104 protein-coding genes, 2 pseudogenes and 1 riboswitch (1 of these 107 running past the window's edge) are annotated in these 112814 nt (G+C 61.1%); of the genes and pseudogenes, 44 read left to right on the forward strand and 62 right to left on the reverse strand.

All coding sequences use genetic code 11. The annotated features are described in order from the left end of the window. Positions 1–118: 118 nt before the first annotated feature. From AC097W_RS18210 to glmS, 3 genes and pseudogenes are all read right to left on the reverse strand, one after another. A pseudogene (locus AC097W_RS18210) lies at positions 119–805 on the reverse strand (IS91 family transposase); the annotation flags it as partial. A 9-nt stretch (positions 806–814) separates the two neighbouring features. Beyond that, positions 815–1690 carry a tyrosine-type recombinase/integrase gene (locus tag AC097W_RS18215; RefSeq protein ID WP_479604049.1) on the reverse strand — a complete coding sequence of 292 codons (876 nt, stop codon included), beginning with the start codon at positions 1688–1690 and terminating at the stop codon, positions 815–817. A 446-nt stretch (positions 1691–2136) separates the two neighbouring features. Next, on the reverse strand, positions 2137–4053 hold the full coding sequence (glmS, locus tag AC097W_RS18220) for a glutamine--fructose-6-phosphate transaminase (isomerizing) (protein ID WP_479604050.1): 1917 nt from the start codon (positions 4051–4053) through the stop codon (positions 2137–2139). A gap of 139 nt (positions 4054–4192) precedes the next feature. Between glmS and AC097W_RS18225 the strand changes: the two genes are divergently transcribed. Further along, positions 4193–4678: an Lrp/AsnC family transcriptional regulator gene (locus AC097W_RS18225; protein WP_479604051.1), complete on the forward strand. Its 486-nt coding sequence runs from the start codon at positions 4193–4195 to the stop codon at positions 4676–4678. Between the two features lie 32 nt (positions 4679–4710). Here the strand turns inward: AC097W_RS18225 and AC097W_RS18230 are convergent, their stop codons facing one another. Next, entirely contained in the window at positions 4711–5445 is a 735-nt protein-coding gene (locus AC097W_RS18230; RefSeq protein ID WP_479604052.1) for a sensor histidine kinase, read from the reverse strand. 17 nt (positions 5446–5462) lie between these two features. After that, positions 5463–6851 carry a bifunctional UDP-N-acetylglucosamine diphosphorylase/glucosamine-1-phosphate N-acetyltransferase GlmU gene (gene glmU / locus AC097W_RS18235; RefSeq protein ID WP_479604168.1) on the reverse strand — a complete coding sequence of 463 codons (1389 nt, stop codon included), beginning with the start codon at positions 6849–6851 and terminating at the stop codon, positions 5463–5465. A gap of 67 nt (positions 6852–6918) precedes the next feature. Here glmU and AC097W_RS18240 point away from each other — a divergent pair, with 67 nt between their 5' ends. Further along, positions 6919–7815 carry a DUF6279 family lipoprotein gene (locus tag AC097W_RS18240; RefSeq protein WP_479604053.1) on the forward strand — a complete coding sequence of 299 codons (897 nt, stop codon included), beginning with the start codon at positions 6919–6921 and terminating at the stop codon, positions 7813–7815. Positions 7816–7821: 6 nt separating this feature from the next. Beyond that, positions 7822–8202 carry a TfoX/Sxy family protein gene (locus tag AC097W_RS18245; protein ID WP_479604054.1) on the forward strand — a complete coding sequence of 127 codons (381 nt, stop codon included), beginning with the start codon at positions 7822–7824 and terminating at the stop codon, positions 8200–8202. On the opposite strand, the gene AC097W_RS18250 is transcribed toward AC097W_RS18245, so the two are convergent. Beyond that, complete coding sequence (locus AC097W_RS18250; RefSeq protein WP_479604055.1) at positions 8116–8589, reverse strand: DUF2917 domain-containing protein; 474 nt, start codon at positions 8587–8589, stop codon at positions 8116–8118. The two genes, AC097W_RS18245 and AC097W_RS18250, sit on opposite strands and share 87 nt — an antisense overlap. Before the next feature lie 127 nt (positions 8590–8716). Here AC097W_RS18250 and AC097W_RS18255 point away from each other — a divergent pair, with 127 nt between their 5' ends. After that, positions 8717–9703, forward strand: coding sequence for a LysR substrate-binding domain-containing protein (locus AC097W_RS18255; RefSeq protein ID WP_479604056.1), 987 nt, complete (start codon positions 8717–8719; stop codon positions 9701–9703). Between the two features lie 22 nt (positions 9704–9725). Here the strand turns inward: AC097W_RS18255 and ppk2 are convergent, their stop codons facing one another. Both ppk2 and AC097W_RS18265 read right to left on the reverse strand, forming a co-directional pair. After that, on the reverse strand, positions 9726–10892 hold the full coding sequence (ppk2, locus tag AC097W_RS18260) for a polyphosphate kinase 2 (RefSeq protein ID WP_479604057.1): 1167 nt from the start codon (positions 10890–10892) through the stop codon (positions 9726–9728). A gap of 84 nt (positions 10893–10976) precedes the next feature. Next, positions 10977–11576, reverse strand: coding sequence for a 5-formyltetrahydrofolate cyclo-ligase (locus AC097W_RS18265; protein ID WP_479604058.1), 600 nt, complete (start codon positions 11574–11576; stop codon positions 10977–10979). A 9-nt stretch (positions 11577–11585) separates the two neighbouring features. Here AC097W_RS18265 and AC097W_RS18270 point away from each other — a divergent pair, with 9 nt between their 5' ends. The 6 genes from AC097W_RS18270 to AC097W_RS18295 are packed head-to-tail and all read left to right on the forward strand — an operon-like array spanning position 11586 to position 18957. Next, the gene (locus AC097W_RS18270; protein WP_479604059.1) at positions 11586–13589 is read left to right on the forward strand and encodes a lytic transglycosylase domain-containing protein; all 2004 of its coding nucleotides are present in this window, start codon (positions 11586–11588) and stop codon (positions 13587–13589) included. A gap of 41 nt (positions 13590–13630) precedes the next feature. Further along, on the forward strand, positions 13631–14326 hold the full coding sequence (locus AC097W_RS18275; RefSeq protein WP_479604060.1) for a glutathione S-transferase family protein: 696 nt from the start codon (positions 13631–13633) through the stop codon (positions 14324–14326). Positions 14327–14330: 4 nt separating this feature from the next. Next, positions 14331–15608: a multifunctional CCA addition/repair protein gene (locus tag AC097W_RS18280; RefSeq protein WP_479604061.1), complete on the forward strand. Its 1278-nt coding sequence runs from the start codon at positions 14331–14333 to the stop codon at positions 15606–15608. A 45-nt stretch (positions 15609–15653) separates the two neighbouring features. After that, positions 15654–16823 carry a GGDEF domain-containing protein gene (locus AC097W_RS18285; RefSeq protein ID WP_479604062.1) on the forward strand — a complete coding sequence of 390 codons (1170 nt, stop codon included), beginning with the start codon at positions 15654–15656 and terminating at the stop codon, positions 16821–16823. Positions 16824–16882: 59 nt separating this feature from the next. Further along, complete coding sequence (locus AC097W_RS18290; protein ID WP_479604063.1) at positions 16883–17584, forward strand: response regulator transcription factor; 702 nt, start codon at positions 16883–16885, stop codon at positions 17582–17584. Further along, entirely contained in the window at positions 17581–18957 is a 1377-nt protein-coding gene (locus AC097W_RS18295; RefSeq protein ID WP_479604064.1) for a sensor histidine kinase, read from the forward strand. Before AC097W_RS18290 ends, AC097W_RS18295 begins: the two co-directional genes overlap by 4 nt. Here the strand turns inward: AC097W_RS18295 and AC097W_RS18300 are convergent. The 8 genes from AC097W_RS18300 to AC097W_RS18335 form a co-directional block, all read right to left on the reverse strand. Further along, complete coding sequence (locus AC097W_RS18300) at positions 18954–20036, reverse strand: ABC transporter ATP-binding protein (RefSeq protein ID WP_479604065.1); 1083 nt, start codon at positions 20034–20036, stop codon at positions 18954–18956. The genes AC097W_RS18295 and AC097W_RS18300 overlap by 4 nt on opposite strands. A 6-nt stretch (positions 20037–20042) precedes the next feature. Continuing rightward, positions 20043–20897, reverse strand: a complete 855-nt coding sequence (locus tag AC097W_RS18305) for a carbohydrate ABC transporter permease (RefSeq protein WP_479604066.1) — start codon at positions 20895–20897, stop codon at positions 20043–20045. 3 nt (positions 20898–20900) lie between these two features. Further along, the gene (locus AC097W_RS18310; protein ID WP_479604067.1) at positions 20901–21779 is read right to left on the reverse strand and encodes a carbohydrate ABC transporter permease; all 879 of its coding nucleotides are present in this window, start codon (positions 21777–21779) and stop codon (positions 20901–20903) included. A 104-nt stretch (positions 21780–21883) separates the two neighbouring features. Beyond that, positions 21884–23134 carry an ABC transporter substrate-binding protein gene (locus AC097W_RS18315; protein WP_479604068.1) on the reverse strand — a complete coding sequence of 417 codons (1251 nt, stop codon included), beginning with the start codon at positions 23132–23134 and terminating at the stop codon, positions 21884–21886. A 154-nt stretch (positions 23135–23288) separates the two neighbouring features. After that, the gene (locus AC097W_RS18320) at positions 23289–24272 is read right to left on the reverse strand and encodes an ROK family protein (RefSeq protein ID WP_479604069.1); all 984 of its coding nucleotides are present in this window, start codon (positions 24270–24272) and stop codon (positions 23289–23291) included. Between the two features lie 16 nt (positions 24273–24288). After that, positions 24289–24657, reverse strand: a complete 369-nt coding sequence (locus tag AC097W_RS18325; RefSeq protein WP_479604070.1) for a phosphomannose isomerase type II C-terminal cupin domain — start codon at positions 24655–24657, stop codon at positions 24289–24291. Between the two features lie 94 nt (positions 24658–24751). Further along, positions 24752–25189 carry a thioredoxin TrxC gene (gene trxC, locus AC097W_RS18330; RefSeq protein ID WP_479604071.1) on the reverse strand — a complete coding sequence of 146 codons (438 nt, stop codon included), beginning with the start codon at positions 25187–25189 and terminating at the stop codon, positions 24752–24754. 55 nt (positions 25190–25244) lie between these two features. Further along, on the reverse strand, positions 25245–26324 hold the full coding sequence (locus AC097W_RS18335) for a class I SAM-dependent methyltransferase (protein WP_479604072.1): 1080 nt from the start codon (positions 26322–26324) through the stop codon (positions 25245–25247). A gap of 102 nt (positions 26325–26426) precedes the next feature. On the opposite strand from AC097W_RS18335, the gene AC097W_RS18340 reads away from it, so the two are divergent. The 8 genes from AC097W_RS18340 (at position 26427) to AC097W_RS18375 (ending at position 35469) form a co-directional block, all read left to right on the forward strand. Further along, positions 26427–27248: an SDR family oxidoreductase gene (locus tag AC097W_RS18340; protein WP_479604073.1), complete on the forward strand. Its 822-nt coding sequence runs from the start codon at positions 26427–26429 to the stop codon at positions 27246–27248. A gap of 13 nt (positions 27249–27261) precedes the next feature. After that, positions 27262–27633: a dihydroneopterin aldolase gene (locus tag AC097W_RS18345; protein ID WP_479604074.1), complete on the forward strand. Its 372-nt coding sequence runs from the start codon at positions 27262–27264 to the stop codon at positions 27631–27633. A gap of 28 nt (positions 27634–27661) precedes the next feature. Continuing rightward, positions 27662–28630, forward strand: coding sequence for a tRNA 2-thiocytidine(32) synthetase TtcA (ttcA, locus tag AC097W_RS18350; protein ID WP_479604075.1), 969 nt, complete (start codon positions 27662–27664; stop codon positions 28628–28630). Further along, positions 28627–29250, forward strand: a complete 624-nt coding sequence (locus AC097W_RS18355) for a DUF4136 domain-containing protein (RefSeq protein WP_479604076.1) — start codon at positions 28627–28629, stop codon at positions 29248–29250. The genes ttcA and AC097W_RS18355 overlap by 4 nt, the downstream gene beginning before the upstream one ends. Continuing rightward, a complete protein-coding gene (locus AC097W_RS18360; protein ID WP_479604077.1) occupies positions 29250–29930 on the forward strand; it encodes a histidine phosphatase family protein in 681 nt (226 codons plus the stop codon). Before AC097W_RS18355 ends, AC097W_RS18360 begins: the two co-directional genes overlap by 1 nt. 73 nt (positions 29931–30003) lie before the next feature. Next, positions 30004–31758: a lysoplasmalogenase family protein gene (locus tag AC097W_RS18365; RefSeq protein WP_479604078.1), complete on the forward strand. Its 1755-nt coding sequence runs from the start codon at positions 30004–30006 to the stop codon at positions 31756–31758. A gap of 280 nt (positions 31759–32038) precedes the next feature. Next, positions 32039–33076 (forward strand): ABC transporter substrate-binding protein, encoded by a 1038-nt coding sequence (locus AC097W_RS18370; protein ID WP_479604079.1) that lies wholly within the window; start codon positions 32039–32041, stop codon positions 33074–33076. A gap of 8 nt (positions 33077–33084) precedes the next feature. Continuing rightward, positions 33085–35469: an ATP-binding protein gene (locus AC097W_RS18375; RefSeq protein WP_479604080.1), complete on the forward strand. Its 2385-nt coding sequence runs from the start codon at positions 33085–33087 to the stop codon at positions 35467–35469. A gap of 140 nt (positions 35470–35609) precedes the next feature. Here AC097W_RS18375 and AC097W_RS18380 read toward each other — a convergent pair whose 3' ends face one another. The 3 genes from AC097W_RS18380 to AC097W_RS18390 all read right to left on the reverse strand — a co-directional run bounded on the left by AC097W_RS18380 (position 35610) and on the right by AC097W_RS18390 (position 38130). Further along, positions 35610–36428 (reverse strand): PEP-CTERM sorting domain-containing protein, encoded by an 819-nt coding sequence (locus AC097W_RS18380; RefSeq protein WP_479604081.1) that lies wholly within the window; start codon positions 36426–36428, stop codon positions 35610–35612. A gap of 398 nt (positions 36429–36826) precedes the next feature. After that, positions 36827–37150: a chaperone modulator CbpM gene (locus AC097W_RS18385; protein WP_479604082.1), complete on the reverse strand. Its 324-nt coding sequence runs from the start codon at positions 37148–37150 to the stop codon at positions 36827–36829. Then, positions 37147–38130 carry a DnaJ C-terminal domain-containing protein gene (locus AC097W_RS18390; protein ID WP_479604083.1) on the reverse strand — a complete coding sequence of 328 codons (984 nt, stop codon included), beginning with the start codon at positions 38128–38130 and terminating at the stop codon, positions 37147–37149. Before AC097W_RS18390 ends, AC097W_RS18385 begins: the two co-directional genes overlap by 4 nt. Before the next feature lie 69 nt (positions 38131–38199). Here AC097W_RS18390 and arfB point away from each other — a divergent pair, with 69 nt between their 5' ends. From arfB to AC097W_RS18410, 4 genes are all read left to right on the forward strand, one after another. After that, on the forward strand, positions 38200–38613 hold the full coding sequence (gene arfB / locus AC097W_RS18395) for an alternative ribosome rescue aminoacyl-tRNA hydrolase ArfB (RefSeq protein ID WP_479604084.1): 414 nt from the start codon (positions 38200–38202) through the stop codon (positions 38611–38613). A gap of 158 nt (positions 38614–38771) precedes the next feature. Continuing rightward, positions 38772–39326 (forward strand): lipocalin family protein, encoded by a 555-nt coding sequence (locus AC097W_RS18400; protein WP_479604085.1) that lies wholly within the window; start codon positions 38772–38774, stop codon positions 39324–39326. Between the two features lie 47 nt (positions 39327–39373). Then, positions 39374–40075 (forward strand): hypothetical protein, encoded by a 702-nt coding sequence (locus AC097W_RS18405; protein WP_479604086.1) that lies wholly within the window; start codon positions 39374–39376, stop codon positions 40073–40075. 18 nt (positions 40076–40093) lie between these two features. After that, on the forward strand, positions 40094–41131 hold the full coding sequence (locus AC097W_RS18410; RefSeq protein ID WP_479604087.1) for a DnaJ C-terminal domain-containing protein: 1038 nt from the start codon (positions 40094–40096) through the stop codon (positions 41129–41131). Positions 41132–41262: 131 nt separating this feature from the next. Here the strand turns inward: AC097W_RS18410 and AC097W_RS18415 are convergent, their stop codons facing one another. Together AC097W_RS18415 and ruvB are read right to left on the reverse strand one after the other, a co-directional pair. Further along, positions 41263–41643: a hypothetical protein gene (locus AC097W_RS18415; protein ID WP_479604088.1), complete on the reverse strand. Its 381-nt coding sequence runs from the start codon at positions 41641–41643 to the stop codon at positions 41263–41265. A gap of 76 nt (positions 41644–41719) precedes the next feature. Continuing rightward, complete coding sequence (gene ruvB, locus AC097W_RS18420) at positions 41720–42778, reverse strand: Holliday junction branch migration DNA helicase RuvB (RefSeq protein ID WP_479604089.1); 1059 nt, start codon at positions 42776–42778, stop codon at positions 41720–41722. Between the two features lie 163 nt (positions 42779–42941). Between ruvB and AC097W_RS18425 the strand changes: the two genes are divergently transcribed. Both AC097W_RS18425 and AC097W_RS18430 read left to right on the forward strand, forming a co-directional pair. Further along, on the forward strand, positions 42942–43979 hold the full coding sequence (locus AC097W_RS18425; protein ID WP_479604090.1) for a carbonic anhydrase: 1038 nt from the start codon (positions 42942–42944) through the stop codon (positions 43977–43979). Positions 43980–44119: 140 nt separating this feature from the next. Further along, the gene (locus AC097W_RS18430; RefSeq protein WP_479604091.1) at positions 44120–44632 is read left to right on the forward strand and encodes a hypothetical protein; all 513 of its coding nucleotides are present in this window, start codon (positions 44120–44122) and stop codon (positions 44630–44632) included. A gap of 39 nt (positions 44633–44671) precedes the next feature. On the opposite strand, the gene ruvA is transcribed toward AC097W_RS18430, so the two are convergent. Continuing rightward, a complete protein-coding gene (gene ruvA / locus AC097W_RS18435) occupies positions 44672–45247 on the reverse strand; it encodes a Holliday junction branch migration protein RuvA (protein WP_479604092.1) in 576 nt (191 codons plus the stop codon). Positions 45248–45312: 65 nt separating this feature from the next. On the opposite strand from ruvA, the gene AC097W_RS18440 reads away from it, so the two are divergent. Together AC097W_RS18440 and ybeY are read left to right on the forward strand one after the other, a co-directional pair. Then, positions 45313–46350, forward strand: a complete 1038-nt coding sequence (locus tag AC097W_RS18440; RefSeq protein WP_479604093.1) for a PhoH family protein — start codon at positions 45313–45315, stop codon at positions 46348–46350. A gap of 17 nt (positions 46351–46367) precedes the next feature. Beyond that, positions 46368–46814, forward strand: coding sequence for an rRNA maturation RNase YbeY (ybeY, locus tag AC097W_RS18445; protein WP_479604094.1), 447 nt, complete (start codon positions 46368–46370; stop codon positions 46812–46814). 61 nt (positions 46815–46875) lie between these two features. On the opposite strand, the gene dtd is transcribed toward ybeY, so the two are convergent. Beyond that, on the reverse strand, positions 46876–47340 hold the full coding sequence (dtd, locus tag AC097W_RS18450; RefSeq protein ID WP_479604095.1) for a D-aminoacyl-tRNA deacylase: 465 nt from the start codon (positions 47338–47340) through the stop codon (positions 46876–46878). Between the two features lie 175 nt (positions 47341–47515). Here dtd and AC097W_RS18455 point away from each other — a divergent pair, with 175 nt between their 5' ends. Both AC097W_RS18455 and AC097W_RS18460 read left to right on the forward strand, forming a co-directional pair. Next, positions 47516–48019, forward strand: a complete 504-nt coding sequence (locus AC097W_RS18455; RefSeq protein ID WP_479604096.1) for a FecR family protein — start codon at positions 47516–47518, stop codon at positions 48017–48019. Further along, complete coding sequence (locus AC097W_RS18460) at positions 48016–48642, forward strand: OmpA family protein (RefSeq protein WP_479604097.1); 627 nt, start codon at positions 48016–48018, stop codon at positions 48640–48642. Before AC097W_RS18455 ends, AC097W_RS18460 begins: the two co-directional genes overlap by 4 nt. A gap of 5 nt (positions 48643–48647) precedes the next feature. Here the strand turns inward: AC097W_RS18460 and tyrS are convergent, their stop codons facing one another. Continuing rightward, on the reverse strand, positions 48648–49892 hold the full coding sequence (tyrS, locus tag AC097W_RS18465; RefSeq protein WP_479604098.1) for a tyrosine--tRNA ligase: 1245 nt from the start codon (positions 49890–49892) through the stop codon (positions 48648–48650). 156 nt (positions 49893–50048) lie between these two features. Between tyrS and AC097W_RS18470 the strand changes: the two genes are divergently transcribed. Next, positions 50049–51434, forward strand: coding sequence for a peptidoglycan DD-metalloendopeptidase family protein (locus AC097W_RS18470; protein ID WP_479604169.1), 1386 nt, complete (start codon positions 50049–50051; stop codon positions 51432–51434). Positions 51435–51455: 21 nt separating this feature from the next. Next, the gene (locus tag AC097W_RS18475; RefSeq protein WP_479604099.1) at positions 51456–52568 is read left to right on the forward strand and encodes an anhydro-N-acetylmuramic acid kinase; all 1113 of its coding nucleotides are present in this window, start codon (positions 51456–51458) and stop codon (positions 52566–52568) included. A 21-nt stretch (positions 52569–52589) separates the two neighbouring features. On the opposite strand, the gene erpA is transcribed toward AC097W_RS18475, so the two are convergent. From erpA to AC097W_RS18505, 6 genes are all read right to left on the reverse strand, one after another. After that, positions 52590–52955, reverse strand: a complete 366-nt coding sequence (gene erpA / locus AC097W_RS18480; RefSeq protein WP_108499543.1) for an iron-sulfur cluster insertion protein ErpA — start codon at positions 52953–52955, stop codon at positions 52590–52592. A gap of 61 nt (positions 52956–53016) precedes the next feature. Then, positions 53017–53412 (reverse strand): bactofilin family protein, encoded by a 396-nt coding sequence (locus tag AC097W_RS18485; protein ID WP_479604100.1) that lies wholly within the window; start codon positions 53410–53412, stop codon positions 53017–53019. 18 nt (positions 53413–53430) lie between these two features. Beyond that, positions 53431–54159 (reverse strand): DUF6776 family protein, encoded by a 729-nt coding sequence (locus AC097W_RS18490; protein WP_479604101.1) that lies wholly within the window; start codon positions 54157–54159, stop codon positions 53431–53433. Positions 54160–54253: 94 nt separating this feature from the next. Beyond that, complete coding sequence (gene rpsI / locus AC097W_RS18495) at positions 54254–54646, reverse strand: 30S ribosomal protein S9 (protein ID WP_479604102.1); 393 nt, start codon at positions 54644–54646, stop codon at positions 54254–54256. Then, positions 54643–55122, reverse strand: coding sequence for a 50S ribosomal protein L13 (rplM, locus tag AC097W_RS18500; RefSeq protein WP_479604103.1), 480 nt, complete (start codon positions 55120–55122; stop codon positions 54643–54645). Before rplM ends, rpsI begins: the two co-directional genes overlap by 4 nt. Before the next feature lie 227 nt (positions 55123–55349). Next, positions 55350–56903 carry a serine/threonine protein kinase gene (locus AC097W_RS18505; protein ID WP_479604104.1) on the reverse strand — a complete coding sequence of 518 codons (1554 nt, stop codon included), beginning with the start codon at positions 56901–56903 and terminating at the stop codon, positions 55350–55352. A 109-nt stretch (positions 56904–57012) separates the two neighbouring features. Here AC097W_RS18505 and AC097W_RS18510 point away from each other — a divergent pair, with 109 nt between their 5' ends. Both AC097W_RS18510 and AC097W_RS18515 read left to right on the forward strand, forming a co-directional pair. After that, a complete protein-coding gene (locus AC097W_RS18510; RefSeq protein WP_479604105.1) occupies positions 57013–57909 on the forward strand; it encodes a 23S rRNA (adenine(2030)-N(6))-methyltransferase RlmJ in 897 nt (298 codons plus the stop codon). Between the two features lie 15 nt (positions 57910–57924). Beyond that, complete coding sequence (locus AC097W_RS18515; protein ID WP_479604106.1) at positions 57925–59856, forward strand: YhgE/Pip domain-containing protein; 1932 nt, start codon at positions 57925–57927, stop codon at positions 59854–59856. An 8-nt stretch (positions 59857–59864) separates the two neighbouring features. On the opposite strand, the gene metF is transcribed toward AC097W_RS18515, so the two are convergent. Genes metF through ahcY form a run of 3 tightly spaced genes read right to left on the reverse strand, consistent with a single transcriptional unit; the run spans position 59865 to position 62996 of the window. Next, positions 59865–60713, reverse strand: a complete 849-nt coding sequence (gene metF / locus AC097W_RS18520; protein WP_479604170.1) for a methylenetetrahydrofolate reductase [NAD(P)H] — start codon at positions 60711–60713, stop codon at positions 59865–59867. 7 nt (positions 60714–60720) lie between these two features. After that, positions 60721–61551 (reverse strand): TlyA family RNA methyltransferase, encoded by an 831-nt coding sequence (locus tag AC097W_RS18525; protein ID WP_479604107.1) that lies wholly within the window; start codon positions 61549–61551, stop codon positions 60721–60723. Then, positions 61551–62996, reverse strand: coding sequence for an adenosylhomocysteinase (ahcY, locus tag AC097W_RS18530; RefSeq protein WP_479604108.1), 1446 nt, complete (start codon positions 62994–62996; stop codon positions 61551–61553). The genes AC097W_RS18525 and ahcY overlap by 1 nt, the downstream gene beginning before the upstream one ends. Before the next feature lie 74 nt (positions 62997–63070). Continuing rightward, a riboswitch (S-adenosyl-L-homocysteine riboswitch) is annotated at positions 63071–63187 on the reverse strand. Between the two features lie 84 nt (positions 63188–63271). On the opposite strand from ahcY, the gene AC097W_RS18535 reads away from it, so the two are divergent. The 3 genes from AC097W_RS18535 to AC097W_RS18545 are packed head-to-tail and all read left to right on the forward strand — an operon-like array spanning position 63272 to position 66980. Further along, positions 63272–64903 (forward strand): peptide chain release factor 3, encoded by a 1632-nt coding sequence (locus AC097W_RS18535; RefSeq protein WP_479604109.1) that lies wholly within the window; start codon positions 63272–63274, stop codon positions 64901–64903. 20 nt (positions 64904–64923) lie between these two features. Continuing rightward, positions 64924–65757 (forward strand): HAD-IIB family hydrolase, encoded by an 834-nt coding sequence (locus AC097W_RS18540; RefSeq protein WP_479604171.1) that lies wholly within the window; start codon positions 64924–64926, stop codon positions 65755–65757. Next, positions 65754–66980, forward strand: a complete 1227-nt coding sequence (locus AC097W_RS18545) for an MFS transporter (RefSeq protein ID WP_479604110.1) — start codon at positions 65754–65756, stop codon at positions 66978–66980. The genes AC097W_RS18540 and AC097W_RS18545 overlap by 4 nt, the downstream gene beginning before the upstream one ends. Here AC097W_RS18545 and AC097W_RS18550 read toward each other — a convergent pair. Continuing rightward, a pseudogene (locus AC097W_RS18550) lies at positions 66954–67250 on the reverse strand (glycoside hydrolase family 15 protein); the annotation flags it as partial. The gene AC097W_RS18545 and the pseudogene AC097W_RS18550 sit on opposite strands and share 27 nt — an antisense overlap. A 25-nt stretch (positions 67251–67275) precedes the next feature. Between AC097W_RS18550 and AC097W_RS18555 the strand changes: the two are divergent. Next, entirely contained in the window at positions 67276–67635 is a 360-nt protein-coding gene (locus tag AC097W_RS18555; RefSeq protein WP_479604111.1) for a trehalose-phosphatase, read from the forward strand. 13 nt (positions 67636–67648) lie between these two features. Here the strand turns inward: AC097W_RS18555 and AC097W_RS18560 are convergent, their stop codons facing one another. The 5 genes from AC097W_RS18560 to AC097W_RS18580 are packed head-to-tail and all read right to left on the reverse strand — an operon-like array spanning position 67649 to position 72073. Next, a complete protein-coding gene (locus AC097W_RS18560) occupies positions 67649–69160 on the reverse strand; it encodes a sensor histidine kinase (protein WP_479604112.1) in 1512 nt (503 codons plus the stop codon). Positions 69161–69181: 21 nt separating this feature from the next. Continuing rightward, positions 69182–69895, reverse strand: a complete 714-nt coding sequence (locus AC097W_RS18565; RefSeq protein ID WP_479604113.1) for a hypothetical protein — start codon at positions 69893–69895, stop codon at positions 69182–69184. Between the two features lie 56 nt (positions 69896–69951). Then, the gene (locus tag AC097W_RS18570; RefSeq protein ID WP_479604114.1) at positions 69952–70986 is read right to left on the reverse strand and encodes a histone deacetylase family protein; all 1035 of its coding nucleotides are present in this window, start codon (positions 70984–70986) and stop codon (positions 69952–69954) included. An 8-nt stretch (positions 70987–70994) separates the two neighbouring features. Then, complete coding sequence (locus tag AC097W_RS18575) at positions 70995–71345, reverse strand: nucleotide pyrophosphohydrolase (protein ID WP_479604115.1); 351 nt, start codon at positions 71343–71345, stop codon at positions 70995–70997. Between the two features lie 11 nt (positions 71346–71356). Further along, on the reverse strand, positions 71357–72073 hold the full coding sequence (locus AC097W_RS18580) for an alpha/beta fold hydrolase (protein WP_479604116.1): 717 nt from the start codon (positions 72071–72073) through the stop codon (positions 71357–71359). Positions 72074–72263: 190 nt separating this feature from the next. On the opposite strand from AC097W_RS18580, the gene AC097W_RS18585 reads away from it, so the two are divergent. Then, positions 72264–73886, forward strand: coding sequence for a Vgb family protein (locus AC097W_RS18585; protein WP_479604117.1), 1623 nt, complete (start codon positions 72264–72266; stop codon positions 73884–73886). Positions 73887–73915: 29 nt separating this feature from the next. Here the strand turns inward: AC097W_RS18585 and AC097W_RS18590 are convergent, their stop codons facing one another. The 5 genes from AC097W_RS18590 to AC097W_RS18610 all read right to left on the reverse strand — a co-directional run bounded on the left by AC097W_RS18590 (position 73916) and on the right by AC097W_RS18610 (position 83675). After that, positions 73916–75067, reverse strand: coding sequence for a zinc-binding dehydrogenase (locus tag AC097W_RS18590; RefSeq protein WP_479604118.1), 1152 nt, complete (start codon positions 75065–75067; stop codon positions 73916–73918). A 43-nt stretch (positions 75068–75110) separates the two neighbouring features. Next, entirely contained in the window at positions 75111–81176 is a 6066-nt protein-coding gene (gene uvrA, locus AC097W_RS18595; RefSeq protein WP_479604119.1) for an excinuclease ABC subunit UvrA, read from the reverse strand. A 47-nt stretch (positions 81177–81223) separates the two neighbouring features. After that, positions 81224–81700: a hypothetical protein gene (locus AC097W_RS18600; RefSeq protein ID WP_479604120.1), complete on the reverse strand. Its 477-nt coding sequence runs from the start codon at positions 81698–81700 to the stop codon at positions 81224–81226. A gap of 84 nt (positions 81701–81784) precedes the next feature. After that, positions 81785–81955: a hypothetical protein gene (locus AC097W_RS18605; RefSeq protein ID WP_479604121.1), complete on the reverse strand. Its 171-nt coding sequence runs from the start codon at positions 81953–81955 to the stop codon at positions 81785–81787. Positions 81956–82019: 64 nt separating this feature from the next. Beyond that, positions 82020–83675 (reverse strand): MFS transporter, encoded by a 1656-nt coding sequence (locus AC097W_RS18610; RefSeq protein ID WP_479604122.1) that lies wholly within the window; start codon positions 83673–83675, stop codon positions 82020–82022. Positions 83676–84021: 346 nt separating this feature from the next. Here AC097W_RS18610 and AC097W_RS18615 point away from each other — a divergent pair, with 346 nt between their 5' ends. After that, positions 84022–84330 carry a DUF485 domain-containing protein gene (locus tag AC097W_RS18615; RefSeq protein ID WP_479604123.1) on the forward strand — a complete coding sequence of 103 codons (309 nt, stop codon included), beginning with the start codon at positions 84022–84024 and terminating at the stop codon, positions 84328–84330. Beyond that, positions 84327–86141 (forward strand): cation acetate symporter, encoded by a 1815-nt coding sequence (locus tag AC097W_RS18620; RefSeq protein WP_479604124.1) that lies wholly within the window; start codon positions 84327–84329, stop codon positions 86139–86141. Before AC097W_RS18615 ends, AC097W_RS18620 begins: the two co-directional genes overlap by 4 nt. Before the next feature lie 66 nt (positions 86142–86207). Here AC097W_RS18620 and AC097W_RS18625 read toward each other — a convergent pair whose 3' ends face one another. The 4 genes from AC097W_RS18625 to AC097W_RS18640 form a co-directional block, all read right to left on the reverse strand. Further along, positions 86208–89648, reverse strand: coding sequence for a response regulator (locus tag AC097W_RS18625; protein ID WP_479604125.1), 3441 nt, complete (start codon positions 89646–89648; stop codon positions 86208–86210). Between the two features lie 23 nt (positions 89649–89671). Continuing rightward, a complete protein-coding gene (locus AC097W_RS18630; protein ID WP_479604126.1) occupies positions 89672–90481 on the reverse strand; it encodes an alpha/beta fold hydrolase in 810 nt (269 codons plus the stop codon). A gap of 94 nt (positions 90482–90575) precedes the next feature. After that, positions 90576–91229, reverse strand: coding sequence for a 3'-5' exonuclease (locus AC097W_RS18635; protein ID WP_479604127.1), 654 nt, complete (start codon positions 91227–91229; stop codon positions 90576–90578). After that, entirely contained in the window at positions 91229–93055 is a 1827-nt protein-coding gene (locus AC097W_RS18640; RefSeq protein ID WP_479604128.1) for a DUF294 nucleotidyltransferase-like domain-containing protein, read from the reverse strand. The genes AC097W_RS18635 and AC097W_RS18640 overlap by 1 nt, the downstream gene beginning before the upstream one ends. Before the next feature lie 228 nt (positions 93056–93283). Between AC097W_RS18640 and AC097W_RS18645 the strand changes: the two genes are divergently transcribed. Further along, the gene (locus AC097W_RS18645) at positions 93284–94324 is read left to right on the forward strand and encodes a CAP domain-containing protein (protein ID WP_479604129.1); all 1041 of its coding nucleotides are present in this window, start codon (positions 93284–93286) and stop codon (positions 94322–94324) included. A gap of 6 nt (positions 94325–94330) precedes the next feature. On the opposite strand, the gene AC097W_RS18650 is transcribed toward AC097W_RS18645, so the two are convergent. Genes AC097W_RS18650 through AC097W_RS18675 form a run of 6 tightly spaced genes read right to left on the reverse strand, consistent with a single transcriptional unit; the run spans position 94331 to position 100797 of the window. Next, positions 94331–94969: a 2-hydroxychromene-2-carboxylate isomerase gene (locus tag AC097W_RS18650; RefSeq protein ID WP_479604130.1), complete on the reverse strand. Its 639-nt coding sequence runs from the start codon at positions 94967–94969 to the stop codon at positions 94331–94333. Between the two features lie 17 nt (positions 94970–94986). Beyond that, positions 94987–95238 carry a DUF1289 domain-containing protein gene (locus tag AC097W_RS18655; RefSeq protein ID WP_479604131.1) on the reverse strand — a complete coding sequence of 84 codons (252 nt, stop codon included), beginning with the start codon at positions 95236–95238 and terminating at the stop codon, positions 94987–94989. Between the two features lies 1 nt (position 95239). Next, a complete protein-coding gene (locus AC097W_RS18660; protein WP_479604132.1) occupies positions 95240–96148 on the reverse strand; it encodes a hydroxymethylglutaryl-CoA lyase in 909 nt (302 codons plus the stop codon). 28 nt (positions 96149–96176) lie between these two features. Next, a complete protein-coding gene (locus AC097W_RS18665; protein WP_479604133.1) occupies positions 96177–97097 on the reverse strand; it encodes a 2-hydroxyacid dehydrogenase in 921 nt (306 codons plus the stop codon). Between the two features lie 20 nt (positions 97098–97117). Next, positions 97118–99160 (reverse strand): acetyl/propionyl/methylcrotonyl-CoA carboxylase subunit alpha, encoded by a 2043-nt coding sequence (locus AC097W_RS18670; RefSeq protein ID WP_479604134.1) that lies wholly within the window; start codon positions 99158–99160, stop codon positions 97118–97120. Between the two features lie 14 nt (positions 99161–99174). Continuing rightward, positions 99175–100797, reverse strand: coding sequence for a carboxyl transferase domain-containing protein (locus tag AC097W_RS18675; RefSeq protein WP_479604135.1), 1623 nt, complete (start codon positions 100795–100797; stop codon positions 99175–99177). Positions 100798–100917: 120 nt separating this feature from the next. On the opposite strand from AC097W_RS18675, the gene AC097W_RS18680 reads away from it, so the two are divergent. Continuing rightward, complete coding sequence (locus AC097W_RS18680) at positions 100918–102039, forward strand: AraC family transcriptional regulator (RefSeq protein ID WP_479604136.1); 1122 nt, start codon at positions 100918–100920, stop codon at positions 102037–102039. A 29-nt stretch (positions 102040–102068) separates the two neighbouring features. After that, positions 102069–102767 (forward strand): glutathione S-transferase family protein, encoded by a 699-nt coding sequence (locus AC097W_RS18685; RefSeq protein ID WP_479604172.1) that lies wholly within the window; start codon positions 102069–102071, stop codon positions 102765–102767. A gap of 71 nt (positions 102768–102838) precedes the next feature. On the opposite strand, the gene AC097W_RS18690 is transcribed toward AC097W_RS18685, so the two are convergent. From AC097W_RS18690 to AC097W_RS18710, 5 genes are all read right to left on the reverse strand, one after another. After that, entirely contained in the window at positions 102839–103246 is a 408-nt protein-coding gene (locus AC097W_RS18690) for a dienelactone hydrolase family protein (RefSeq protein ID WP_479604137.1), read from the reverse strand. Further along, positions 103243–103443 carry a hypothetical protein gene (locus AC097W_RS18695; protein WP_479604138.1) on the reverse strand — a complete coding sequence of 67 codons (201 nt, stop codon included), beginning with the start codon at positions 103441–103443 and terminating at the stop codon, positions 103243–103245. Before AC097W_RS18695 ends, AC097W_RS18690 begins: the two co-directional genes overlap by 4 nt. A gap of 150 nt (positions 103444–103593) precedes the next feature. Continuing rightward, a complete protein-coding gene (locus AC097W_RS18700) occupies positions 103594–104004 on the reverse strand; it encodes a YchJ family protein (RefSeq protein ID WP_479604139.1) in 411 nt (136 codons plus the stop codon). Beyond that, positions 104001–105680, reverse strand: coding sequence for an acyl-CoA dehydrogenase family protein (locus tag AC097W_RS18705; protein WP_479604140.1), 1680 nt, complete (start codon positions 105678–105680; stop codon positions 104001–104003). The genes AC097W_RS18700 and AC097W_RS18705 overlap by 4 nt, the downstream gene beginning before the upstream one ends. A gap of 9 nt (positions 105681–105689) precedes the next feature. Beyond that, complete coding sequence (locus AC097W_RS18710) at positions 105690–106112, reverse strand: rhodanese-like domain-containing protein (RefSeq protein WP_479604141.1); 423 nt, start codon at positions 106110–106112, stop codon at positions 105690–105692. Positions 106113–106208: 96 nt separating this feature from the next. Between AC097W_RS18710 and AC097W_RS18715 the strand changes: the two genes are divergently transcribed. Beyond that, positions 106209–108884 carry a bifunctional acetate--CoA ligase family protein/GNAT family N-acetyltransferase gene (locus AC097W_RS18715; protein ID WP_479604142.1) on the forward strand — a complete coding sequence of 892 codons (2676 nt, stop codon included), beginning with the start codon at positions 106209–106211 and terminating at the stop codon, positions 108882–108884. A 6-nt stretch (positions 108885–108890) separates the two neighbouring features. On the opposite strand, the gene AC097W_RS18720 is transcribed toward AC097W_RS18715, so the two are convergent. From AC097W_RS18720 to AC097W_RS18730, 3 genes are all read right to left on the reverse strand, one after another. Next, positions 108891–109820: an MBL fold metallo-hydrolase gene (locus tag AC097W_RS18720; protein ID WP_479604143.1), complete on the reverse strand. Its 930-nt coding sequence runs from the start codon at positions 109818–109820 to the stop codon at positions 108891–108893. Positions 109821–109824: 4 nt separating this feature from the next. Then, positions 109825–110955: an acyl-CoA dehydrogenase family protein gene (locus AC097W_RS18725; protein ID WP_479604144.1), complete on the reverse strand. Its 1131-nt coding sequence runs from the start codon at positions 110953–110955 to the stop codon at positions 109825–109827. A 168-nt stretch (positions 110956–111123) separates the two neighbouring features. Continuing rightward, positions 111124–112305 carry an acetyl-CoA C-acyltransferase gene (locus AC097W_RS18730; protein ID WP_479604145.1) on the reverse strand — a complete coding sequence of 394 codons (1182 nt, stop codon included), beginning with the start codon at positions 112303–112305 and terminating at the stop codon, positions 111124–111126. Between the two features lie 223 nt (positions 112306–112528). On the opposite strand from AC097W_RS18730, the gene AC097W_RS18735 reads away from it, so the two are divergent. Further along, positions 112529–112814 carry the 5' portion of an aminopeptidase gene (locus AC097W_RS18735; RefSeq protein WP_479604173.1) on the forward strand. 809 nt of this gene lie beyond the right edge of the window, so the window shows 286 of its 1095 coding nt (coding positions 1–286); it begins with the start codon at positions 112529–112531; its stop codon lies off the right edge, out of view.

Consider the following 112814-nt stretch of genomic DNA (forward strand, 5'->3'; position numbering starts at 1 on the left):
ACATCTTCCAGTAAACCAATAAAAGTCTCGGCATTCATGGCAACCTCCCAAGCTGGATATCGCTTCACTCTACAAATTGTTGGGCTTAATTTCAACAATTAATGAGGACATAGCCTCTGGCAAAGGCCTTGGGATCGGCCAAGCCTGCACTGTCACCAAAGAACTGCAGCTTGCCTGCGCGGTGTGCCTGCTCCAGCGCTTCCAGGAAGCGGCGCCGGAACAGGCGCGAGAGCACCCGCACCGACAGGAAGAAGCCAGGCTTGCACGATACCCAGCGCGTGCCGTCCGACGAGAGGCCACCGCCGGGCACGATGCCGTGCACATGGGGATGGTGCGTGAGCGCCGAACCCCAGGTGTGCAGAACCAGCGTTGCACCAACCTCTGCGCCCAGGTGCTTTGGGTCTGCAGCAATGGTGGTCAGTGTCTCAGCGGCGATCTCAAACAGCAGCCCATAGACCACGGCCTTGTTGTAGTACGCGATGTCGCTGATGGGTGCCGGCAGCGTGAAGACCACGTGGTAGTAGTCCACCGGCAAGAGATCGGCCTCTCTAGCTTCCAGCCAGCGCTTGGCAGCATTGGCTTGGCACTTGGGGCAATGCCGGTTGCGACACGAGTTGTAGGACACCTGATCGTGCTGGCAGTCCGGACAGCGCAAAACATGTCCCCCCAGTGCCGCTGTGCGGCACTGTTCGATGGCTGTCATGACCTTGAGCTGACCCAGGCTCAGATGGGAGCGCTGGGCCGCTCTAAAGGCTGGCCCATGGGCGCGGAAGATGTCCGCCACCTCCAGGGCACCGGGCCCCATGGTGGTGGGCTACTTCGGCTGCAGTGTTTCCAGCGGATTGATCACCTCCTTGAGCACCTCGGTGGCTACCTGGGTATAGAGCGCTGTGGTCTCCAGCTTCTTGTGGCCCAGCATCACCTGAATCACGCGGATGTCGACCTTCTGCTCCAGCAGATGGGTTGCAAAGCTGTGGCGCAGGGTGTGCATGGACACGCGTTTGTCAATCTTGGCCAAGGTGGCTGCTTCATGAATGGCGCGGTTGAGTTGCCTCGCAGTGAGCGGATTTATCGGGTCAAGTCCGGGAAACAGCCAACCGCCATTGAGCATCTTGCCTTGGGCGCGCGCCACACGCCACCACACGCGCAGCCGCTCCAGCAGGACCGGCGAGATCATGGCGTACCGGTCCTTGCCACCTTTGCCCTGTTCCACGCGCAGCGTCATGCGTTGGCTGTCGATGTCGGTTACCTTCAGTGAGATCACTTCATTGGCACGCAGTCCGGTGCCATACGCAAGAGACAAGGCCGTCTGATGTTTGAGATTGCCGGCACAGGCAATTAGACGGGCTACCTCTTGCTTATTCAGGACAACGGGGATCTTGTGCGGCACCCGCACCGATTGCATCTTTGCCAGGACATTGCCATGGCCCAGCGTCACATCAAACAGAAACTTCAAGCCAGTGATGGTGGCGTTGAGGGTAATGGGAGATGTACCTGCGTCCACCAGGTGCAACTGATAGCGCCGAAGATCTTCCGCGGTGGCGGTGTCTGGGGATCGACCCAGATACTTTGCAAATCTGCTGACTACGCGGATATATGATTGCTGGGTCTTGGGCGCGAGCTTGCGCATGCGCATGTCCTCCAGCATACGTTGGCGCAATGGAGATACCGGTTGGCTTGACGTTTCCATGGTTGTGCTCCTGCGTGAACGAGGCTAATTGCCTCAATTCACAACATAGGCACATACCAAATCACCGGTGAGCCAAATATGCTGGCTCGGAGACTACCGCGACAGCGGTTTCGTCCAACGCTGCATTGCCGACAACTTACACCATGTGCCAGTTGTAACAGGGCCCGCGTCCGCTTTCGAGCAATACGATTTCACAAATCAATTTCCGCATTGGGCACTGTTCAGCCGGTGGCGGCTGGCGGCTTCCTGGCAATGACTTCAGGGAAAATTCAAACGCCAGATAGCGGCCGCTCGTGAAGGTCGGCAGATTGCCCAGACCCATCAAACAGTGGGGCTGAACCTTAAGTGCCAATTTCCTAGGTGAAGGGCCGAGATTCGGAGCCAGCCCGAACCTGTGTTTACGACTTTATTTGTCCAGAATACAAACACCAGACAAAAAAGAAGTGTTACTCCACGGTCACACTTTTGGCCAGGTTACGCGGCTTGTCCACGTCCGTGCCGCGTGCGCAGGCGGTGTGGTACGCCAGCAACTGCAGCGGCACCACATGCAGCAGTGGCGACAGTGCTCCGTAGTGTTCCGGCATGCGAATCACATGCATGCCGTCGCCATTTTCAATGCGCGTATCGGCGTCGGCCAGCACATACAGCACGCCGCCGCGGGCGCGCACTTCATGCAGGTTGCTCTTGAGCTTTTCCAACAGCGCGTCGTTGGGTGCCACTGTCACCACGGGCATCTCGCTGGTGACCAGCGCCAGCGGGCCGTGCTTGAGCTCGCCAGCGGGGTAGGCCTCGGCATGGATATAGGTTATTTCCTTGAGCTTCAAGGCGCCTTCCATGGCTATGGGGTAATGCATGCCCCGGCCCAGAAACAGCGCGTTTTCCTTTTTTGCAAAGTCTTCCGACCAGCTGATGATTTGCGGCTCCAGCGCCAACACGGCCTGCAATGCCGAGGGCAGGTGGCGCATGGCCTTGATGTGTTCCTGTTCGGCCGCTTCGGTCAAATGTCCCTTGGCCTGCGCCAGTGCCAGCGTGAGTAAAAACAGCCCTGCCAGCTGGGTGGTAAAGGCCTTGGTAGATGCCACACCAATCTCGACACCTGCACGAGTCACATAGGCAAGGCTGCACTCGCGCACCATGGCGCTGGTGGCCACATTGCAGATGGTCAGCGTGTGCTTCATGCCCAAGCTTTGGGCGTGGCGCAAGGCGGCCAGGGTGTCGGCCGTTTCACCCGACTGGGTGATGGTAACCACCAGTGTTTTGGGATTGGGCACGGAGTCGCGGTAGCGGTATTCGCTGGCCACTTCCACCTGTGTGGGAACCTTGGCGATGCTCTCCAGCCAGTACTTGGCGGTGCAACCACTGTAGTAGCTGGTGCCACAGGCCAGTATGAGCACGTTGTCGATTTCGGCAAACACCTTGTGGGCGTTGGCGCCAGGCGCATGGTTCATTTGCTGGTCGAACAGCTCGGGCACGATGCCATCCACGCCTTCGAGCGTGTCGGCAATGGCGCGTGGCTGCTCAAAGATCTCTTTTTGCATGTAATGGCGATACGGGCCCAACTCGGCGGCACCGCTGTGCGCCAGCACGGTTTTGACCGGGCGTTGCGCGGGTGCAACCGGCTTGCGGGCCTTGTCCAGCAGCCAGTATTTACCGAGCTGAATGTCCACCACATCGCCTTCGTCCAGGTACACGATCTGGTCGGTCACACCGGCCAACGCCATGGCATCGCTGGCCAGGAAGTGTTCTTGGCCGTCTTTACCCACACCCAGAATCAGGGGTGAACCGGCGCGTGCGCCAATCAGGCGGTGCGGCTCGTCCTTGCAAAACACTGCGATGGCGTAGGCGCCATGCAGCTGCACCGTGGCCAGCTGAACGGCTTCGAACAGGTCGCCGTCGTACAGGCTGTCCACCAGGTGCGCGATGACTTCGGTATCGGTCTGGCTGACAAACACGTAGCCCTTGGCCTTGAGGCTGGCCCGCAGCTCGTCGTGGTTTTCAATGATGCCGTTGTGCACCAGCGCGACACGGCCAGGGCGCTGGTGTGCGTCAACACCCGGTCCGTGGCTGAAATGCGGGTGGGCGTTGCTGACCGAGGGCACGCCGTGCGTGGCCCAGCGGGTGTGGGCGATGCCAATCAGGCCTTCCAGCTTGGCTTGCCCATCCACGCCGGCCACCTGCGCGGCCAGCTCCGCCACCCGCGCGGTGCTGCGCGCGCGGCGCAAACCGGAATGCTCTGCATCGGCACCCTGCGCGTACACCGCCACGCCGCATGAGTCATAACCGCGGTACTCCAGACGCTCCAGGCCCTGAACCAGCACAGGGACAATATTGCGGGTTGATACCGCGCCGACGATTCCACACATAGCCACACTCCGTAAATATTCGATAGTGGCGCGATATTAGGCACACTGGAGGGAAATTAATTGTCTAATTTCTTTACAAATTGAATAATAATTTCATGTTGAATAATTTATTGATATTTATTTCATAAAAGCTATTTAAATGGAACAAATAATTCTAGATGAGGTGGATGTTCAGTTGTTGGCCCAACTGCAGCACGATGCCAGTCTGAGCAACCAGGCTCTGGCCGAGCGGGTTCACACGTCGCCACCCACCTGCCTGCGCCGGGTCAAACGGCTGCGCGAAGCCGGGCTGATTGAGCGCCAAATCGCCATCCTCAACCCGGAAAAACTGGCCGCCACGATCGGTTTTGGGCTGACGGGCATCGTTGAAATCACGCTGGACCGGCAAGATGCCCAGGCGCTGGAGCAATTTGAAGCGCGGGTGGCGGGCGACGCGGCCGTGCAGCAGTGCTACCGCGTGTCCCCTGGGCCCGACTTTGTGCTGGTGGTGCATGCCGCCCACATGCCGGACTACCTGGCGCTGGCGCAGCGGCTGTTCACCAGCGACGCCAATGTGCGCAATGTGAAGGCCTTTTTCAGCGTGAAGCGCAGCAAGTTCGGCGCGGAGCTTCCACTGAAAAAATAGGCCCGTAGCCCGCGTGGAATATGCGCTTCCAGCTATGTTTTCAACAGCAATTTCACGCAGCACCCACCATCCACCACGCCTTCAGAATCCACTGAGCCGCCCAGGCGCTGCATGATCTTGTGCGTCAGCGCCAGCCCCATGCCGATGCCGCCAAACTCGCGCGGGCTGTGTAAGCGCCCAAACGCCTGGAATAGCTTGTCCTGCATGGCGGGGTTGTAGCCAACGCCGTTGTCGCGCACCTGCAGCGCAACAAATCCGTCTGATTCACCTGGCTGCGCGGTCACCTCTATCACTGCGTGCTCGCGCGGCGCAGTGAACTTGACCGCATTGCCCAGAACATGCATCAGCGCCTGGCGCAACAAGGTGGCGTCGGCCTGCACCACCGGCAAATCACTGGCAATGTGCCAATCCACCGCCCGCCCGGGATGTTGCTCTGCCAGCTCCGCACACACGCCCTGCACCAGCGCTTGCAAGGGCACGGGCCCCAGCGCCACGGGCAGCGTGCCTATGCGTGCAAGCTCCGCCAACCCGTCCAGCAGCACACCCATTTGGCGGGCCGAGTCGGTGATGGTGGACAAAAAGCCCTGCACCTCCGCGCCCAACTGGGGGCCCGCGTCCTCCTGCACCAGCTGGGCAAAAGACACGATGTGGCGCAGTGGCGCACGCAGGTCGTGCGACACCGTGGCCGTGAATGCCTGCATGGCTTCGCGCTGCGCCGCCAGTTCAGCTTCCAGTGCGGCAATGCGGGCGTCGGCTGCATCGGACATAAGCGACTGCTCTGGCATCAAACTTTGCGCGCCTTTTGGGGACGCGACCAGTTGGCAATGCTCACCTGCTTGCCGCGCGCCACGCTCAGGGCGCCAGCGGGCGTGTCTTTGGTGATGGTGGAGCCACCGCCCACGGTGCCACCGGCACCAATCGTCACCGGCGCCACCAGTACGCAGTTGCTGCCGATATGCACGTCTGCCTCAATCACCGTGCGGTGCTTGTTGGCACCATCGTAGTTGGCGGTGATGCTGCCCGCACCATAGTTCACCCGCTCCCCCACGGTGGCGTCACCCAGATAGGCCAGGTGATTGGCTTTGGCACCCGCGGCCAGGGTGGAGTTTTTGACTTCCACAAAGTTACCAATGTGCACCTCGGCCCCCAGCCGGGCACCGGGGCGCAAACGTGCGAACGGGCCAATCAGTGAACCCGGGCCTACGGTCACACCCAGCTTTTCGCCATCGATATGGGTGAAGGGATGAATCACCGCGCCGGCTTCAATGATGGCGTTGGCAATGACGCAGTTGGCGCCCACCTTGACGCCTGCGCCCAGGCTCACATGGCCTTCAAAAACACAGTTCACGTCGATGGCAACATCCTGCGCGCAGCGCAGCTCGCCCCGCACATCGAGCCGGGCCGGGTCCGCCAGGCGCACGCCCTGCTCCATCAGTTGCAAAGCCACGCGCCGCTGGTAGGCCCGCTCCAGTTCGGCCAGCTGCACGGGGCTGTTGACACCGGCCACCTGCACGGCATCGTCGATCTTGTGCGCAACGACGGTCACGCCATCGGCCACGGCAAACTTCACCACGTCGGTCAGGTAGTACTCCCCCTGGGCATTCTGGTTGTCCAGACGCGCCAGCCAGGGCTTCAGCAGCCGCGCCGGCACTGCCATGATGCCGCTGTACACCTCATGGATCGCCAGCTGTTCCGGTGTGGCGTCTTTTTGTTCCGCAATCGCGCGCACTGCGCCCTGCCGGCCGCCCGCGCGCACGATGCGGCCATAGCCGGTGGGGTCAGAAAAATCGATGGTCAGCAGCGCCAGCTTGTCTCCGCCACACGCCGCCACCAGCGCACGCAGGGTGTCGATGCGGGTCAAAGGCACATCGCCCGAGAGCACGACCACGATGCCGTCATCGGCCAGCTCGGGCACCGCTTGCTGCACGGCGTGGCCGGTGCCCAGTTGTGGCTCCTGTCGTACGAAATTAATGCCCAATCGGCCTGCAGCCCCCGTATCCATTGCGCAGGCTGCTTCCACTTCCATAGCACCATGACCGGTAATGACGACGGCCTTGCGGACCTGCAAAGCCCCTGCAGTGTCCAGCACATGGCGCAGCAGCGAGCGACCGGCCAGCGGATGCAGCACCTTGGGCAATAGGCTTTTCATGCGTGTGCCTTTACCGGCCGCCATAATGACCACGTCCACCGCAGCGTCCTTGCCTGCGGCCTGTTTTGTATCTGTTGCTGATGTCACTTGCATGTCCCTTTTGATGCGTCCTGGTCTGAGTAGCTTGGTCCGATGGGGGTCCATTATCGGGGTGCTGATCGTCGCCCTGTCGGTGGTCGGCTGCAGCGCGGTGCGCTTGGGCTACAACAACGCGCCCAATCTCACGTACTGGTGGCTGGACCGCTATTTTGATTTCGACACGGCGCAGGATGATCGCCTGCAAGCCGATTTGCAGACCGCCCTGGACTGGCACCGAAAAGAAGAGCTCCCCTTGCTGGCACTGCAACTCAACCGGCTGCAAGGTGATGCCGCGAAACCAGCCACGCCAGAGCAGCTATGTGGCCTGTATACGACCTTGCGTGAACGCGCAGAAGCGCCATTGAAACGCCTCCTGCCGACCATGGCAGCCATTGCGCCCACCCTCCAAGGCGCGCAGCTGGAACACGCAGCCCGCCAGTTTGACAAACGCAACCGCGAATGGCGCGAAGAGTGGATGGATGGCACGCCAGGCGAGCGCGCCGAGCGCCGCACCAAACAACTGGTGGACCGCGCGGAGTCGTTTTACGGGTCACTCGATTCCAGCCAGCGCAGCCTGATCAGCGCGTTCGTCACCGCTTCCAGTTTTGATGCAGCCACCCAGTACCGCGAAACCCAGCGCCGTCAGCAAGACACGCTGCAAACACTGCGCGGCCTCACCGTCAGCGCACCCACACCCGTACAGGCCCAAGCCGAAGTGCGTGCCCTGCTCGATCGCACCCTGAACCCGCCAGACCCTGCTTACCGCCAATACCGGGACCGGCTGGTCGCCGAAGACTGCGCGGGCTTTGCAGCCCTGCACAACAGCATCAACAACCGCCAGCGCAGCAAGCTCATCGACACGCTGCGCGCTTATGAAAACGATGCACGGGCCCTCGCCGCCTCGCGCTGAGCCACGATGGCCACGGTCACCAGCCCCTTTGCGAAATACTGCTGCGAACTGCTCGCCAGCGCAGGGCCTTGCGTTGCCAAGCGCATGTTTGGCGGCTGGGGTATCAGCACCGATGGGCTGTCGCTGGCCATCATTGCCGATCTGGGCGGTGGAGAAAAGCTCTGGCTCAAGGCCAGCAATGACAGCCGAGCGCAGTGGGAGGCCGCAGGGTGCGAACGCTTCACCTACACCGCCACCAAAAATGGCGCGCCAGTCTCACGCGGCATGAACTACTACAGCGCGCCGGAAGACGCCATGGACTCACCGCACGCCATGGCACCCTGGGCCCGACTGGCGATGGACGCGGCCCTCAAGGCCAAAGCGGGCAAGAAGGCCACGAAGGGCTAAGCGCAGATCCCGCCAGGGCTGCACCACCGCCACCTGCCAGCGGGAACCGCTGTGGGCGCTCACCGGCAATCGGGCAAGCTGGGTATTCCACACAAAGCAGGCAGCCCCTTGGGCAACCGGGTCCCACGACTCAATCACCACGCGTTGACCGGGCCGCAACACCAGCCGTTCACCCACCTGGAGCACCAGGTCACCGGCATGGTTGGCAGGCCCCGCGTGCGGGCCATCCAGCGTGGCCCAGATGCGCCCCTGAGACACCCGCAGTTCACCAGCATCCCGTGGCTGCAGGGTCAACGCGCGACCGCTCTCCAGGCGCCAGCTGATGGACCCGTCCGCGCAGGCCATGGCCGATGATTGTTGCGATTTATGAACGAGTTGAGCAGCCATGGTGTTCTCCTGGTGAAGACAAACGATTGATAAAACCATCAATCTGGCATTGAATGATCGCGCTACGGCCCTTGGCAGTCCAATGAAAACGCGCTACGCTATTGATGCGTTTATCGAATGAATAGTCATGCAACAACCTCCTACTCCCATTCGCTCCCGCAGCATTGCCGCCGGGCACTTGCGTGCCTTTCAAGCGGTGGCGCGGCACCTGAACTTTCGCGCTGCCGCCGAGGACCTGTCGCTGACCCAGTCGGCCGTGAGCCGGCAGATTCAGTCGTTGGAGAGCGAAATTGGCGTCAGTCTCTTTTTGCGCCACACGCGGGCGGTGGAGCTGACCGGCGCGGGCATCCAGTTGCTGCGTGCCGTCACACCCTCGCTGGAGCGTATTGACAGTGCGGTGCGGCTCATTCGCCAGAGCGCGGGGCGCAAGAGCGTGTCCATCAGCACTTGGGCGTCTTTTGCCTCCATGTGGCTCATCCCCCGGCTGGAGTCGTTTCAGCACGCGCACCCCGACATTGACATTCGCATTGACGCCACCGACACGTCGGTGGACCTGGAAACCTCGGATGTGGATCTGGCCCTGCGCTATGCCGTGCCCACCCACATGCCCGCACAGGCGCAGCGCCTGTTTGGTGAACAACTGACGCCTGTGGCCAGCCCCTGGCTACTCAAAAGCGGCCCACGCCTCAACAGAGCGCAGGATCTGACGCAATTTGCACTGGTGGAAGCGGGCGACGCGTACCGCAGCCAGCACATGGAATGGCTCACCTGGCAACGCTGGCTGGACGCCCAGGGCCTCAAACGCTTTGAGCCCAAGCGCTGGCTGTATTTCAACTACGCCCACCAGATTGCCCAGGCCGCGCTGACCGGTCAGGGCGTGGCGCTGGCCCGCATGCCCCTGATTGCGGACAGCCTGGCGAGTGGTGACTTGGTGGAAGTGTTGCCGGGCACGCGGCTGGAGTCGCCCCTGGCCTACTGGCTGATCGTGGGGCCGCGCAGTAGCCAGCGGCCCGAAATCAAGGCATTTTGTGAATGGCTCCAGGCGCAGGCGCAGGCCACGCGCCAGACCATTGGCGAGGTGCCGGACCCCGACACCCACGACGGCCTAGACTGACTGCGCTCAGACCTTCCTGTTCTTAAAGAATCGCGCTGGGTTTTTCGCCGCGCTCGTACACCACATGGGCGCGACCCACGATCAGCGGGTCCAGCTTGCCGATGTGCTGCAGGTCTTTGGTTGCATAGGGCAGTTTGTGCAACACGTAGCGCATGGCATTCAGGCGTGCGCGCTTCTTGCAGTCGCTCTTGATGACGGTCCACGGGGAGTCGGCCGTATCGGTCTCGAAGAACATGGCTTCTTTGGCCAATGTGTAATCGTCCCATTTGTCCAGAGAAGCCAGGTCCACGGGACTGAGCTTCCATTGCTTGAGCGGATGGCTCTCGCGCTCCTTGAAACGGCGGCGCTGTTCCTTGCGGCTCACGCTGAACCAGAACTTGATGACGTGCACGCCGCTGCGCACCAGATGGCGCTCAAACTCGGGCGTCTGGCGCATGAACTCGCCGTACTCCTCGGGCGTGCAAAATCCCATGACCCGCTCCACACCGGCGCGGTTGTACCAGCTGCGGTCCAGCAGCACGATCTCACCGCGCGTGGGCAAGTGCTGCACATAGCGCTGAAAATACCATTGGCCGCGTTCGATCTCGCTGGGCTTTTCCAGCGCCACTACGCGCGCACCACGTGGATTCAAATGCTCCATGAACCGCTTGATAGCGCCACCCTTGCCTGCCGCATCGCGGCCCTCAAAAAGAATAACCACGCGCTGCCCGGTCTCCTTGACCCAGGCCTGCAACTTGAGCAACTCCACCTGCAGGCGAAATTTCTCTTTTTCATAGCTACTGCGCCGCATGAGGTTGCGGTAAGGGTAGCCGCCATCGCGCCAATCAGGGGTGAGCTCATTGTCCGGGTTGGCGCCCTGGCCATTTTCCGGCTCGGCAGGGCCATGCAAGGCTGCACGCAACACACGCGCATCATCAGCAGAAGCCCCTTCCAGCATGGCGCGCAAGGCCTTGGCACGCGTGCCAGGCGTTCCGGGGGCGTCGGGCCGCACGAGTTCGAGCACAGCTGCAACGGCCTTGCCCTGCGCGGCTGCGGTGGCCTCTTTGGCTACAAAATTTTCCAGTGCCTGTGCACGGGTGGTGGGCGCAATGTCGCCACGGGAGGTCGCGCGCCTGGCTGGAGCAGCCGCAGAGGCTGTTTTTTTTGGGATGCTACGGGCTTTGCGCGTCTTGACTGGTGCGTCTGGCATGGTGAGGGCTCTCCTAAAGAAACCATCCTACGATCCCCAACACCCGGCGGGCTTGATCAAAGTCAAATGTCTGTCACGCAACCGTCACACCGGCCACACCACGCCAAAATCATTGAGGATGGCGTTCAGCGGCATATCATGCGGCTCGGGCTCGAAATCCGGTACAAAACCCACACCAAAACCCAATCCGACGGTGAAGGGCCGGGGCTCCAGGGTGGCCAGCATGCGGTCATAAAACCCCCCGCCATAGCCCAGCCGGTAGCCGCCAGGACCATAGCCCACGCAGGGTGCGAACAGCAGCGTGGGCACGATGACTTCCGTGTCTTTGGGCTTGGGGATGCCATAGGCGTCTTCTTCCATCGGGCAGCCGGGGTACCACGCATGGAACGTCATGGTCTTGTGTTCCTTGTTGACTACCGGCAAGCCGATGCGGCGCGGTTGCGGCTCGTCGAGCAATTCGCCGTCTTCCTTCCACCGGTGCAGGGCCGGCAGGGGGTCAAACTCGCCTTTGATCGGCCAATAGGCTCCAATCACCGTATCGGGACGACCCACCAGCCAGATACGCATGACCCGCTGCAATAAGTCGGCCTGCTGTAGCCGGTCAGGCATGTTCAGGCGTTGTTCAAGCAGTTCCTTGCGAAGGGCCTTTTTGGCCGCCGCTTTCATATCTTGCGAGTTGTCCATAATCTCCACATGCAGTTTTCAGCCATTCTGACATCGATCACCCTTGTGAGCGCCCTGATGTCGCTCACCGTTCCTCCAGCATACGCGCAGGTCCGGGACAACACCCGTGCCGACGATACGGTGCTGGAGATGGCGCAAGCCTACAAGCAACGCGACCGCAAACGCCTGACGGCCTTGCTGCCACAGGTTCGTGGCCACGTGCTGGAACCCTGGGCCGCTTACTGGGACCTGTCCGCCCGGCTGGATGAGGCCAGTGCCCAGGAGATTCAGGATTTCGTTGCCCGCTACAGCGGCAGCTACCAGGAAGACAAACTGCGCTCCGAATGGCTGTTGCAGTTGGGCAGAAACCGCGACTGGGTCAGCTTCAACCGCGAATACCCGCTCTACCGCATGAACGATGACCGCTCGGTGCGCTGCTATGCGCTCCTGGCAGAGCACCTGAGCAGCGGCGTGGACAACACCGCCCAGGTCAGGGAAGCCTGGTTGCCCCTGAAGGAAGCGGACGACGGCTGTGCCAGCGCCGCCGAACAATTGGTGAAGGACCACACCACGTCCAAGCAGATGGTGTGGCAACGTGCCCGCCTGGGCATGGAAAACGACCGCCTGCGCGTGGTGACCCAGGCGGTGGGCATCGTGAGCCCCCTGTCCGTCAGAACCGTCAGCGAGATCTACCTGAATCCGGGCAAATACCTCAACGACAAACTCACCGCACTGCAACCCAAAACCCGCGAACTGGTTTCCCTGGCCCTGATTCGTCAGGCCTATCTGGAACCCTCTGAGGCCGCTGTCGAAGTGGACAAGCTGCGCTGGAAGGCGCAGCTAACCCAGGAAGAGCGCAGCTGGATCTGGGGCGTTATTGGCAAACGTGCCGCACAAAAGCTGTCGGGCGATGCACCTGGTTACTTTGCCAATGGGCAGTCCCAGTACATGCACGACGACCATCTGGCCTGGATGGCCCGCGCCGCACTGCGTGCCGGACGCTGGACGCAGGTGCAGGAAGCCATTGCGGCCATGAGCGACGCGCAACGTGCTGATGCCGCCTGGACCTACTGGCGCGCCCGTGCCCTGCTGGCACAAACATCCCCCGAAGGCGCACGGGCGCTGGCGTTGCAGTTGCTGGGGAGCATTGCTGGCGTGCGCGGTTTTTATGAACAACTGGCGCTGGAAGAATTGGGGCAACGCATCAATGCACCCCAAAGGCCTGAGGCGCTGACGCCTGCCGAGAAAGAGGGCGCCCGCCAGAACCCCGGCCTGACCCGCGCCCTGTATGCCATTCGCATCGGACTGCGCGCAGAAGGGGTGCGCGAATGGAACTACAGCACCAACCTGCATGTGCGCGGCGGCATGGACGACCGCAACCTGCTGGCCGCCGCCGAGCTGGCGTGCCAGATGGAAGTGTGGGACCGCTGCATCAACACCAGCGACCGCACCAAGGGCGTGATGGATTTCGAACAACGCTTTCCCATGCCGCACAAAGCTGCGGTGATTGCACGCGCCAAACAAATCGGGTTGGACCCCGCCTATGTGTATGGCCTGATCCGCCAGGAAAGCCGCTTCATCACCGATGCGCGCTCGGGCGTGGGCGCCTCCGGATTGATGCAGGTGATGCCCGCTACCGCGAAATGGACGGCAAAGAAGATTGGAATGACGGATTTTCAGCCCCACCAGATCACGGACCGGGACACCAATATTTCCATCGGAACCGGCTACCTGAAACTGGTGCTTGACAGCTTTGAAGGCTCCATGCCGATGGCGGCAGCCGCCTACAACGCAGGCCCCGGTCGCCCGCGTGCATGGCGTGGCCAAACCGGCGCGCCAGTCCTGGAGGCCGCCATCTGGGCGGAAAACGTGCCGTTCAATGAGACCCGTGACTACGTCAAGAAGGTGCTGTCCAACACTACCAACTATGCGGCCCTGATTACCGGACAGCCGCAGTCGCTGAAAGCCCGCCTGGGCATGATCGGGCCACGCGATGCCGCGGCACCGGCCGCAACAGGCGAAGACTTGCCTTGACGCACGCCCCCCCCAGCCGTCCAACGTCTTAGAAAAAATTCATGCTCCAACTTTTCATCGGTAATAAAAACTATTCGTCGTGGTCCATGCGCCCCTGGGTGCTGCTCACACAAGCAGGCATTCCCTTTAAAGAGGTCATGGTGCGGTTTGACTCGTTCGATACCGACTCACAATTCAAGAAAACGCTGCAGGGTCTGACGCCCACCGCAAAGGTGCCCCTGCTGATGGACGGGGACCTGGCCGTTTGGGACACCCTGGCGATAGCGGAATATGTGGCCGAATATGCAGCCGAGCAGTTTCCCGAGAAACACCTGTGGCCTGCAGACCGCGCCGCAAGGGCCCGAGCCCGCAGTATCTGCGCCGAAATGCACGCAGGTTTCACCGCCTTGCGTGGCAACTGCCCCATGAACATCGAAGCACAACTGGCCGACATCGGCGCGTTGATCTGGCGCGACAAACCCGCTGTGCGCGCGGACGTGCAGCGCCTGGTAGACATGTGGACCGCCTTGCTGCAGGAGCACGGTGGCCCCATGCTGTTTGGTGCGTTCAGCGTGGCGGACGCCTACTACGCCCCGGTGTGCATGCGCATCAAGACCTACGCCCTGCCGGTGCCCGATGCCATTTCCGCCTACATCGACCGCGTATGCGCCCTGCCCGGCGTGCAAGCCTGGATCACGGATGCCTTGGCGGAAAAGGACTTTCTGGACTTTGAAGAGCCCTACCGGCTCAAGCCCTAGCCTCATGCAAACCTACCTGGTGGGCGGTGCCGTGCGGGATGCCCTGATGGGGCTGCCGGTGCAGGACCGTGACTGGGTGGTGGTGGGCGCCACGCCCCAAGCCCTGCTGGACCAGGGTTTTGTGGCGGTGGGCCGGGACTTTCCCGTCTTTCTGCACCCCCAAACCAAGGAAGAATACGCACTGGCCCGCACCGAGCGCAAAACCGCGCCCGGCTACCACGGCTTTGCCGTGCATGCCAGCCCTGATGTGACGCTGGAAGACGACCTGGCCCGGCGCGACCTCACTATCAATTCCATAGCTGTTCACGCAGACTACACGGGGGCGACAGGCCAATATTCCACTTTTGATGCCCAACGGTGGCAAACTCCCGGCGCGTTGACCGACCCTTACGACGGAAGGCAGGACATCGCCAACAAAGTGCTGCGCCACGTCACCGGCGCCTTCCGCGAAGACCCGGTGCGCATCTTGCGGCTGGCCCGCTTTGCGGCCCGGTTCACCGACTTTCACGTCGCCCCCGACACCCTGGAACTGATGCGCGATATGGTCGCCTGCGGCGAGGTGGATCACCTGGTGGCGGAGCGGGTGTGGCAGGAGCTGGCCCGCGGCCTGATGGAGGCACAGCCCTCACGCATGTTTGACGTGCTGCGCGACTGCGGCGCACTGGCGCGGCTGCTACCCGAACTCGACCGCCTGTGGGGAGTACCCCAAAGCCCGGAGCACCACCCCGAGGTCGACACGGGCGTGCATGTGATGCTGGTACTGGACATGGCGGCCAGGCTCCATGCCTCGCTTCCGGTGCGATTCGCCTGCCTGACCCACGACCTCGGCAAGGGCACCACACCGCCCGATGTGCTGCCGCGCCACATTGGCCACGAAGAGCGCGGCGTGCGCCTGCTCAAAACCCTGTGCCAGCGCCTGCGGGTGCCGGTGGAATGCAATGAACTGGCACAGGTCGTGGCGCGCGAGCACGGCAACATCCACCGGTCCGCCACACTGGATGCTGCGGCCATCGTTCGCCTGCTGGAGCGCTGCGATGCGTTTCGCAAACCCGCGCGGTTTGCCGATATTCTGCTGGCCTGCGAATGCGACGCCCGGGGCCGCAAAGGCTTGCAGGATGTGCCCTATCCCCCAGCGCAGCGGCTGGCTGGTGCCCTGTTGCACGCGCAATCGGTTGCTACTGATTTAATAGCTGCTCACGCAATATCCATGGGGGCTAGCGGCCCAAAAATCGGTGAAATGATCCAGAAGGCGCGCACGGCAGCTATCGCAAGCGGTCTGTAAACAAAGCACCGTACTATTGCTTCAGCCGCCCTCCCTGTTCTGACCATGTACATCCACATCCCCACCGTCATTACCGCGTTAGTCATGGGATACGGTTTGCTGGCGCTTCAGATGTCAATCGCCGGCAGGGTACAGGAGGCACCCGAGTTGAGCATCTGGAATGGCGGCAACTGGGCCTTTCTGGCGGCTTTCCTGGTGCTGGCGTCCCGGGCCTACATTCCCCTGTGGATCTCGGTTATTGGTGGCAACGCACTCATCTGCCTGGCCCTGGCGCTGTACAGCCATGCCATCTACCAATTCCTGCATGGGCACGGTGCACCCCGGGCCTTGTGGATTCTGCTGATACTCGAATGCGTGGGGATTGCCCTGCTGTTTCCCCTGCCGCTAAACCAGCGCACCAGTATCTACTCGTTCATGAACATCTCGATGCTGCTGCCGGGCCTATGGCAAATTGCGCGTTACGGGTGGTTTCGGGAGCGCTCCCTGAGAATTGTGGCCCTCGCACTGGCCGGTGGCGGGCTGGCACTGGGGTATCGGGGAGTCAATGCCTGGCTGGTGCCGTCCGATTACACCGACCTGATGCAGTCCAGCCTGGGGCAGGCGCTCACTTTCATGGGAGCCTTCATCGCTATGCTGGGGTCAGGCTTCGGGTTCATTCTGGCCGCACTGGAACGCAGCGTGAAGCACCACCATACCTTGGCCACGATTGACGGATTGACGGGGTGCATCAACCGCTCCGCTGCAGACGCGCTCCTGTCGAACGCCTTGCTGCGTGCGCAGCGCGGGGGTGAGTCGGTGAGTCTGGTCATGATGGATCTGGACCATTTCAAAAACGTAAACGACCGCTTTGGGCACCGCACCGGTGACGAGGTGCTGCGGCGATTCGCGCAGGTTGCACGAACGCGGCTGCGTGCCTCGGACGTGCTGGCGCGCATGGGCGGCGAAGAGTTTGCCCTGATCCTGCCGGCAACAGACGTGATGGGCGCGGTGCACGTCGCCGAATCGGTGCGGGCAGCCATTGAAGCCCTTGCCATCAGCGACTTGAGTGCCGGCGTTGTCTATGTCACCCTGTCTGCTGGCGCGGCGTGTGCGCCCAGCGGCAGCACGCTCACGGGTGACCAGCTCTACCAGCTTGCCGACGCGGCGCTCTACCGGGCCAAGGCCGGCGGGCGCAACCGCGTTGAAGTAGCCACTGCACTGGACCCGGACGACTAGAGTCCGCGCGCACGGCCAGGCGACACCCTGCGCCTGGGCACACTTGGTATGCTCTCGCCATGGCCCACTTGCTGATTGTTGAAGACGATGAATTGCTGCGCGACGGTCTGTGCGCGCAACTGGTCCATGCGGGCCATAGTGTCTGCAGCGCCAGCGACGGTGCGCAGGCCCAGACCCTGCTGGAAACCACCCGGGTTGATGGCGTCATCCTGGACCTGGGCTTGCCCCTGGTCGATGGCATCAGCGTGCTGCGCTGGATTCGCCAGCGCCTCACGGCCCTGCCGGTGCTGGTACTGACCGCCCGAGACGGCGTGGAAGACCGGGTACAGGGCCTCAACGCGGGCGCCGACGACTACCTCACCAAACCCTTCAGCATGGCCGAGTTGCTGGCGCGCCTGCAAGCCATGCTGCGCCGCTCGCGCCTGCCGGCATTCGGTGGCTCGCTGGAGGTGGAAAGCAGTGGCGCCAGGCGCCTGCGCTTAGACCCGGTTTTACCCTTGGCATGGCTGGACGATGAGCCCATGGACTTGACCCAGCGCGAATGGTCCCTGCTGTCCCTGCTGGTCACCAACATGGGGCAGGTCGTGGGTCGCGAAGATGTGCTGGCGGTATGGCAAACCCAGCCGCTGGACGGCACCACCAGCGGCTCGAACGCACTGGAAGTCTATGTGCACCGCCTGCGCCGCAAGTTGCAGGACTCCGGCCTGAATATTCGCAATGTGCGCGGCCTGGGCTACATGCTGGAAATGGACGCGGCATGACTGTGGCCGCCTCTTTTTCTCTGAGGCGGCAGCTTCTGGTCTGGTTGTTGGTACCCCAGCTGGTGCTGTGGCTGGTCGGGGGGGCGCTGGCCTTTCGCGTGGCGCTGACCTATGCCGAAAAGACCATTGACCAGTCGCTCACACAATCGGTGCGCTCATTGGCGCGCCAGGTCAAACCGTTTGGCTCAGGCCTGCTGGTGGACTTTCCACGTGCGGCCCAGGACATCATTGAGGAAGACCCCAACGACCGCGTGTCTTACATGGTGTCTTCGCCACCGGGCAGCTTTCTGCTGGGCAATGGCCGCCTCCCCAATCCGCCGGCCGATCTGGTGATTCCCCAAAACGAACCGGTGCTGTACAACGTACAGCTGGATGGCAAGGCCATGCGCACGGCCTCGATTGATCTGAGTTTTGGTGATGGCATGACGCAGCAGCGCATGCGCGTGCAAGTGGCCAAGAGCCTGGCGGTACAACAACGCATTGCCCGGGAACTGGTGCAGGACATGCTGTTCCCGCTGCTGCTGCTGGGCGCCGTGCTCAGCTTTTTAGTCTACGCCGGCATACGCCGCGGACTGGCTCCGCTGCAGCGGCTCGAAGCCCAGCTCGCCCACCGCACCGCGGCGTCGCTCTCGCCCATTGAAATGACCCAGGCGCCACAGGAAGTGCACTCACTGGCAAACGCCGTCAACCATTTGCTGACCACCCTGCGGCGCAGTCTCAGCCAGGAAAAACGGTTTTTGAACGATGCGGCGCACCAGTTGCGCACCCCTCTGGCCGGCCTGATCAGCCAGACCGAGCTGGCCATGCAGGAAACCGACCCGCAGGCGCTGCAGCAGCGTCTGGTCAAAGTTCACACAGGCGCGCAGCGCAGCGCGCACCTGGTGCACCAGCTGCTGTCGCTGGCCCGCACCGAAACAGAGGTCGCACTACTGCCCGTCGACGCCGCGGCGCTGGCACGCGAGGTGGCGCGCGAGTGGACGCCACGTGCGCTGGCGGCGGGCGTGGATCTGGGCTATGAAGGTGAAGAAACATTGACCGTGCCCGCCGACAAACTGCTGTTGCGCGAGGCGCTGAACAACCTCATCGACAATGCCCTGCGCTATGCCGGGCGTGGCAGCACTGTGACCTTGCGCATGCGGGGACAAGACGGCCTGTGCACCATCGAAGTGGAAGACAACGGACCGGGGCTGAACGAAGCCGAACTAAAGCGGGTGTTTGAACGCTTCTGGCGCGCCAGCGAGCTGCCGGGCGGCTGCGGCCTGGGCCTGGCCATCGTGGCCGAAATTGCGCACCGCCATGGCGGCACGGCTACCGCCCGCCACGCCCGCCCGAACGGGCTGATCATCCACCTGGAACTACCGCTACCGACTTAAGCCACCGGCAGGGCAATGCGTTGCCCTGTGGCTTTGTCAAACCAGTTGTTGTGGCGGCTACTCACGGTCATGCCTACGTTGGCACCAATGTCCAGCCTGGTGTTGGCCGGGGCGCGCACCGTGATGAGGCCCACACCGGTTTTGACCACCACATAGGTGTCCGCACCCGTAGGCTCCACCAGCACCACATCGCCGCGCCAGGTGGCCTCGTCGGCCAGGTGGATGTGCTCTGGCCGCTGGCCCAGGATCACCTCGCGGCCTGCGGGCGTCGGCAGGTCCAGGCTACCGCCTGCAAAGACAAACTGGCCCTGCTCGTCCGCACCTCCTACGTGTCCTTCGATGAAGTTCATCATGGGGGATCCGATGAAGCCGGCCACGTAGGTGTTGACCGGGGTGCGGTAAATCTCGTCGGGTGTGCCGATCTGCTGCAGGATGCCGTCCTTCATCACGGCAATGCGGCTGCCCAGGGTCATGGCCTCGATCTGGTCGTGCGTCACATAGACACTGGTAATGCCCGACACATGGTGCAGTCGCTTGATTTCGGCGCGCATTTCCACGCGCAACTTTGCATCCAGATTGGACAGCGGTTCGTCAAACAAGAACAGCTGGGGGTCGCGCGCCAGGGCACGACCCATGGCCACACGCTGACGCTGGCCACCAGAAAGCTGGGCGGGGCGGCGGTCCAGCAGGTTTTCAATCTGCAGCATGGCAGCCACTTCGTGGATGCGTTTGGTGCGCACGTCCTTGGGCACCTTGCGCATTTCCAGTGCGAAGCCAATGTTGTCGGCCACCGTCATGGTGGGGTACAGCGCATAGCTCTGGAACACCATGGCAATGTCGCGCTGCGCCGGGGCCATGCCAATGACGTTTTTGCCGTTGATCAGCAACTCGCCCTCGGAGGGGTCTTCCAGGCCGGCAATGATGTTGAGCAGGGTGGACTTGCCGCAGCCCGAAGGGCCGACCAGGATCAGGAATTCGCCGGGTGCGACGTCGATGTCGATGCGTTTGAGAACCTCGACGGCCTTGTCACCCTTGCCAAAGACCTTGCGAATGCCCGCGATATGAAGAGAAGCTGCCATTTTTTTTTATCCTTTCACAGCACCGGCTGTAAGACCTTTGACGAAATATTGACCGGCCAGCACATAGACCAGCATGGTGGGCAAACCGGCAATCACTGCGGCAGCCATGTCCACGTTGTAGCTCTTGACGCTGCTCGACGTGTTGGCCATGTTGTTGAGGCCGACCGTAATGGGCTTGCTGTCAGCGCCACTGAACGCCACGCCAAACAGGAAGTCGTTCCAGATATTGGTGAACTGCCAGATCAGCGTCACCATCATGATGGGCGTGGACATGGGAATGACGATGCGGAAAAAGATGCGCCAGAAACCGGCCCCATCGATACGTGCGGCATTCACCAGTTCGCGCGGAATGGCCGTGTAGTAGTTTCTGAAAAACAGCGTGGTGCCCGCCATGCCCGCCAGGCAGTGCACCAGTACCAAACCTGCCACCGAACTGGACAAGCCCAGAAAGCCAAGCACCTGGCTCATGGGTAGCAGCACCACCTGGAAAGGCATGAACACGCCAAACAGGATGAAACCGAAAAGCACATCGCTGCCCTTGAATTTCCACATGCTCAGCACATAGCCATTGACGGCGCCCCAGGCGGTGGAAATGAGAACCGCGGGTACGGCCATGCTCACCGAATTCCAGAAGTAGGGGCGCAGGCCGCGGCAATCCACACCGGTACAGGCCGTAGACCATGCCAGCTTCCAGGACTCGAAATTGATGGAGGTCGGTAGGCTCAGCAGGTTCCCCGCACGAATCTGGTCCGCATCCTTGAGGGATGTGGCCAGCATGACATACAGGGGCGCCAGAAAGAACAGGGCAGCGAACAGCAAAACGGCGTAGACCGCGATGCGAGGGAGGTGTTTAGCGATCATGGCTTATCTGTCGTGCGGTTTGGCACGCAGCTCGCTGTAAAGGTAGGGGACGACGATGGCTGCTACCGTGGCCAGCATCATGGTGGCGCTGGCAGCACCCAGGCCAATCTGGCCGCGGGTGAAGCTCATCACAAACATGAACGTGGCGGGAACGTCGGTTGCGTAGCCGGGCCCACCGGCGGTGAGCGCCATGACCAGGTCAAAGCTCTTGATGGACAGGTGCGACAGGACCAGAATGGTGGAGAACACTACCGGGCGCAGGATGGGCAAAATGATGCGCCAGTAGATGAGGGGCAGCGAAGCGCCGTCAATTTGCGCCGCCTTGATGATGCTGTCATCAATGCCGCGCAACCCAGCCAGAAACAAGGCCATGGCAAACCCTGCGGACTGCCAGATGCCAGCGATCACCACGCAGTAGATAGCCGTTTCCGACTGCACCAGCCAGTCAAAGTGAAAGCTCGCCCAACCCAGGTCGTGCATCAGCTTTTCCAGCCCGAGGCTGGGGTTCAATATCCACTTCCATGCGGTTCCGGTGACGATAAACGACAGCGCCATGGGGTACAGGTAAACGGTTCGCAGCACGCCTTCGAAGCGGATCTTCTGGTCCAGAAATATCGCCAAGCCCATACCCAGCAGCATCGAGCCCCCCACATACAGCACGCTGAAGATGCCGAGGTTTTTGAGGGCGATATACCAGCGATCCATTTCCCAGAGGCGCACATATTGATCCAGCCCCACGAACTCGTCGTAATTGGGGAGCATGCGCGACCCGGTCAGGGACAGCACGCCATTCCAGATCATGAAGCCATAGATGAATGCGAATCCGAGGACGAAGCCCGGCGCAATCACCAGTTTTGGCAAAAGTTTTTCAAATGATTTCATGGTGTATCCCCAGAGACGCGGCGCCTGGCCGCAAAGGGAACCTGTCTGCAGACCCCACCCCCGAAGGGATGGAGTCATTTCAATGGCGGAATTGCCAGTAACAGTTACTTGGTCGCAGCAGCCTTGGCGATGCTTTTCACGCCATCTGCAACCGAGATCTTGTCATCGTTCCAGAACTGGCTGACCGCATCCTTGATGGCACCTTCAGCCGCAGGGCTGACAGCCATGCCGTGGGCAATGGACGGCAGCAGGCCGCCGGTCTTGGCGGTGGACACGAAGTCCTTGGCGGACAGCTTGGCGCAATCATCAAACTTGGCCATGTCCATATTCAGGCGAACCGGGATGGAGCCTTTGTTCAGGTTGAAGATTTCCTGGAACTCGGTACCCATGATGGCAGCTGCCAAATCAGCCTGCGCCTTTTGAGCGGTAGCGTCTTTGAGCTTGAACATGGCAAATGAGTCCACATTGAAGGTATAGGCGTTGGCAGTGCCGGGCGTAGCAGCGCAGATGTAGTCTTTGCCGGGCACCTTGCCTGCGGCAGTGAACTCGCCCTTGGCCCAGTCACCCATGAACTGGAAAGCGGCCTTTTCCTGAATCACCATGGCAGTCGCCAGGTTCCAGTCACGCCCAGGAGATGCAGGGTCGGTATAGCCCTTGATCTTGCGGAAGGTTTCAAGCGACTTCTTCATGGTGTCGCTGGTCAGGGCCTTCTGGTCGAGCTTCATCAGTGCGTCGTTGTAAAACTTGGCACCACCCACGCCCAACACCACATCTTCGAACGTGGTGAAGTCCTGCCAGTTCTGGCCACCATGTGCCACGGGAATCAGACCGGCCTTCTTGACTTTTTCAGCCGCAGCAAAAAATTCGTCCCACGTCTTGGGCGTAGTGGTCACACCAGCCTTCTTCAGGACCGCCGCGTTAGCCCACATCCAGTTCACGCGGTGTACGTTCACGGGTGCCGCGACGTAATTGCCTTTGTATTTCATGACATCCGCCACCACCTTGGGCAGCAGGCTGTCCCACTTCTCGGCTTGGGCGGTGGCGTCAAGGTTGGCCAAAACGCCTTCCGAAGCCCACTCCTGAATGGCAGGGCCCTTGATTTGGGCCGCAGCGGGGGGGTTGCCCGCCACCACACGGCTCTTGAGCACCGTCATGGCGTTGTCGCCACCACCGCCGGCCACGGCAAAGTCTTTCCAGGTGTGCCCTTTGCTTTGCATGATTTTCTTCAGTTCACCGACGGACTTGGCTTCGCCACCGGATGTCCACCAATGCAGCACTTCCACTTCGCCGGCAAACGCCGCAGTACCCGCCACCACCAATGCCACTGCCGTGGCGAGTTTCGAAAGTTTCAACATGATGTCTCCAAAAGAGTTTTTTCGCCGACCAATCCAGCCGACCGCGTTATTGAATCCGGGCCAGCACCGTGTTGGCTCGAATTCATTAATTATTCATTAATCTTTCATGGAGACCACTGGGGGTTTCCCTAGGTCACGGGGGTTTTCCGTTGATTTAGCTCAATACCAGCGCTAAAGCTGCGTAATCCCCCACTCGCTCGCCAAGGCCGGCAGGCACCAACTCCAGCCCATCTGTCAAGGCGGGCAACTTGCCTGTGATGTGGGATCGCAGCCGCGGCAAAAGGTAGTCGCGGTGGTGCCAAAAAACGCTGCCACCCAAACTGATACGCTGCAAATCGAGTGTGGCCACCATGTTGTAAATGGTGCGCCCCATGACCCGACACAAGTCATCAATTATGGCGATAGCCCTCGTGTCACCTGCGTGAGCAGCTATAAAAAGCGTAGCAGAATCACTGTAACCGTCGGCACTGAATCTTCGGGCAATGGCGTTTCCGGCCACCAGGCTTTCCACGTCTCCCACATTGCCACAGCCGCACAGCGCGTCCGAGTTGTCACTCACGAAGGTGTGACCGGCGTGTCCGGCGTTGCCGTTCTTGCCGCGCAGAATGCGGCCATCGACACACAGCCCCATGCCGATACCGGTGCTCCAGGTCAGGTAGGCACAGTTGTCCACGCCTTGCAGGGCACCCCAGCGCCGCTCGGCTTCCAGCGCGCCAACGCCATCGTTTTCCACCCGAACATTGGGGAAGGCCGCGCGCAGCGGCGCCTCCAGCAGGGCGGTGGTCCAGTCATTGGGCAGCCCGCGGGCCTTGCCAGCCAGCCCGCCACAGATATTGGGCGCAGCCAATTCAACCAGGCCATCCCGCATGACAAACGGGCCGCAAGAGGCCACGCCCACCGCAGAGAGGTCTGCCACCGCGACGCCCGCGGCAGCACAACTTTGGCCAACAAGGCGAATGATTTGCAGGGCCAGGGCATCGTTCTCACCCCGGGTAGCGGTGGGTTCAGCCACCTTGCCGCGCACACCGTGTTCATCCGCCACGCTGACGGCCACTTTGGTTCCGCCAATGTCGACACAGGCAACAGGCGCTGCGCCCACAGGCAACTGAACAGGAATTTCTGAGGGAATAAGGTTCATGAAGGGCTCAATGGGTTTATTGACGACCATAGTCGTCTTGCAGGCGAACGATATCGTCTTCGCCCAGGTAACTGCCAAACTGGACTTCCACGATCTCCACCGGGTCCGTCGTCACATTGGCGAGCCGGTGCACCTGCCCAACGGCAATATCGCAGTGTCCGCCCGTAGGCAAATCAAAGGTGCGTTCGTCGAGCGTGACGCGTGCCACACCCTGCACCACCACCCAGTGCTCCGCGCGCTGGTGGTGTTTTTGCAGGCTGATCTGCTGACCGGGCAGCACGCCAATGCGCTTGATTTTGTTGCCAGCCACTTCGGATACCGTCTCGTACCAGCCCCAGGGGCGCTGCGTGCGTTCAACGGTCTCCGTCCGGATGGTGGTCTGCATGGCTCGCTCGCTGTGGTGTCGGTTAATCAGCGAGATACTACCGCGCAAGTCACGGCTTGCGTTACCACGGCGTTACCAAAACGCCACTAGCGCGTCAGCGCAAGTGCGACTGCGTCCAGCGCACGATGTCGGCTGCGCCCATGGCGCCAGGCTGACGGGCCACCTCGCGCCCGTTGACGAACAGGGCCAAGGTGGGAATGCTGCGAATGTTGAAACGCGCACCCAGTGCCTGCGCCTCTTCGGTGTTGACCTTGGCCACACGCACTTGCGGCTCCAGCTGGGCCGTGGCCTGCTCCAGCGCGGGCGCCATCTGGCGGCACGGGCCGCACCAGGGGGCCCAAAAGTCCACCAGCACCGGAATCTGGTTGCGACCAATGTGCTTTTCAAACGCCGCTTCGTCCAGTGCCACGGTGTGGGCGGTGAACAGTGGCTTGTGGCAACTGCCGCAGTCAGGCGCGCGGGTTTGGTCCACCACCTTGACGCGGTTGGTCTGGTGGCAATGGGGGCAAACGATGTGTAGCGAATCGGTCATGGGAGGTCCTCTCTGCATACCCATATAGGTATAAATTTCCTGTCTTCAAGACCACTCACAAGCGGTGGGTTTTGTCACCACGGGCAAAACCCATGGCATTCCAGTGCGCGCCTTTGGTCAGACCAATGACCTTGAAAAACTCACCCATTTCGTGCTCCAGAATGAGCTTCTGCGCAGCTACCCGCTCGGGCAGGGACGCATCCTGCATGGCCTCGACCATGCCGCAGTTCATCAAAAAATGCGCCTGGTTGGTGTAGCCCAGCACCTCCAGCCCCGCGTCCTGGGCGGCCAGCGCAATGCCGGTGAAATTGACGTGCGCGGTGATGTCCTTGTTCCCAACATCTGCCAGTGGGTCACTGTCGGCCTGGTGGGCGCGGTGGCACATGACAGTACCCATGTGGCGCTGCTCATGGTAGTACTCCCCTTCGGGAAAACCATAGTCCAGCAAAAACACCGCACCGGCCTGCAGGTGGTCCGCCAGGGTGCGCACAAAGGCCTCGCCCTGGGGGTGAATCTCGGTGAGGTAGTCGTGCTCGCCGGGGATTTCCATCGGCGGGCGCAGGTCGGCGGGGTGGTCCTGCCAGGCAAAACCATCCGACTGTACGACCACACCGCGTTCAAACCACCCCCCCCCGACGCGGGCCAGCAGCTTCACCGGCATGGCGTCCAGCACTTCGTTGCCCACCACCACGCCCTGCATGGCGGCCGGGAGTTCGTCCACCCATCGAACAATGTCCGCATAAGCCTGCAGCGTGGCCTGCTGGCGCGCGCGCAGGGGCAAGGACAAATCCACAATCGTGTAGCGGCGCAGCGTCACGCCCTTGGCAGCCAGAGCGTCCAGCAGTTGCAGTGCCAGTGCGCCTGTTCCGGCACCAAACTCCCACACCTCGTCCGTGCCCGTTGCCTGCAAAGCCTGTGCCACCTGCCGTGCGAGCGCCTGGCCAAACAGCGGCGTCATCTCAGGAGCTGTCACAAAGTCACTGCCCGCGCCGACCACTGCGCCATCACTGCCCCGCATGCCCTGCGGAAGGCTGCCGAAAACCGTAGCACCGCGGGTGTAGTAACCCAAACCGGGGGCATAGAGAGCCAAGGCCATGAAGGTATCAAAACCGATCCAGCCGCCGCTGTCTGCCATATGCCGCTCAATATGGGCCGCAAGAGAGCCTGGAGCCGGGCTACCGGGCGAGGGGGTCGTTAAACTCGGAGGTGTTGTCATCACAAGGTGAATTGTCTCCCAATGTCTGCTATCTCCCCTGCTGCAACGGCTGGCGCTGCTACGACCGTCCCCACTGTTCTAATTACCGGCGCGGCCAAACGGCTGGGCCGCGAGATTGCCCTGGCACTGGCTGCCAGTGGCTGGCGCGTGGCCGTGCACTACCGCGACTCACTGGAAGATGCTACAAAAACAATAGCTGACTGCGCAAGACTGACGGGGGGTGCAGCTGCTTTTCGCTGTAATTTAGGAAATGAAACTGCTGTGCGCCAGCTGCTCCCCACGGTGATTGCCGAGATGGGGCATGTCGATGCGGTGGTGAACAGCGCTTCGACCTTTGAGCACGACAACGCGGCAAGCTTCAGCTTTGCCGCGATGGAGAAACACATGCGCAGCAACGCGGGTGCGGCAATCTTGCTTTCCCAAGCCCTGCACACCCACATCGCCGAGCGCAACCAGGCAACCGGCGATGCCGCACAGGCGGTGGGCGGCGTCGTCGTCAACCTGCTGGACCAGAAACTCTGGAACCAGAACCCCGATTTTTTCAGCTATACCTTGTCCAAGGCTGCGCTGGAAGCCGCCAACACCATGCTGGCGCTGGCGCTGAGTCCGCAAATCCGCGTGGTGGGCGTGGCCCCGGGGCTGACCCTGACCAGCCACCTGCTCAACGACGACAAGTTTGCCGCCCTGCACAAGCTGTCGCCACTGGGGCGTTCCTCCACCCCGCAGGACGTGGCTTCCACCGTGTTGTTTGCGCTGCAAAACCAGTCCATCACCGGCACCACCCTGCTGGTGGATGGCGGCCAGCACCTGATGCGCTTTGAGCGCGATTTTTCCCTGATGTGAGACTATTTTGACCATGCAAAACACGATGGGAACCCAGATTCTGACCCTGACCGGCCTGCGCTTTGACGCCAACCTGGGGATTCTGGAGTCTGAAAAGCTTGCGCCACAGCCGATCCAGGTGGATGCCGAACTGCGCTTGGGCACGCAACCCCTGCTGCCCCATGACGACGACATTCACCATGTGCTGGATTACCGCAAGGTGCGCCAGATCATCATCAACGAATGCACGGCCGAGCACGTTAACCTGCTGGAAAGCCTGATTGGCAAACTGGCCCACCGGCTGATGCAACTGCCCGGCGTGCTGGGCGTGCGGGTCAAAATTGCCAAGCTGGAAATATTTGAAGACTGCGAAGTGGCCATTCGTGTTGAAACCGGCCAGTGGTGACCCCACATTGGACTCCAAGGAACTTACTATGAATGCCGTCTGGATTGACAACGAAATCGCGCCGGTCGCGTCCCTGGAGTCGCTGGCTTCCCAAGGGCCTGCAGCCAAATCCGCTGCGCAGCGTGCCGACTACGAGACCCACAAGCTCGAAAAACGCCTGTGTCGCCAGGTGGGACAGGCCATCATCGACTTCAACATGATCGAAGCCGGCGACCGGGTCATGGTCTGCATGTCGGGCGGCAAAGACAGCTACGGCATGCTCGACATCCTGATCAAGATGAAGCAGCGGGCGCCCGTCCCCTTCGAACTGGTAGCGGTGAATCTGGACCAGAAGCAGCCCGGTTTTCCCGACCACATCCTGCCTGAATATTTGCAGAAAATGGGGGTGGAGTTTCACATCGAAACGCAGGACACGTACTCCATCGTCAAGCGCAACATTCCCGAAGGGAAGACCATGTGCAGCCTATGCAGCCGCCTGCGACGGGGTATTTTGTACAGCGTGGCGCGCCAGCTCAAGTGCAACAAACTGGCGCTGGGCCACCACCGCGACGACATGCTGCAAACCTTCTTTTTGAACATGTTTTTCGCCGGTAAGCTCAAAGGTATGCCGCCCAAGCTGACCAGTGACAACGGCGAGTTCATCGTGATCCGGCCGTTGGCCTACGTCGCCGAGAAAGACCTGATCCGCTGGGCCGAACACCGCCAGTTCCCCATCATTCCCTGCAGCCTGTGCGGCAGCCAGGAAAACCTGCAGCGCGTGCAAGCGAGCAAGATGCTCAAAGAGTGGGAGAAGCACTACCCCGGCCGTGCGGAGACCATGTTCACTGCGCTGCAAAACGTGGTGCCATCGCATCTGATGGATGGCAAGCTGCACAACTTTAAAGGCCTGAAAACCACCGGAATACCGGATGAGAACGGCGACAAAGCCTTTGACGCAGAAGCGTTCACGCCGCCCAAACTATCGGGCCTCCCGGGCCTGCAGGTGGTGACCGCATGAACCCGCTACGCCGCCCGCATTGGCTGGGGGTTGCCATGGTCCTTGCGGCCGCCCTGCTTCTGGGTGGCTGCGCCATGACCCGCATGATCGACAGCGAGGTGCAAAGCTACCTCGGTGCGGCGGGCGCGCAAACCGGCGCCACCTATCGGTTCGAGCGCCTGCCCTCGCAGCAGGGCGGTCAGGCCTCGCAGGAGGCACTGGAGGCTATTACCGAGCGCGTACTGGGCCAGCACAGCCTGACCCGCAACGACAGCGAGGCGCGCTACAGCGTCCAGATCAGCGTGGACGTCGTTCAATACCAGCGGGAACCACGGTACCCGCAGGTGTTTGGAGGCGTTTTTGTCGCCCATGATGGCAGCCTGCGGCACCGGCCACCCATGATGGTCATGGTGATGGAGCCACCCTGGTACCGGCACACGGTGCACCTGCTGATGCGCGATGTCGCCACTGGTCAAATGGCCTATGAAACCCACGCAGCGCATGAAGGACCCTGGTCGGACACGGGCAATCTGCTGCCGGCCATTCTGGAGGCCGCCCTGCGCAGTTACCCCCAGGCTTCGCCGCAACTGCATACCGTTGTTGTGGAACTGCCACCGCCCGCCGACACCGAGGGCCGCTGATGGGAGCCACCCGCATCATTGCCATTCGCCATGGCGAGACGGCCTGGAATGTGGAGGCCCGCTTGCAGGGGCATCTGGATATTGACCTGAATGCGCGCGGACGCTGGCAGGCGCAACGGCTTGCACAGGCCCTGGCGGACGAAGACATCGCCGCCATTTACTCCAGCGACCTGTCGCGGGCCCGGGCCACGGCGCAGGCCATTGCCAATGCGGCCAGTGCAGCCAGCCCGGCCAGCAACCCATTGGACAATGCACCAACCCGTGAAGTGCGCTTGCATACCGGCTTGCGGGAGCGCTGTTTTGGCCAGTTTGAGGGCCAGACCTACGCCCAGCTGGCTGCCGACTGGCCCGAAGAATCGCGCCGCTGGCGCCAGCGCGACCCGAGCTTTGCGCCAGAGGGCGGCGAAACCCTGATCCAGTTGCGTGACCGGGTCGCCCACACCCTGAACACCCTGGCCAGCCAGCATCTGGGCGAGCAAATCGTCCTGGTGGCACACGGCGGCGTGCTCGACGCGCTCTACCGCCTGGCCACCCACGTCGACACGGCAGCCCCCCGCAGCTGGGAGCTGGGCAATGCCGCCATCAACCGGCTGCTGTGGGCGCCGGATGCGCTCACGCTGGTGGGGTGGTCCGACACCCGGCACCTGGACGATGCCGTGCTGGACGAAACCAGCACCTGAAATACCGCGAACCCGCTGCGTCTAAGGGTTCACCCGCAATTCACAAAGCGCCTGCTCGCTGAAAATAGGCGGTATGAGCAAAGTCATCGTTTTCGCCACGCCCGTCTTCCTGTTGTTGATCGCCCTGGAGTTCGTGTGGGGCCGCAGGCGCGCCCGGAACGGCACCGGGCACGACAGCTACCGCCTGAACGATGCCATCAACAGCATCAGCCTCGGAATATTGAGCCAGCTCGGCGGGGTGCTGACCAAGCTGCTGACCGTGGGCATCTACACCGCTGTGTTTGGCGCCGTGGCTATTTACCCGCACCTGGAGTTCTGGAGCACCTGGTATGGCGTGCTGCTGGCGCTGGTGTTTTACGACTTGTGTTACTACTGGCTGCACCGCGCAGGGCATGTGGTGGCGCTGTTCTGGGCGGCGCATGTGGTGCACCACCAGAGCCAGCACTACAACCTGTCCACCGCGCTGCGCCAGACCTCCAGCGGCGCGTTCTTCGGCTGGATCTTCTACCTGCCCATGGCCATTGCGGGCGTGCCGCCGCTGGTGTTTGGCATCGTGGCACTGATTGACCTGCTCTACCAGTTCTGGGTGCACACCGAACAGATCGGCAAGCTGGGCTGGTTTGATCGCGTATTTTGCTCCCCCAGCAACCACCGCGTGCACCACGCCGTCAACGACCCGTACCTCGACAAGAACTACGGGGGCATTCTGGTGTTGTGGGATCGCCTGTTTGGGACTTTTCAGGTGGAGACCGAACCCTGCGTTTACGGCACGCGCGGGCAGCTCAACAGCTGGGACCCGCTGTGGGCCAACTTCGAGGTGTACTCGGCACTGGCCCGGGATGCCTGGCACACCCGCAACTGGAGCGACAAAGTGCGCATCTGGTTCAAGCCCCCGGGCTGGCAACCGGCAGACCTGGCACAGGCCAGCCCCAAACCCGCATTCACGCTGGCGTCAGTCACCACCTTCAACCCACCCATGACCCCTGCACAGCAATGGTTCGCGGGCCTGCAGTTCCTGCTGATGCTGGGGGCCGTCGCCTCCTTCCTGTGGGTGGCGGACTCGCTGTCCGTGCGTGATGCAGCCATCTGGTGTGCGGCCATTTCCAGCGGCGTGTGGGCTACGGGGCGCTTCATGCAGGGGCAGCTGTCCCTGCTGGAGGTGCTGATCGTGGAGAGCGCCGCGCTGGCCACGCTGGGTGCCATGGGCATGTTCGACGTGCCAACAGCCCACTACGTGTACTACCTGTTCAAACCGCTGACCCTGGTTATTGCTATTACTTTTGTAGCTGCCCGCGCAATATTCACGGGGGCTACAGGCAAATTTAATGCGCTATTGATCGTTGCGCTGGTGTTTTCGCTGGGCGGCGATGTGTTTCTTATGTTGCCGGGTGACGTTCCCCTTTGGGGGTTGCCAACCTTCATCCTGGGGCTGGGCTCGTTTCTGGTGGCGCACCTGTTCTACATCGCCCTTTTCCGCCAGGGGCAGACCGGGTTTCCCAGTCGCCGTGCGCTGGCTATCGTGCTGCTTTTTGGCGCAACCATGTACGGCGTTGTGTGGAGCGGTCTGGGCGACCCGGTGCTCAAGATCGCCGTGGGCGCCTATGTCACCGTGATCTCGCTCATGGCAGCGCAGGCCATTGGCCGTGCCGTCACGCTGGGCGACAACGCGTCGCGCTGGGTGGCGGTGGGGGCCTGCGTCTTCATGGTCAGCGACTCGCTGATTGCGATCAACAAGTTCGTTGCACCCGTCCCGCTGTCGTCGCTGTGGATTCTGGCGACCTACTACTGCGCGCAGATGCTGATCGTGCACAACACCCGCAAGGGCTGAGCTGCTTCGGTAACGTCACCCCTTGCACCCACGTTGGAGGTCGGACGTCGAGCAGAAGCGGGGATTCGTTGAGGTCCTGCGACCGGCGTTTATGGCAGCTTGCAGTCCTTCTATGGCGATCAACGGTTTGATCAATGCATTCATCGCCTGCCAAGTGGCTTAGGGCGCTTCCAACCAATCGGCGTGCTGTGTGACAATCTGACCAACTACTGGCATCAGCCCGCGCTGTGTCAGCCCGGTTTTTGCAGGCCGTTTTTTTGATGAATCAGGAAGCCAAAATATGAAAATTGCTTCTAAGAACGGCGACGGGTGGCATTCCAAAAATCGTATTGTGCTGCTGGTGCTCACGGCACTGCTTGCCGGTGTCGTAGCTTATCTGGCCTTGCGGTCGCCAGTTACCCCCACAAACGCGGGGACCAAGGTTTCGATCGCGGTGCCCATGCAGATCAACAGCGCCCTGATGCTGGTTGCTTCCGGGCAGGATCTGTTCCTGAAGGCGGGCGTGAACGTCGTAAGCCAACCATTCGATCTGGGAATAGATGCTTTGAAGTCCGTTCTCGACGGCAAGGCGGATTTGGCGGTAGTAGCGGATACCCCGACCATGTTCGCGCTTCTTGGTGGCGCTGACATTGCCATGCTGGCCGGTATTTCGCAGAGCCGCCGTGCCCTGGCAATCATTGCCCATAGTGACCGTGGCATCCAGCAAATTCAGGATCTCAGGGGCAAGTCCATTGGCGCGATCAAGGGGACCAACCAGACCTACTTTCTGGACGCCATGCTGCAAATCCATGGCGTTCCGAGCGATGCGGTCACTCAGAACGACCTGCGAACAGACGCAGGAATCAGCGCCTTCAAGGATGGTCTGATTGACGCGGTGGTGGCGTTCCAGCCTTTTCTGGCCAAGCTGGAAGCGGAAATGGGCAATCGAATCAAGGTCTTTTATGGTGAAGATGTCTATGCGTTTCGTTTCATACTGGTGGGCAAGCCGTCGTACATTGACAGCCATCCACAAGAGGTCCGAGGCGTCTTGCGCGCCCTGATTTCGGCCAATCAGGCAATTCGCGCCAATCCGGCTGAAGCGCGCCGTTTGGTGGGCGATGCGCTCAAGATTGATGACGCCACCATGGCTCGCCTGTTCGAACCCGAAGACTACGCTGTCACGCTCGACGAGGCGATGCTGCTGGCGCTGGATGATCAAACACGCTGGGCGATGCAAAAAGGGCTCGTCGAGTCCAGGCCGATGCCGAACTACCTGAATTTCATGAAATACCAAGACCTCGAAGCGGTGCTGCCGACTGCGGTAACGGTCGTGCACTAGGAGCTGCCTTGAAGATTCGCTCACAGATCAACGGGTTGCTGGTGCTGGCGGCCCTGATTATTCCCGCCGCCGTTGGCATGACGCTGCTATCGGCGCGGGCTGTGGAGGAGGCAAGCAGTGATATCAACGCCGCCGAGGATTTGATCCATAGCGCCACGCAGCTCAGTCATGTGGCGGTGCAAACCGCCTTGTTTCACGAGGCACGAAGCCAGGAGCAGTGGTCACGCAAGATTGCCAGTGTCAGCGGTGAAATTGACCGCATGCGCATCACCACCCCACATGAGAAGGTGAATCTCGATCAGCTTCGAAAGAAGATTGCGCTGATGCAAATCATCTATCCGCGCTTGACCGGTCAGCCTGGCGCAACCACGGGCGGGGACACGCCCCTGCCGCCAGATGTTAAGGCGGCCGCGCAGACGCGCTCCGTCGCGTCGCTCTTGGTGGTGATTCAGGAAGTCATCGATATTGAGAATGAACTGATCCGTGGCAACCGGCAGGAGGCAAGAGCGGCCTTGCGCGCGATGCAAGTGTCGATAGGCGTCGTCATTTTGGCAATGGGTGCGCTCGCCGTCTTTGCCTGGCTACTGGTCAGTCGGCGTATTCTGCGTCCTTTACGTATTTTTGAGCAAGGTACAACGCAGCTGGCACAAGGCAATTACGCGCACCGTCTGAAGCTGCATCAGCTTGATGAAATCGGTGATTTGGCGATAGCGTTCAACTCCATGATTGTGCGCATCGAGACATCCACGGCTGAACTTGAAAAGCGCAGTGACAGCCTTGCCGACGCAGTGCTCGCCAGGACCACTGAACTATCCCAAGCCAAGGAGGTTGCCGAAGCGCTCTCGCATTACGCCCGAAGTTTGATTGAAGCCAATCTGGACCCGTTGGTCACCATCAGCGCGCAAGGCACGATCACTGACGTGAACGAAGCCTCTGTGCAGGCAACGGGCGTGCCGCGTGAGCAGCTCATTGGCACGGACTTCTCAGACTATTTCACCGAACCCGACAGGGCGCGCACCGGTTACAAAAAAGCCTTCCTTGAAGGAATGGTACGCGACTACCCCCTTGCCATCCGTCACTCGGCGGGCGGCATCATGGACGTGCTCTATCACGCAGCCGTTTACCGGGACGACAAGGGTAACGTTCTGGGCGTGTTCGCCTCCGCCCGCGATATCACCGAACGCAAACACCTCGATCAGCTGCTGCATGAGAAAAATGCTGAACTGGAGCGTGCCACGGCTGTGGCAGAAAAGGCGAACCTCGGGAAGTCAGAGTTCCTCGCCAGCATGAGTCATGAGTTGCGCACGCCACTCAACGCGATCCTCGGCTTTGCCCAACTCATCGAATCTGGCTCACCACCGCCAACGCTGACTCAGAAACGAAGCCTCGAGCAGATCCTGCGCGCGGGATGGTACTTGCTGGAACTGATCGACGAGATTCTCGATCTGGCGCAGATCGATTCGGGCAAGATCATGTTGTCGCTGGAGCCTGTCTCGCTTCTCGAAGTAATGAGCGACTGTCTCGCCATGGTTGGTCCGCAAGCGGACAAAGGCGGTATCGCCCTGACGTGTGCACCGCTTGAGTCGGCCTATTTCATCGAGGCCGATCGAACCCGGACGAAACAGGTTCTGATAAACCTTCTTTCCAACGCAATCAAATACAACAGGCCCGGTGGCGCGGTCGTCGTCGCCTGCACTGTGGTGGCCCCAGATTCGATTCGCATCAGCATTCAGGACACCGGCTTTGGCATGACTTCAGAACAGCAGGCGCAGCTTTTCCAGCCTTTCAATCGTCTGGGCAGGGAGTCTGGCCCTGTGCAAGGCACGGGCATCGGCCTGGTTGTAACCAAGCGTCTGATCGAACTGATGGGAGGCGCGATTGGCGTAAACAGTACCTTCGGGGAGGGGAGCGTGTTCTGGATCGAATTCAAGCTGACGACTGCGCCTCAGTTCGAGATTCAGGAAACCGGGCATAGGGTGCCGGAGCCGCGCCAGGTGTCGGATGGAACGTCGAAGCGCACGCTGCTCTATGTGGAAGACAACCCAGCTAACCTGGAACTGATCGAGCAACTCATTGCACGGCGCACCGACCTGCGCATGTTGAGCGCGGCGGACGGAAATCTCGGCATTGAGTTTGCGCGCGCCCATCAGCCCGACGTCATTTTGATGGACATTAACCTGCCAGGCATCAGCGGGATCGACGCCATGAAAATTCTGCGCGCCGACCCTTTGACTGCGCATATTCCAATCATCGCAGTCAGTGCCAACGCGCTGCCGCGTGACATCAAGATGTGTCTTGCGCTTGGCTTTTTCGACTATCTGACCAAACCCATCATGCTCAACGAGTTTGTGCGCACCCTCGACTTGGCACTGAAAACATCCGAATCGAATTAAACCCCTGCGGCCGTCGTCCCAGCGGGCGCAGGCAAAACAGTGGGCAAAGATGCCGCACCCCGGTACATCCCCTCTTCCACCCGCCCCGCTTGCGCGGCAAGTGTGCCCATGCGGGGCGCACGATCAAGGCCAAACTGGGATTACGCTTTTCCGAAACGCCGTCGCGCCAGGATAAGGCCAAGCCCCGATAGTGCGAGCAAGGCAAGAGGTGACGGTTCAGGCACGTGACGGGTGCCACCCTCAAGAGTCAGGGCGAAGGTGAAATCACCAAATCCGTAGGTGGCTCCGCTGTCATTCGAAAATCCACCGTTGATGAGATAGGGCGACGACTGAAAGGTGGGGCCATCCGCGAACCAGTTCCAGTCGGCATTTGCAGTACCGATGGTGTCGTTGACGATGGAAATCCAGAAGCGACCGCTACCGAGAGTGATATCGCTGCCCAGGTCGGCCCAGTAATCATTGACGGACGTCCACCCCGGAAAGACGGTGCGATTGGCTCCACCGACGTTGATCGATGCCATGAGTGTGCCTGGGGGGCTGAAGGGGTTATTTGGGTCTGCGCTGACGTCGCCGTAAAAGTTGATGGTGAAACTGTCCGCTGCAGTGGGATTGGGCAACATTCGGTTGGACAGGCCGTTCGAATACCAACCCTGCCAGGAAACGCGGTTGATGTACTCGCCAGTGCTCAACGTGAAATTTTCGATGGCGCGCCCGGTCGTTCCCGTGTCCGAAATCCCGAAATACGTCAGCCTGTTTGGCGTCTGCGACAGCAGCACGTCAGCATGTGCCATTGGGTAAAGAAAGGCGACGAGAGCTGTCAGGATGGCAAATTTGTGCGGCATGGCGTGCTCCAGCGCAAGGGGTCGTTCAAATCTACAAGCAATGTTCGTTAAGGAAATATCTGCTGCTTCAGCCGCGACAGCGGCGCAAACGGCGAAATCGGCTTTCAGCGCAATCATGCAAAGCAGGTTCTGCGCCAAAAATTACGAGCATTGATTTATCTGTATTTTTTCTTCTAAAAGCTGATGGATGCCGGTGACTGTAAGAATATCCGGCAGTAATCTTGATCCACTGAGTAGCCGAAGACCGTCCTGAAAAAACGGGCATTTCCTCAGGTAACGGTCTGCGTTCCAAGAATTTTCCACCTTGCCATTGACCTCGGCGGCGACAGTTGCCAGCATTCGCACGTTCAGCAAATTTAGCAAGTAGTGGGCTGATCGCCGGGGTAGTCGGATGCTGATTGGCCGGTCATATCCTGTCCGGCATGGCATCCAATGCATTCACTTCGTAGACGGAATAGCGCTTGTGCGTCTTTTGGCGGCCATCCGAAACCTGCTGTATGTCGAGTGCAGACCCGCTACAGCCCGCGCACCCGCAGAGCCGCCTTAAGCCTGCGCACCTCGTGCTGCAGGTCCAGGATCAGCGCCGCGGCCTCCAGCCCCACGCCAAAGTCGCGCTGCAATCGACTTGCCTCCAGCGCATGCTGCAGGTCCGCGCTGTAGAAGCGCCAATCCGCCGGTGAAGCGGCCGGAGACTCAAGGTCCACGATGCCAACCTCCACCAGCTGGGCCACCCAGTCCAGATCGGCCCCACAGGCATGCGCCAGCTCGTGCGCAGCAATCGGGTTCTCGCGGCTGATTGCCGTGGCGGTGATGACAGTCGTCGTTGTGTAAAGAGTCATGATTGCGCGCCTTCCACGCCCAGATGGCGCCTTGGATTGAACGGTGCAGCCTGTGCCAACTGTTCATAGGCCTTGCGGGCGGCCTCGGTGTCGGCGGGCGGCAATGCAATGTCCAGCAACAGGTACAAGTGGCCAGCGGGCTTGCCGGGCAGACCGCGCTCTTTGAGGCGCAGTTTCAGGCCGCTGCGCGCATTCGGCGGCACGGTTACCTCCACCACACTGCCGGCGGGCGTGGGCACCTGCACCTGCGCCCCCAAAGCCGCCTCGGTGGGCGTGACGGGCAGCGTCATATAAATGTCGCTCCCCTCCACGCGGTAGAGTTTGTGCGGGGCAATGCGCACCTCCAGATACAAATCGCCCGCCGCCTCGCCGCCCTGCCCCGGCATGCCATGACCGGTGAGCCGGATGAACTGGCCCGGGTGCACGCCGGGCGGGATCTTCACGCTGAGGGTGCGATTGACGAATGCAGGCTGGCCCTGCGGGTCGGTCTCCAGCGCACGGAGCACGATTTCGCGCTCGGCACCTTTGAGGGCGTCTTCAATCGATATCTCGATTGCAGCGTGGTGGTCTTCGCCGCGCGCGCGGTAACTGCGACGCGCGGAAGCCCGTTGTTCACCCTTGCCAAACACCGAAGAAAAGAATTCACTGAAGTCGGCATGGTCTGCCGGCCCCTGGCCCGGACCGCGGTGGAATTCAAAGCCCTCGTCCCAGCCGGGTGGCGGTTGAAAGCCATCACCTGCGCCACCCGCGTGGCCGCCACGGGCCACGCGGTCCGCCAGCGCATCGTAGGCCGCACGCTTTTCCTTGTCGCCCAGGACATCCTTGGCTTCGTTGATATCGCGCATGCGCACCTGGGCGTCCGCCTCCTTGCTGACGTCGGGATGGTATTTGCGCGCCAGCTTGCGGTAGGCTTTGCGGACTTCGTCCTCGGACGCAGTGCGTTCAATGCCGAGCGCCTTGTAATAGTCTTTGAATTCCATCGCGTCAGTATGCGCGCCATTTCGCTGAAAATGTCTGATGGAAATCAAGCCCACGAACGACCGCCCTGTATGCCCGAACCACTGATACCACTGCAGGAGGATGAAATCGAGTTCACCGCCATCCGTGCCCAAGGCGCGGGCGGCCAGAACGTGAACAAGGTGTCCAGCGCGATCCACCTGCGTTACTCCATTCCCGACTCGTCGCTGCCCGAGGAGATCAAAGAGCGCCTGCTGGCGCTGAGTGATCAGCGCATCACGTCGGACGGCGTCGTCGTCATCAAGGCGCAAACCACCCGCAGCCAGGAGCAGAACAAGGCAGACGCCATTGAGCGCTTGCAGGCGTTGGTAGACAGCGTGGCGGTGCTGCCCAAACGCCGCAAACCCACCAAGCCGACCCGTAGCTCGCAGCGCAAGCGGCTGGATACCAAGGCGACACGGGGCGATGTCAAAAAGCTGCGGGGGCGGGTGTCGGGCGGGGAGTGAAAGCGCAACGGTCGTTACAGGGCTGCGCAAAGGGCACTGTTGCGGGGCCTGACCATCGGTCGACGATGCTGGTTTTCTTGTCGAATTTGTAGCGCTGGGAGCCTGGCTCCGTGGGCCGAAACCTTGGTGGAGTCGGTCGCGGCCTGATAATTGGACCCATGAAAACAATTCTCGCAACCCTCCTTGCCCTCAGCGCTGCGTTTACCTACGCAGCTGAGGGTGCGACGCCCCCTGTACCCAACTTGACGACGATCGCCAGTCTGGACGTGCCCCGCTACATGGGCACGTGGTACGAGATTGCCAAGTATCCGAACAGTTTTCAGAAAAAATGCGTGGCCGACACGCGGGCTGACTACAGCGTGCAGCCGGATGGCAACGTTCAGGTTATCAACCGTTGCCGTCAGGAAGACGGCGAAATGAAGGTAGCGGCTGGCGCTGCACGGCAGGTGGGTGACACGCATTCGCCCAAGCTGGAGGTGCGGTTTGCTCCGGCCTGGCTGTCGTTCATTCCGGCGGTTTGGGGCGACTACTGGGTGATCGACCTGGACCCGGCATACCAGTTGGTGGCCGTGAGCGAACCCACGCGCGAGTACCTGTGGGTCTTGTCGCGGACTGCCAAAGTAGAGCCAGCCGCCTATGACGCCTTGCTGGCTCGGCTTGTCAGCAAGGGGTTCGACCTCAAACGGCTTGTGCTGACCAGGCAGTCGGATTGACTGAGGTAGCGTCGCGCATGTTGGATAGCCCCGGCACAGCCCCCACGATGAACCGACTGCAATCGGAGTTGCACCGCCTCTACCTTGTCCACGATGATCGTGACGATGCGCAGGTGCGCGCCATGGTCCTGGAACTGGCCCGGCCCGCCGACTGGCAGGCGCTTTCGGTGATGTGGAAGGGGGTTCAGACTGATCTGGCGCTGCCGGCCCCTGCCATTGCGGTCTCGGGCATTGATGGCTATCAGCTTTGGTTCTCGCTCACTGCGTCGGTGCCCGTGGCGCAAGTGCAGGCGTTTCTTGAAGCATTGCGTGCGCGCTACCTGGGCGACGTGGCGCCACAGCGCGTGCGCTTGTTGCCTTCGCTGCCCCTGATGCCCGCGAAAATGGTGCCTGCGCTGCAAGAGGAAACGGGTCACTGGTCGGCGTTCGTGACCCCGGATTTGGTATCCATCTTTGCGCAAGAGCCCTGGCTGGGCCGGCAGCCGGGTGTGGATGGACAGGCCGATATTTTGTGTCGCCTTCAAAGCATCCAGCCCGCTGCATGGGAATCGGCTTTGAGCGTGCTGTGCCCAGCCGGGGTGCCGGTCCATCGCAGCCTGGCAGCGAGCCCCGCAGTGACCGCAAGCGTTGCCGCTGGCGGTGATGAGCAGGACCCCAGGCGATTCTTGCTGAAGGTGATGAACGATGCTGCTGTCGATCTGCATTTGCGCATTGACGCCGCGAAGGCGCTGTTGCCTTACTCCACATGAGCACTGCCCGCCCCACCCATGGATACTTCTGATGCCTACAAAGAGCTGGGACTGGACCCCAGCGTCAATGATGCGCAACTGAAAGCCGGGTGGCGACGGCTTGTTTCGCGCTGGCACCCCGACCGCAACCGCGCGTCTGAGGCGCCCCTTCGGATTCAGCGTATCAACAAGGCCTACCACCACCTGTGTCAGCATCGAAACGGATCGGCTGACCCACAGGAGGATGTGCCAAGCCGTGAGAACAGTGCAAGTGATGCCCCACCCCAGGCTGACAAACAGGTGTTTGTGCGCGAGGTGCGGCTATCGATCGACGATGCAACCCTGGGATGCATCCGGTCTTTGCGGGGCCGTTACACCTATGCGTGCCGGTCGTGCGCTGGCAAGGGGCAACGCGTTTTGGCACAGGCCTGCACCGGGTGCCAAGGCAGTGGCGCCATCCGGCGGGCGGCGCTGTTCGGCTGGCTGTGGACCGAAGAGGCCTGCAAGGACTGCGGCGGCGATGGACGCCAGCGTGAGCACTGCGCGCCTTGCGACGGCAAAGGCGAGTGTTCGGTGAAGTACCACCACAGCGTGCGACTGCCGGCGGGTGTGCGCGCTGGCGATGTGCTGACGGTGCCAAACACCCACCATGGTGGCTTGGATCTGTGTCTGGAAATTCATGTGGCGTTTGAGGAGCACCCCTTTTTCGTTCTGCAGGATGGACAACTGCGCTGTGAGATGCCGGTGGATGGCTACGCCTGGGCGGCTAACCGATGGGTGGATGTGCCAGTGCCGGGGGGGCTGCAGCAAATGCGCCTCAATCGACATGCCCTGGTGTACCGGCTTCGCGGCCAGGGATTCCCGGTGGAGCCTCGGGGGCTGCGTGGCGATTACCTGGTGACCGTGGTGCCGACGTTTCCCGACGCCGAAGGTGCCGCGCAGGAAAAGCTTATCGATCGCCTGATTGAAGCATCAACCAAGGCGGCTGACGCTGACCCACACAGTCCACTCGGACAGTGGCGCTCAAGGCTCAAAGGCTGGAGAAAGAGCGCAAAAGACGAGTCGTCCAGCGACTAGATCGCGTGAAGAAAAGGCGTCTGCCCCGCTGCTCCAGTGCGCGGCGCAAGCCGCATGTCTGCCGCACTCCGATGGGGCGGCATGCTCTGGCAGATAACCAAATCAACCGGGTCGATGGGAGTGGTACGCCATCAATGCGCAAACCAGAAACGCACCAAGCCAAACGCCAGGGCAAAAAGGTAGCCGTAAGAGAACCGGTCGATACGCAATACTGCCTGACCCCGGCGCGCGCGCCACGCGCCGATAGCCGCCATGCAAAGGCCGGCAGCGATGGGCGACAAGGCCGCATTGGCGACGCGCAGAGATTTCGTAGCCACCAGGTAGTCCGGAAACACCAGCAGGCTCATGCCACCAAGTGCCGCACCCAACAGCGCGTAGCCTACGGCAGCCAGCCACGGGTTCGGAGTTCTGCGAAAGGGCTCGGCCAGCGAATGCAGTCCGACCTCCATCAGGGCTTCCCCCAGAACCTGCAACAGGAATTCGCCCAGAATCTCGAACAGAAATTCAAGCATTTGCTATATTTTTAGTAGCTGTCTGCGCATATTGCACGCGGGCTACAGCCCGATTTCATTAAAAATCACCGCGCCCTCACCCTTCCGGCAGGTTCTCATCCCGATTCTTCGGCGTGACCCCCAGGTGCCGGTACGCCGCCAGCGTGGCAATGCGGCCGCGCGGGGTGCGCTGCAAATAGCCTTGCTGAATCAGATAGGGCTCAATCACATCCTCAATGGTTTCACGCTCTTCGCCGATGCTGGCAGCAATGTTATCCAGACCCACCGGGCCGCCGTCAAAGCGGTGAATCACGGCTTCCAGCAGTTTGCGGTCCATCAGATCGAACCCTTGCGGGTCCACATCCAGCATCACCAGTGCGCGGTTGGCGATGTCCAGCGTGATGTGGCCTATGCCCTTGACGTCTGCGTAATCGCGCACGCGGCGCAGCAGGCGGTTGGCAATGCGGGGCGTGCCGCGACTCCGCCTTGCAATCTCGAAGCCGCCATCGGCATCCATGGGCGCTTTGAGCAGGCCGGCACTGCGCTTGACGATGCGCGCCAGTTCTTCAGGGGTGTAAAACTCCAGCCGCGCCACGATGCCGAAGCGGTCGCGTAGCGGGTTGGTCAGCATGCCGGCACGGGTGGTAGCACCGACCAAGGTGAAGGGCTGCAGGTCGAGCTTGATGGAACGGGCCGCAGGGCCTTCGCCAATCATGATGTCGATCTTGTAGTCTTCCAGCGCGGGGTACAAAATTTCTTCGACCACGGGCGAGAGTCGGTGGATTTCGTCGATAAAAAGGACGTCGTTTTTTTCGAGATTGGTCAGCAGCGCGGCCAGGTCCTTGGGCTTCTCCAGCACCGGGCCGCTGGTCTGGCGCAAGTTGACACCCAGCTCGGCCGCCACGATGTGACTCAGCGTGGTCTTGCCCAGACCGGGCGGGCCAAACAGCAATACGTGGTCAAGCGCTTCGCCACGCATCTTGGCGGCGCTGATAAAAATCTCCAGCTGCTCCCGGATCTTGGTCTGACCCACATATTCGTCGAGCAGCTTGGGGCGCAGGGCGCGCTCAATGGCCTCCTCTTGGGGCGAGGTGGGTGCGGCCGACACCATGCGCTTGGCAGGGGGGGCGGCGAAGTCGTCGGTCTGGATGCTCACGGGTGGGGTCTATCAATACAAAACATGATGGGGTCACTATAGCGTGCGCAACCGTGGTCGCTCTCCCGGCTCAAGTTGGAACGCAAACCAGCCGATAGGATGCCTAGACGCTCCCATTTTTTTGGGGCCACCCATCGTGTACGCCTGAAAGGCACCGCCAGCCATGCCATTCCTTTCTTCCTCGTTGACCACCCGTGCCCGTTGGGCACTGAGCCCCCTGCTATGTGCCCTGGGCGCTGCGCTGTGCGTGGGTGCGTTGGCAGCGGACATTGAGGCCACCTCCGCCAGCGACCCCAAGGCTGTGGGCGCAAAAGTGCGTGACGCCCTGGGCACCAGCATTCTCCCGAACAAGAAGCTCACCCTGGTCGTCAGCAGCAAGGACAAGGCGCAAATGGCGGCGGCCGCTGAATCGGCACCGGCAGTCGCCGCAATCCCCGTGCCCATCCCCGTTGCCAAACCAGCCACCAGCCGACCGTCCATCCAGTCTCACGCTGCCGCAACCAACGCGCATGGGGCCTACGTGCACTGGGACTACGAAGGCGAAAACGGCCCTCAGACCTGGGGGCGACTCAAGCCCGAGTTCAACCTCTGCGCCATTGGCAAGCGCCAGTCGCCCATCCACATCGAGGACGACTCCACCTTGCAAGGTCCGGCCGAGGTCCTGCGGTTTGACTACACGCCCAGCAACGCAACAGTGGTCAATAACGGACACACGATTCAAGTCGACGTGCAGGGTGAAAACTCCATCACCGTGCGGGGCTCCAGCTACCGGCTGCTGCAGTTTCACTTCCATACCCCATCAGAAGAACAGGTGAACTTCAAGCGCTCGGCCATGGTGGCGCACCTGGTCCATCGAAATGCCGAAGGACAACTGGCCGTCGTGGCGGTGTTGCTGGAACCCGGAGTTGCCAACGCCACGATTGACAAGGTCTGGACCTACATGCCACTGGACAGCGGCGACCGGGTGCGCATGCCGCCTGGTTTGCTCAACCTCAATGAGTTGCTGCCCACGGACCAGCGCTACTACCAGTTCATGGGCTCCCTGACCACGCCACCGTGCTCCGAAGGCGTCTTGTGGATGGTGCTGAAACAACCCATGACCATTGGCGCCAGTCAGTACAAACTCTTCACCCAGCTATACCCGAACAACGCCCGTCCGGTGCAGCCTGTCAACGGGCGTGTCGTGCGCAACGCGCAATAGGCCTGCAGCGTTGCAGTGCAGAATTTCCGCACGGACATTGGCGAACCGGCCAATTGACATGGATCAATGACTTTTTTGAGGGTCGGCCTAGAGTGGTAGCAGTCACATCCGACTTGCAGCACTATTCAAGGAGCGTCCCCATGAAATTCAACCGCAGAAATCTCTTTGCACTCGCATTCAGCGTCGCCGCGGCGATGTCGGCAGGGCACGCCTTCGCCGCCGCAACGGTCGTGAAAGTCTCGCTGTGGGACAAGGGCGCCACGTCCATGAACATGCTGGGCAAGGGCCCGATGATGGGCATGGCCATGGGAAAAGGCCCCGCCAACATGGCGCGTGGCCCCATGGGAATCACGCTATCCGAAGCGACCGTACCAGCCGGCGAGGTCACTTTCGCGGTGACCAACGACTCCAAAACCATGGTGCACGAGATGGTGCTCGCCCCCGTCAAAAACGAGAAGAAGGCATTGCCCTACAACAAGAAAGAAATGAAGGTCGATGAAGACGCTGCCGGACATCTGGGCGAAGTGGCTGAACTGGAGCCCGGCCAAAATGGCGCGCTGACCCTTACGCTGAAGCCCGGTCGCTATATGCTTTACTGCAACATTCCCGGTCACTATGTGCTGGGCATGTGGACTCTGTTGACCGTCCAATAATCGGAGGCGACGCCTGCACGGTGGCGCTCGCCACCACCGTCAGGCCCTTGACAAGGCCTTCAGCGCCATCTTGATGCCATCGCTGACGCCCACATCCTTTGGCAAGGCTTTGAGCGACACCGCAGCCTCCTTGTCGCTATAGCCCAAAGCCAGCAAGGCCTGCAGAATGTCAGCTTGGGCATCGTTGGCGACGCTTGCAGGGACCCCGATGTCTGGCCCGAGCTTGCCCTTGAGCTCCAGCAGCAAGCGCTCGGCAGTTTTCTTGCCAATACCGGGCACTTTGATCAAACGCCCCGCCTCTTGCAGGGTGACGGCCTGCGACAACTCGTCCACGCTCATGCCCGATAGCACCGACAAAGCCGTGCGCGGCCCGACGCCCGAGATCTTGATGAGTTCACGAAAGGCTGCGCGCTCCGTTGTCGACGCAAATCCGTACAGAATCTGCGCATCTTCACGCACCACGAAGTGGGTCAACAAAGATACCTTTTCTCCGGTGGCCGGGAGGTTGTAAAACGTGCTCATGGGCACATGTACTTCATAGCCCACGCCACCACAGTCCACCAACACCTGGGGGGGATTTTTGTCACTCAAAGTGCCCGTCAATTTGCCGATCATCGTGTGCCCATGGGTTTGTTGCCTATCATTGCGGTTCGTATAGAACCCTTACCGGAATTATCAGCTTGATTCTCAGACACATTTTTTCGCCGCTCAACAACACCCGTCTGTCGCACCTGTGCGGTCCCATGGACGAGCATCTGCGCACCATCGAGGCGGCGCTGGACGTGCGCATTGCCCACCGGCACGAGCAGTTCAAGGTAGAGGGCGCCAAGGCCAAGGTGCAGCGCGGCATGGACATGATTCAGGCACTGTATGAAATGGCGGCGCGGCCTATTCAACCGGCCACGGTGCAGCTCATGCTGTCGGGCGATGGCTCTGCGGAGATGGGAAGTGACGGCCCCAGCCTGGCGACGCGCCGGGCGGACCTCAAGCCCCGCAGCAAGAACCAGGCGCTGTACCTGGACAATATTGCCGAACACGACATCACCTTTGGCATTGGCCCGGCGGGCACGGGCAAGACCTATCTGGCCGTGGCGGCCGCGGTGGACGCCTTGCAGCGCAGCGCGGTGCAGCGCATTGTGCTGACCCGCCCGGCCGTGGAAGCGGGTGAGCGCCTGGGCTTTTTGCCGGGCGACCTGAACCAGAAGGTGGACCCTTATCTGCGCCCTCTGTACGACGCGCTGTATGACCTGATGGGCTACGACCAGGTGCACAAGGCCTTTGAGCGCCAAGCGCTGGAGATCGCGCCACTGGGCTTCATGCGCGGGCGCACATTGAACAACGCCTTTGTGATTCTGGACGAGGCCCAAAACACCACGCCCGAGCAGATGAAGATGTTTTTGACGCGCATCGGCTTTGGTACCAAGGCGGTGATTACCGGCGACGTCAGCCAGATTGACCTGCCCAAGACCCAGCTCAGTGGCCTGGTGGACGCCGAGCGGGTGCTCAAGCGCACGCCCGGCATTGCCATCACCCGGCTGACCAGTATCGACATCGTGCGCCACCCGCTGGTGGCCCGCATTGTGGATGCCTATGACGCAGCCCGCCTGAGTGACCTGCCGCCGATTGCCATCCCGGAGCCGGATGAAGCATTGCCCCGCATTGGCTTGCCAAAAACCCGCACGCCCGGGGCCCGTGCCACCAAATCCACCCCTAGCTGAATCGGTAACACCTTCGCATGCTGCACCAACTCACCCTGTCCCTTCAATTCGGCAAACTGACCGATGCGGCCCTCCACCGCGCCGCCCTGCCCCGCCACAAAGTCACACGCTGGATTCGCAACGCGCTGGAAGCGGATGCCGAAATCACGGTGCGCGTCGTCGACGCCGTTGAAGGCCAAGCCCTGAACCGCGATTACCGCAAAAAAGACTACGCCACCAACGTGCTGACCTTTGATTACACCCAGGAGCCGGTGGTGACCGCTGATCTGGTGCTGTGCGCGCCCGTGGTGGCCCAGGAGGCCCAGGAGCAAGGCAAAACGCTGGAAGCCCACTACGCACATCTGCTGGTGCATGGCACGCTGCACGCACAGGGATGGGACCATGACCTGACCGAGGATGCCGAGGTAATGGAAATGCGCGAGGGTGACATTCTGGCTCGGCTCGGCTTTGCGAACCCCTATTAAGAATAAAAAAGCCCGCTAGCCCCCGTCAATCATGCGTAAGTAGCTACTATTTTTATAGCAACTACAACGCCGGAGGAATGCGCATGGGTATGGTTACCGGCCCGTCGTTCACCAGATGCACCTGCATGTCGGCGGCGAACACGCCCGTTTGCACGTCGGGGTGTGCCAACCGGGCTTGCGCCACAAAATAGTCATACAACCTGCGTCCCTCGTCGGGCGCTGCGGCCTCTTTAAAGCTGGGGCGGTTGCCGCCCGAGATGTCGGCCGCCAGCGTGAACTGACTCACGATCAGCAAGCCGCCCTGCAGGCCTTTGCCATCCATATCCTGAACGCAGTGGTTCATCTTGCCCTCGGCATCACTGAAGATGCGGAGCTTCAGTATCTTGCTCAGCAACTTGTCACTCTGCACCCCGGAGTCGCCCTGCTCAGCGCACAGAAGCACCAGCAGTCCTGCGCCAATTTCACCGACGGTTTGCCCCGCAATCAGGACCCGGGCGCTCGCCACACGCTGCAATACGGCTTTCATTTGGCAGTCGCCATGGCGGTGAGTGAACGCGCCGCGGTCCGGGTCACAGCAAGCATTTGAACAAGGGGAAGACAGGAGTGCATGGGGATTTCGAAAAGAAGGAACGCTCAGATTATCTGCGTCACCATCGTGCCATCGCTTAGTATTCCAGCCTGATTAAAAAAATGGGGCGCTCATGAAAAGTCTTGCAGGTTTGCAGTATGTGATTCCTCTTTTTGGGCTTGGGCTGGCGAGCGCCCAAGCGCAAGAAACGGCGCCGACTTTGGCTGCTGCCCCTGCCGTGGTTGCTTCAGCCGAGCAGGCTGGCTTCGTCAAATCTGTGCGCGGCGACGTGCAATTGCAGGGCAGCGGCGGCACGCTGCGGCCAGCCAGTGCGGGTGAGGCGGTGGCCGCAAGCGAGCGCATCGTGACAGGCCCCAATTCTGCTGCCGGTTTGGTTCTGCGGGATGGTACGACCCTGGTGGTCGGTCCTGCCTCGCGCCTGGACCTCAACTCCTTCAGCTTCGACGCAACCACGCATGCGGGCGGAATGTTTGTTTCCCTGCTGAGGGGTTCACTACGCGTGGTCACAGGGTTGCTGGGCAAGACCCGTCCTGACTCGGTACGCATCACCACAGCCACGGCTACGATCGGAATTCGCGGAACCGACTTCATTGTGGAGGCGGACGAACAGCCATGACAATGCAAAAAATTTCTGCCGTATTGGCTGTCGTTCTGGCCACGCTTTTGTCGGCCTGTTCTTCACCGGGAACGCGGGTTGTGTTGCTGCCCCAGGAGGACGGCAAATCTTCCGCGGTCGTGGTACGCACCATCGGCGCCGGCGATGTTCTGAGTAGCGAGCAAACGCTATCGGCCCCCTACCAACGCGCAACGACCCGGGTTGGAGCGTCCGAAGCTCCCACTATTGACCAGGCGGACCCGGCAAAAATCAAGGCTGACAATGCATCCCTGTTTTCGATGGTGCCTCCCAAGCCCGTTCGCTACACCCTGTACTTCGAAGGTGGCGGCACGGCGCTGACGGCCGAGTCGCAACAGACCATGGTGGAGGCGTTGGCATCCGCTGTGGCGCGAAGCGGTGGTGACATGGTGATCACCGGTCACACCGACACAACGGGGTCCCTTGAGCAGAATGATGATTTGTCGCGTCGCCGCGCGCAGCTCGTACGCCAGATGTTCATTGACCGCCAATTTCCGGCGCAAAGAATAGAGGCAGTCGGCCGTGGCAAACGCGAGCTTGCGGTACCGACAGCTGACGAGGTGAACGAGCCGCTGAACCGGCGCGTCACCATCGAAGTCCGCTGACCCTGTCAGCCCAGAGTTACGCGAGCAAACTTGCGCTTGCCGACCTGAAGCACGTAGGTGCCAGCGGCCAGTTTGAGACCTTTGTCACTCACCACGGCCGAGTCCACACGGACTCCACCGCCATCAATGAGGCGGTTGCCTTCGCCACTGGATGCTGCAAGCCCTGCGGACTTGAGCAAAGCGCCAATGCCCACGGCGGCACCGTCGTCACCCAGGGGCAATGACATTTCCGTGATTTCGTCGGGAACGCCGCCTTTGCTGCGATTGATGAAATCCTGCTCGGCTGCGTCCGCCGCGGCAGGCGAATGAAAGCGTGCAGTGATTTCCTTGGCAAGGGCCACTTTGGCGTCTTTCGGATTGCGCCCGGCGCCCACCTCGGCTTTGAGCGCGGCAATGTCCGCCTCACTCGCGAAGCTGAGAAGCGTGTACCACTTCCACATCAGCACGTCAGAGATGCTTAGCACCTTGGCAAACATGGAGTTGGGCTCCTCGCTGATGCCGATGTAGTTGTTCTTGCTCTTGGACATCTTCTCCACGCCGTCCAGACCTTCCAGCAGCGGCATGGTCAAAATGCATTGCGGCTCCTGGCCGTATTCTGTTTGCAGCTGACGGCCGACCAGCAGGTTGAATTTCTGGTCGGTTCCGCCCAGTTCCAGGTCACTATGCAGCGCCACGCTGTCATAACCCTGCATCAGCGGATACAAAAACTCGTGTACGCTGATGGATTGACCGGCCTTGAAGCGATCATGAAAATCATTGCGCTCCATCATCCGGGCCACCGTGTAGCGCGAGGCGAGTTGAATCATGCCGCGGGCCCCCAGCGGGTCGCTCCACTCACTGTTGTAGCGAATTTCCGTTTTGGATGGATCCAGCACCAGGCTGGCTTGCTTGTAATAGGTTTGGGCGTTGGCCTCGATCTGCTCCCGCGCCAGTGGCGGGCGCGTGCTGTTGCGCCCGCTGGGGTCTCCAATCATGGTGGTGAAATCTCCAATCAGGAAAATCACGGTATGACCCAAGTCCTGTAACTGGCGCATCTTGTTGAGTACCACGGTGTGGCCGATGTGAATGTCGGGCGCTGTGGGGTCCAAACCCAGTTTGATCCTCAGGGGTTTGCCCGTAGCTTCTGAACGCACCAACTTTTTGACCCACTCGTCTTGCGGAATGAGTTCGTCGCAACCACGCAGGGATACAGCCAGCGCTTCCCGAACACGATCTGTTACAACATACTGGGGGCTTGAGGCTTGATTCATAAGGGTTTTTCTTGATGCCGGGGCGCAGGGGTCAGTTATACTGGACCCCCTCTTCTGCGACGTTTGGAAGCCAGCGGCTGGATTTTAGTCGTGACATGGTCGCAGTTCGGGGTTCCGCGCCAAATGGCGCCGCCCCAACCCAACGGAGCCTCTATTTTGAAATACGGACTGACCCAAGCCGCTGAGGAGTTCTTTGCCTCCGCCGCGCAGCTCGTCAAAACCCACCCCAGGCATCTGACAGCGGCCATCGCGGCCCTCATGCTCGGTGGTGCCGGTGCGACTTTTGCCGTAGCGTCTTTGGCACCCGATGCATCTGACCTGCCCGCGCGCACCGTGACGGAGAACGTTCAGGCTTTGCCAATTGCAGACCAGATCGACGCGCTGCAGACCCATGCCCAGCAGTTGTATCGCTCGGATGTGACCCGTTCCACCGACACCGCAGAAGCTCTTCTCAAGCGTCTGGGTGTGTATGACGCCCAAGCCGCTGCATTCTTGCGCGCTGAAAGCACCGTGCAGCAGACGCTTTTGGGTCGGGCAGGACGCAATGTGACCGTCGAAGCGAGCGATGGCAACCTGCTTCTCAAGCTCACTGCGCGCTGGAGTCCAGACGATGACGGCATGTTCAAGCGACTGACGATTGAAAAGACGCCGACCGGGTTCCAGTCTCGTCTGGAAACATTGCCACTGGCTGCCACCTCACGCCTTGCCAGTGCAACCATCAGCTCATCCCTTTTTGCCGCCACCGATGAATCCGGTATTCCCGATACCGTTGCAATTCAATTGGCCGAGATATTCTCCGGCGACATCGATTTTCGGCGTGCTCTGCGTAAAGGCGACCGCTTTTCGGTGGTTTATGAAACACTGGTGGGCGACGGAGAGCCCCTGCGGGCAGGACGCGTTTTGAGTGCCGAATTTGTAAACGGCGGCAAGACACACCAGGCTATGTGGTTCCAGGAACCCACTGCACACGCCACGTCCACCGTGACCCACTCGGTGACCAAGGGAAGTTACTACACCCTTGATGGGCAAAGCCTGCGCCGCGCTTACCTGAGCTCACCCGTCGAGTTCTCCCGGATCAGCAGCGGTTTTTCCATGCGATTCCACCCGATTCTGAACCAATGGAAAGCCCACCTGGGTACCGATTTTGCAGCCAGCACGGGCACTCCCGCGCGGACCGTGGGTGACGGTGTGGTCGAGTTTGCAGGCGTGCAGAATGGCTACGGCAATGTGGTTTTCATCAAACATCGCAATAACCACGAAACCGTGTACGCGCATCTGAGCAAGATTCTGGTTCAGCGCGGCCAGAATGTGGGTCAGGGTCAGACAATCGGTTTGGTCGGATCGACCGGCTGGGCCACCGGACCTCACTTGCACTTCGAATTCCGGGTGGGTGGCGTGCAGCAGGATCCAATGACCATCGCTCGCCAGAGCGAGTCGGTGCCGGTGACCGCAGCCGCCAAACAGGCGTTCGCCCAGGTTGCATCCCAAGTACGCGCACAGCTGGCGGCTGCCGCGCAGATTTTGCCTGGTAGCGCCCAATAGATATCGGCTGAAAGGTAAACAGTGTCCGATTTGTACATCGGCCTCATGTCCGGTACGTCACTGGACGGCGTAGATGCGGTCCTGGCGGACTTTTCTGGGGAGAGGGCCGTTGTGCTTGGACACTGCAGCGCGCCATTGCCTGCCAGCCTCAAAACCGAATTGCTCGCGCTGAACGCGCCGACTGACAACGAACTGCATAGGGCCGCTCTGGCTGCCAATTCGCTAGTGCGGGTGTATGCAGAACGGGTCCACGCATTGTTGGAACAGTGCGCCGTGGTCGGCTCGGCAGTGCGTGCCATTGGCGCGCACGGGCAGACCGTACGCCACCGCCCTCAGGAATTCGACGGCACCGGCTACACCTTGCAGCTGAACCAGCCCGCTTTGCTGGCGGAGCTCTGCGGAATTAATGTAGTGGCCGATTTCCGAAGCCGCGATGTCGCGGCTGGTGGCCAGGGCGCCCCGCTGGTGCCCCCGTTTCACAAGGCCTTCTTCAGTCGACCCAACCAGGTGACGGCGGTACTCAACATTGGCGGCATTTCGAATATCACGCTACTGGATCCCAATGCCGCGTCGTTATTCGGCTTCGACTGCGGCCCTGGCAATGCACTGATGGATGCATGGTCCCTCGAGCATACTGGCAAGGCCTTTGATGACGCAGGTCACTGGGCTGCGCAGGGTCGGGTTCACGAGGCTTTGCTGTCCAAGCTGCTCGAAGAACCCTATTTCAGAAAACCCCCACCGAAAAGCACTGGACGTGATCTTTTCAATAGGCCTTGGTTGTCCACTTGTCTGTCTGGCATGGGGCAATTGGCTCCCCAAGATGTGCAGGCGACGTTAACCGAACTCACCGCACGGGCCTGCGCCAGGAGTCTGGACGACCTTTCCCCAGATTGCGAAACGCTCATTGTCTGCGGTGGTGGTGCACTGAACCAGCATTTGATGCACCGTTTGCAAGCGGGCTTGCCGCATTGCGAGGTGGTCTCATCCTCCGACAGAGGATTGCCACCACTGCAGGTGGAAGCGACTGCGTTCGCTTGGCTGGCCCAGCAAGCCATGCTGCGAAAAACGGCCAGTCTGGAAAGCGTTACGGGCGCCAGAGGCGCCCGTATTCTCGGTGCAATTTACCCGGCCTAAGGCCGCAGAATCAAACGACAATCAGGCAGAAAAAGAAGATCCGCAACCACAAGTGGTCGTTGCGTTGGGGTTCTTGATCACAAATTGTGCCCCCTGCAAGTCTTCCTTGTAATCGATTTCTGCGCCAACCAGATATTGGTAGCTCATGGCGTCGATGAGCAAGGAGACCCCATTCTTGGTCATCGTGGTGTCATCTTCGTTGGTAATCTCATCGAAGGTGAATCCGTACTGGAAGCCGGAACAGCCGCCGCCCTGCACGAACACGCGCAACTTCAACTCCGGATTGCCTTCTTCCGCAATCAAATCCGCCACTTTGGCCGCCGCGCTGTCGGTAAACAGGATGGGGGCGGGCATTTCAGTCTGGATGTTCTCTGCTACAGCGCTCATGGGTTACTCCCGTAAATTCAAAAAGTGGCGAAATAGTACAGCAATTCTCTCGGGAATTCTGCTACTGGTTAATTGCCGCTAGTTTCAGTGTGGGTTTTTCCTCGCCACTCAATATCGGGCGCAACTGGCCCGTAATGAGGGCGCCTTGGTGCATTTCGATCGCAGCGTAATGCACATCGCCTTCAATTCGGGCCTTGGGTTGCAACTCCAGCATCATCCGGGCGTGGACCGGGCCTTTGACCATGCCATTGATAATGATGTGATCTGCAATAACTTCTCCGGCGATGCTGGCGGTTTCCGAAATCACCAGAATACTTGCGGTCTGTTCTGCAGCATGGATGTTTCCATTCACCTGCCCATCCACCCGCAGACCATCCGTGAAGGTCATGCTCCCAACGATCTGACTCCCCTCGGCAATCAGGCTCTTGATCGGGGGTTGCTTTTTTTTGTTGAACATCAGGAACCTTGTTGAGTACTACAACTTGATGGATTGCGTTGCCTTGACAACATTGCCATCCATTACTTTGGCAGAAACGCCCTTCACGACAACCTGTGCAGGCAAGTCAAGCTCCCCTTCCACACGGCCGTATTGCTTGATCGTGATGGCCTGCGGCCCACCCGGAATGGAGGTAGACCAAGGCTTGCCATTGACCGTTCCCGAAAATGAAATGTCCAGGCGCCCACTAAACACAGGCGCATTTTTTGTGGCCTGAATCACCAACACCTGCCATTTTATCTTGGCACCGTTTTGGACATCCGCCTGCAATCCGCGGATAGATACACCGTCTACGCCCGATGCCGGTAGCAATTTCTCAAAGAAGCCCAGGTCGTCCTTCAAGCTACGGTTGTCCAATTCGAGTTGCTTCACCTGCGTCAGCAAGCGCTCGTGCGACGCTTTCTCGGCCGTTACAAGGGTTCCCGCCGTATTCGAAATGGATTGCGCCTTATCCCGCTCATCCTTCGCAGCAGCCAACTCAACGCGCAGGTCCGTCAACTCAGTCCGCAAACGCACCAACTCCTCTTTGGAACCCTTCTCCAGACCGGCAATATCCTTGCCAAATTCAAACGCCCAAAGCCCGATCGCAGCACAAAAGCCCAATACGACGGCCAAAGCGGCCCATCGGAACGGCCACGGCAGCGCACTGCGCACCGCCATACGGGGGGCACTAATGGTTAGACGGCGGCGGAGCAGGCGAAATCTCATGAAGGGGCGCAGTCTATCAGCCAAACGAAAGAAAGCCGCCAGAACTTGCGCTCTGGCGGCTTCAGAATTTGCAACAGACTGTTGCAGTAGCGAATTAGCGCTTGGAGAACTGCTTACGGCGACGTGCACCGTGGAAGCCGACCTTCTTACGCTCAACTTCGCGCGCGTCACGGGTCACGAAGCCAGCTTTGCTCAGCTCAGGCTTGAGCGTTGCATCGTAGTCGATGAGGGCGCGGGTAATACCGTGGCGCACTGCACCTGCCTGGCCAGACTCGCCACCACCGGCCACATTGACCATGATGTCAAAGGTTTCGGCATGGTTGGTCAGCATCAAGGGCTGCTTGCAGATCATGATGGAAGTGCCACGTCCAAAGAACTTGGAGATGTCTTTACCATTCACGACGATTTGGCCGGAGCCTTTTTTCAGGAATACGCGGGCAACGCTGGATTTGCGACGGCCGGTACCATTGTTCCAATCACCGATCATTTGGCGGCTCCTTGTGCTGCAAGTTTCACTGCGGCATTGGAGATGCCAGCGATTTCCAGGACTTTAGGTTGCTGCGCGGTGTGGGGATGCTCTGCACCGCCGTACACCTTGAGCTTCTTGATCATGGCGTAACCCAGGGGTCCCTTGGGCAACATTCCCTTGACGGCTTTTTCCAAAGCGCGGCCTGGGAACTTGTTCTGCATGTCGCGGAAGTTCGTGGACGAAATGCCGCCGGGGTAACCCGAGTGACGGTAGTACACCTTGTCAATCGACTTGGCGCCGGTGACGCGCAGCTGGGCTGCATTAATGATGACGATGAAGTCACCAGTATCTACGTGAGGCGTGTAAATGGCCTTGTGTTTGCCGCGCAAACGGAGAGCAACTTCGCTGGCTACTCGTCCGAGGACCTTATCGGTCGCGTCAATCACAAACCACTCGTGCACGACCTCAGCGGGTTTTGCGCTGAAAGTTGACATAAGTTTTCTCTTTTAAAAGCAGGTTTGTCGGGTTCTTTTCCACGGTCGGCGTTCCTCTTAAGGGAACCTCTTAGGTGGGGTTTGCCATCGCGGCTCTCACCGTTGGCATCTTCGCCGCGGAACCACAAGAGCGCTGCGAAGCCTTCTATTATACGAAATTCAGGGTTTTCTGACCAGTCCCCTGCTTTTTCGCACAGAATCTGCGGCACACCGAGGAGTTCACCCGGTCAAGGCTGACCAAATCTATTGCGGCCTTCCCACCGCTGGCGATCTTCCACACACACAGCCAACTTCACAAACTCAGGCTTCTGACACTCGTTGTAGATGCACATGGACCGGGTGAGTATGTTGCTATCCGCACACAGCTCACGGTGTTCCGCTCGGGGTTTGGAACGCGCGGCCTCCACCGCCGCGCGGGAAGCATCAGACCTCACTGCAGATTTGGGTCTATCGGGGTTCCGGGCCTTTGCATCGACCGGGGGAACTGGAGACGGGGATATAGGTACTGGTGCTGATTCCTGTGCCAGAGTTTTAACCGGAGCCGCGGAAGGCGGCGGAGCAGAAGCCGCATCACCCTCTACCCGCGTCGTCGCATTTTTGTAGCCTAACCCCAACGCAATGAGGAGCACAAGCACTGACCCGGCCCACCACCACCGGGAAATCCTCTTCGGCAGAGCCACTTCGGTTTCGACATGCTCCGCGCTGTCGGGACGTGTCTTCTCTGACGCTACGAGGTGCGGCACCGTGGGCAAATTGTCTTGCGCGGATTCGTCAAAATCACCCAGTGTCGTTCTATCGCCAAGCGCCAAGCGCCAATCAAACTGGGCTATGTTTTCTGGGGCGCGCAAGTGCATTTGCTTCGCAAACGCCTCCACGCTTTGGGGCCGTGCGGTTGGCTGGAGGGCCAGCGCGTGATCGATTGTCTGAATAAACCGGGGCGAATAGGGCAGGTTGAAATGCGTTTCCACCGTTTTTGCGACCCGCGCAAACGACGGCATCCGGTCGCGGACCACGCGAATCGTCGCAGGCAGTGGGGGTTCGTTGCAAAGGCAGCCATGCACTACCGCGGCAACCGCATACAAATCGGTCCAGGCCCCCTCTCGCAAGTCCTGCGCATCGGCGTACTGCTCGATGGGCGCGTAGTTGACTTTCAAAATTGCCGTGTGCTTGTGGCTGTCATCAATGATGGCCCGCCTTGCCGACCCCAGATCCAGCAACACCGGGGGGCCCATGTCCTGCAGAAAAATGTTGTCCGGCGACACATCGCGGTGCAGGGTGCCGTTACCGTGCAGCACCTTCAACGCCTCCAGCACCGACCACAGAACCGCACGCAGCCATTCTTCAGGCGGCGGCCCGCCCATGGCACTGCGCGCCTGCTTGAGGGTCATACCCTGGTACAGGGGCATCGCCATATAAGCGGTATTGTTCGCCTCCCAGAAACGATACACCTTCACCAGAGAGGGGTGGTCAAACCGGGCCAGTAGCCGGGCCTCGGCAATAAACGAGTTAAGCCCGGCCTGAAAAGGCTGGGCATCCGCAGTCGATCGGGCCGTGACTTGCATGCCCTGCACACGCCCCACCAGCGCCGATGGCATGTACTCCTTGATGGCGACGGCCCGGTGCAGGGAATGGTCATACCCCCGGTAGACCATGCCAAAGCCTCCCACCCCCAACAAGCCCTGCAGCTCAAACTCACCCAGCATGGTGCCGGGCGGAAGTGCGTCCATGTGGCCCAAGGGCAATTCTGCGGGCACGACGGTCAGGGTTTCGGGATCACTCATGCGATTATTATTCTCCTGGCTGCCGGGAACGACGCCTCTTTGGCCAGGATCTTCCAACATTTGCATTGGGCAGCCAATGTGGCCAAACCCTGTGCCGGTATCATAGGGGATGTTCAGTTATCGTCACGCCTTCCACGCCGGCAACCATGCCGACGTGCTCAAACACACCGTTTTGCTGGCCGTCCTGCGGCATTTGACGCAAAAAGATGCCGCATTAACCGTTTTTGATACGCATGCGGGAGCCGGCCTGTATCGCCTGGACGGCGACTATGCGCAGACCAGTGCGGAAGCGGCAGAAGGCTTTCTTAAATTGGTCGCCAGCGCGCTGCCCAAGCCGGTTGCCCCGGCCTTGCAGGACTACCTCGACATGGTGGCCAGCTTCAACAACAAAGGGAGCCACAAGGTCTACCCGGGTTCACCTTTCATCATTCATCGCGTGGTGCAGGCGCGTGATCGCGACAAGCTCAAGCTGTTTGAGATTCACCCCACCGATATCAAAACATTGACGGCCAACATTGCCCAGCTCGAAGCCGGGCGTCAAGTGGCGATCCTGCGCGAAGACGGCTTTGAAGGCATCAAGAAGTTTCTGCCGCCCCCGTCAAGGCGAGCACTCGTGTTCTGCGACCCCAGTTATGAAATCAAACAAGACTATGGCCGCGTAGCGGAAATGGTGGCAGATTCCCTCTTGCGCTTTGCCACAGGCACCTACGCAGTCTGGTACCCCATCATTCCCCGCCCGGAAGCCCATGATTTACCCAAAAAGCTGAAAACGCTGGCCAACAAGGCGGGCAAGAGTTGGCTGAATGCCACGCTCACCGTCAAGAACAGCAAGTTGCTGCAAGACAGTGAGGGTGAAGTCGTTCGTCCGGGTCTGCCTGCCAGTGGCATGTTCATCATCAATCCACCCCACACGCTGAAGGCGGCTTTGCTGTTGGCACTGCCGCAAATGGCGGCCGTACTCAAACAGGATCAACACGCGACGTTTACCCTCGATTCAGGCGGCTGAGACAAGGAGTTGGCGATGGGTTTTTTCCGTAGTGTGTGGGCCATCGTTCAACAGGAATTCACGCTATTCAGGCGCTTCCCCAAGCTGAGAATCTCCACCGTGGGGGTCATTGTGATCCCCGCACTGTATGCCCTGATCTATCTTTCCAGTGTGCGGGACCCGGGCGCACACACCGGCGAGCTGAGGGCCGCCATCGTCAACCTGGATCAAGGTCTGGATTACCGCGGACAGGCGGTCAACATGGGGCAGGACATTGTCGCCACCCTCAAGCAGAAACGAACCTTTGGTTTTATAGACTACCGCGTTGAGGAAGACGCGAAGCGAGCCGTTCGCCAGGGCGATCTGGGATTTGCGCTGATCATTCCCAGGGACTTCAGCGCCAACGCCGTGCCGGGCAATGAGGCGGCCGGTGGACGCCTGGTCATGTATGTATCCGAGGGTAACAACTACAACGGTGCCAATCTGGCCAAGCGGTTTGCTTCCGAATTGGGGCATCAGGTCAATATCAACCTGAACGAAAAACGCTGGTCTCTGGTTCTAAGCACGGCCACGGGTTCTATTGACAAGGTGGGCCAACTACGAAAAGGGGTGGCGTCACTGAAAGACGGCGCCCATCGGCTAGAGGATGGTTTGGCAAAGGCGGAGTCCGGCTCCAAAAGCCTGGCCAGCGGTGCCGACGGCGTGGGTAATGGTGTGGGCCAACTCACCGATGGCGTCAAACAGCTGGGTGCAGGTCTGCGCACCATGGACCAGCAGCGTCCGGCGGCACAAGACCTGGCGGCATTGAAAGCAGGCGCGAACGAACTGGTCACGGGGCATGCGGCATTGGGCCAAGGTCTGCAAGAGTTACAGACGGGCGCACAAAAACTGGCAGAAGGCGGCGGCAAGCTGCGCGATGAAACCAAGGGCATACCCATCGTAGGCGGGCGCATAGCCGAAGGTGCTGGCCAGTTGGCAGCGGGTGCAACCCAATTGACCGGAGGCCTTCAAGGCGCAAGAACCGGCCAATCGCAACTCGCAGAGGGAACGCAAAGGCTCAACGCGGGATTAGGCAAACTGACCGATGGCATGACCGCACTGGGTGGCGGCATCCATACCGCGGCGGTTAGCCTTCCGCCCGACGCCAAACTCGACGAACTGACAACGGGCGGCCGCTCCGTGGCCGGTGGAGCCCGGGAGTTACACAACGGGCTGGTCCAACTCAAGGCGGGCTCTCGGGAATTGGCTGCAGGCATTGACCTGCTCAGCCAGTCGCTGCCCGGCGACATCAACGCGCCCGACGGCAGCGCGCGCGGCCTGGCCGATTCGGTTGAGCCCGCCCTGGAAATTGTGGCTCCGGTGCCCAACAATGGCGCAGGATTCGCGCCCAACTTTCTGGCGACCTCCCTCTGGATGGGGGCCGTCATGTCCGCCTTTCTCTTCCACCTGCGGCGCCTGCCTGCGACTGCCGCAGAGGCGTCCCGACCCGCACGGCTCATGGGCAAGCTGGGCATCCTGTCTGGCATTGTGGTTGCGCAATCCGCCGTTGTGTTGCTGATGACACTGTTCATGCTGGACCTGCACATCGACCGGCTTGCACCTTTCATGCTGACCCTGGTGCTCGCGTCACTCACCTTTCTGCTCATTATTGTGGCGCTCACGCGTGCCTTTGGGGATGCGGGCAAAGCCGCCGCCCTGATATTGCTGATTCTGCAACTGTCTTCTGCCGGCGGCGTTTTGCCAGTGGAACTGAGTGGGGGGATCTACCAAACCCTGAGCCCCTGGTTGCCATTCACTTGGGTGATCAAGGCATTCAGGGCAAGCATGTTCGGTGCGTTTGATGGAATCTGGTTCAGTTCCTGGCTGGCCATCGGCCTCGCAGGCATGCTGGCCTGGTTATCAGCCTGCTATGTGGGAGCCTGGAAATTTGTGGGCCCGGACGAGCATCGTCCGGCGATGGACATTTAAGCCCGCGCTTACGAAACGATCAGCCCCAGCCTGTCGCACAGGGCCAGCGTCGCAGTGCTCTGGTTCATGGTGTAGAAGTGAATGGCCGGTGCACCACCGGCGCGCAGCTGGTCGCACAGCTCGGTCACCACATCGAGGCCAAACGCCTTGATCGACGCCGTGTCGTCGCCAAAGCTTTGCAGGCGCAAGCGGATCCAGCGGGGAATTTCGGCCCCACTGGCATCCGAAAAACGCATTAACTGGGTCGAGCTGGTAATAGGCATGATGCCGGGCACCACGGGCACGTTCAGACCCATGGCATCGACATCCTCCACAAAACGGAAATACGCATCCGCGTTGTAGAAGTATTGGGTGATGGCGGAGTTGGCGCCGGCACGCACCTTGGTTGCAAAGGCCTGCAGATCGCTGTCGGGTGATTTGGCCTGGGGGTGGATTTCCGGGTAGGCCGCCACTTCAATATGAAAATCGTCGCCCGTTTCCGCCCGAATAAAAGCAACCAGATCGCTTGCGTAATGAAACTCGCCACCCGCACCGTAGCCACTGGGCAAGTCGCCACGCAGGGCAACAATCCGCTTTACGCCCATCGCTTTGAGCGTCGCCAGTTGCCCGCGCACCGTAGCCTGGGTTGCCCCAATACAGGAGAAGTGCGATGCTGCACTGACGCCCTCTGCCAGAATATCGCGCACCGTGTTGAAAGTGCCCTCCTGCGTGGAGCCTCCCGCACCAAAGGTGACCGAACAGAATTCGGGCTTCAGTGCATACAACTGCTGACGCACTCCCCGCAACTTCTCGGCCCCTTCCGGGGTTTTGGGCGGGAAAAATTCCAGGCTAACGGGAATGCGGGTCGTCTGGATCATGGCGGAATCAGTCTTGAGGAACAAGGGCACCTGGCTTGCGGGCGCAAATGAAAAATTCGCGGTTGCCATCGCCCCCTTCAATGGGTGAGTCGAACCACGCGGTCACGGTCAGATCAAGGGCGGTGCAGGCGTCGCGCAGGCGCGTCTCAATGAACGGGTAGTGGGAAGCGTCTCGCACAATGCCGCCCTTGCCCACCTGCCCCGGCTGCAACTCAAACTGCGGCTTGACCAACATCAGCAAGGTGCCGCCTGGCTTCAGGAACGGCACGATGGCGGGCAACACCAGCGTCTGCGAGATGAAGGACAGGTCGCCCACCACCACATCAAACGCGGGAACGAACGGTTCAGCTTCTTCATTTTCAGGGTCAAACAGGCCGCCAGCCCCCGTGTAATTTGCGCAAGCAGCTATCAAATCGCTAGCATCCAGCGCACGGGCGTTGACCTTTTCAACGCACAGCACCCGCCCGTCTTCGCGCAGTTGGGGGTGCAGCTGGGCACTGCCCACATCCACACCCACCACCATGCGTGCACCGTGCTGCAACAGGCAGTCGGTGAAACCCCCGGTGGATTGACCAACATCCAGGCAGGCCAAGCCTTCTACCGACAGGCCCACCTGCTTCAAGGCGGCCTCCAGCTTCAGTCCGCCACGGGACACGTAGCGGGCTTCGGAATCGTCGAGCAGCTGGACCGGGGCGTCTTCAGGAATGTCGTCGCCATTCTTGACCACGGTTTTCCATTCATCGCCCTTCTTCCACTGCACGCCGTCGGCAATCAGGCGCTGGGCCTGCGAGCGGGTGCTCGCCAGGTTGCGCACTACCAGGAGTTGATCGGCCCGCATCAATAGCGGTACGTGTTGGCTTTGTAAGGGCCAGACTTGGAAACGCCGATGTAGGCGGCCTGCTCTTCGGTGAGTTCCGACAGCATGGCACCCACCTTGGCCAGGTGCAAACGGGCCACTTTTTCGTCCAGGTGCTTGGGCAACACGTAGACCTTGCCAGACTTGTATTCCTTGGGCTTGGTAAACAGTTCAATCTGGGCGATGGTCTGGTTGGCAAAGCTCGAAGACATCACAAAACTGGGGTGGCCAGTGCCGCAACCCAGGTTCACCAGACGGCCCTTGGCCAGCAGAATGATGCGCTTCGAAGGCTTCTTGCCCTTGGCCGGGAAGATCACATGGTCCACTTGGGGCTTGATCTCTTCCCACTTCAGCTTTTCCAGCGAAACGACGTCGATTTCGTTGTCAAAGTGACCAATGTTGCAAACGATGGCCTGGTCCTTCATGGCCTCCATGTGCTTGTAGGTGATGACGTTCTTGTTGCCGGTGGCGGACACAAAAATATCGGCCTTGTCAGCGGCATATTCCATGGTTACAACCTTGTAACCTTCCATGGCGGCTTGCAGGGCGTTGATAGGGTCGATTTCGGTCACCCACACCTGGGCGCTCAAAGCACGCAGGGCCTGGGCAGAGCCCTTGCCCACGTCGCCGTAACCGGCTACGCAAGCCACCTTGCCGGCGATCATCACGTCGGTGGCGCGCTTGATGGCGTCCACCAGCGATTCGCGGCAACCGTACAGGTTGTCGAACTTGCTCTTGGTCACCGAGTCGTTCACGTTAATGGCACGGAAAGCCAGCGTGCCCTTGGCGGACATTTCGTTCAGGCGCAGCACGCCAGTCGTGGTTTCTTCCGTCACGCCGATGATGTGTTTCAGGCGGCGGCTATACCAGGTCGCGTCGACCTTGAGCTTGGCCTTGATGGCGTTGAACAGGCAGATTTCCTCTTCGCTACCGGGCTTGGCCAGAACCTTGATGTCCTTCTCAGCCTGGGCGCCCAGGTGCATCAGCAGCGTGGCATCGCCGCCGTCGTCCAGAATCATGTTGGGGCCCTCAGCTTTGCTGCCCTTGGGTCCGAATTCGAAGATGCGGTGGGTGTAATCCCAGTAGTCCGCCAGGGTCTCGCCCTTGTAGGCAAACACCGGCGTGCCCTTGGCAACGAGCGCTGCCGCAGCATGGTCTTGCGTGGAAAAGATGTTGCACGATGCCCAGCGCACTTCGGCGCCCAGGGCTTGCAGCGTTTCGACCAGCACGCCGGTCTGAATGGTCATGTGCAGCGAGCCGGTGATGCGCGCGCCCTTGAGGGGTTGCGCCTTGGCGAACTCCTGGCGGATGGCCATCAGGCCGGGCATTTCGGTCTCGGCAATGGTCAACTCTTTGCGGCCCCAGGGGGCCAGGCTCAGGTCGGCTACTTTGTAATCTTCAGTTTTGACAGGTTTCAACACGCTCATGGCTCACTCCAAAAATCAATTTGAAAGACCACGGGGCTGCGCGATAAACCGGGAAATGACTCACCGCACAGACCAGTGGGTGAGCGCAGTTGACTTGCGTTACCCCAGGGGAGCAACGGTTTCCGAGCCTCACTCGCGACCCTGGCGATTGCCAAAAAAGGGCCTGACGAGCTGCATCGCTCCTCGGAAAGCGATAATTCTAGCCTTTTCCTGATTACAGCTTCCGTCACGCGGGTTTTTTTAGACCCTCCGGACGGTGGCTTTGCTTGCCTCCAATGTCCTTCCTTGCCGAAACCCGCCGCCGCCGCACCTTTGCGATCATTTCCCACCCCGATGCTGGCAAGACCACGCTGACCGAGAAGCTCCTGTTGTTCTCCGGCGCAATCCAGATTGCCGGTTCGGTCAAAGCGCGCAAAGCCACACGTCACGCCACATCGGACTGGATGGAGATTGAAAAGCAACGGGGTATCTCGGTTGCGTCCTCGGTGATGCAGATGGTGTACCGGGACCACGTCATCAACCTGCTGGACACCCCCGGCCACAAGGACTTCTCGGAAGACACCTACCGCGTGCTCACCGCCGTGGACTCGGCCCTGATGGTGATTGACGCGGCCAATGGTGTCGAAGCCCAAACCCGCCGCCTGATTGAGGTGTGCCGCCAGCGCGATACGCCCATCATCACCTTCGTGAACAAGATGGACCGCGAAGTGCGCGAACCACTGGACATCATGGACGAGATTGAGCGTGAACTGGGCATGCCGTGCGTGCCCATGACCTGGCCCGTGGGCCAGGGAAAATCGTTTGGCGGCATCATCAATTTGCGCACGCAAATGATGACGGTGTTTGACGGTGGTAAGGACCGCCGCCCTCAGGACTTTGACACCATCCCCCTGAGCGACCAGGCAACCTTGTTTGCCCGCTTTGGCCACGAGTGGACGACTGCCATGGAAAGCATGGAGCTGGCCACCGGCGCGTCACCCACCTGGGACCACGCGGCCTTTCTGGCAGGCAAGCAGACACCGGTTTTCTTTGGCTCAGGTGTCAACAACTTTGGTGTGATGGAAGTACTGGACGCCCTTGTGGATCTGGCCCCATCGCCCCAGCTCCGCATCAGCACCACTCTGGTCAACCGCCAACCCGTGGTGCGCGAAGTACAGCCCGAAGACGATGCCTTCAGCGGCGTGGTGTTCAAGGTGCAGGCCAATATGGATGCCAACCACCGCGACCGCATTGCGTTTGTGCGCATGGCCTCGGGCAAGTACACACCGGGCATGAAGCTCAAGGTCATGCGCACCGGCAAAGAGCTACGTCCCACCAGCGTGGTGACCTTCATGAGCCAGCGCCGTGAAGCGGTGGAAGAGGCTTACGCGGGCGACATCGTGGGCTTTACCACCCACGGCGGCGTGCAGCTGGGCGACACCATCACCGACGGCTCGGTCAACCTGCTCTATACCGGCCTGCCCTTCTTTGCCCCCGAAATGTTCATGACCGTGGTGCTGCGCAACCCCTTGCGCACCAAGCAGTTGCAGCAAGGCTTGGCACAGTTGGGCGAAGAGGGTGCCATTCAGGTGTTCAAACCCGAGGTCGGCGGCAACATGCTGCTGGGCGCCGTGGGTCAACTGCAATTCGAAGTGGTGCAGCACCGCCTCAAGGGCGAGTACGACGCCGACATCCGCCTGGAAGGCTGCCAGTACACCGGCGCGCGCTGGATCACCGCCGATACGCCCCAAGAACTCAAAGCCTTTTGCGACGCCTACCCCATGCGCATGGCGCGCGATGCGGCGAATACGCTTGCGTATTTGTGCACCAGCCCGTATGACGTGCGGCTGGCGCAGGAGCGTTTTCCCAAAATTCACTTTCACCCGCTGCGCGAACACGCGGGCCTGGCGCTGCAGACCGCTGGTTGATCCGACTCCCGCAGGTTCTGATGCACCCCTTGTCGTCGTGGCCCTGCGCTGATCGTCGCCAGCTCGTCGGCGTGTTCACCGACATCGACGACACACTGACGACCGATGGCGCCATCACGCCGGACGCGCTGCAGGCATTGGCGCAACTCCAGGCCGCCGGCCTGACTGTGATCGCGATTACCGGGCGCCCGGTGGGCTGGAGCGCGCCATTTGCAACCTGCTGGCCGGTAGATGCCATCGTGGCCGAGAACGGTTCGGTGGCACTGATTCCCGGTAAGATTATTGATAAGAACGGGCTGCAGCCCCCGTCCCTATTACGTGAGCCGCTATCAAAACTGTATCGACAGGATGCCGCCACCCGGGCCACCCACTACGCGCGCATGCAGCTGGTGGCACAGCGCGTGCTGCGCGAAGTGCCTGGCACCACACTGGCGCAGGACTCGCCCGGGCGGGAGACCGACATCGCGATTGACCACAGTGAATTCACGCACTTGCCGCCGGATCGCATCGCCCAGGTTGTGCGCATCCTGCGCAGCGAAGGGATGAATGCGTCCGTGAGCAGCATCCACGTCAATGGCTGGTTTGGCGGACACAACAAGCGGGAAGGCGCGCGCTGGATCGTGCAGCGACTGCTGCAACGCAATCTGGACGCCGAGCGGTGCCGATGGGCTTTTGTCGGCGATTCCACCAACGACCAGCTGATGTTCGAAGCCTTTGACAACAGCGTGGGCGTGGCCAATATCCGCCGCTTTGAAGCAGAGTTGGCGCATCTGCCACGCTACGTCACTCCCAGCGCGCGTGGCGCCGGCTTTTCCGAGGTGGCCCACGCCATTCTGGAGGCACGCCGCACATGAACCCAACCCCCGCCAACCTTCAAGCACCGGTAGCCGGTGCGCGGCTGGGCCTGGTCAGCATTTTTGGCTCCACCTTCTTTGAGCTGGTTAGCCATTTCATGTTGATGCCGCTGCTCCTGCTGCGCATGAAGGGCGCAGATGTGTCCAGCACGGTGGCCGGGCTTTTTGCATCGACAGGATGGCTGGGCATTTTTTTGATGACTCCGTTTGCATCGGCTGTGGCCCACAAACTGGGGCGCAGACCGGCGATGTGGATGGCAGCGGGCATTCTCACGCTGTCAGCCGTGCTGTTTGCCCGCTTTGACCAGCTTTGGGTCTGGTTTGCTCTCAACATGGCTTCTGGCCTGGCCATGGCCTTGCGCTGGGTTCTGGCCGAGGCGCTGATCGCCGAGTTTTCTCCACCAGGGCAACGCGGACGCTATGTGGGCTTCTTTCAGACCCTGGTCAGTGCCACCTTCATCGTCGGCCCTGCCGCGCTGGTGTGGATAGGCGCGGACAACCCGCGCGCACTGTGGGTTGTGGTGGGGTTTTCCGCGCTGGGCTTGTTGTGGACCGCCTTCATTCCCAAGGTGCCCGCTGCCACGGATACCGACACGGCGAGGCTGGGTGTGCAGGGCCTGTGGATGGCGCTGCGCGCGCACCCCATCATCATGCTGGCGGGATTTGTGGGTGGATTCTTTGAGACCGGGGTGACGTCCATTCTGCCGCTCTACGGCCTGGCACTGGGTCTGGGCGCGGCCAGCGCGGCGCTGCTGGTGTCGGTGAGTGGTCTCGGCGGCGTGGCGTTGATGATCCCCGCCGGGCTGCTAGCCGACCGCTTCAAGGACCAGGCGCAAGGTCGTCGCACTCTCATGGTAGTGTTTGCCGCCATCACACTGGCTTCCAGCTGCATGTTGCCCTTTGTCGCCCGTATGGGCTGGCTGGCATGGCCGATTGTATTTTTGTGGGGAGGTGCGGGCGGAAGCCTCTACACCCTGTGCATGATCGACATTGGTGCCCGCGAAAAAGGCATCACCCTGGTCAACAGCACCTCCGTGCTGGTGCTCACCTACACACTGGGCGGCCTGGTGGCCTCTGCGGCATCGGGCGCCCTGATCGACTGGTCGCCCACCGTGGCGTTTCCAGCAGTCCTGATCGGGGTCGCCACGGTGGGGCTGGTGGCATTGCTGGGCGCGCGGCGGCGGCAGGTGCAGACTTCAGACAAAGCTCTCCCACGGTTTTGAAAGGCGAACAGCTCCGTTGATCAGACCCACCCTGGAGTAGGTCTGCGGGAAATTCCCCCAGAGCTCCCCCGTCGCTGGCAAGGTGTCTTCGGACAAGAGTCCCACATGGTTACGACAAGCCAGCAATTGCCCAAAAATTTCCCGGGCCTCCTGCTCGCGCCCCATGCGTGACAGGGCGTCAATGCGCCAGAACGAACACACATTGAACGCGGTTTCCGGTCGACCAAAGTCGTCTGCAGCCTCATAGCGGCGCATGAACGGGCACTGGCATCGGCCCGCACCTACCTCGCGGAGCATGCATTACCGCTTGGCACGCGTCCGGGAGAAAGCCCAGCGATGCATTACATCCACGATCGCCCACATCGGTCCGGGCCTGCACACCTTTGGCGGCAAGTTCGTCGTCAATCTGGTGGCTGAAAATGCACCCAACAAGGGAGACGCCGTGCAACGCTTGGTTGCCCGCTCAGAATCGGGCGCTGCGCTGTTCGTGGGGGATGATGTCAACGATGAAGCGGTTTTTGAGATCGCCCCGAGCCACTGGCTGACCATGCGCATCGGACGGGATGCCCCCGGCTCTCGCGCGCAGTTTTTTCTGGACTCCCATGCAGAAATGGCCCGCCTGTTGCAGCTCCTGATGGACTTGCTCCCCGCCTAGCCCCTTCGCATCGCTACTGCGCACCCACCGGGGCGCGGCAGGGAATGTCCAGCGTAAACGTGGCACCAACCCCCAGCGTGCTCTGCACCGACATGCGCCCACCGAGCGGGCCATACACCATGTTGTGCGAAATATGCAGGCCCAGGCCGGTCCCGCCCTGGCCCAGCTTGGTGGTGAAGAAAGGATCGAAAATCTTGTTCAGGTTGTTCGGGGGAATGCCCTTGCCGGTGTCGGCCACGGTGATGTGCGCGTAGTCACCCTGGCGCTCGCAGGCCACGGAAATGGTCCCCGACTGCTTGCCGTCAAATCCGTGCGCAATGGCGTTCATCACCAGGTTGGTAATGACCTGCCCCAACGGACCGGGGTAGCTGTGCATCTCGATGCCGGGTTCGAGGTGTTCCTCCAGCCTGATCGATGTTTTTGCCAGCACATGGGTAATGATGGACAGCACTTCGCCCATTTGTTCCGCCAGATCGAAGTCCCGCATCTGGTCGGTCGTTTGGTCGACCGCAACCTGCTTGAAACTCTGGATCAACTCTGCCGCCCGGTTGGCGCTGCGCAACATCAGCCCGGCACCCTCAGAGGTGCGCTCCGCGAACGTGGACAGGCTGCTGCGCGTCAGCGTGCCTGCGGCCACTGACTGCACCAGACCCTGCGCCACCTCCTGCTGGGTGCTGGCAACCATCACGATGTTGCCAATGGGCGTGTTGAGCTCATGCGCAACGCCTGCCACCAACCGGCCCAGTGACGCCATTTTTTCGGCCTGCACCAGACCATCCTGCGCGTTCTGCAAATTGGTCAGCGCCGCGCGGGCTTCCTCCTCCGACTCGCGACCCGCCTCCAGTTCAGTACCCAGACGCTGGGTGATGACGTTGATGCTGTGCGTGAGGGCCCCAAACTCATCCTGATAGGAAACCGGCATGGGCACAATATCTGCGGCATGTTCGCGCGTGGCGGCGTAGTCCAGCGCATGCTGCAGCAGCCCCACCCGCCGAAATACCAGCCGGTCGACACTGAACCAGAACAGGCCCAGCAACAGCAGATTGACCAGCACAATCTCAAGAATCGCACGCGCCAAAGTGAGCTTGAGGGCCGCCTTTTGCGCAGCGTCAGACCAACTGACCTGAATGCGGCCCATGTCCCGCTCGCTGATGGGTGGCAGGTCAATCGTGAACCCCTCGGAAGCGTCCACGCCCGGTTGCGCCCCGGCATGGCCGGAAAGCCATCGGCTGGCGACCTCCTTGTCCGTATCGTCGTAAACAATCAGTCCCAGAACCGAACCACCCAGCGCCGAGTCCAGAGCGGCATTGAGCCGGTCCTCGTCATAGACCCAGAGCGCCCTGCTCACAGGCAGCGACAGATGCTGGCGCAACAGGCCCTTGGCCGTGTCCTTGTCCTGCTCGAACCGTTGTTCGGTGAGGTAATAAGAGACAGCACTGAAAACGCACATCAGGCACGTCATGGCCACCATCAACAGGGCCGTCAGACGGTTCTTGACGGATTGGGGCATCAGGTGGCTGGGCATGGTGTTGGTGTGCGCCAGGGGTCAGTCCGCCCGGCGAAATGGCCCCATGATTCTCTGGAGTTCCCCGGTCTTTTCCAAGTCCCGCATCGCTCTGGTCAGCCGATCGGCCACGTCCTTTCGTTTGGACCCCATCCACACATACACCTTGAGGCTGTCAATCGGGTGGGCCGTCATCCGGTCGCCATACTGGGCCTGCAATGGCCACTCGGATCGGCGCTCTGCGGCCAGCACACACCAGTCCACCCGCCGTGCCAGTGCCATCCTCAGGCACGCGTCTTCCGAGTCGGTCACCTCGCGCACCGCCACATCAATGGTTCGAATCTCAATACCCTTGTAACCGCGTACGTACGCGATGCTGGAGCGGGACAGGTCAACCCAACTGGCCGGTTTGCTGGCCGTGCTGGGGCCTATCGCCGAAAAGGTCGTATTCTGGATATGCGGCTCCACACGGATGGCATCGGGAACCAGCAGGGGAAACGTATCCAGGCGACTGGCATCCCCGTCGAATGCCCCGTCCCGAAAAGCCACCACCGCCCGCTCGGGCGGATTGTGTTCCAGGGTGTAGCGCATACCCGCGTGCGCGAATGCCGCATCCAGCGCCAGCTTGACTGCCTGGATGTTGGGCCGCTCCAGAGGCTGGAGCACCACCAGTTTGACCGGGGCGGGCTGCCCCAGGCACGCTTGTGCGCCCACGATGGCCAACACCAACCCGACAAGAATCTTTCGCAACGACATGGGCACCCACGGAATTTGAATTTGCTCCAGTCTAGCCGAAACACAGCGACCCAAAGCTACCCAAAAGCCTCCAGTACGTTCGCGGCATTCACCCCCACCTCGGCCACTGCATAGCCGCCTTCAAACACCAGTGCGGTAGGCAAGCCGGCGGCAAACAGGCGTTCTCCCACGCGCAGGTAGTCAGCGCTTTGCAGGGTGAAGCCCGAGATCGGGTCGCCCGCAAAGGTATCCATGCCCAGCGACACCACCAGCGCCTCGGCACCAAAGTGCTGGATGGCGGCCAGCGCGTGCTCCAGGGCGGCGCTCCAACGGTCAAACCCGGACCCGTGCGGCAGGGGAATATTCAGGTTGGCACCCAAGCCCGCGCCCACACCGGCCTCATCCGCATGGCCGAGGTAAAACGGGTACTCGGTACGCGGGTCGCCATGGATGCTGGCAAAGAACACATCCGGACGGTCATAAAAAATAGACTGCGTGCCGTTGCCGTGGTGGTAGTCAATATCCAGCACGGCCACGCGCGCCACGCCACGGTCACGCAAGTGCTGGGCGGCCAGGGCGGCGTTGTTCAGGAAGCAGTAACCGCCAAAAAAATCCATCCCCGCATGGTGGCCCGGCGGGCGGCTCAGAGCAAATGACGCACGGCCGCCCTGCACGAGTTCTTGCGCGGCGCTGAGCGCGCAGTGCGCACCCGTACGTGCCGCCACCCAGGTTCCTGACGTGAGCGGTGAGCCCGCATCATAAGAAAATAGCCCCATGCGCGCGGCAAAGTTGTCGGGCACGATGTCGGAGCGAAAGGTGCGCACTGGCCACACCGAAGGCAGCGCATCGCGCCCGGCGTTGGCGGGGTCCAGCGCGACCCAGTCGTCCCAGGCCGTGGCCAGAAAGGCAAGGTAACGCTGGCTGTGGATACGCGCCAGGGCACTGTCGTCAAACGCGTGGGGCGGCTGCACCGTGCCCAGTTTGCGGCCTTGCAACTCGGCCAGCACGTGGTCCGCACGCGCGGGCACTTCAAAGCAGGGAACCAGTTCGCCGCGAAACATTTCCAGCTTGCCCTGGTGCTGGGCGTGGAGGTGGTTGTAGAAGGTGATCATGGTGGGGCTCAGATTTCGGTGTACTTTTTGGCGTTGCCGCGCGCTGTGGCTACCGGGTATTTTTCGCGGTTGACCTCCACCTTGTCGCGTGCGGCAGCCATCAGGTCGATGTCCAGCGTGTCGCACAACTGCAAAAGATAGAGAAATACATCGGCGGCCTCTGCCGCGACTGCGCGCTTCTTGTCGCCCGCGATGGCTTGGCTCTGCGCGTCGGTGAGCCACTGAAAATGCTCCAGCAACTCGGACGCCTCCACCGACAGGGCGCAGGCCAGGTTCTTGGGTGTGTGGAATTGCTGCCAGTCGCGCTCCTGGGCAAAGGCGCGGAGGGACGCGATCAGGGGGAGAAGCTCACTACTCATTGGCAAAGACGTCATGGAAGTTGACCCAGCCACGCCACCAAAGCCGCATTCACCTCGTCCGGTCGCTCCACGGTCGCCATGTGGCCGCAGCGCTCGATCACGCACAGGGTTGCGCCCGCAATGGCAGCGGCGATGACCTGGTGCTGTTCGGGTGGGCTCCAGATATCCTCCCTGCCGCACAGCACCAGCGTGGGGCAGGCGATTTGCGGGAGCACGTCGGCCGCGTCAGGCCGGGTCAGCAAGGCGTTGATCTGCGCGGCAAACTGGTCGGGGCTGCTGCGCTCCAGCATGTCCAGCACCGCGTCAAACAAGGGGGTTCCCGGCACGCTGGGGTGCACCATGCCACGCGCCCACTGCGCACCCATGACCCGCATGCCCTGCGCGCGGGCCAGCGCCAGCAGGGCCATGCGCCCGGCACGCTCTTTGGCGCCCGCCTCACCAGGCGCCAGCGGATGGATACCGGTATCCAGCAGGGCCAGGCGCTCCACGCGCTCGGGCGCCAGCCGCAGCATCTCCAGCGCAATGCGCCCGCCCATCGAGTGGCCCGCCACGGCGAAGGTGGGTGTGGGTGCGGCGGCCAGCACCTGCTCGGCCATGGCGGTGAGCGAGTCGCACAGGCCGTAGTCGGGCACCACGCAGGTGGCGAGCGTTGATAAGGCCTGAACCTGGGGCGCCCACGCTGCGGCGTCGCACATGAGTCCCGGCAAAAGCAGCAGTGTTTTATGCATAAAAATGACCTCTAGCCCTCGTGGCAGTTGCGTGAGCAGCTTCTATTTTGATAGCAGATTCTCGCCCATTCAGGCAACCTCTGCGGGTACCGACAGGCAGCATAACCGCACCGTCACCCGTGGGACAGCGCAGTCGGGCTACCCACTCCTATAGTGCGTTTCACCTATTCACAACAAAAGGGAGCAACACATGATTCGCAAATGGATTTCCGTTCTGGGCCTGGCGGCCCTGACCGCCTGCACCGCCATGCCACCCACGCGACCGGCGGGCTGGGCCGCACCGGAAGTGCTGGTGGCACCCTCCTCTTTCAGCGGTGTCCATGGATTGGCCATTGACACCCAGGGCCGACTGCTGGCCGGCAGCGTCATTGGATCGAATATCTGGGAAGTGAACCGCCAGACCGGCGCGGCCAAAGTGCGGGTCCCCGCCCCCGAAGGCCAGGCGGACGATATTGCGATTGGCCCCAAGGGTGAGATGGCCTGGACCAACTACCTCATGGGCATGATCCGCTACCGCGAGAACGATACAGCGCCGATGCGGGTGCTGGCCAAGGATCTGCCGGGCATCAACTCGCTGGACTTTGACCGGCGCAACGGCAAGCTGTATGCCTCGCAGGTGTTCATGGGCGATGCACTCTGGGAAATTGATGTGACCGGTGCCAACCCGCCCAGGCTGATCCGCAAAGACATGGGTGGATTCAACGGCTTTGAAGTGGGACCGGACGGCATGCTTTACGGGCCGCTGTGGTTCAAAGGCCAGGTCGCCAAGATCAACCCCGCCAATGGCGACCTGACGGTCATCAACAGCGAGTTCAAAACGCCGGCTGCCGCCAATCTGGACGGCAAAGGCAACCTGTGGGTGGTGGACACCCGCACTGGCGAGTTGAGCCGGGTGGAACTGGCCAGCGGCCGCAAAACCGTGGTAAAGCAACTCAAACCGGCGCTGGACAATCTGGCGATTGCACCCGACGGAACCATCTATGTTTCCAACATGGCAGACAACTCGGTTGAAGCTTACAACCCGGCCACGGGTGAACTGCGTACGCTGACCAGCGGCAAGGTGGCGGTGCCCGCGGGCATCAAGGTGGCGGGTGACTCGCTGTGGGTGGCTGACATCTTTGGTTTCCGCCAGGTCAATCTGGCCACGGGCACCACCACGGATGTGTTCCGGATGCAAGCCTCCGACCTGGAATACCCGTTTGCTGTCGGCGTGTCCTCCCGCCAGTTTGCGCTGGCGTCCTGGTTCACGGGAACGGTGCAGCTGATTGACCGCGCCACCCTCAAAACCGACACCATGCTGCATGGCTTCAAGGCACCCTACGACGCCATCCCCATGGAAGACGGCAGTGTGCTGGTGGCCGAGTTGGCCACAGGCTCCATTACCCGCGCCAGCGGAGCCGAGTTCAAGGACCGCAAGACAGTTGCCATTGGCCTGGCCGGTCCGGTGCAGATGATTCTGGGTACGGATGGCCATTTGTATGTGACCGAGGCTGCCGGCAAACTCACCCGCATTGACCTGGCAACCGGTGCCAAATCAGAGGTGGCCAGTGGCCTGCAGCTGCCCGAAGGCGTGGCGCAAACCCCCTGGGGCAGCCTGATCGTGGCCGAAACCGCAGCGCGCCGTCTGGTGGAAATTGACCCCAGCAATGGCAGCCGCCGCACCGTGGCCGACAACCTGCCCATCGGCCTGGAAGCCGGCCCCGGCATGCCACCGCCCTATGTGGTTACCGGCCTGAGCGTGGGCCCGGACGGCAGCATCTACATGAGTGCAGACCGCAATAACGCCATCTACCGCATCCGGCCCCAGCGCTGAGGTCGGAACGCCCCGAGCCCGCACGCACCCTAAGCCGTCAACCCCTTGCTGGGGTTGAGCAGGTACTTGGTGCCGGTGGCGCGCTGGCCATAGACCGTGATGGCATCCAGCGTCAATGCCTCCGCCAGGGAAATTTCCTTCGAGTAGCTGCTGGCAAAGGTGGTCTTCAATTCTGCGGCCACGCGTTGGCGCAGAGCCTGCGCGGCGGCGGGGCCGATCTTTTGCAGGAACGGGAACAGCAGCCAGCCGCCCATGCCCCAGGTCATGCCGAAGTTGCGGTTGAACTCAGTCGGACGGGTGTCCAGACCCCCATAGATATAGACCTGCTTGTGGGTGGTGGAGCCGTAGCGGCTGTACTCTTTGGCGGCGCGGTTCAGCGCAGCCTCCATGCAACCCAGAATCTGCCCGGCCAGCGGGCCTCCGCCCGTGGCATCAAAGGCAACGGTGGCGCCGGTATCAACCAAGGCCTGGGTCAGATCTTCCAGGAAGGTGGGCGCGCTCAAATTGCACACATACTTGGCACCGATCGCTCTCAGAACGGCTTCCTGCTCGGGTTTGCGAACGATGTTCACGAGGCCGATGTGGTCCTTGAGGCAAATCTTGTTCAGCATTTGCCCCAGATTGGACGCCGCTGCGGTGTGCACCAGCGCCGTGTGCCCCTCACGGCGCATGGTCTCCACCATGCCCAAGGCTGTGAGCGGGTTGACGAAGCAGGAGGCGCCCTCCGCAGCAGTGGTGCCTTCGGGCAGAACCAGGCATTGCTCCACCGGGACGCAGCGGTACTGCGCATACATGGAGCCACCCAGCACCGCCACGGTCTTGCCCAGCAGGGCCTGCGCGGCGGCGGATGCGCCGGCCTCAACGACCATGCCGGCGCCCTCATTGCCCACCGGCATGGGCTGATCCAGCCGCCCGGCCATGCTCTTCATGAAGCGGGCGGGGACCGTGGCAGTGACCACCGGGCTCTCCGCCGTGCCGGATGCCTGGGCCGTTGCCAGGTCGGCGGCACCAAACAACAGCCCGATATCGGACGGATTGATGGGCGTCGCTTCGATGCGAACCACCACCTCGTCGGCCGCAGGCGCGGGCGTGGCGACCTGAACCAGCGAAAGCAGCAGCTCGCCACTGGATTTAACGAGTGATTGCAGTTGAAGGCCCGTACGGGCTGAGGCAGTGTTCATGGGAGGTCTCCTGTTATAAAAAGTTGTCTGTCGGTTAAAGGTATTACCGTGCCAGCACGGCGGCCAAAGCCACGCCGGTGTGCGTGGCCAGCGTGACCACGGCTTCAGGGGTGGCTGCGGCCACCACTTGCCCACCGGCATTTCCGCCGTCCGGCCCCAGGTCAATCACCCAGTCGGCTTCGGCAATCACGTCCAGGTCATGCTCAATCACCACTACACTGTGGCCGCCACCCACCAGGCGGTGCAGCACGTGGATGAGCTTTTCCACATCGGCCATGTGCAGGCCCACGGTGGGCTCGTCGAGCACATACAGCGTGTGCGGCGCTTTGTTGCCGCGCTTGGTGATGTCATCGCGCACTTTGGACAGTTCGGTCACCAGCTTGATGCGCTGCGCCTCGCCACCACTGAGCGTGGGCGAGGGTTGCCCCAGCGTGAGGTAGCCCAGGCCCACATCTTTGAGCAGTTGCAGCGGGTGGCCGATATTGGGCATGGCGGCGAAGAAGCCCACCGCTTCGTCCACCTCCATTTGCAGCACGTCGCCAATGCTTTTGCCGCGCCAGGTCACAGCCAGTGTTTCGGGGTTGAAGCGCGCGCCTTTGCAGGTTTCGCACAGCACTTTCACGTCGGGCAAAAAGCTCATGCCAATGGTGCGGATGCCCTGCCCTTCGCAACCGGGGCAGCGGCCTTCGCCGGTGTTGAAGCTGAAACGATTGGCCGCGTATCCACGAGCCTTGGCCTCCAGCGTGTCGGCAAAGAGTTTGCGGATGGTGTCCCAAAAGCCAATGTAGGTGGCGGGGCATGAACGCGGGGTTTTGCCGATGGGAGTTTGGTCGACTTCGAGCACGCGGTCGATGGTCTCGAAACCGGTGACGCCGTCGCAGCCAGTCCACAGGATTTTCTCGCCCGCGTCGAATGCATCGCGGCCAGCTTTGGTGCTGCGTTTTTGTACGGCGACTTGCACGTTGGTCAGCAGAACGTCCCGCGCAAGGGTTGACTTGCCGGAGCCCGAGACGCCGGTAACCGCGACCAGGCGCTTCAAAGGGATATGGGCGGTGACGTTTTGCAGGTTGTGGAGGTTGGCACCTTTGACTGTGAGCCAGGTGATGGGCTCGGGGGGGGCTGGGTTTGCTGTCATGGCTGGGCCCGCAGCGAGAGCCGTGCCTGCGGCGTTGGTGCGCGCACGGTCTACAAATTCAGCGTTCGCCATCACGCTGGCGGCCGCATTTGCTGCAGCTACTGCGGCAGCCTTCGCAGCTTTTCCCTTGGGTGCTTTGACCCCCGCCACGCTCGCAGCAGCCGCGGCTGAAGCCGGTACGCCGGGTGCCGATTTCGAGCTAGCGAAGCTTGCGTATGAGGCTCCCGGCGTAGCGGCTTCTGCCGCATCCAGCGCCAATGAATCCTCAAACGACACAACAAACCGCCGCAAAGCCATAGGGTGCTGCATCGCATGCAACAAATACCGGCCAGTCTGCGACTCACCAGCCGCCTGAATATCCGCAACAGAGCCCTCGGCAACCAAACGCCCGCCCCGCTTACCCGCGCTGGGCCCGATGTCGATGATGTGATCGGCATGGCGAATGGTTTCCTCGTCGTGCTCCACCACCACCAGCGTGTTGCCCTTGTCGCTCAGCGAGCGCAAGGCACCCAGCAAAATCTTGTTGTCGCGCGCATGCAGGCCAATGGTGGGCTCGTCCAGCACGTAGCACACACCCTGCAAATTGCTGCCCAACTGCGCGGCCAGCCGAATGCGCTGCGCCTCGCCACCACTGAGCGTGGGCGCACCGCGGTCCAGCGTCAGATAGCCCAGACCCACTTCTTCCAGAAACTCCAGACGGCTGCGGATTTCGGGCACCAGGTCGCGCGCAATGTCGGCCTCGCGCGGGGTCATGCCGCCGGCCACTTGCAGCGTTTGCACCCACTTGCGGATGTCGGACACGCTCAGGCGCGCAATGTCGGTAATAGCCACTGCGTTGAACTGCACCGCGCGGGCGGTGGCGTTCAGGCGCGTGCCTTTGCAGGTGGGGCACGCGGCATCCACCAGGTCTTCAATATCGGCCTCGGCAAAGGTTTGCTCGCGGCCTTTGTTGTCGTCGTCCTTTACCGAATCGTCAAAAACTTTGCGCTGGTCTTTGGTGAGAGCCACACCAGTGCCCACGCAATCAGGGCACCAGCCGTGCTTGCTGTTGTAGCTGAACAGGCGTGGGTCCAGCTCCACGTACGACGTAGAACACACCGGGCACGCGCGCTTGGTGGAGAACACCTGCACCGTGCCAATGCCAGCGGCCGACGTGCCGGCCAGCATGGCCTCCTTCAAGCCGTTCATGCCGCCCAGCACATGTACCACGCCCTTGCCATGCACCAGCGCGGTGGCCAGGGCCGCGCGCAGCTGCGCCTCTTGTGCCGGGTTCACATCGAGGCTGGCAACGGGCAACTCGATGTTGTGTTCCTTGAAGCGATCAATGCGCGGAAAAGCCGTGGTCGGCAAGAAGTTGCCATCCACCCGCAAATGCGTGAAGCCGCGCGGACGCGCCCAGTCGGCCAGCTCGGTGTAGACGCCCTTGCGCCCGGACACCAGCGGTGCCAGCAGCCCAATGTGCTGACCGCGAAAGGTTTTGAGCAACTGCGCCGCAATGCTGTCCGCCGACTGCGGCTCCACCGCCGCACCGTCATAAATGCAGTGCTGCGTGCCCAGCTTGACGTAGAGCAGCCGCAAGAAGTGCCACACCTCGGTCGTCGTGCCCACCGTGGACTTGCGCCCACCGCGCGACAACCGCTGCTCAATAGCCACAGTGGGCGGTATGCCATACACCGCATCCACCTCGGGCCGCCCTGCGGGCTGCACGATGGAACGTGCATAGGCGTTGAGAGACTCCAGATAGCGACGCTGCCCTTCGTTGAACAAAATATCAAATGCCAGCGTCGATTTACCCGAACCCGACACGCCCGTCACCACATTGAACTTGCCCCGCGGAATATCCACCGACAAGGACTTGAGGTTGTGCTCTTTCGCGTTGACGATGCGAATGCAGTTATCCGCAGCGAGCGCCAAATACGCAGCCCGCGGCTCAGCCACCAGATGCACCACCCCCATGGCTGCGGCATACTCCCGCAGCGCCTTGCCGGTATGCGACGTCGGGTGCAACAACACATCTTCCGGCGTTCCGAAAGCCACCACTTCGCCCCCCGCATCGCCCCCCTCCGGCCCCAGATCAATCAGCCAATCGGCCGCCCGAATCACGTCCAGATTGTGCTCAATCACCACCAGTGAATTGCCAGCATCGAGCAACTTGCGCAGGGCCCGCATCAGCTTGGCAATGTCATCAAAATGCAGCCCGGTGGTGGGCTCATCCAGCATGAACAAGGTGCCGCGCCGCGCAACGGCCTGGCGGCTGGCAGAGCTGCTCTTGGCCGCATCGGCCAGAAAGCCCGCCACCTTGAGGCGCTGTGCCTCGCCACCCGACAAGGTGGGCACTGGTTGGCCCAGCTTCACATACTCCAGCCCCACATCCACGATGGGCTGCAGTGCACGAATCACATCGCGGTCGCCGGCAAAAATAGCCGCGGCTTCGCTGACCGTGAGGGCCAGCACATCGGCCACATTCAGGCGCACTGCCGGGGCGCCAACGGCACCCGGGCGCTCAATCGTTACTTCCAGAATTTCGGGGCGGTAGCGCTTGCCATCGCAATCAGGGCAACGCAAATACACGTCGCTCAAAAACTGCATTTCAATATGCTCAAAACCCGAGCCACCACAAGTGGGGCAACGCCCGTCACCGCCGTTGAAGCTGAACTTGCTGGCGGTGTAGCCACGCTCACGCGACAAGTCCGCCCCCGCAAACAGCTCGCGCACGGCATCCCATGCACCTACATAGCTCACCGGGTTGGAGCGCGCGGTTTTGCCAATGGGCGACTGGTCCACAAACACCACTTCGCTGATCAGCTCGGCGCCCAGCAGGCGGGCGTGGGCTCCCGGTGTTTCGGTGGCTTTGCCGAAGTGGCGCAAGAGCGCTGGCGCCAGCACATCCTGAATCAGCGTGGACTTGCCGGAACCACTCACGCCGGTGATGCACACCAGACGCTGCAGCGGAATCTCGACCGACACATTCTTCAGGTTGTGCTCGGTGACGCCTTCGAGAATCAGGCGCGGCGTGTTGGCGGCCACCAGCCGCTTGAAGCCCATGCCCACTTGCTTGCGGCCGCCCAGATACGCACCAGTCAGCGTGTCCGCACTGCGCAGGTCTTCGGTCGAACCATCAAACACGATTTGCCCACCGCGCTCGCCTGGGCCGGGGCCCATGTCGATCATGCGGTCGGCGGCCAGCATCACGGCCGGGTCGTGCTCCACCACCACCAGCGTATTTCCGGCATCGCGCAGGCGCTGCATGGCCACGATGATGCGGTGCATGTCGCGCGGGTGCAGGCCGATGCTGGGTTCGTCCAGTACGAACAGCGTGTTGACCAGCGAGGTGCCCAGCGCAGTCGTCAGGTTGATGCGCTGCACTTCACCGCCGCTGAGGGTACGGCTTTGGCGGTCCAGCGAGAGGTAGCCAATGCCCACATCGCACAGGTATTTCAACCGGGTGCAGACTTCTTCCAGCAACAGTTTCAGGGTTTTGACGTCGGCCTCCGAGGTGGCCGAAGTGACGGGTGCCGATTGCAATGCGTCGAAAAACGTCCGTAGCCGGTCAATCGGCATCAGCATCAGGTCGTGCAGACACAAGCCCGGCAGCGCTTCCAGTTGGGCGCGGCTCCAGGTGACGCCCTGCGGCATGAAGCGCTTTTCCGGGGCCAATACCGCATCGGCCTGGGCCTTGGTGCCCATGCGCCACTGCAAGCTTTCGGTCTTCAAGCGCGCGCCACCGCAGGTGCCGCAGGGCGTGTAACTGCGGTACTTGGACAGCAGCACCCGAATGTGCATCTTGTAGGCCTTGGTCTCCAGGTAGGCAAAGAAGCGCTTGATGCCAAACCAGTGCTGGTTCCACTTGCCGTTCCAGTTAGGCGAACCGTTGATCACCCAGCCCTGCTGCTCGGGCGTGAGCTTGTACCAGGCCGTGTCGCGCGGAATGCCTGCGGCCTCGGCATGGCGCATCAGGTCGTCCTGCGCCTCTTGCCATGCGGGAGTCTGCATGGGCTTGACAGCGCCCGCGCGCAGGGTGAGCTTGTCGTTGGGAATGACCAGGCCATAGTCCACTCCCACCACGCGGCCAAAACCGCGGCAGGCCTCGCAGGCGCCCACCGCCGAGTTGAAGGAGAACATCGAAGAAATGGGGTCGGCATAGCGCAAATCGCTCTGCGGGCAATGCAGGCCGGTGGAAAAGCGCCAATCGGGCAATGGCGCACTTGCTATTGAATCAGGAGCGCCTTGCGCAATATCGACGGGGGCTACAGCATCGTTTAATACATAAACATTCAACCGGCCGCTGCCGCGCTTGAGCGCCGTCTCAATCGCTTCCAGGGCGCGGGCTTTTTCCACACCGGCCATGCGAAACCGGTCTGCCACCACATCCAGCACTTTGCGCGGGCCGCTGACGGTCGCCACCTCCCGCTCCGCCTGAATGCGGGTGAATCCGCTGGCGGATAACCACTGCGTCAATTCCTCTGCCGTGGTGCTGGCGGGCAGCTCGACCGGAAAAGTCAGGACCAGTCGCGGATCGGGTGTGGGCGCAAAGCCTGCGGCACGGCGCAGCAACTCAGCGTAGATGGTCTCTGCGGTGTCATGCTGCACCGGCAAGGCGGTGGCCTTGTCAAACAACTGCGCCGCACGCGAATACAGCAGCTTGACGTGGTCGTTGAGCTCCGTCATGGTGCCCACGGTGGAGCGGCTGGAGCGCACCGGGTTGGTCTGGTCAATGGCGATGGCCGGGGGCACGCCCTCCACCTTGTCGACCGCTGGCTTGTCCATGCGGTCCAGAAACTGGCGGGCGTAGGCAGAAAAGGTCTCGACGTAGCGGCGCTGGCCTTCGGCGTACAGGGTGTCGAACACCAGACTGGACTTGCCCGAGCCGCTGGGGCCAGTTACGACCGTCAATTCACCGGTACGGATGTCCAGGTCAAGATTTTTGAGATTGTGCTGCCGCGCTCCGCGAATGCGGATGGTGCCCTGGGACATAGTGAATGGTCTTTCCGGTTGGGGAAAGACATTCTAGGCAGTTGCCCTCAGCCGTTGAGGGCGCGTTCCAATTCCTGACAAGCCTGAGGGCCTGCCGCCTCCTTGATTTTGGGCAGCAAGACCAACAAGTCATCAAAGCCGCTAGCCGATTCAACCGACAGGTTCAGCCGAAATCCGCGCAAGCCCAGCTTGGCGGTGAGTTGGGTCGCCAGCGGTTTGGCCTCTTTGTAACGGTCTTGCGCAGAGCGCGCGCTGAAGGCTTCAACGGCGGACAGTTGTGCGGCCGCCTGCGCAGCCTGCGCCTCCGCCAGCAATGCCTGACCCGGCGCCGGGCTCAGAAACCCGAGCTCCACCATATGGTCCACATCGGTCGGATTGACGCCCATGCCGGATGTGGCTATCAGCACCTGCTCCACGGTCTTGTTGCCATCGAACATGATGAAAGCCGTTCGCTGACGCGACGACAACGCGGCAGAGCGTTCCTTGAACGCCTGCTGACCTGCCTCAGTTTTGATGTATTTCATGGGTCCGTTCTAATCATTTAGAAAACCCCTCCCCAGTTAGCCGTTGTCTTATTCCGGTATTTCCGGATATTTTGTGCACGCAGTTTACTTGTTTGCGCTGGCGGCGGCCATGGGCGCAGATGCCGCAGCTGCAGCAGGCGCATGACTGTCATCCATTCCGTGCTTTTCACCACCCATGTCAATGTCGCCGCCCTTGCTCAGAATGTACAGAGCCAAACCCGCAAAGACGATAAAACCCACCACAATTTTCCACATACAGACTCCGAATAAAAAAGGCCCCGGGCCATGAAGGTCCGGGGCCGTTAACTCAACTCAATGATCAATCGTTTGCGTAGATATCCACGTCTTTGGTTTCCTTGACGAACAACATACCGATGACAAACGTCATACCGGCAATAATGATCGGGTACCACAAGCCGTTGTACATGTTGCCGGTTTGCGCCACGATGGCAAATGCCGTCGTTGGGAGCAAGCCGCCGAACCAGCCGTTACCAATGTGATAAGGCAGGCTCATCGATGTGTAACGAATACGGGTTGGGAACATTTCCACCAGCATCGCTGCAATCGGGCCGTACACCATGGTGACCAGAATCACCAGGTAGGTGAGGATGGCAACAACGGTAACCTTGTCAAATTTGGCCATGTCAGCCTTGGCTGGGTAGCCTGCTGCCTTCAAAGCATCCGCCAGGGATTTCTTGAATGCATCGCCCTGTGTCTTGGCATCTTCCTTGGACAAGCCTTTGGAGGTGTAGCCTTGAATCACAGTGGTGCCCACAGTGATCGTAGCTGCCGTACCCGCAGGTGCCGCGGCGTTGTCATAGCTCACCGAAGCGCCGGCCAATGCCTGTTTGGCGATGTCGCAAGAGCTGGTGAATTTGACGGTACCGGTGGGGTTGAACTGGAACGAGCATTCGGCAGGGTTCGCAGTCACCGTCACTTTGTTCGCCGCTTGAGCAGCGGCCAGATCAGGGTTGGCCGCTTTGGTCAACGCGGTGAACACCGGGAAGTAAGTCACCACAGCCAGCAGGCAACCGGCCATGATGATCGGCTTGCGGCCAATCTTGTCAGACCATGAACCAAAGATCACGAAGAACGGGGTTCCGATGATCAGGGAGATCGCCACCATGATGTTGGCCGTTGCGCCGTCCACTTTCAATGCCTGGGTCAGGAAGAACAAGGCATAGAACTGGCCGGAGTACCAGACCACAGCCTGACCCGCGGTCAAGCCGATCAGGGCCAAAATCACGATCTTCAGATTTTTCCACTGACCGAAGGACTCCGACAAAGGCGCCTTGGAGGTCTTGCCCTCCGCCTTCATTTTGGTGAAAGCAGGAGACTCGTTCATGCTCAAACGGATGTAGACCGACACGGCCAGCAGCAGAATCGACACGAGGAACGGAACACGCCAACCCCAGTCCGCAAACGCTGATTCGCCGATCACGGTGCGGGTACCCAGAATCACCATCAAGCTCAGGAACAGGCCCAAGGTTGCAGTGGTCTGAATCCACGAGGTGTACGCACCGCGTTTGCCCTGTGGGGAGTGCTCCGCCACGTAGGTAGCAGCACCACCGTACTCACCGCCGAGCGCCAGGCCTTGCAACATGCGCAAGGCAATCAGGATCACGGGGGCGGCCACACCAATGGTGGCGTAGTTAGGCAGGATACCCACGATGAAAGTGGACAAGCCCATGATCAGAATCGTCACCAGGAAGGTGTACTTGCGACCAATCATGTCGCCCAGACGGCCAAACACCAGCGCGCCAAAAGGACGCACGATGAAACCGGCAGCAAAAGCCAGCAACGCAAAAATGAAAGCCGAGCCTTCGTCCAGGCCGCTGAAAAACTGCTTGGCGATGATGGCTGCCAACGAGCCATACAGGTAGAAGTCATACCATTCAAAAACCGTACCGAGCGAAGAAGCGAAGATGACTTTCTTCTCTTCTGCGGACATCGGACGTGGGGCTACTGTTGCCATAAATTCGTCTCCTTATAAAAATAAATCCAACCACCCGATAAGAGCGGGTGCCCGGACTATGTTGTCTGGTTCTGACCCATTTCTGACACGACTCCAACAGCAACTGACTTCAAGCTGTTGCCAAACTTACAGAGCAAGGGCAAACCCTTATGACTCATTTCTCATCATGGAAGAAATGCCATCCAAAGAAGAAAAACGTGATTTTTTACACGGCGGAGAGTTAGGGAAAGTCCTAGTATTTCCTTTTGTCTCGTAAGGACTTAGTCAGACCACCCGCACAAGATCCACCCCCTGCAACGCCTGTATTGGGCTGTTGTCAAAGCTGAATCACTGCAGGAGGAGAAATATGATTGATCCCGTTGTGGCCAAAATCGAGGCCAACCCGAAGTACCACGAACTTCGCAGAAAACGCAATACCTTTGGATGGCTGCTGACCGCCGTCATGATGGTTGTGTACTACGGCTACATCGCACTAATTGCTTTTAACAAGCCCTTCCTTGCGCAGCCCATTGGCGATGGAGTCACATCCCTGGGTATTCCCCTGGGCATGGCCGTCATCGTTTTCACTATCGCCATCACCGGCCTGTATGTTCGCCGTGCCAATAGTGAATACGACCGTTTGACCGCTGAAATTCTGAAAGAGGCTTCGAAATGAAGGCCGGACTCCAACTCCTGATAGCCCTGACAGCACTGCTGGCAGCGGCTGCAGCACAAGCGGCTGGCGGTGACCTCGGACAAGTTGACAAGCAACCCACCAACTGGGTCGCCATCAGCATGTTCGGCGTTTTTGTGGTGGGCACCCTGTTCATTACCAAATGGGCGGCTGCCAAAACCAAATCGGCTGCCGACTTCTACACGGGCGGCGGCGGCATTACCGGCTTCCAGAATGGCCTGGCCATTGCAGGTGACTACATGTCTGCGGCTTCGTTTCTCGGTATCACGGCAGCGGTCATGGCCTCTGGCTATGACGGCCTGATCTACTCGATCGGCTTTCTGGTCGGCTGGCCCGTCATCACCTTCCTGATGGCTGAGCGCTTGCGCAACCTGGGCAAATTCACCTTCGCCGACGTAGCCGGCTATCGCTTCCAGCAAAAGCCGATCCGCATTTTTGCGGCTTCCGGCACGCTGGTGGTGGTGGCGTTCTACCTGATCGCCCAAATGGTGGGCGCCGGCTCGCTGATCAAACTGCTGTTTGGTCTGGAATACTGGATGGCCGTGGTGATCGTCGGCGCGCTGATGATGATTTACGTGTTGTTTGGCGGCATGACGGCCACCACCTGGGTGCAGATCATCAAGGCTTGTTTGCTGCTGGCTGGCGTAACCTTCATGGCCTTCATGGTGATGGCCGAATTCGGTTTCAGCTTCGAAGCCCTGTTTGCCAAGGGTGTTGAAGTCAAAACCCTGCTCGCAGGCCACGCCAAGGAATCGGCAGCCGCGGCCGCCGCGGTCGCCGCAGCAGCGGCCTCCACGCCTGAAGCACAGGCCACTGCAGCGGCAGCCCTGGCCAAGGCGCAAGCCATGGATCCCGCGGAAATTGGCCGCGCCATCATGGGCCCCGGCGGCTTCATCAAGGACCCTATCTCTGCGATCTCCTTCGGTATGGCACTGATGTTCGGTACTGCGGGTCTGCCCCACATCCTGATGCGCTTCTTCACCGTGCCTGATGCCAAGCAAGCACGTAAATCCGTGTTCTGGGCGACCACCTGGATTGGCTACTTCTATGTGCTGATTTTCATCGTCGGTTTCGGCGCCATCACCCTGGTGTTAACCAACCCTGAATTTGCCAACGTTGTCACAGGCGTCATCAAGGGCGGCGGCGGCTCGGCCAACATGGCTGCGGTGCTGGTGGCCAAAGCGGTTGGCGGCAATGTGTTCTTCGGCTTCATCTCGGCCGTGGCATTTGCAACCATTCTGGCTGTGGTGGCGGGCTTGACTCTGTCGGGCGCCTCTGCTGTTTCACATGACATCTACGCGACCGTGATCAAAAAGGGCAAGGCTGACAGCGCTTCAGAGCTGAAGATTTCCCGTTTGACGACACTGGCACTGGGTGTGGTGGCGGTGGCTCTGGGCATTGCGTTTGAGAAGCAAAACATTGCCTTCATGGTGTCTCTGGCCTTTGCGATTGCGGCTTCTGCCAACTTCCCCGTGCTGTTCATGTCGGTGCTGTGGAAAGACTGCACCACCAAGGGCGCCGTGATTGGCGGCTTTCTGGGACTGATCGCAGCCGTGGGCCTGACTATCGTGTCACCTTCGGTCTGGGAAGCCACCATGGGCAACCCTAAAGGCTCGGCCTGGTTCCCGTACTCGTCACCCGCACTGTTCTCGATCACGATTGGCTTCGTGGGCGTATGGTTGTTCTCGATCCTCGACCGCAGCCCACAGGCCGCGCAAGAGCGCGCAGCCTACAAGGCGCAGCAAGTACGATCTGAGACCGGTCTGGGCGCGTCAGTCGCTTCGGGCCACTGATTGCATACCGCCGGTTCAAAAAGGCCGGGCTTCGCCCGGCCTTTTTTTTGTTTGTTCTTCGGCTGATCAGCCTTGCGATTGCGACATCAGGGCATCACAACATTCAGCGGCACGTTCGAACGCCAGCGAATTGACAGCGGAATTCAGCTCGTCGAACTTGTCGCCAATTTCTGGCTCATATTCAAGTCGGAGTCTGGCGTGCAACTCCAGCGCTCCCATGTCGGAACGCAGCAGCAACGCACGCAGCTGCTCAAGGCTCTTTGACAACGCCACCATGCCGGACGCAGCGCTTGCGCCTGGAGCCCTCTTGGTACCGGCCTTCGCAAGCCCGGCCTCCAGCATTGCAATCGCGGCGACCAGATCCGGCCTCAAAAGACCCACTGCCATTTGCAAGCCGCCAACCAATTGGCCGTCGTCCCGTTCCGGCACGGTCATCAGTGTGAGCTCCGTCTCGCCTGCAAATGAGGCGAACGCAGCCGCGCCTACCGTAGCCGCAAGGCCTTTAAGGGTATGCATCAAACGCACCGCTTCGACGTTGTCGCCGGAGGACAGGTGATGCTGCAGTTGCCTTTGGGCACTATCGCACTCTTTCAAAAAGGATTTCAAAGCCTTCAGATAAAGTGCCGTGCTTCCACCCATGCGGGACAACGCGGCTTCGGCATCCAGTTGCCCGTAGCGCGCCTCTGCTGTCGTGGCCTTTGTTGCCAGTCGAGCCTGCGGCGGGCTCTGACTGGCGGGTCGCTCGACAAATTCCACCCAGCCAACACACCGCCGCAGTGTGGCGACAAGGGTGTCAAGATCAAAAGGCTTGCCGACAAAGTCGGTCATGCCAGCATCCACGCAGGCTGCACGGTCCGAGGGCATCGCATTGGCGGTCATTGCGACAACCGGCAAGTCCGTCATACCCAATGTCGCACGGATGAAGCGGGTGGCGGTATAGCCGTCCATAACGGGCATTTGAACGTCCATCAGGACTGCGTCAAATGCAAGATGGGCGGCCTGAATCGCCTCCACGCCCAGCTGGCCGTTGGCGGCCAGTGAAACCAGGGCCCCCTCGTAAACCAGCAACTCTTCGGCGATTTGCTGGTTGACCATGTTGTCCTCCACCACCAGCAAACGCATGCCATCAAGGCGACGCTGGCTGCTGGCAGGGTCATCCACAGTGGCCACTCCCGCCCCCGCTGAGCGCGCATCCACGAAGGCATCAAACACCATTGAAGCAGTAACAGGCTTCACCAGGAATCCGTTGATCTGGGCCTGCTCCTCTCGGGTGCGCAGGCTGAGTGTCTGCTGCCCATTGGCAGTGACCATGACCACCAGCGGCCTTTTGTCACCCAAGTCTGGCGCGATATTGCCAATCTGGCGCAAGGTTTCCCAGCCGTCCATACCCGGCATCTGCCAATCCAGGAACAGCACATCGAATGGAGCCGCATCACCCACTGCCACAGCGCGCAGCATCCTGACGGCCTGGCTTCCGCTGCTCAGCAGCGTTGCGACCCACCCCAGCGATCGTGCCATCTGTAGCAACAACTCCCCCGCAACCGGGTGGTCGTCAACAATCAGCACTTTGATTGACCCCAAGACCGGGCGCGATCCGGCTTGCAGCGCCACCGGAACCTGCTCCGCAATGGCCAGCGGAACGCTGAAGTGAAACCGACTCCCGGCACCCAGCGCGCTCTCCAGCAACAACTCGCCGCCCATCAGCTCTACCAGTCTTTGGCTGATGGACAATCCCAATCCGGTTCCCCCGAATTGACGGGTAGTAGAACTTTCGGCCTGCGAGAAGCCGGAGAATATGTGCCCCTGGTTTTCGGGCGAAATACCAATGCCCGAATCCTTGACGGCAAACTCCACTACAACCTCGTGCTCACGGCGGTGTTTCACACGTACGTGCACCACCACCTGCCCAGCCGCGGTGAACTTTATGGCGTTGCCGCCCAGGTTCACCAGCACCTGCTGCAGCCGCAAGGAGTCACCCAACAGCACAGCAGGAATATCGGGCCCAACATCAAACAGAACTTCTACCGCCTTGGAACCCACGTAGGCAGAGAAGATGACCGACAGACTGCGCATCAATTGATCCAGGCGAAATGGCTGGATATCCAGCTTCATCTTGCCGGCATCCATCTTGGAGAAATCCAGAATGTCGTTCAAAAGCCCCAAAAGTGAATGCGCAGCCCCCTTGGTCTTGTCCGCATAGTCGCGCTGGCGTGTGGTGAGAGGTGTCTTCTGCAACAGGCTGAGCATGCCCAGAATGGCGTTCATCGGCGTGCGAATTTCGTGGCTCATGTTTGCCAGAAACTGGCCTTTCGCGGCGGTGGCCCGGTCGGCCTCCAGCTTGGCCTGCGTCAGGCTGCTCTCATATTCTTTCTGCGCGGTGACGTCAAAGTTCACCCCAATCAGTCGCACTGCACGCCCGGATTCTTCGCGACGCACGCGCCCGACACTCTTGATGTGCCGCAGCTCACCGTTCGGCCACAGGATTCGGAATTCTGTTGTAAATGCGAAAACGTCTGCCAACGCAGCTTTCAACGCAGCCCTGGACTGCTCAACATCTTCCGGATGGACGCTCTGCTCCAGAATCACAAGGGGGTCGCTTGCATCCCCGGCAGATCGCCCGTAGAGGTGATACATCCACTTGTCCCAATGCAGTGTTCTGAGCGCCACATCAAAATCCCACACCCCTATCCCTGCCGAATCGGCCGCCAACTCAAACCGCTCGTTGGTTTGCAGCAGCGCCAACTCGGTATTTTTTCTCTCTGTAATGTCCTGAAAGGCACCCACCAGCGCCACCGGCTTTCCCGCCGCAAGCTGCACCTCCCCTGCCGTGCGCACCCAGATTGGGCGACCTGTTGCCGTGATTGCGCGAAGCTCTGCATCCCAGGGAGTTCCTTCCGCAATGCACTTTTGTACCAGGGCTTTGATGACCAGACGGGACTCCGGCGCATAGAACTCAACCGCCCCCTCCAAGGTCGGCTGATAGCCGGGTGGCACTTCATGAATGCGGCAGGTCTGGTCGGTCCATTCCGGCGTCATGGTGCCCAGATCCAGCCGCCAGGCACCAATGCCAGCGATTCGCCCGACGCGGTCAAGAAAGGCATGGGCCAACGTCAGGTCGCTGGCCATGTGCTGGGCTTTTTCACGCGCCTGAACCAGGTCGGCTTCAAACCGGCTCCGTTCCCTGGCAACAAAGAACACCCATTGAATGCAATCGGCGTTGTGGTACCTGCCGCTGCTTCCATTGAGCATGACGGGAACCGGCTGCCCCGAGGTGTCCCGCAGGTGCAGGTACAACTCCCGCACGTTGCCGGTTTTAAGCAGCATGGGCCAGACGTGGGTCTGAAGGAAGATGCGGGAAGGAGCGGTCAGCAGCGCGTTCATGTTCTGCTGCGTCCATTGGTCCTTCGTACCCCCTACAACCTGGAGCAAATCTTTGTTCGCGGCAAGAATATTGCCCTGCAGGTCAGTAACCAGCAGCGGACACGGGATCTGCAGCAAATCATCCATCAGGGGTGTACGGGGTTCGGCCGTCAGGCAGGCCGCTGCGGCATATACCGGCGCATCGCATCAATTACGAGGTTCGGGTGACTCATGTGTGCGCAGTGCCCTGTGACATCCATCACTTCCAGGGTGCTGCCACGCAAATGATGGTGCAAATAGCTACCCACAGACTGTGGCGCCAGGGTGTCTTCCCGGTGTTGAAGTATCAGACAGGGCCGAGAAACAAGGGGCAGGTCCTTGCGGTTATCAGCAAAGAATGTGGCTTGGGCAAACGCCTTGGCCGCAACAGGATCTGTTGAACAAAAGCTATCCGACAGTTCTCCGGCCAGTTCGTCGCCCTGCGGCGCCCCAGCGACGACTGGGGCCAGGTAGTTGGCCCATCCAATGTAGTTTTGATCCATGAGGGCAAGCAGCCCCTCCAGATCGGCGCGCTCAAAACCACCCAGGTAGTCCGGCAGGTCGTTCAAAAAGCAGGGCGTGGGGCCAACCAATATCAGTCGTTCAAAAAGCTCCGGGCGGGCTATCGAGGCCAGCATGCCAATGCTGCAACTCACCGAGTGTCCGACGAAAGTGACGCCGCTGGTCAACCCAAGCTCGTCGCACACGTCCAGGACGTCCTGGGCGTAACCATGCAGGTCGCCATACCGCACCGGATCAAAGGACGCCACGTCTGACTGACCGCTGCCGACGTAGTCGAACAGCACCTGCCGATGGGTTTCGGCAAAGGCGGGGGTCACGCGACTCCACATGGTCTGGCTACAGCCAAATCCATGGGCATACAACACAACCGGGCCGGATTCGCTTGCAATATTGATGTTGTTGCGAGCGCGTGTGCTCATGATGATCCTTTAGAGTGGCTCGGCAACCCGGATTTCGGGTCGAAGCAGTGTACACAAACGGACTTATTCGACATTCCCGCTTCAGGCGCAGCACTCAGGCGTGTTGCATTTGCCGCAGCTTCAGAAACGCCAGAGCGGCCATCACGGCGTCATTCAGGGCATCGTGCGCTGGGCGCAGGGGTAAACCCAGGTCAAGCATCAGACTGTTAAAGCGCAGGTCAATGGAACTGTTGTCGCGTGCGCTGGACGGCAACTGCTGGTACTTGTAGTCGTAGTACAGCGCCGACACTTCAATTTTTCGCTGGGGCAGGCCCATCCCAAGAAGGGGAAACAACACCCGGTTGATCATGGCCACATCAAACTCCAGGTAATAGCCCACCAGGGGCCGACTGCCAATGAAAGCCATGAGCTGCATCATCGCGTCGTCGGGTGCCAAGCCTTGTGCCACGTCCTGCTCCCGCAGGCGATGCACCCGCACACTGTCGGCAGACAGGCGTTTTTCGGGACGAACGATCAACTCCAGCCGTTCACTGGTCATGATGCGATTGCCCTTGATCCGCACCGCACCGATAGAAATGATGTCGTCGGTCCTGGTATTGAGCCCGGTGGTTTCGCAATCCAGTGCCACCCATTCGTCTGCAGGCGGCTTGTCCCACATGAAGCGAAAACGCTGATCGCCCAGGTGGTACAGCAGCCATTCCCGTTTGAGCGCGGCCACCCAGGAGATGGGCGACAGGCCCGAAAACATTACACCGCCTCCAGGTGAAACCGCTGACTCAGCAACACCTTGAATTGCTTGACCACACCCAGTGTGTCCTTGAGCAGGTCACGGTCCAGGCTGCTGAGCTTGTCTATCTGCATGCCTCCGGATACACCGTGCCCGGTTGCCAGCTCCTGCAAGCCCACTTTGAGCTTGAGCCCCATGAAGAAGTACAGGCTGTCGAGCAGATCACCGGCCAACTTTTCGGGCAATTTTCCGGCGGCCATCAAGGCTTCAATGCGACCCGCTGTGGATGTTTCACCGATATGGTGGGCCAGCGCCAGGCTGCGGATGCCATGCACCAGCGGGAAGATGCCCACCTTCTTGATGTCCATCGACTCCTTGCCCTGCTCACCCAAGAGCAGCAGACGGTTCCACCAGCCACTGCTACTGCCAAAGAAATTGATGGCCGACGCAAATCGCGCCAGCATGGCATCGTTGTCTGCCGTCAGGTCAAATACGGAGGAGCGCACCTTGTCCAGCAGGGTCGTATTACCACACACGGCGTGGGCATCCAGAAAAATGGCAAGTGCCATCAGGCTGTCGGGGTCGGCTGTTGCAGACCACAAGCGCACCATCTGGCTGAAATCGGTCACGCTCTGGCACCACTGCGGGTTGCTGACCATGATGTTGCCCGGACAAGGCGGATAACCAAAATCTGCCAGCGCCTTGGAAAACTGGGCGCACACACCGGGAAGGTCAACCGAACAGACATAACCATCCCGCAACACCAGCGCGTTGTCCTGGTCGGTCTTGAGCAGCTGCTCGCCGCGGCCTTCACTGCCCATCACGAACAGGCAGCTATTGGCCACCAGATCCGGAGGCGCAATCAGCTGCCAGGTGCGCTCAAACAGGCGGGCATTGAGTTCCTGAACCAGCCTGCCAATCAGGTTGACCTTGGTGCCATTGCGGTACAGCAGGGAGATCAGTTTGGTGATCTGGTCAGCTGCGAGCTTGAGCGTCGCCACATCCCGCGCCCCGATGATCTGCACATTGATCTGGTACGACTGGTTGGACAAAAAGCTGAACAGGTCCAGCGCCTCCAGCACCCCGACAATGGTTTCGCCATCGGCCACCACCACCCGGTGCACATTGTGTTTGATCATGACGGCCAGCGCCTCGCCCAGTTGGTCGCTGGGGCGCACCCGAATCAACGAAAAATTGGCCAGCTCGCCCACCGGCAACTGGTCCAGGGGGGTGCCGTGCAGAATGGCCCGCTGCAGACCCGTGGCCGTAAAAATGCCGACCCGCAGTGGATGGGAATGCGTATCGCGCACCAGCACCGTCGCCGTGCGCATCGCCTGAAAATGCTTGACCACGTCCAGCACGGAGGTGTCTGCGTCCACGAAATGGGGGGGCCGCACAAAGGCCTCATCTACCCGCGCCATGGTCAGCGACTGCAGTTCGTGGCGGCTTTGGCGTTCTGACAAGGCGCTGAGCTTGTGGGACAAATCGGAAAACAGCAGCGCACCAAAGGTGGCGTTGGCGGCAATCAGGTCACTCACAGCCTGCTTGGTCAGCTGGTAAGCCACCACTTCTTCTGCCGCCACAAACCGGCTGCTGACCTTGCCCGCTACCAGACCGCGGCCATCAAAGCAATCATCCGGGCCATAGGTGTTGACCACTTCGTTGCCATCGAACTGCTGCACAAAGCCCTTGATGATCACGAACAGGTGGGTCGGCTGCACGCCCAGGGCCAGAATGGTTTCACCTTGGGGAAAGTAGGCAATATCCACACTGCTGCGCACCAGACGCTGCTGCTCCAGGGTCAGGCAGTCAAAGGGGGACGCAGAGAAATTGAACGCACTGGGCATGGTGAACTCACGGGGGTAGGCAGGCTGAAACCAGATTCACTGTATTTTCCTCCGGTTAAACATGCACTTTTCTGACATCCGCTTTACTGGCGCGACACCCTGCGGCAGCCGTTCTCGCCCTCATCTGCGGGCTCCAATGGGAACCCCGGATTTTGTAAGCAGTCGTTATTCAAGGGGTTTGTTTGCGCCGGTTGAGGTAGGCTTGAGCCCAACCCTTACTTTGAAAACATGGCCAAAGCATTTTTCTCCTATGCCGCCGTTGGTATCTGTGCAGTTCTATTGCTGACCGGCTGCGGCGGCGGAGGCGGCGGAGGAGGTAGTTCCAGCGCGGCCCCCGCCGGGGGAACACCCACTTATACCGCCCCAACGACCAATGCCAGCGTGCCGGTTGTCGCTACGGGGGCATCCGCCACAACGTATACAGGCGAGGAGCTTGCCGCCTACAACTGGTTCAGCACCAATCGCCAGGCCTGTGGGTTTGGCCCTTTGCAGCAAAACGCCCAGCTCGATACCGCGGCCAGAAATCATATTGTCTGGATGGTCAATAACAACACCTTCAGCCACTATGAAGTAGCCGCCACGGCCGGATTCACGGGTGTCACCCCCTGGGACCGCATGGCGGCAGCGGGCTACTCAGGGGTTCAATTTGGGGAAATTCTGGCGGGTATTTCAACGTCCAACAAAACGGGCTTTGGGCTGAAAGGGGCCAGAAATCTGTTGGTGGCACCCTACCACCTGATGGGCGCCATGCAGGGAAACCGGGAGATTGGCGTCAGCGTCAAAAGTGGCGGGCCGATCGGGTCTGGCGCGGATTACACCGCAGCCGTCACTGCCAATGAGAGCTACCTGGCCGTCGACATGGCTGCAAGTCTTACCTTGCTGCCCCAGGTGCAACGCAGCACCGATGTGCTGACCTACCCCTGTCAGGGCGTCACCGGAACGGCGTACGCCTTGACCGCCGAGTCGCCCAACCCGGTTCCGTCTCGCAATTTGGCGGTGAACCCTATCGGGCAGCCGGTGTTTGTACAGTTGCTGGCTGGCAATATCCTGGTCATTACGTCCGTCTCGGTAACCGGACCTGCGGGAGCCGTAGCGCTACTGCCCACGATGACCGCTTCCAATGATCCGAATCAGGAACTGCTGGCCAATATGGCCATCATCATGCCCAGCGCACCGCTCAGCCCCAGTTCCGCCTATTCCGTGTTCATCACCGGCACCAACAATGGCGTGGGATTCAGCCGAAGCTTTGGGTTTTCAACGGGGACCTGACGCGCACTATCGACGCGCAATTCCTGACGGCACGCCGGAAACAGAATCCCACGGTGGGCCGTCAAACCACGCATCACCATCCAGATAGGCGCGCAGCATGGGCAAGCCATCCAGCCCCCAGAACACTTTGCCATCGACCTCAAACGAAGGAACGCCAAACACGTCTTTGGCAATAGCCTCATCTGCATGCGCCTTGAGCCGGGCCTTGACGGCCGCATCCGCCGGATCTTGTCCCGGTGCGAGTTGCTGTGTGACCGCGGCCAGCCGCGCTGGGTCGGCCGCATCGGCACCGCCTACCCACACGTGGCGAAACAAGGTGTCACACACATAGCGGTTGGGCAAGCCCTGGGGGTCGGTTGCCACGGCCAGCCGCAGCAGACCCAGCGGGTTGAACGGATGCTGGGCAGGCATATCCAGCGGGTGGCCCAGTTGGTGCGCCAGCCACTGCACGTGGCGATAGGTCCAGTCGCGCTTGGGTGGCACTTCCGCGGGGCCCAGCATGGCGTTGTGCTTGAGTAGGCCCCCCAGAAAGACCGGTTTGTAGGCCACCGTGTAACTCAAGCCCATGAGCGCCTTGGGCAATTCCTTGAATGCCAGCCAGGCGTAGGGCGAGATGAAGTCCAGATAAAAGGTAATGTGCTTCATGCGGGGCCTCTTGCGTGCTACGAGCTGACTTGGGCGAAAGCGTCAGGATGCGTCTGGCGCAGGCGCCCGGACAAGGTGGTCCACATCACCTTCTTGGCGGCGTCGTCGCTACTGCTCCAGACGCGAATTTCGTCAAGGGTGCGAAAGCAACCCTCGCACAGGCCGCTGCCCGTGTCCATGCGACAGATCGACACGCACGGTGAAGGCACATTTTCGACCGAAGCCCCCGCCAATACTGCGCGAGCAGCTAGCGTTTTGATAGCATCCATATCAACCGGCCCTCTTGGCCAACAGCGCATTGCCCGCGCGCGACTGGGACTTGCGACCCAAAAATGTGCTGATGAACTGGCCCGCATCGATGAGCTTGTCCAGATCAATGCCGGTTGCAATGCCCATGCCGTGCAACAGGTACACCACGTCTTCCGATGCGACATTGCCGGTGGCGCCCTTGGCATAGGGGCAGCCGCCCAGACCTGCGACCGAGGTGTCGAACTGCCACACGCCCATTTGCAGGCTGGCCAGGGTGTTGGCCAGCGCCATGCCATAGGTGTCGTGGAAATGGCCGGAAATCTGGTTGATGTCATAGACCTTCAGGGCAGCGTCCAGCGCGCGCTGCACCTTCTGCGGCGTGCCCACGCCAATGGTGTCGGCCACGCCCACATGCTGCACGCCAATGCCGTGCATCAGGCGCGCCACCATCTCCACCCGCTCGGGGGCAATCTCGCCCTCATAGGGGCAGCCCACGGCGCAGGAAATGGCGCCCCGCACGGTGATGCCCTGCGCCAATGCGGCTTGCACGACCGGACGGAAACGCTCGATGCTCTCGGCAATCGAGCAGTTGATGTTCTTCTGGCTGAAGGCCTCGCTGGCAGCACCAAACACCGCAATCTCGTCAGGCCGGGTCTTCACCGCCGCGTCAAAGCCCTGCAGGTTGGGTGTGAGCACCGAGTAGCGCACGCCCGGCTTGCGGGCAATGCCCGCCATCACCTCGGCGTTGTCGGCCATTTGGGGAACCCACTTGGGCGACACAAAGCTGGTGACTTCAATATCCGTCAGCCCAGCTTCCTGCAGGCGGTGCACCAGCTCGATCTTGACGCTGGCGGGCACTGGCTGCTTTTCATTTTGCAGGCCATCACGGGGGCCGACTTCAACCAGTTTGACGCGCTGGGGCAATTCCATGGGGCATTCTCTTTTCAATAAACGGGAGTCAGTATCCCCGGGATGGATCAACCATGCCGGCGACAGGTTCGCCGCGCTGCAGGGCGGCAATTTTTCCGGCAATCTGGGCAATGCTCTCGCTGCGCAGGGTGCGGGCCGAAGTATGCGGCGTCACGGTGATTTTTTCGTGGAGCCAGAACGGGTGGTCTTTGGGCAGCGGCTCGCTGCGGAAAACATCCAGCGTGGCACCAGCCAGGTGACCACTGTCCAGCGCAGCCAGCAGGTCCGCGTCCACCACATGCGCGCCGCGCGCCACATTGATGACATAACCCCCAGGGCGCACGCACGCCAGACGCTGCGCATCCAGAATATCGCGGGTTTCGGGAGTCAACGGCAGCAGGCACACCACGATGCGGCTGGCGGCCAGAAAGGCCTCCAGCGCAGTGTCTCCCGCAAAACACCGCACGCCGGGCAGGGTCTTGGGGGTGCGGCTCCAGCCGTTGACCGGAAAGTCGAACTGCGCCACTGCGCGCGCCACGCGGTCCCCCAGCACGCCCAGCCCCAGAATACCCACCGGGTAATCCAGCCGGCTGTGCGGCTTGCGAAACGACCACTTGCCAGCCCGGGTATCGGCCTCATACCGGTCGAACTCACGGAAATGGCGGATAACGGCATGGCACACGTACTCGGCCATCTGCACCGACATGCCCGCATCGTCCAGCCGTATCACCGGCAACGCGGGCGGCAACTGCAGTTGCATCAGGGCATCGACCCCGGCCCCGGTGTTGAAGAGTGCCTTGAGCGTGGGCTGCTCGTCCAGCAATTGCTGGGGCGGCTTCCACACCACGGCGTAATCGGCAGGCGGCGCACCCGGCTCCCAGAGACTGACCTCTGCACCGGGCAAAGCCGCCTGCAAGCCGGGAATCCAGGATTTCTGATCCTGGTCCACACTGTAATAAAAAACACGCATGGGCGAATTTTCGCCAGAGTTCAGGCAGCCGTCTCCAGCTTGAGCAATTCGGCGCCTTCAGTGACCTGGTCACCCGGTGCAAACAGCAGCTCGGCCACCACGCCATCGGCCGGTGCTGCAATGGTGTGCTCCATCTTCATGGCTTCCATCACCGCCAGCGCCTGGCCCTTTTTGACGGCGTCGCCCGCTTTCACGGCAAACGACACCACCTTGCCCGGCATGGGGGCGGTCAGCCGGCCGACCTCGGCATGCACCTCGCCGGCGTGGGCCAGCGCATCAATTGCTATCACTTGTGTAGCACCCTGCGCAGTAAATACGTGGGCTACCTCGCCTTTTTTATACAAATGCACGGTGGAGCGCAGGTCGCCATAGCGCACATCCAGCGCGCCATGGGCCAAGGGCGTGTAGTGCAGGGCCGCAGTCTTGCCATCGAGCTGCAGCTGCAAGCCGCCGCCATGCAGACGGGTAAATTGCGCGGTATGGGGTTCGCCGTGGAACTCCAGCATGAACGCACGCACCGATGCACCGTGCGAGCGCCAGCCATCGCGCTGCGCCCAGGGGTCGATCCAGCCACTGGCGTCCGCCTGCGTTGCAAACGACTGTTCGCTGACCAGGGTGTGCGCGATCAACGCGGCAGTGGCCAGCGGCAGGCCCACTTTTTCCTGGTTGAACAGCACGGCGGCTTCACGCGGAATCAAGGCCGTATCCAATTGCGCCTGCGCAAACGAGGGGCTGGTGACCACATGGCGCAGAAACTGCACATTGGTCGCCAGGCCCACGATGTGCGTTTGCGCCAGCGCCGTGTCCATGCGGGCCAGCGCCTCTTCACGCGTTGCGCCATGCACGATGAGCTTGGCGACCATGGAGTCGTAATACGGGCTGATGGTGTCACCCTCGCGCACACCATCGTCCACGCGCACATGAATGCCAGCATGGCTGCCGTCTGCACGCTCAAAGGCCGTGCAAACGGGCTTACGGTAAACGTTCAGCGTGCCGGTCGCGGGCAAGAAGTTGTTGTCGGGGTTCTCGGCGCAGATGCGCGCCTCAATGGCGTGACCGATGATCTTGAGCTGGTCCTGGCGCAGCGGCAAAGGCTCGCCACTGGCCACGCACAATTGCCACTCGACCAGGTCCAACCCGGTGATGGCTTCGGTGACGGGGTGCTCCACCTGCAGTCGCGTGTTCATCTCCATAAAGAAGAAGGTCATGGCGCCACCGTCGCGCTGCTCCACGATGAATTCCACCGTGCCCGCACCCACATAATTCACCGCACGGGCCGCCGCCACGGCGGCCAGACCCATTTGCTGGCGCATCTCAGGGCTCAGGCCGGGCGCTGGCGCTTCTTCCAGCACCTTCTGGTGGCGCCGCTGCACCGAGCAATCGCGCTCAAACAGGTACACGTAGTTGCCCTGCGTGTCGCCAAACACCTGGATCTCGATATGGCGCGGGCGCTGTACGTATTTTTCAATCAGCACAGCGTCGTCGCCAAAGCTGTTGATGGCCTCGCGCTTGCAACTGGCCAGGGCTGCGGCAAAGTCCTCGGCCTTGTCCACCGCGCGCATGCCTTTGCCACCGCCACCCGCGCTGGCCTTGATGAGCACGGGATAGCCAATGCGGTCGGCCTCGGCCTGCAAGAGCGCCGGGTCCTGGTTGGCGCCGTGGTAGCCGGGCACCAGCGGCACCCCAGCGCGCTCCATCAGCTGCTTGGACTCGGCCTTCAGGCCCATGTCCTTGATGGCCGAGGGTGGCGGGCCAATGAAGACCAGCCCGGCGGTGGCACAGGCCCGTGCGAACTCTTCGTTCTCGCTCAGGAAACCATAGCCGGGGTGAATAGCCTGCGCACCGGTGGCCTTGGCCGCGGCAATAATTTTTTCCCAACGCAGATAGCTGTCTTTGGGTGCGCTGCCGCCAATGTGGACGGCTTCGTCGCACGCAGCGACGTGCTTGGAGGCGGCATCCGCGTCGGAATAGACGGCCACGGTTTTGATGGCCATGCGGCGAGCGGTAGCGGCAACCCGGCAAGCGATTTCGCCGCGGTTGGCAATGAGGATTTTGGTAAACATAATTTCAGTCCTCTTTACATGCGGAACATGCTGAACTTGGCATCGGGAATGGGCGCATTGAGCGTGGCCGAGAGGCCCAGCGCCAGCACGCGGCGCGTATCAGCCGGGTCGATGATGCCGTCGTCCCACAGCCGTGCGGTGGCGTAGTAGGGGTGGCCTTGCACTTCGTACTGCTGGCGAATCGGGGCTTTGAAGGCTTCTTCTTCCTCCAGGCTCATGCTGCCGCCTTTGGCTTCCAGGCCATCGCGGCGCACCGTGGCCAGCACACTGGCCGCCTGCTCGCCGCCCATGACGCTGATGCGCGCGTTGGGCCACATCCACAGGAAGCGCGGGCTGTAAGCGCGGCCACACATGCCGTAGTTGCCAGCGCCAAAGCTGCCGCCGATGATGATGGTGAACTTGGGCACATTGGCGGTCGCCACGGCCGTGACCATCTTGGCGCCGTTGCGGGCGATGCCCTCGTTCTCGTATTTGCGACCCACCATGAAGCCGGTGATGTTCTGCAGGAAGATCAGCGGAATCTTGCGCTGGCAGCAGAGTTCGATAAAGTGCGCGCCCTTCAGGGCCGACTCGCTGAACAGAATACCGTTATTGGCGATGATGCCCACCGGCATACCTTCAATATGCGCAAAGCCGGTGACCAGCGTGGTGCCAAAGCGGGGCTTGAACTCGTGCAGCTCCGAGCCATCGACGATGCGGGCAATGATTTCGCGCACATCAAACGGTTTGCGCGTGTCGGTGGGGATCACACCGTACAACTCTTCTGCTACAAATTTAGGAGCTACTGGCGCAAGTAACGCGGGGGCCAGAGGCTTCTTTTGATTCAAATGTGCGACGGCACTGCGTGCCAGGGAGAGCGCGTGCAGGTCGTTTTGCGCCAGATGGTCGGCCACGCCCGAAAGGCGGGTGTGCACGTCGCCACCGCCCAGGTCTTCGGCCGTCACCACTTCGCCCGTGGCGGCTTTCACCAGCGGTGGGCCGCCCAAAAAGATGGTGCCTTGATTCTTGACGATGATGGTCTCGTCACTCATTGCGGGCACATAGGCACCGCCCGCCGTGCACGAACCCATGACGACTGCGATCTGGGCAATGCCCTCGGCGCTCATGTTCGCCTGGTTGAAAAAGATGCGGCCAAAGTGGTCGCGGTCCGGGAACACCTCGTCCTGATTCGGCAGGTTGGCACCGCCCGAATCCACCAGGTAGATGCAGGGCAGGTGGTTTTGCTGGGCAATCTCTTGCGCGCGCAAATGCTTTTTGACGGTCACGGGGTAGTAGGTTCCGCCCTTCACCGTGGCGTCGTTGCACACAATCATGCAGTCCACACCGCTCACACGGCCAATTCCGGCAATCACGCCGGCGCAGGGGGCGCTGTCGGTGCCGTCGCGGTCCGGGTACATGCCCAGCGCGGCCAGCGGCGAGAGCTCCAGAAACGGCGTGCCGGCGTCCAGCAGCATGTGCACCCGGTCCCGTGGCAACAACTTGCCGCGCCCCGTGTGCCGGGTACGGGCGACCTCGCCACCGCCCAGAGCCGCTTTGTCGCTTTGCGCGTTCAAATCAGCGACCAAGGCTCGCATGGCGTTGGCATTGGCCACAAAATCCGCAGAGCGGGCGTTGAGTTGGGTCTCCAGAATGGACATGGGTGCTTCCGGTGGTGGGTTTCAGGACAAGCTGCATTTTCAACCGGATGGGGCCGAACACACAGGCCACAAAGGTTGCAAATCGTGCCACAAGACAGAAAACTACGGCACACTTGTCCCATGGCGACCACCGCACCGATTGCAGCAACCCCCATGGCCTTTGTACAGGCCATTGTTGCCGCCTACGCGCGTTACGGGATAGACCCTGCAAAGGCCCTGCAGCAGGCACAGATTGCGCCAGAACGGATCCAGCAGAATGGCGCCCGCATCACCGCCTGGCAAATGGAGCAGTTTTCGGGCACCGCCATGCAGGAGCTCGACGACGAAGCCCTGGGCTGGTTCAGCCGCCGCCTGCCTTGGGGCAGCTACGGCATGCTGGCGCGCGCCTCCATCAGCGCGCCCACCCTGCGGGTGGCGCTGGCCCGCTGGTGCCGCCACCATGGGCTGATTGCGCCCGATATTGCGCTGGAGTTGAGGGTGGTGGGCGACGTAGCGACGATCCGAATTACCGAGCACGTTGCAGCACGGGAAGGCTGTGCGGCAGGGGATTCTGCTCCATGTCCCCCGCCCGCTCTGCGGGCTCCTCCTTTACCTGCGCAGAATCCCCTGCCGCACAGCCTTCCAGCACCTCAGCGCGAGTTCTGTCTGGTGTCCGTGCTGCGCAACATCCACGGCCTGGCCTGCTGGCTGGTGGATTCGCGCATTGCGTTGCAGGGGGCGCAATTTCCGTTTGCAGCGCCAGCACATGCGAGCGCCTACGCAGTCTTGTTTTCTGGCCCGACCAGCTTCGACAGCGGCCCGGCCGCTATCCACTTTGATGCGCGCTACCTGAGCCTGCCACTGCGGCGCGATGAAAAGGCCCTGCAGCAAATGCTGCAACACGCGCTGCCGCTGACCGTGCTGCAGTACCGGCGCGACCGCTTGCTGGTGCAGCGAGTGCGCCAGACGCTGTCCAGCCACGCGCAGCAAACCCACAGTGCCGAGGCACTGGCCACGCTTTTGCACGTGTCGCCGCGCACCCTGCACCGCCAGCTGAAAGAAGAAGGCGCCACGCTGCAGGGGCTGAAAGACGAGGTGCGCCAGGCCCGCGCGATTGAGCTGCTGCACCGCACCGAGCGCCCCATCAAACAGGTGGCCGAAGCGGCTGGCTTTCAAAATGAGAAAAGCTTTATCCGTGCCTTCAAGGGTTGGACCGGACTGTCGCCCGCCGAGTTTCGCAAACAGTCCATACCGATTGCATGACCGACCCACGATTTACCCAGGATGTGCCCATGATCACCCTCTACCACTGCGTCAGCGCCCGCTCATTCCGCCCTCTGTGGGTGCTGGAAGAAATGGGCTTGCCCTACCAGCTGAAAATGCTGCCGTTTCCGCCCCGCGCGCTGGCACGGGAGTTTTTGCAGGACAACCCCATGGGCACGGTGCCGCTGCTGGTGGAAGGCGACACCCGCATGACCGAGTCGGCGGCCATGTGCCAGTACCTGGCAGCGCGACACAGCCCCGGCACGGCGCATGGAACGCCCCACGGATCGCTGGACGTGGCAGTCAATGACGCCGCCTACGGCGCCTACCTGAACTGGCTGCACATGAGCGACGCCACGCTCACCTTTCCGCAAACGCTGGTGCTGCGTTACACCCACTTTGAATCCCCTGCCCGCCTGCAGCCACAGGTAGCCGAGGACTACAGCCGCTGGTTTCTGGCGCGGCTGCGCGCGGTGGACGCGGCCTTGCAGCAGCAAGATTATTTATGCGCAGGACGCTTTACCGCCGCAGATGTAGCGGTGGGTTATGCGCTGATGCTGGCAGAGCACTTGGGGCTATCCGCACAATTCAGCACCACGGTGGCCGCCTACTGGGCACGTCTGCAACAGCGCCCCGCCTTTCATCGGGCCTTGGCCATTCAGCACCAGGCGGCCCTTGATCAGGGCGTGCCCACGACACCGGCGCCCGATATCCGGCCGGGTACTTGATGTACGGCGCACTGTGCACAAGATGAGCTGGCGAAGCAAGCGACCCGCTCCCGCTAGCGATTGGCTGATTATTAAAAATAAAGAGGGTGGCGGTAGGCGCGCATTGGTTCGCCCAGAGCGCCCGACTCGAGGTTGAATCCATGGTTGGCATCGGGGTACACCACGAGTTCGAATGGTGCGCTGTTGGCCTTGGCCGCTGCCTCCATGGCATGCATGGACTCGATCACACAGCAATCGTTATACCGATCGCGTTGACCGGCCATGACCAGCACCGGAACTTGGAAGCGTTTGACCAGCGCGTTGATGTTGTTCGCCCAGGTGCGGGTGTACGGGTAATAAGCCACCACCATGGAAACAGTGTCCGGCATGTTCGCAGCACTATAGAGGGCGCCACCTCCGCCCTGCGAAAATCCGATCACCGCCACCCTGCCTTGGACCGCGTTCGGCGCATGCTGCGCCCTGTCGATGACCTTGCTCAAATTGGCAGGACCGTGTAGTAGCCAAGCTGGGCCAGGTCAGCGGCATAGGACTGATACGAGACTCGACCGGTATGCCCTGAAATAGCAACAATCACGGGGCCGGGCTTCCCATTGCTCGGGGCGTGGGCCGTCTGCGCGGGACCCTCTGGCCCGGCTTCGGTTGACACACCATCGGCTGCGATTGCCGACGCTGCCATGAGTGCAACCACCCATCCGATCACGCTCACCGTCGCGAAGCGCACAAGCCACCGGACAGAATGCAAAGGCTTCCTTTGCTGCATCTGCAACAGCTTGCACTGAACAGTGGTAGGCCCACAATGGACGTTATGCAGCCGTCGCAACGGTCATTAGAGTTGCGCCCCATCCACATACAACCAGCAAACGCCCTCCCGCACAAAGCGGCTGAGTTCATGCAGACGCACGGCGCGCCCACCGGGTTCACGCTGGCGGGCCACAAACTCCACTTCAGCGTGGTCAGCATCCAGCACACGGTGTGTGCGCACCTCCAGCCCCAGCCACTTCACCTGCGGATCAAACGCAATCTCTGGCGGACGCGTGTTGGCGTGCCAGGTTTTCAGCAGGTACGCGCCGCGCTCCAGCACAAACGCGCTGTAACGTGATCGCATAAGCGCTTCTGCATCTGGCGCCGGGGCATCGGTTTCCAGCCACTGGCCACAACACTGGGCAAAGCGAAGGGGGCGCGATGCCGCATTCAATCGCCCGCAGGGGCACAGGCTGTCACCCGCCAACGTGCTCAATGCACCACCGGCGTCGCGCGCTGGATGATGGCGGCGCAATCCACGCCGCGTGGCAGGTTGCCAAACGTCAGGCCACTGCTGTCGCCGCCAAGGCGGGATGCGCAAAAGGCATCGGCCACCGCTGCGTTGCCGTGGCGCACCAGCAGCGCGCCTTGCAGCGCCAGCGCCATCTTCTCTACGATGCCGCGTGCGCGGTATTCGATGGCGGACGGATCCAGCAATTCGCTGCCCAGATGCGCCACATACTGGTCCAGCCGGCGATCGGCTCCTGCAGCGGCTTGAACCTCTGCCATGTAGGCGTCTACCGAGCCGGGGCTGCGACCCATGGCACGCAGCATGTCCAGGCACTGCACGTTGCCACTGCCTTCCCAGATGGAATTCACCGGCGATTCGCGGAACAGCCGGGGCATGATGCAGTCCTCCATCACGCCACTGCCGCCAATGCACTCCATGGCCTCATAGGCATGGGCCGGGGTGCGCTTGCAAATCCAGTATTTACCCACGGCGGTGCCCATGCGCACCAGCAGCTTCTCGGACTCGCTGTGGGAGTCCAGCGCGCGGGCAATGCGCATGGTCAGCGCCAGCGCGGCCTCGTGTTCAATCACCAGATCGGCCAGCACGTTTTGCATCAAGGGCTGGTCAGACAGGCGCTTGCCAAAGGCCGAGCGGTAGGCGCAGTGGTGCAGCGCTTGCGCCACCGCCTGGCGCATGCCGCTGGAAGAACCAATCATGCAGTCGAAGCGCGTCATGCTGACCATCTTCAAAATGGTGGCCACGCCTTTGCCTTCGCCGCCCACCATCTGGGCATAGGCGCCGCGGAGTTCGGTTTCGCACGAGGCGTTGGCCACGTTGCCCATCTTGTTTTTCAGGCGCTGAATCTGCATCGGGTTCTTGCTGCCATCGGGGTGCCAGCGCGGCAGCAAAAAGCAGGACAAACCGCCCGGCGCCTGCGCCAGCACCAGGAAGGCATCGCACATGGGGGCCGACACAAAATACTTGTGGCCCACCAGTTCGTAGGCTTGCCCGGGGCCGCCACGGCCCACCGGGTGCGCACGCAGGGTGTTGGCCCGCACATCCGAGCCGCCCTGCTTTTCCGTCATCGCCATGCCAATGGTGAGGGCCTGCTTCTGGTCCACGGGGACACTGCGCGGGTCGTACTGGCAGGCCATGATCTTGGACACCCACTGCGCGGCAATGTCCGGCTGCTCCAGCAGGGCGGGAATCGCAGCTGACGTCATGGTGATAGGGCAGCCGTGCGCCGCATCCACCTGGCTTTGCAAGTAGAACTTGGCCGCCCGCGCCACGTGGGCGCCGGGCTTGGGATCGGTCCAGTGCGAAGAGTGCAACCCGTGCTCCAACGAGGTCTGCATCAACCGGTGGTAAGCCGGGTGAAAGCGCACTTCATCAATGCGGTGGCCGTAGTTGTTGTGCGTGTAGAGCACGGGCTTGTTTTCATTGGCCTGAAAGCCCAGTTCGATCATCTCGCGCGAGCCGGTCAGCGCACCCAATGCCCGGATGTCCGGCTCGGCCCAGGCCGCGCCTTCGCGCTGCACGGCCTCTTGCAGGGCTACGTCTTGCTGGTACAGGTTGTAGTCCTGCAGCGGTGGGGGCTGGTTCTCTACCGCATGGGTTTCCGCCAGGAACGTGCTTTTTGATAAGGTATCGATCATTGCCATTGACTCCGTTCAGCCCTTCGTGCTGCGGCGTGCCTTTTGCGCCTCCAGCGACTCGGTAGGCGCGCCCTGCTTCACCCATTCGGCATAACCGCCGTCGATATGGGCCACATTGGTCATGCCCATGTCCTGCAAGGCCTTGGCAGCCAGCGCACTGCGCCAGCCCGCGCCACAAAAGAGAATGAATTCGCGTGACTCATCGGCAAACAGCGGCTTGTGGTACGGCGAATCGGGATCAACCCAGAACTCCAGCATGCCGCGCGGCGCATGGTAGGCGCCGACCACTGTGCCGTCGGCCAGCTCGCGAATGTCGCGGATGTCCACAATTTGCACAGAGGCATCATTCAGGCGAGCCTGCACGTCGGCCACCGTGTAGGTTGTGACAATAGCCATGGCCTCGTCCACGAGGGTGCGAAAACCTTTGGTGATGGGCATAGTGCGTCCTTTCAAAGAGCGTGTCGTTGGCATCCGTTGCGTTGTCACAAAATCGCCTTAAGCTTGGAGCATAGCCAATCACGCGGAGCACCCTCCATGAGCCTACGCAATCTCGACTCCCTGTTCGACCCCGCATCCGTTGCAGTGATCGGCGCCTCCTTGCGCCCCGCCAGCGTGGGCGCCACCGTCTGGCGCAACCTCTCAACAGGCACCTTTGCGGGCGCGGTGTACCCGGTGAACCCGAAATACACCGAACTCGACGGTCGGAAAACCTACGCCCGCGTAGCGGACCTGCCACAAGTGCCCGAGCTGGCGGTGATCTGCACGCCGCCCGAAACCGTGCCGGGCATCGTGCGCGAACTGGCCGAACGCGGCACGCGCGTAGCCATCATTTTGAGCGCCGGTCTGAATGCCGAACAAAAGCAGTCCACCCTGGACGCCGCCCGCCCTCATCTTCTGCGCCTGCTCGGCCCCAATTGCATTGGACTGTTGTCGCCCCACGCGGGCCTGAACGCCAGCTTTGCGCACATTGGTGCCCAGCAGGGTGACTTGGCATTTGTGTCGCAATCGGGCGCGCTGGTCACCGCCATGCTGGACTGGGCCGATGCACAGCACATCGGGTTCTCGCATTTCGTATCGCTGGGCGAGCACATCGACGTCGATTTTGGTGACCTGCTGGACTACCTGGCAACCGATGTGCGCACACGCGCCATCCTGCTCTACATCGAGTCGGTTGAATCCCCACGCAAATTCATGTCGGCCGCGCGCGCCGCGGCCCGCAACAAGCCGGTCATTGTGATCAAGGCCGGACGCTCGGCGCAGGGGCAAAAAGCCGCGGCGTCCCATACGGGCGCGCTGGCCGGATCAGACGACGTCTATGACGCGGCGATCGCCCGTGCCGGCATGTTGCGTGTGAACACCCTGCAGGAACTCTTTCTGGCCGCCGAGACGCTCACGCGCTGCCGGGCGGCCGCGAGCGATGCGCTGACCATTCTGACCAATGGGGGCGGCGCCGGTGTGATGGCGGCCGACGCGGCGGCGCGGGAAGGCGTGACGCTGGCGACGCTGTCGCCACAAACGATCGCGCAGCTGGATGCGGTGCTGCCGCCTAACTGGTCGCACAGCAACCCGGTGGACATCATTGGCGATGCGCCGGTTGAGCGCTATGTGAAGGCACTGGAGATTCTGGCCTCTGACCGCACCACAGGCACCATTCTGTTCATCCATGCACCGACCGCCATCGTGCCCAGCGCCGATATTGCCCGTGCGCTGGCACCCGCCGTTCAACCGCCCAAGGGCCAGCCACCGCGCCTGATGAGTTGCTGGCTCGGAGGGCATGCGGTCGAAGAGGCGCGCCAGCTCTTCACGGAGAAAGGCATCGCAGGCTTTGACACCCCGGAAGAAGCCGTGCAGGCACTTGCCATGTTGCAGGACTACGCGCGCAACCAGGCCGAACTGATCGAAGCGCCGCCGGCACAGGCGGTCGCAATTGCGCCCGACCGCGAAGCCGTCCAGAAGATCGTTCGCGAGGCCTTGGCCAATGGCCAGGAGATGCTGACCGAGCCACAAGCCAAAGCGGTGCTGGATACCTATCGCATTCCCGTGGTCGCCACCTGCACGGTGGCTCCCGACGCCGAGCTGGCGGTCGCCGAAGCAACGCGCATCGGTTTTCCGGTCGTCATCAAGATTCTCTCGGAGCAGATTTCACACAAGTCGGATGTGGGCGGCGTGGCGTTGAACCTGGACAATGCCGACGAAGTGCGTGAGGCGGCCCGCGTGATGCTGGCGCGCGTAAAAATGCTCAAGCCCGACGCGGTGGTGGATGGTTTCACGGTGCAAGGCATGGTGCGTCGCCAGCATGTGCAGGAGGTGATAGTGGGTGCCACCATCGACCGGGTGTTTGGTCCCATCATTCTGTTTGGCCAGGGTGGCACGGCGGTGGAAGTGATGGCCGACCGAGCCGTGGCCCTGCCGCCACTGAACGTGCCGCTGGCACGCGCATTGATCTCCCGCACCCGCATCGCGAAACTGCTCAAGGGCTGGCGCGACACGCCCGCGGCGGACGAAGGCGCCCTGCTGTCGGTGCTGCTGGCCGTGTCGCAGCTGCTGGCCGACGTGCCCGAACTGGCCGAACTGGACATCAACCCGCTGCTGGTCAACCATGAAGGGGCCATCGCGCTGGATGCCCGCATCCGTCTGAGCGCCACCCAACCGGCTGGCGCGTTGAATTTTGCCATCCGCCCCTACCCCGCTGAACTCGCCGAGACCCTTGAATGGCACGGGCGCGCACTGGAATTGCGCCCCATTCGCCCGGAGGATGAAGAGTTGCACACCGAGTTTCTCTCGCACCTGGACCCCGAAGACATCCGTATGCGGGTGTTCTACAGCCGCCGCACCATGGAGCGCAGCGAACTGGCACGCCTGACCCAGATCGACTACACCCGCGAGATGGCCTTCATCGCCATTGCGCCGGGGCCAGATGGGTTACCGCAAACACAGGGCGTGGTGCGCGCCATGGCGGACCCGGACAACATCAGTGCCGAGTTCGGCGTCATCATCCGGTCCGAGCTCAAAGGGGGAGGGCTGGGTCGCTTGCTCATGGACAAGCTCATCATCTATTTGCGCGCGCACGGCACGCAGCAGCTGGTAGCCACGGTGCTGCGCGAGAACGGCCGCATGCTGGAGCTGGCCCACATGCTGGGGTTCCGGGACGCAGAACACCAGGAAGACAGCAGCACGCGCTCTATCGTGCTGGATTTGCAGAAGGGCTAAGTCTCGTCAGGCGTTGTGCACCACGTCGCCGTGCACCGTGGCGGCACCCGAACGCACCAGGTCCGCCACCAACAGATCCACACCCTGCGAAAAGTCCAGGCCCGCAAAGTGCTTGCCAAACATGGAGGCGAAATACGCGGTGCCCTGCGCCCAGTCCACCAAAGCAGCGCGCTCAATGCGCTGGGCTTCGAGCAGCTTGAACTTGACCAGTACCTTGGCCGCGTACTGCAGGTGTTTGGCAGGGTTGGCCACAAAGCCGTCCAGTCGCGCGCGGGCCACGGCAATGGACTGCGCCACGCCGGAGAACGGCGCCCCGTGGCCGGGGATGACCACAGCCGGCTGCAAAGCTTCAATCAGGTCCAGTGTGTCGGCCACTTCGGCAAATGCGTCATCACCGTCCAGTTCGGGAAAGACCACACCAAAGCCGCGCTCCCAGAGCGCATCCGCCGACACCAGCACGCGGCTGGCAGGCTCAAACAGAATCACCGAATGCGGGTCGTGGCCCGGCGCGGCATGCACCTGCCAGCGCAGGTCACCCAACTGAAGTTCGGTGCCGGGCTGCAGAACGCCCGCAAAACCGAACGGGGGGCAATCCTGTCCGGTCGGCGTGTAGCTGAGCGCGTGCGGGTCCCATGCCTGCACATGGCGGGAGAGGCCCGGCGGGATCAGGGTGCGCAGGGCGGGGTATGCGTCTTGCAGAGCGGCGTTTCCGCCGCAATGGTCGCTGTGGAGATGGGTGTTGATCAACAGATCCAGCGCCCGGCCCTGCAAGGCGGAATCCACCAGCGCCAGCGTTTGCGGCGCGTGCGAACAATAGCCGCTGTCGATCAGCGCACACGTGTCCTCGCCGGTGAGCAGGATGTTGTTGGAAGACAGCCAACCGCGCTCCAGCACGGTGATGCCGTCGGGCAAAGCCAATGCAGCAGGGCTACCCATGCTGTTAGCCCAGCGCCCGCTGAATGATGATCTTCTGCACGTCGGAAGTGCCTTCGTAAATCTGGCAAACCCGCACGTCGCGGTAAATCCGCTCCACCGGAAAGTCGCTTACATAGCCGTAGCCACCCAGCGTCTGGATGGCGGCGCTGCACACCTTCTCGGCCATCTCAGAGGCAAACAGCTTGGCCATGGCAGCCTCTTTCAGGCAGGGGCGACCGGCATCCCTTAGAGATGCTGCGTGCCAGATGAGCTGGCGTGCGGCTTCGAGTTGCGTGGCGCAGTCTGCCAGCCGAAAACCGACGGCCTGGTGATTGAAAATGGCCGTGCCAAAGCTCTGGCGGTCTTTGGCGTAGGCAATGGCCACATCCAGCGCGCTGCGGGCCATGCCCACGCTCTGCGCGGCAATGCCAATGCGACCGCCTTCCAGCCCGCCCAGAGCGATGCCATAGCCCTCGCCCTCTTTGCCAATCAGGTTCTCAGCCGGGATGCGGCAGTTGTCGAAATTGATCTGCGCGGTGTCGCTGCTGTGCTGGCCCAGCTTGTCTTCCAGGCGCGCCACCACATAACCCGGTGCCGTGGTGGGCACGATGAAGGCGCTCATGCCCTTCTTGCCCGCGCCCTTGTCGGTCACGGCAATGACGATGGCCACATCGCCGTTTTTTCCGCTGGTGATGAACTGCTTGACGCCGTTGATCACATACTCGTCGCCCTCTTTGACGGCCGTGGTGCGCAGGCTCGAAGCATCGCTGCCCACATGCGGCTCTGTCAGGCAAAACGCACCCAGCATTTGCCCCTGCGCCAGGGGAACGAGCCATTGCTGCTTTTGCGCCTCGGTGGCATAGCGCATCAAGATGGCGTTGACCGGGCAATTGGTGACCGAAATCACTGTGCTCGTGCCGCCATCACCCGCCGCAATTTCTTCCAGCACCAGCGCCAGCGTCAGGTAATCCATATTGGCGCCGCCATACGCCTCTGGCACGCAAATGCCGTAAGCCCCCAGCGCCGCCAGCCCCTGGTGCGCGTCTTTGGGAAAGTGGTGCTCCTTGTCCCACTTGGCAGCGTTAGGCCACAACTCGGCCTGTGCAAAAGCGCGTACCGCGTCGCGCACCATTTCCTGATCCTGCGTCAACAACATGACTGTTTTCCTTTTCTAGTGAACCACCTGCACGGCGAACTCGCCAAAGTGCGGGATGCCGGGCGCCGATTTCTGGGCTTTTGACAGCATGAGGCGCCCGGCATCCCGCACTTTGGCAGGAAAATCAGCCTGGAGCCCCCGTGTAATATGCGCAAGCAGCTACAAAACTTATAGCATCTCGATAGCAACGGCGGTAGCTTCTCCCCCGCCAATGCACAAAGTAGCCAGCCCCTTTTTGAGCCCCCGCGCCTGCAACGCATACATCAGCGTCACCATGATCCGGGCTCCAGACGCGCCAATCGGGTGTCCCAGCGCACACGCCCCGCCATTCACATTGACTTTCTCGTGCGGGATACCCAGCTCTTTCATCAGCGCCATAGGCACCACGGCAAAGGCCTCATTCACCTCCCACAAATCCACATCACCCACCGCCCAGCCGGCTTTGGCCAGCGCTTTTTGCGTGGCGCCCACGGGGGCTGTGGCAAACCACTCGGGCTCTTGTGCGTGCGTAGCATGGCTCACGATGCGCGCCAGCGGCTTGCAGCCCAGCTTGGCCGCGGTAGAGGCCTTCATCATCACCAGCGCCGCAGCGCCGTCGTTGATGCTGGAGCTGCTGGCAGCGGTGATGGTGCCATCTTTCTTGAACGCGGGTTTGAGCGTGGCAATCTTGTCGAGCCGGGCTTTGCCGGGGCCTTCGTCGATGCTGATCACGGTTTCGCCGCTGCGGGTTTTGACCGTAACAGGGGTTATTTCAGCCTCAAACGCTCCTGATTTGATAGCTGCTTGCGCACGCTGCACGCTGGTTGTAGCGAAATTGTCTTGTTCTTCGCGGGTAAAGCGGTACTTGGCAGCGCAGTCTTCGCCAAAAGTGCCCATGGAGCGGCCGGGCTCGTACGCGTCTTCCAGACCGTCGAGCATCATGTGGTCAAAAATGCGGTCGTGGCCAATGCGGTAACCGCCGCGCGCCTTGGGCAACAGATACGGCGCGTTGGTCATGCTTTCCATGCCACCGGCCACCAGCACCTCGTGGCTGCCGGCAATCAGCATGTCGTTGGCGAACATGGCTGCGCGCATGGCCGAGCCACACATCTTGCTCAGGGTGACGGCACCGGCGCTCTTGGGCAGGCCGCCCTTGAAGCCCGCCTGGCGCGCAGGCGCCTGGCCCTGGCCCGCCATCAGGCAGTTGCCAAACAGCACCTCGGTGACCAACTCGGGGTTGATGCCTGCACGTTCGACAGCGGCCTTGATGGCTGCGCCACCCAGGTCATGCGCAGCGAGGCTGGAAAAGTCGCCTTGAAAAGCCCCCATGGGGGTGCGGGCAGCGCCCACGATCACAATGGAATCAGACATGGTTTTTTCCTTGAATGGAGTTGAGACGTCAACAAACGAATCGAAAATGGACTTGACGTTTACGTAAACGTCAATTGTGACAGAAACTGTCGCAGGGACGCATCTATGTCCAACGGCTCCTGCGTCCGGCCACTTAATTTTCAATCAGAATGTCGACGTGTTGAAGTTGTCTGTTTGCCCCTCTGTGCCCTCGCCCGTTGCTCCCCACAACGGGCATGCGGTCTTGCGCCTGCTGAGCGCCCCGCTGATTGCTCTGCTCCTGACGGGTTGTGCTGACCTGGGGTACTACGTGCAGTCCGTCACCGGGCACCTGGAAATGATGCGTGCGAGCACGTCCATAGACCAGTTGCACGATGACCCGCACACGCCCCAGCAACTGCAGGACCGGCTGGCGCTGTCACAGCGCATTCGGCGCTTTGCAGTGACGGACCTGGCCCTTCCTGACAACGCCAGTTACCGGCGCTATGCCGACCTGAAGCGGCGTGCGGTGGTGTGGAATGTGGTGGCAG

The sequence above is a fragment of the Rhodoferax sp. GT1R46 genome (assembly GCF_056521285.1).

What these genes read in the sequence shown, in the direction of transcription:
- AC097W_RS18215 (WP_479604049.1), bottom strand. Translation starts at nt 1,690, where the DNA reads ATGGAAACGTCAAGCCAACCGGTATCTCCATTGCGCCAACGTATGCTG.
- glmS (WP_479604050.1), bottom strand. Translation starts at nt 4,053, where the DNA reads ATGTGTGGAATCGTCGGCGCGGTATCAACCCGCAATATTGTCCCTGTG.
- AC097W_RS18225 (WP_479604051.1), top strand. Translation starts at nt 4,193, where the DNA reads ATGGAACAAATAATTCTAGATGAGGTGGATGTTCAGTTGTTGGCCCAA.
- AC097W_RS18230 (WP_479604052.1), bottom strand. Translation starts at nt 5,445, where the DNA reads ATGTCCGATGCAGCCGACGCCCGCATTGCCGCACTGGAAGCTGAACTG.
- glmU (WP_479604168.1), bottom strand. Translation starts at nt 6,851, where the DNA reads ATGGCGGCCGGTAAAGGCACACGCATGAAAAGCCTATTGCCCAAGGTG.
- AC097W_RS18240 (WP_479604053.1), top strand. Translation starts at nt 6,919, where the DNA reads ATGTCCCTTTTGATGCGTCCTGGTCTGAGTAGCTTGGTCCGATGGGGG.
- AC097W_RS18245 (WP_479604054.1), top strand. Translation starts at nt 7,822, where the DNA reads ATGGCCACGGTCACCAGCCCCTTTGCGAAATACTGCTGCGAACTGCTC.
- AC097W_RS18250 (WP_479604055.1), bottom strand. Translation starts at nt 8,589, where the DNA reads ATGGCTGCTCAACTCGTTCATAAATCGCAACAATCATCGGCCATGGCC.
- AC097W_RS18255 (WP_479604056.1), top strand. Translation starts at nt 8,717, where the DNA reads ATGCAACAACCTCCTACTCCCATTCGCTCCCGCAGCATTGCCGCCGGG.
- ppk2 (WP_479604057.1), bottom strand. Translation starts at nt 10,892, where the DNA reads ATGCCAGACGCACCAGTCAAGACGCGCAAAGCCCGTAGCATCCCAAAA.
- AC097W_RS18265 (WP_479604058.1), bottom strand. Translation starts at nt 11,576, where the DNA reads ATGGACAACTCGCAAGATATGAAAGCGGCGGCCAAAAAGGCCCTTCGC.
- AC097W_RS18270 (WP_479604059.1), top strand. Translation starts at nt 11,586, where the DNA reads ATGCAGTTTTCAGCCATTCTGACATCGATCACCCTTGTGAGCGCCCTG.
- AC097W_RS18275 (WP_479604060.1), top strand. Translation starts at nt 13,631, where the DNA reads ATGCTCCAACTTTTCATCGGTAATAAAAACTATTCGTCGTGGTCCATG.
- AC097W_RS18280 (WP_479604061.1), top strand. Translation starts at nt 14,331, where the DNA reads ATGCAAACCTACCTGGTGGGCGGTGCCGTGCGGGATGCCCTGATGGGG.
- AC097W_RS18285 (WP_479604062.1), top strand. Translation starts at nt 15,654, where the DNA reads ATGTACATCCACATCCCCACCGTCATTACCGCGTTAGTCATGGGATAC.
- AC097W_RS18290 (WP_479604063.1), top strand. Translation starts at nt 16,883, where the DNA reads ATGGCCCACTTGCTGATTGTTGAAGACGATGAATTGCTGCGCGACGGT.
- AC097W_RS18295 (WP_479604064.1), top strand. Translation starts at nt 17,581, where the DNA reads ATGACTGTGGCCGCCTCTTTTTCTCTGAGGCGGCAGCTTCTGGTCTGG.
- AC097W_RS18300 (WP_479604065.1), bottom strand. Translation starts at nt 20,036, where the DNA reads ATGGCAGCTTCTCTTCATATCGCGGGCATTCGCAAGGTCTTTGGCAAG.
- AC097W_RS18305 (WP_479604066.1), bottom strand. Translation starts at nt 20,897, where the DNA reads ATGATCGCTAAACACCTCCCTCGCATCGCGGTCTACGCCGTTTTGCTG.
- AC097W_RS18310 (WP_479604067.1), bottom strand. Translation starts at nt 21,779, where the DNA reads ATGAAATCATTTGAAAAACTTTTGCCAAAACTGGTGATTGCGCCGGGC.
- AC097W_RS18315 (WP_479604068.1), bottom strand. Translation starts at nt 23,134, where the DNA reads ATGTTGAAACTTTCGAAACTCGCCACGGCAGTGGCATTGGTGGTGGCG.
- AC097W_RS18320 (WP_479604069.1), bottom strand. Translation starts at nt 24,272, where the DNA reads ATGAACCTTATTCCCTCAGAAATTCCTGTTCAGTTGCCTGTGGGCGCA.
- AC097W_RS18325 (WP_479604070.1), bottom strand. Translation starts at nt 24,657, where the DNA reads ATGCAGACCACCATCCGGACGGAGACCGTTGAACGCACGCAGCGCCCC.
- trxC (WP_479604071.1), bottom strand. Translation starts at nt 25,189, where the DNA reads ATGACCGATTCGCTACACATCGTTTGCCCCCATTGCCACCAGACCAAC.
- AC097W_RS18335 (WP_479604072.1), bottom strand. Translation starts at nt 26,324, where the DNA reads ATGGCAGACAGCGGCGGCTGGATCGGTTTTGATACCTTCATGGCCTTG.
- AC097W_RS18340 (WP_479604073.1), top strand. Translation starts at nt 26,427, where the DNA reads ATGTCTGCTATCTCCCCTGCTGCAACGGCTGGCGCTGCTACGACCGTC.
- AC097W_RS18345 (WP_479604074.1), top strand. Translation starts at nt 27,262, where the DNA reads ATGCAAAACACGATGGGAACCCAGATTCTGACCCTGACCGGCCTGCGC.
- ttcA (WP_479604075.1), top strand. Translation starts at nt 27,662, where the DNA reads ATGAATGCCGTCTGGATTGACAACGAAATCGCGCCGGTCGCGTCCCTG.
- AC097W_RS18355 (WP_479604076.1), top strand. Translation starts at nt 28,627, where the DNA reads ATGAACCCGCTACGCCGCCCGCATTGGCTGGGGGTTGCCATGGTCCTT.
- AC097W_RS18360 (WP_479604077.1), top strand. Translation starts at nt 29,250, where the DNA reads ATGGGAGCCACCCGCATCATTGCCATTCGCCATGGCGAGACGGCCTGG.
- AC097W_RS18365 (WP_479604078.1), top strand. Translation starts at nt 30,004, where the DNA reads ATGAGCAAAGTCATCGTTTTCGCCACGCCCGTCTTCCTGTTGTTGATC.
- AC097W_RS18370 (WP_479604079.1), top strand. Translation starts at nt 32,039, where the DNA reads ATGAAAATTGCTTCTAAGAACGGCGACGGGTGGCATTCCAAAAATCGT.
- AC097W_RS18380 (WP_479604081.1), bottom strand. Translation starts at nt 36,428, where the DNA reads ATGATTGCGCTGAAAGCCGATTTCGCCGTTTGCGCCGCTGTCGCGGCT.
- AC097W_RS18385 (WP_479604082.1), bottom strand. Translation starts at nt 37,150, where the DNA reads ATGACTCTTTACACAACGACGACTGTCATCACCGCCACGGCAATCAGC.
- AC097W_RS18390 (WP_479604083.1), bottom strand. Translation starts at nt 38,130, where the DNA reads ATGGAATTCAAAGACTATTACAAGGCGCTCGGCATTGAACGCACTGCG.
- arfB (WP_479604084.1), top strand. Translation starts at nt 38,200, where the DNA reads ATGCCCGAACCACTGATACCACTGCAGGAGGATGAAATCGAGTTCACC.
- AC097W_RS18400 (WP_479604085.1), top strand. Translation starts at nt 38,772, where the DNA reads ATGAAAACAATTCTCGCAACCCTCCTTGCCCTCAGCGCTGCGTTTACC.
- AC097W_RS18405 (WP_479604086.1), top strand. Translation starts at nt 39,374, where the DNA reads ATGAACCGACTGCAATCGGAGTTGCACCGCCTCTACCTTGTCCACGAT.
- AC097W_RS18410 (WP_479604087.1), top strand. Translation starts at nt 40,094, where the DNA reads ATGGATACTTCTGATGCCTACAAAGAGCTGGGACTGGACCCCAGCGTC.
- AC097W_RS18415 (WP_479604088.1), bottom strand. Translation starts at nt 41,643, where the DNA reads ATGCTTGAATTTCTGTTCGAGATTCTGGGCGAATTCCTGTTGCAGGTT.
- AC097W_RS18425 (WP_479604090.1), top strand. Translation starts at nt 42,942, where the DNA reads ATGCCATTCCTTTCTTCCTCGTTGACCACCCGTGCCCGTTGGGCACTG.
- AC097W_RS18430 (WP_479604091.1), top strand. Translation starts at nt 44,120, where the DNA reads ATGAAATTCAACCGCAGAAATCTCTTTGCACTCGCATTCAGCGTCGCC.
- ruvA (WP_479604092.1), bottom strand. Translation starts at nt 45,247, where the DNA reads ATGATCGGCAAATTGACGGGCACTTTGAGTGACAAAAATCCCCCCCAG.
- ybeY (WP_479604094.1), top strand. Translation starts at nt 46,368, where the DNA reads ATGCTGCACCAACTCACCCTGTCCCTTCAATTCGGCAAACTGACCGAT.
- dtd (WP_479604095.1), bottom strand. Translation starts at nt 47,340, where the DNA reads ATGAAAGCCGTATTGCAGCGTGTGGCGAGCGCCCGGGTCCTGATTGCG.
- AC097W_RS18455 (WP_479604096.1), top strand. Translation starts at nt 47,516, where the DNA reads ATGAAAAGTCTTGCAGGTTTGCAGTATGTGATTCCTCTTTTTGGGCTT.
- AC097W_RS18460 (WP_479604097.1), top strand. Translation starts at nt 48,016, where the DNA reads ATGACAATGCAAAAAATTTCTGCCGTATTGGCTGTCGTTCTGGCCACG.
- tyrS (WP_479604098.1), bottom strand. Translation starts at nt 49,892, where the DNA reads ATGAATCAAGCCTCAAGCCCCCAGTATGTTGTAACAGATCGTGTTCGG.
- erpA (WP_108499543.1), bottom strand. Translation starts at nt 52,955, where the DNA reads ATGAGCGCTGTAGCAGAGAACATCCAGACTGAAATGCCCGCCCCCATC.
- AC097W_RS18485 (WP_479604100.1), bottom strand. Translation starts at nt 53,412, where the DNA reads ATGTTCAACAAAAAAAAGCAACCCCCGATCAAGAGCCTGATTGCCGAG.
- AC097W_RS18490 (WP_479604101.1), bottom strand. Translation starts at nt 54,159, where the DNA reads ATGAGATTTCGCCTGCTCCGCCGCCGTCTAACCATTAGTGCCCCCCGT.
- rpsI (WP_479604102.1), bottom strand. Translation starts at nt 54,646, where the DNA reads ATGATCGGTGATTGGAACAATGGTACCGGCCGTCGCAAATCCAGCGTT.
- rplM (WP_479604103.1), bottom strand. Translation starts at nt 55,122, where the DNA reads ATGTCAACTTTCAGCGCAAAACCCGCTGAGGTCGTGCACGAGTGGTTT.
- AC097W_RS18505 (WP_479604104.1), bottom strand. Translation starts at nt 56,903, where the DNA reads ATGAGTGATCCCGAAACCCTGACCGTCGTGCCCGCAGAATTGCCCTTG.
- AC097W_RS18510 (WP_479604105.1), top strand. Translation starts at nt 57,013, where the DNA reads ATGTTCAGTTATCGTCACGCCTTCCACGCCGGCAACCATGCCGACGTG.
- AC097W_RS18515 (WP_479604106.1), top strand. Translation starts at nt 57,925, where the DNA reads ATGGGTTTTTTCCGTAGTGTGTGGGCCATCGTTCAACAGGAATTCACG.
- metF (WP_479604170.1), bottom strand. Translation starts at nt 60,713, where the DNA reads ATGATCCAGACGACCCGCATTCCCGTTAGCCTGGAATTTTTCCCGCCC.
- AC097W_RS18525 (WP_479604107.1), bottom strand. Translation starts at nt 61,551, where the DNA reads ATGCGGGCCGATCAACTCCTGGTAGTGCGCAACCTGGCGAGCACCCGC.
- ahcY (WP_479604108.1), bottom strand. Translation starts at nt 62,996, where the DNA reads ATGAGCGTGTTGAAACCTGTCAAAACTGAAGATTACAAAGTAGCCGAC.
- AC097W_RS18535 (WP_479604109.1), top strand. Translation starts at nt 63,272, where the DNA reads ATGTCCTTCCTTGCCGAAACCCGCCGCCGCCGCACCTTTGCGATCATT.
- AC097W_RS18540 (WP_479604171.1), top strand. Translation starts at nt 64,924, where the DNA reads ATGCACCCCTTGTCGTCGTGGCCCTGCGCTGATCGTCGCCAGCTCGTC.
- AC097W_RS18545 (WP_479604110.1), top strand. Translation starts at nt 65,754, where the DNA reads ATGAACCCAACCCCCGCCAACCTTCAAGCACCGGTAGCCGGTGCGCGG.
- AC097W_RS18555 (WP_479604111.1), top strand. Translation starts at nt 67,276, where the DNA reads ATGCATTACCGCTTGGCACGCGTCCGGGAGAAAGCCCAGCGATGCATT.
- AC097W_RS18560 (WP_479604112.1), bottom strand. Translation starts at nt 69,160, where the DNA reads ATGCCCAGCCACCTGATGCCCCAATCCGTCAAGAACCGTCTGACGGCC.
- AC097W_RS18565 (WP_479604113.1), bottom strand. Translation starts at nt 69,895, where the DNA reads ATGTCGTTGCGAAAGATTCTTGTCGGGTTGGTGTTGGCCATCGTGGGC.
- AC097W_RS18570 (WP_479604114.1), bottom strand. Translation starts at nt 70,986, where the DNA reads ATGATCACCTTCTACAACCACCTCCACGCCCAGCACCAGGGCAAGCTG.
- AC097W_RS18575 (WP_479604115.1), bottom strand. Translation starts at nt 71,345, where the DNA reads ATGAGTAGTGAGCTTCTCCCCCTGATCGCGTCCCTCCGCGCCTTTGCC.
- AC097W_RS18580 (WP_479604116.1), bottom strand. Translation starts at nt 72,073, where the DNA reads ATGCATAAAACACTGCTGCTTTTGCCGGGACTCATGTGCGACGCCGCA.
- AC097W_RS18585 (WP_479604117.1), top strand. Translation starts at nt 72,264, where the DNA reads ATGATTCGCAAATGGATTTCCGTTCTGGGCCTGGCGGCCCTGACCGCC.
- AC097W_RS18590 (WP_479604118.1), bottom strand. Translation starts at nt 75,067, where the DNA reads ATGAACACTGCCTCAGCCCGTACGGGCCTTCAACTGCAATCACTCGTT.
- uvrA (WP_479604119.1), bottom strand. Translation starts at nt 81,176, where the DNA reads ATGTCCCAGGGCACCATCCGCATTCGCGGAGCGCGGCAGCACAATCTC.
- AC097W_RS18600 (WP_479604120.1), bottom strand. Translation starts at nt 81,700, where the DNA reads ATGAAATACATCAAAACTGAGGCAGGTCAGCAGGCGTTCAAGGAACGC.
- AC097W_RS18605 (WP_479604121.1), bottom strand. Translation starts at nt 81,955, where the DNA reads ATGTGGAAAATTGTGGTGGGTTTTATCGTCTTTGCGGGTTTGGCTCTG.
- AC097W_RS18610 (WP_479604122.1), bottom strand. Translation starts at nt 83,675, where the DNA reads ATGGCAACAGTAGCCCCACGTCCGATGTCCGCAGAAGAGAAGAAAGTC.
- AC097W_RS18615 (WP_479604123.1), top strand. Translation starts at nt 84,022, where the DNA reads ATGATTGATCCCGTTGTGGCCAAAATCGAGGCCAACCCGAAGTACCAC.
- AC097W_RS18620 (WP_479604124.1), top strand. Translation starts at nt 84,327, where the DNA reads ATGAAGGCCGGACTCCAACTCCTGATAGCCCTGACAGCACTGCTGGCA.
- AC097W_RS18625 (WP_479604125.1), bottom strand. Translation starts at nt 89,648, where the DNA reads ATGGATGATTTGCTGCAGATCCCGTGTCCGCTGCTGGTTACTGACCTG.
- AC097W_RS18630 (WP_479604126.1), bottom strand. Translation starts at nt 90,481, where the DNA reads ATGAGCACACGCGCTCGCAACAACATCAATATTGCAAGCGAATCCGGC.
- AC097W_RS18635 (WP_479604127.1), bottom strand. Translation starts at nt 91,229, where the DNA reads ATGTTTTCGGGCCTGTCGCCCATCTCCTGGGTGGCCGCGCTCAAACGG.
- AC097W_RS18640 (WP_479604128.1), bottom strand. Translation starts at nt 93,055, where the DNA reads ATGCCCAGTGCGTTCAATTTCTCTGCGTCCCCCTTTGACTGCCTGACC.
- AC097W_RS18645 (WP_479604129.1), top strand. Translation starts at nt 93,284, where the DNA reads ATGGCCAAAGCATTTTTCTCCTATGCCGCCGTTGGTATCTGTGCAGTT.
- AC097W_RS18650 (WP_479604130.1), bottom strand. Translation starts at nt 94,969, where the DNA reads ATGAAGCACATTACCTTTTATCTGGACTTCATCTCGCCCTACGCCTGG.
- AC097W_RS18655 (WP_479604131.1), bottom strand. Translation starts at nt 95,238, where the DNA reads ATGGATGCTATCAAAACGCTAGCTGCTCGCGCAGTATTGGCGGGGGCT.
- AC097W_RS18660 (WP_479604132.1), bottom strand. Translation starts at nt 96,148, where the DNA reads ATGGAATTGCCCCAGCGCGTCAAACTGGTTGAAGTCGGCCCCCGTGAT.
- AC097W_RS18665 (WP_479604133.1), bottom strand. Translation starts at nt 97,097, where the DNA reads ATGCGTGTTTTTTATTACAGTGTGGACCAGGATCAGAAATCCTGGATT.
- AC097W_RS18670 (WP_479604134.1), bottom strand. Translation starts at nt 99,160, where the DNA reads ATGTTTACCAAAATCCTCATTGCCAACCGCGGCGAAATCGCTTGCCGG.
- AC097W_RS18675 (WP_479604135.1), bottom strand. Translation starts at nt 100,797, where the DNA reads ATGTCCATTCTGGAGACCCAACTCAACGCCCGCTCTGCGGATTTTGTG.
- AC097W_RS18680 (WP_479604136.1), top strand. Translation starts at nt 100,918, where the DNA reads ATGGCGACCACCGCACCGATTGCAGCAACCCCCATGGCCTTTGTACAG.
- AC097W_RS18685 (WP_479604172.1), top strand. Translation starts at nt 102,069, where the DNA reads ATGATCACCCTCTACCACTGCGTCAGCGCCCGCTCATTCCGCCCTCTG.
- AC097W_RS18695 (WP_479604138.1), bottom strand. Translation starts at nt 103,443, where the DNA reads ATGGCAGCGTCGGCAATCGCAGCCGATGGTGTGTCAACCGAAGCCGGG.
- AC097W_RS18705 (WP_479604140.1), bottom strand. Translation starts at nt 105,680, where the DNA reads ATGGCAATGATCGATACCTTATCAAAAAGCACGTTCCTGGCGGAAACC.
- AC097W_RS18710 (WP_479604141.1), bottom strand. Translation starts at nt 106,112, where the DNA reads ATGCCCATCACCAAAGGTTTTCGCACCCTCGTGGACGAGGCCATGGCT.
- AC097W_RS18715 (WP_479604142.1), top strand. Translation starts at nt 106,209, where the DNA reads ATGAGCCTACGCAATCTCGACTCCCTGTTCGACCCCGCATCCGTTGCA.
- AC097W_RS18720 (WP_479604143.1), bottom strand. Translation starts at nt 109,820, where the DNA reads ATGGGTAGCCCTGCTGCATTGGCTTTGCCCGACGGCATCACCGTGCTG.
- AC097W_RS18725 (WP_479604144.1), bottom strand. Translation starts at nt 110,955, where the DNA reads ATGTTGTTGACGCAGGATCAGGAAATGGTGCGCGACGCGGTACGCGCT.
- AC097W_RS18730 (WP_479604145.1), bottom strand. Translation starts at nt 112,305, where the DNA reads ATGTCTGATTCCATTGTGATCGTGGGCGCTGCCCGCACCCCCATGGGG.